This window comes from Agromyces sp. NPDC056389 (assembly GCF_042262385.1).
In the GTDB taxonomy this organism is placed as follows: Bacteria; Actinomycetota; Actinomycetes; order Actinomycetales; family Microbacteriaceae; genus Agromyces.
In genome coordinates this window covers 55,447-169,558 of sequence record NZ_JBHJPN010000001.1, presented here as the reverse complement: position 1 = coordinate 169,558, position 114,112 = coordinate 55,447, and the positions used below count along the sequence as shown (strand labels likewise).

Genomic DNA, 114,112 nt, shown 5'->3' with positions numbered 1-114,112 from the left:
TTCGAGGATGCGGCCCTCCAGTAGGAAGATCCGGGCATCGCCGTCCTTGGCGCCGTCGATGAACTCCTGGATGATGGCGTAGCCGTCCTGCAGTACCGACTCCGTCATCTGTGCGAGGTTGGTCTCTCCAGGGCCCTCGATCATGAAGACGTTGCGGCCCTTGGCCCCGTACAGCGGTTTGACGACGCAGTGGCCGACTTCGTCGACGAACCGCTCGATCGCCGCCGGATTCCGTGTCACCAGCGATCGAGGTCGGACCTGCTCGGGGAATTCCTCCAGGTAGAGCTTGCTGGTCGCTCGATGGAGGGTGTTCGGGTCGTTGACCACCGTCACACCCCGCTCCGCAAGCATCTGTCCGAACACCACGCCCATCGGGCTGGCCCATGGGCGCTCCTGCAGATCGTCGATCGACTCGTTGCGCAGGACGAGCGCATCGAGGTCGTCCATGATGATCCGCTCGGCGTCGCGCGCCTTGATCCGCTCCATGAAGCTCGCGAGGGTGTCGTCGTTCTTCCACCTCGCGGCCCGAGCCGTGGCAGCGAACTGCCCGTCGCTGCTGCCGTGCTCGAGGTCCCCGACGCCGACATACCAGGTCTCGTGCCCGCCCCTGACTGCGGCCCTGGCGAGTCGGGTGGTCGTGTACTCGTCCACCTCGGTTTCGACGTCGTTGACGAGAAATGCGAGCCTCATGCCGCCACGTCTCCCTCGTAGAGGTCGGTGACGGTCATGCCGGCGTGCAGCCTCTCCAGACGCTCTTGTGCACCAGACACGTCCAGCCAGCGCGGCCGAACCCACGGCGCGTGGAGTACTCCTCTATCGAGCAGGTCCTGCACGAGGGGGATGTGGTCCAATGCGAGCTTGCCGACGAGCAGGACGTCGAGGCGGCTGCCCTCGGCGAGGGCGTCGAGGATGCGCGTGATCCCGCGCAGGTAGATCGCGTCTTTCACCGATCCGCCCCCGACGACGACGCGGATTGCGATGGACCACGCGGTCCGCGCAGGTATGCGATGGTCGGCCCGCAACGAGTCGAAGATGTCCAGGAAGCCCGCGCCGTCGAGCATCTTGCCGACCGCGACCACTCGCGCCGCGAGCACACGCAGCCGCCGCGGGTCCAACCCGCCGGTCAGGTACTCGGCGAGCACGGCGAGGCCCTCCTGGGTCTCGTCGTAGCCGGGCAGGCCGATGGTCAGCAGCTTCAGTGGCTGCCGGGCACCGTTCTGGTAGGTGACCACGTGGGTGCCGACCTCGTGGTGCAGCAGCGGCTCGACCCGGTCGGCCCGGAAGGCGGCGGACTCCGGGATGAGCAGGCGGCCGAACGACACCATCAGCTCCGAGACGTCATCCCGAACCTCGACGTGAACGGGGAAGTCCGGATACACGCCACGGTAGCGCTCGAACTCCGCACGGGCGGCGTCGGCGAACGCCGCGGCCGTGACGGTCTGGGTGCTGGGTGCCTGCGGGGGAATGGTTTCGAGCAGCTCCTCTGCCGCCGCGGCGAGCGGAGGGGCCACCGTTCCGTAGAGCTGAAGCGACCCGTACAGGAATCGTGACGTGTCGCGGTCCTCCAGTGCGGTGATCTGCCGGGCGATCTCGTCCCTCTTCGCCCGGAAGAGTGTGTGCAGCGCGGGGTCGTCCACGTTCTCGACCTCGAGGTCGTACAGGTCGCGCTGCACCAGGTCGGGGTCGAAGTCGAGCGGTCGTAGCCGAAGCGTGGGCGCGGTGCCGAAGTCACTGCGTTCGAAGTCCGCCCATGCCTCCGCCGCGTTGAGTGGGGTGACGTTGACGAGCAGGTTCACACGGCGCTCGATCTCGGTGAGCCGGGCGTCGATCGCAAGTGCGGGCGCCAGCTGCGCGGTCGGTGATGCCATCTCACCAGCGTGCTCGTCTTCGGGCGGGCCGGGATCGCCCGGGCGAGTGGTCGCATCCTCTGCGATGTCGATTCGGGTGACACCAGCCTGCTCAGTCGACTGGATCTGCGCCTGCAGATCCTCCGGGTTCACGATCGCACCGCTCTGGTCCGGCCGATCTGGGCGGTCACTCATCGTCAGCTCCCCTCGGGCCCTGGGTCGCACCCGACGCAGCATCGGTCGCGAGGGTCTCGGCTACGATCGGCGTCTCCGCGGCAATGGTGACGTCGTCGCTCGACGTGTGATCCTCATCGGTCTTCCCGCCTGCGTCGTCAGCCATCCACGATGGGGTCATCTCAGGATCGGACATGGTGGCTCCGTTCACTCGATGATCAGACCGTAAACCGCCCGCCCTCGCGGAGTCGAGGCCTTGCCTGTTGCTGCGAGCTGCACTATGTGTTTCGAGCTGCGCTCTGTGAACGAGGACCGGGGTCGTCCCGGGCGACGAGCTCGTGAACGATCCGCCACGCCCGCCGTCCCCCTATCCGACGAAGCCTCATCCAGGACCGCCCCGCGTTGGCGGTTCGGCGCCGAGCGAACTGTTCCCGAGATCGTCGTGCCAGGTACGTCGCACGCGCCGATCGACCAACGTCGGGTGTTGATTTCATCAGCTCTTTTCGCAAGTATTCGCGCATGAGTGACAAGTCAGATTCCGAACAGATCGACGACATCATCGCGCAGCAGAGCGGCTGGAAACAGGACGTGCTCGTCGCGCTTCGAGCTGCGATCATGGCCGCCGATCCGAGTGCCGTCGAGGTGGTCAAGTACAAGAAGCCGTCCAAACCGGAGGGCGTTCCGTTCTGGACGCATGACGGAGACGTCTGCTTCGTCGACGTACTCAAGAGCGCGGTGAGGCTGACGTTCGCAAGGGGTGCCCGCATGGAAGGCAGCGATCTCTTCAACACCAGGCTGGACAGCAAGGTCGTCCGAGCCATCGACTACTTCGATGGAGACCAAGTGGACGGAGCGGCGATCGAGGCGCTCGTGGCCGAGGCCGTAGAACTCAACGTCGCAGCCCGCTGACAGCGGTGGCGGAAGAGCCGAACTGTCGCCCAGGTCAGGCGATCGCGACCCTCGCATTACCTGGCCTGCCCCTCCACCGCCGGTACGGCGTCCGGCTCGTGAATCCCGTCGCGAGGGCGGTCGCAACGGTGAGCGAGACACCGTCATCAGCCTCTCGGACGCGTTCCGTGGAGACATGGGTTCGCGCTCTGCGCACCAGTAGGCGCGCTGCGGCGTTGCTGGTGTCGATGATCTCGGCGATGCGTGGCTACGGATCGTCGAAGGCTTCGCGCAAGACGTACGCCGCACGTTCCAACGGGGTGAGGCGCCCCATGAGGAGCAGGGTGGCGAATTCGATGGCTTCCGGCCGCTCGGCGCCGAGAGCGGGGGTCTCCACTGGTGTCGACCGGTTCCGGCATCCAGGTCTCGAATGTCGTTTCCCGGCGTGATCGCGCACTTTGGATGACGTTGATGGCAAGCCGCGTGGTGGTCGTACCGAGGAATGCACCTGGCACGCGGACGGCAGTCCGGTCGCACCGTTGCCAACGGACCCGGTCTCCTACACCACGTCGTCCGCCTCGCTCGCGCTGCCGAGCATCCGATATGCGATGCCGAAGAGGCGCGGTCGCTGGGCGATGAAGACACGAAGCGATTCGTCCAGCGATCCAGCGGGCGTTCGCTGGCCGGTCGGAGCGCGAGTGTCGGTGCTCATGTTCCGAAGGTCGCAGACGGGCGTTCGCGCTCGAATCCGCCAACACGCTAGTCCGGCGTGTAGCGTCAGCTACCTTCTGTTGGCTATCGCTGAACTTCGCGTTGCCGGTAGCGTGACTCAATGGCAGATCGCAGTCGGACGAGGGTGCTCGCTTCCCAGCAGGATGATTTCCCCCGCTGGTACCAGGACGTCTTGGAGAAGGCCGAACTGGCCGAGAACGGTCCGGTGCGAGGAACGATGGTGATCCGACCGTATGCCTACGGACTGTGGGAGCGGATGCAGGCCGAGGTTGACCTGCGCATCAAGGCGACCGGGGCCGAGAACGTCTATCTGCCCCTGTTCATCCCGCAGTCATACCTGGAACGAGAGGCCGAGCATGTCGAGGGTTTCAGCCCTGAACTTGCTGTCGTCACGCACGCGGGCGGCAAGGAGTTGTCTGAGCCGGTTGTCGTCCGGCCGACGAGCGAGACCGTGTTCGGCGAGTTGATGTCCAAGTGGATCCAGTCGCATCGGGATCTCCCCATGTTGTTGAACCAATGGGCAAATGTTGTGCGGTGGGAGATGCGACCGCGCCTGTTCCTGCGGACGTCGGAGTTCCTCTGGCAAGAGGGACACACGGCGCATGCCACCCGTGAGGACGCGAACGCGTACGCGCTGCGGATCCACTTGGACGTCTATCGCGATTTCCTGCAGGACGTTCTCGCGATCCCTGTGCTCGTCGGCGTCAAGTCCCGGCGCGAGCGGTTTGCAGGGGCGATCAACACATTGACCTGCGAGGCGATGATGGGCGATGGCAAGGCGCTGCAGATGGCCACGAGTCACGAGTTGGGGCAGAACTTCGCGAAGGCATTCGACATCACCTTCACCGACAGCTCAGGGCGGGTTGAAACGTGCTGGACGACGTCGTGGGGCTCCAGCACGCGCATGGTCGGTGGCTTGATCATGGCGCACGGCGATGATCAGGGAATCCGCATTCCGCCCCGTGTCGCGCCGGTGCAGATCGTGGTCCTCGCGGTGAAGGACGATGAGCGGACACTGACTACTGCGTCCTCACTTGTCCGTCAATTGACTGCGGAGGGAGTGCGTGCCCGGCTCGATGATCGGACCACGCAGGGCTTCGGCCGGCGCGCCACGGAGTGGGAGCTGAAGGGTGTCCCGGTGCGTCTGGAGGTCGGTCCCCGCGATCTCGAGTCCGGTCATGCGACGATCGTGCGACGCGATACCGGTGACAAGGTCGCGGTCGTGCTCGACGCGATCAGCACAACGGTTGTCACCCTGCTCGAGAGGATGCACACCGAGATGATCGAGGCAGCCCGCCGACGACTGACGGACCGGACCGTGGAGGCGACGTCCGTGGCTGAGGCTCTCGACGCTGCGAAGACAGGTTTTGCGCGAATCCCGTGGGAGCAACTCGGTGAGGAAGGCGAAGACGCACTCAACCGAGAGGCCGCAAGCGTCCGCTGCCTGCAAACCCGCGAAGGAACGGTGCCGGGCAGCGGAGACCTCGACTCCGAGCTCATGGCGATTGTCGGCCGGAGCTATTGACCGTACGTACCAACGTTGGACACACGTCGACGACATCCAGTCCCTGCCCTCTGTTCGAGGCAGGAAACCCTGATCATATCGATCCACGGTAGGGCGGACGGGACTTGAACCCGTGACCGATGGACTCGCCCAGGCTCTCATCGCCTGACTCCGAATCTCGGCGAACGCTCGACCGATCTCGACATGACCGGGGATTTCTCGCCGATCCTGAAACTACGAGTTTCCAGAGTACTCGGGATGCCTCGGAGGAGTTCGACTGGACTCGGATCGAATAAACGTTGGATAAACGTTGACGGTTCAAGTCCTCAGCCCGCGAGCCGAACTCGAACCCGAGTCTCCTCGACTCATGTGGAACGCGGTCGCCTTGACGCTCAGTGATCCTGCTTTCGGCGTCACGCTTTCATGGCACGCGCGATCAGGGAGACGGCGATGCCGCGTGGCAGCCGCGGGAGCAACGCGGCGGTGACCGCATTCGCTCGCCCGGGCACGACGACGCTCGCGGGGTTCGGCGTGTCGAGCGCTCGAATGACGGCGGCAACAACGTCGGTGGGTTCAGCGTGCATGGTGTCCGGACCAGGGATGCGTCCGCCATGGGCGCCGAACTCAGTGCGCGTGGTTCCCGGCATCACCGTGATCGCGCGTACGCCTGTGCCCGTCAGTTCAACGTCGAGGGCCTGCGTGAAGCTCGCGACGTACGTCTTGCTCGCCGAGTACACCGCCATGTGCGGCGTCGGAATCGACGCTGCCAGGCTGGAGATGTTGACGATGAGTCCGACGCCGTTCTCACCCATGTCAGCCACGTACCGGCGAGTCAGCCCGGTCAGCGTGAGTACGTTGAGCCGGAGAAGCTCGTCGAGGCGCTCCGGCGCGGTCTCGATGACGTCGGCGTCGGTGCCGATACCGGCGTTGTTCACGAGGACGTCGACGCGAAGGCCGTCGGTGCGGGAGTGGAGTCGCTCGGCTGCATTCGCTTCGCCCAAGTCCAGGGCGATGAGAACCACTTCGACGGAAGCGGTCGCGCGGATCCGTTCGGCGAGTTCCCCAAGGCGATCCTCGCGCCGGGCGACGAGCACGAGGTCGAGCCCGCGCTCGGCGAGTTGCACGGCGAACTCGGCGCCGATGCCGGAGCTCGCTCCGGTGACCAGCGCACGCCTGCCTCGAGCGAGCAGGAGCGCATCGGTTGCTCGATCGGCAGCCTCGGTCATGACGTGTTCCTCTCTGAAGGACGGCAATGGTTCGGCGCAGACAGCGCCCGCCGCGCGCGGCACGCGGCACGCGGCACGCGGCACGCGGCGATCAGCTTGCTGTCGTGTGGGCACGATCCGAATCGAAGACCTGCTCACGGATCGCGTCGAGCGTCCGCGCCACCGCGAGGGTCGCAGCACGGTCATGCTGGGCGACCTGCCGCTCCCCTGCCGCGAGTGCGTCCGCGGCCTCGCGGAGCATCAGCCGGAATCCCGAGCCTTCTCGTGGGCGCTCGACCCGCCCGGGCGAGTGGAATATCGCCTCGACCGAGCCCGCGTGGACCCGTGCGGTGGTGCCGGCCCAGAACATCGGCTCGATCGTGATCCACCCGAGCGTGCCGCTGATCGTCGCGGATTGGTCGAGGAAGCCGATCGCCGAGCACGCCACGTCGGCCCGAGCACCATTCGCGAAGGCGAGCGTCGCGCGGGCCTCGCGGTCGCTTCCGTCAGCGACGGTTCCGGATGCGTCGACCGTTATCGGTTCGCCGAGCACCCACTGCGCCAGCGTCACAGCATAAATCCCCCTGTCGAGCACTGCGCTGTCGCCGAGCTCAGCGGTCCAGACTCGGCCCGTCGGTGGCGTCGGCATACCGAAGGTCGCCGCGATTGTGCGTGGCTCTCCCAGGAGACCAGCCTGCACGCGTTGGACGAGGTCGATGTGCAACGGATTGAACTTCATCCACATCGCCTCCATGGCGAACACGCGCGCGGCTTCGGCGGCGTCGAAGATCTGCGCGATCTCGGAGGCGCTGGAGGCCATCGGCTTCTCGATGAGCACGTGCTTTCCGGCGGCGATCGCGTCGAGAGCAATTGGCGTGTGAGTCGCGATCGGCGTCGCGATGTAGACAGCGTCGATATCGTCTCGTCGCAGGACCTCGGTCAGATCCGTCGAGGAGGTCTCGATCCCGTGCCGTTCGGCGAATGCCGAGGTGCGGGCCTCGTCGCGGCCCCAGACCACGACCACGCTGCCGTGTCCGAACACTGCCTGTAGGTCTGGGACGAACTGGTGCGAGATCATCCCGGTCCCGAGTACCGCCCATCGCGTCATGCGTTCCTCCTGAGATAGTCGAGCGTGCGGTCGGCAGCGTCGCTGACCGCGAGCTCGAGGGCCACGACGAAGCCGTGCTCGTCGTCGTCGAGCGGTTCGAGCGTCGCCAGCTGCGAGGCGAGCATGGATGCGGGCATGAAGTGGCCGGTTCGCTGTTCGATGCGGTCCGCGAGCTCGGCCTCGGAACCGTGCACGTGAACGAACGCGAGTGAGGTCTCGCTGACCCTGGTGAGGAACTCGCGGTACGACCGTTTGAGTGCCGAGCAGGAGACGACCACCGGGCGGCCGTCGGCGTGCTCGTCGCGTGCGCGAGCCGCGACACGAGCGAGCCAAGGCCATCGGTCTTCGTCGGTCAACGGTATGCCGGAGGCCATCTGCGCCTTCGCCTCCACAGAGTGCAGGTCGTCGGCCTCCACGAGCACAGCGTCGAGACGGTCCGCGAGGGCGGCGGCCAGGGTCGACTTCCCGGCCCCCGCCACCCCCATCACCACGATCGCAGTCGGCGAGTCGGTGTCGACCGCGGCATCCATGAATCTCACCAGTCGTGGACGGTGCCGTCGGCGAGCCGGTTGTACGGCAGGTATGCCTGCTCGTACGGGTACTTGCCTGCCTCGTCGAGGTTCAGCTCGACGCCGAGGCCCGGCTTGTCGCCCGGGTGCAGCAGCCCGTTCTCCCACGTGAACGACTGTTCGAAGACCTGGTCGGTCTTCGCGCCGTGGCGCATGTACTCCTGGATGCCGAAGTTGTGGATCGACAGGCCGAGGTGCATCGCAGCGGCCATTCCGACGGGGCTGATGTCTGTCGGGCCGTGCATGCCCGACTTCACCTGGTACATCGCGGCGTACTCGAGGGTCTTCTTCAGCGGCGAGATGCCGCCCATGTGCGTGACGGCGCCTCGCACGTAGTCGATCTGCTGGTCGCGGATCAGGTCCTTGAAGTCCCAGATCGTGTTGAAGATCTCCCCGATCGCGAGTGGCGTCGTGGTGTGCTGGCGCACGAGCCGCAGTGCTTCCTGGTTCTCTGCCGGTGTGCAGTCCTCGAGCCAGAACAGGTCGTACGGCTCGAGCGACTTGCCGAGCTTCGCCGCCTGCAGCGGCGTCATCCGGTGGTGGCCGTCGTGCAGCAGCGGGATCTCGGGGCCGAACTCGTTGCGCACCGCCTCGAACACGCCGGGCAGGTGCCGCAGGTACGCGCGCGTGTCCCAGTCCTCCTGCACGGGCTTCGCACCGCGGCGGGCGGGCTCGTGGTCGTACCGCGCCTCGCCTCCGCCGGTCTCGGCCGACTGCGATGCGATGCCGTAGATCGCCTTCAGCCCGGGCACGCCGGTCTGGATGCGGATGGCCCGGTATCCCTGCTCGAGGTGCGAGCGCACCGAGTCGAACAACTCGGGCAGCTCCTTGCCCGATGCGTGGCCGTAGGCGAGGAGTCCGGTGCGGGACGCACCGCCCAGGAGCTGGTAGACGGGCATGCCGGCGGCCTTGCCCTTGATGTCCCAGAGGGCCATGTCGACGGCGGCGATCGCGGCCATCGTGACCGGGCCGCGCCTCCAGTACGCCGACCGGTACAGGAACTGCCAGGTGTCCTCGATGCGGCTCGCGTCGCTGCCGATCAGCAGCGGAACGATGTGCTCCTGCAGGTAGGCGACGACCGCGAGTTCGCGGCCGTTCAGGGTCGCGTCACCGAGGCCGGTCAGCCCATCGGCGGTCGTCAGCTTCAGCGTGACGAAGTTGCGGTCGGGGCTGGTGACGATGACCTCAGCCTGGTCGATGATCATGCTCATAGGGTTGCTCCGTGAATCGTGGGTGAGCGGGGTGTGGGGTCAGGATGTCGAGTGCGGTGACCGCTTCGGCAACACGTTGGGCGAAGCCTGCGTCATCCGCGAGTCGTGGATCCAACGCGGCGAGGAGCGCGTGCTGGTCGGATGCGTCGAGTTCGGCCGCCACGGTCGGGTCGATGTCCTCGGGTGTGGGGGTCGTGCCGGCGCGCACGCCGTGCATCCATGCGGCGATCGCGGCGGCGCATCCCGTCGCGTCGCGTCCGGCGGCGCGTTCGCTGAGCGCGACGGGCACGATGCGCAGGCGTACCTTGGTGGTCGAGTCCTGCGCGATCTGTGCGAGGCGGTGCTCGATACGCGGGTTGCGGAAGCGTTCGAGGAGAGCGACCCGGTAGTCGGCGAGGTCGAACCCCGGCAGCTGTCGGGCGTCGTCGTCCCAGAGCTCTTCGACGAGAACCCGGCACACCGGGTCATCGATCGCCTCGCTCACGACGGCGTGGCCGCGAGTCTGGCCGAAGGTCGCGAGCACGGTGTGGGCGCCGTTCAACATCCAGAGCTTTCGGTTCTCCCACGGGGCGATCTCTTCGACGAACCGGGCGCCCGCGGATTCCCAGTCCGGACGCCCGGCCGGGAACTCGCCCGATAGCACCCAGTCCGAGAAGGGCTCGGTCACGACCGGCGCGGCGTCGAGCCATCCGGTGGCCTCGTGAACGGCGCGCGCCTCGACTTCGGCGTCGATCGCCGGCGTGATGCGGTCGATCGAGGTCGAGACGACCGAGACCGACGACCCCAACCAGGCGGCGAGGTCGGGCGATGTTCGGCGGGCGAGGTCGGCCAGCGCGCGTCCCAGGAGCCCGCCGTTGTCGGGCAGGTTGTCGCAGGACACGAGCGCGATCGGGCCACCGCCGGCGCGACGCCTGGCGTCGAGCGCGAGCAGGATCCGGCCCAACGCAGTCCCAGGCCGGGCCTGCTCCCGCTCACCGGCATCGGTGAAGGCGGCGCGAAGTAGCGCGACATCGGATGCCACGGCGACATCCTTGAGGCTCGGCGAACCGTCGGCGGCGAGCCGGTACCCCGCTTCGGTGATCGTGAGCGTGAGGATCGCGACCTGCGGGTCGGCGACGGCTGCGACGAACGCGGGCACGTCGTCGCCGGCTTCGACGCGCACGATCGATGGAATCAGCTCAAACCGGTCGCCGTCCGCTGCACGCTCCACGAGCGTGTACAAGCCATCCTGCGGGCCGAGCCGATCGACGAGCTCACGGCTGCGACCGGTGAACGCGACGATACCCCACTCGTCGGCGTCGGTCGCATGCGCCGTGTACCAAGCCTGGTGCGCGCGGTGGAACGCGCCGAGACCGAGATGCACGATCCGCTCCGGCGGCGTAGGGACCTCTGCCGTGGCACGCGCGAGGCGCACGTCGGTTGCAGGGGTCACAGCTTGAAGACCTCTCGGGGAATGGCGTCGACCAGGTCGTCGATGATGCGCTCCGCGGCATCCATGCGCAGTCGACCCTCGACGACGAGGCGTGCGAGGAACCCGGCGTCGACTCGTCGGGCGGTGTCATGGCGGGCGGGGATCGACAGGAACGCGCGGGTGTCGTCGATGAACCCGCTCGAGCGGTAGAAGCCCGCGGTCTCAGTGACCGCGGCGCGGTGTCGGGCGATCGCGTCGGGCGCGTCGAGGAACCACCACGGTGCACCGAGGTACACGCTCGGGTAGAACCCCGCGAGCGGCGCGAGTTCACGTGAGTAGGTGGTCTCGTCGACCGCGAACAGCACGAGATGGAAGTCACGCGCGAGACCGAAGCGCTCCAGCAGCGGGCGGATGCCGCGGGTGAACTCCGTCGCGACCGGGATGTCATGACCCGTATCGGGTCCGAACCCGGCATGCGTGGCCGTCGAGTGGTTGCGGAGCACGCCCGGGTGGATCGTCATGACGAGGCCATCGTCGACGCTCATGCGCGCCATTTGCACGAGCATGTGCCCACGGAACGCACGCCGCTCCCCCGCGCTCGCATTCCCGGCGACCGTCGCTTGGAAAAGCCGCTCACCCTCCCCTGGGTCGAGGTCGACCGTGAACAGCTCCTCGACGCCGTGATCCGTGGATATGGCCCCATGCCGGATGAAGTGCGCGCGCCGGTCCTCGAGCGCGCCGAGGTACCCGGCGAAGTCACCGGGTTGTCCGGTCGCGGCGAGCAGTCGCTCGACGTTGCCCGCGAACCCGACCGCATCGGGATCGAGATATCGGTCCGGTCGGAAAGTCGGAACCACCCGCCCGGGAAGGTCGGATACCGCAAGCAGCGCGTGCGCGGCGAGGTCGTCGAGCGGGTCGTCGGTAGTCGCGAGGAACTCAACGCGGAACCGCTCGAACAGCGCTCGCGGCCGAAACTCGGAACGGACCAGGGCGGCGGCGATCTCGTCGTAGATCGCATCCGCGGTGTCGGGCGCGAGCGGGGTGGTGATGCCGAAGACCCCGTCGAGCTCCTCCTCGATCCAGTAGCCCGACGCCGTACCGGCGAAGCGATGCCAGTGTGCGGCGAGTGTGCGCCACACCGTGCGCGCATTTCGCCCGGCAGGCTCGTCCACGACCAGGTCGGCGAGGTCGACCCCGGCGGCGTGCAGGAGGCGGGTCACGTAGTGGTCACCCGTGACCAACAGCCCGACCGGGTCCGCGTATGGCTCGTCACGCAACAGCAGCGACGGCGGCACATGCCCATGCGGCGAGATGATCGGGCTGTCCGCCACCCGTGCGTACAGGCCGAGCGCGACCGCCCTGGTCGAGGGGTCGGCCGGCAGGAGCCGTGCAGGATCTCGGGGCGGCATGGTCACTTCGCGATGAGGTTGAGCTGGGCGTTCAGCGCGGCGACATGCTCGATGGACACGCCGCCGGCCTGCTTGATGAGCTTCTCCACGCTCATACGGTCGACGATGGCCTGCATGGCCGGCGGGATCTCGACGCCGTGGCCGACCTCGCCACGGCTGGTCGCAACGGCTTCCATCACCGAGGCGATGACGCGGGCGCCGTCCTCGGACTGCTTGATGTCGCCGAGCGAGTCGCGAACGGAGAAGAATCCGGCGGGAGTCGGCAACTCGGCCTCGTCGAACCAGTTGGCGATGGTCGTGGTGGGCATCACCGTTGCGGCGGACACCTCGTCGACCTTGCGCAGCGCGATCGTGTCGGTCGCCGCGCCCGATCGCGCGGTGATCTCGTGCTCGCCGGTCAGTGGGACCAGGAAGCGGAATGCCCGACTCCCGTCGACCGCGCCGACCTCGACGCCGTCGACCGACAGCACGACCCGATCTTGATTCGAATACACGATCACCTCGGTGACATCCTCCGCCCGTTCCTTGCGTCGACGACCTGCGACATGCACGAACGGCTCGCGCGACCACGCCGCCTTGTACACGTAGAACGCGTCCTTCTTCAGCAAGCGGTCGAACGAGACGAGGCCCTTCTGGTTGCGGCCCGCGACGCCGCCCTCGTCACGTCCGGCGGATCCGAAGTCCGCGAGGTTCCACACGTGAGTGGCCCACAGCCACGGCCGCGCCTCGATCATGCCGACCATGTGCTCGTGATAGAGCGCCTGATAGCTCTCGGTGTAGTCGCCCTTCTCGGGAGCAGCGGACTGGAACTGGGCGTTCGCATCCGCGCCATACTCGGCGAGCCCGATCGCGACCTCGGGGTTCGCCGTGTGGAAGTCGTCGAGCCACGTGTCGTTGTCGGCAACCTCGCCGACGTACCAACCGAAGTAGAGGTTGTACGACATCACGTCGGGCAGTCCGACCAGCGGGTGATCGGTCTCGAGGAGGAAGAGGTTCGCCATGGCGGTCAGACGGGACGGATCGAGCTCGTGGGCGAGGTCGTTCAGCTCACGGTGGGCCGCGACCACGTCCTCGCCCGAGCCGGCGAGAGTGATCTCGTTCGACAGGCCCCACGAGATGATGCTCGCGTGGTGGCGGTTCTGCAGGATCAGCTCGACGAGCTGGTCGCGGGCGTTGTCGGTCGCGCCCGGGAGGAACACGGTGATCTGAGGGATCTCGGCCCATACCACGAGTCCCGCTTCGTCGCAGAGGTCGTAGAAGCGCTGGTCGTGCTGGTAGTGCGCGAGCCGCACAGTCGTGGCACCGAGCTCTCGGATCAGGGCGAGATCCTGCTGCTTGATCTCTTCGGTGATCGCGTTGCCGACGCCCTCGAAATCCTGATGACGAGACACCCCGCGGAGCGGGTACTCCTCCCCGTTCAGCAGGAAGCCGCGTTGCGGGTCGACTGCGAACTCGCGGCAGCCGAACCGCAGTTCGATGACATCGAGCACGACGTCGCCGGCAAGGAGTTCGGCTCGGGCCGTGTACAGATGCGGGTCGCGCAGACCGTGCCAACGACGGACGTGCTCGATCGTCAGCGTGGCGCTCGCTGCCCCGTCGACGAGCGCCACGGCGACGGCGGCTTCTCCGTCGACGGCGAAGCGCACGCCGGTCGCCGACGCGCTGGCATTCGTGACCGCGGCCGCGTTGAGCGCGACCTCGGCGCGGTCGCCGTCGAGCGTCGGGGTGACGATCAGACCCGGGCCGCCATGGCCTGCGAGGTCGAAGTGTTCGCGCCCGACGGTGATCTGTCGCACCTCGCGGTAGATGCCGCCGTAGAAGGTGAAGTCGGCCTGCTGCGGGTACACCCGCTCGTTCTTGGCGTTGTCCACGATCACGACGAGCGTTCCCGATCCGTCCGACAACCCATCCGTCAGATTGACGCGGAAGGTCGAGTAGCCGCCATCGTGAGTCGTGAGGAGGCGGCCGTCCAGGTACACCTCGGTCGACGAGTTCACACCCGCGAACTCGACCCAGGTCTCGACATCGGGCCCCTCGGCCTCGATCACCCGTGCGTACGTCGAGCGACCGCGGCGGTAGTCGCCGCCCGCCTGCCCGTCTGTCGCATTCCACGTGTGCGGTAGTACGACCTGCTCACCCGCCGCGGCAACCGTGTCCCAGTTCGCGTCTGCAGGCAGTTCGACGGGCGAGAACGCCCACCCCTCGTGGATCAACGTGGCCCGGCGGGCGTGAGGGGCAGCGGGCTGCGTCATGGGAGTCTCCTTCGACGAGAGTGCGCCGGCGCGCGCCGGCGGGGCTCCACCACGATACGAACCACAGATCGACGCATGATAGAACTGATCGCGCACGATCAGAACTGAATCGTCACCTCTTCCCTGTACACGAACCGAGGCACTTCGATGACGACGCCTTCGCACGCACATCCGCGGGACGTACTCGAGCCCATCGCTGCCGCGGTGGCCGATGTCCTGAGCTGCCCGATCGAGCTCACGACCGACATCGCACCGGCACTCGACGCGTTCGAGTCGGCGCACTGCCTCGACTCTCGTATCCAGCCTGCGTTCACCGCCTCGGTGCTCCGGGGGTTCGTGCGAGACATGGACCGCCAGGTCGTGCACGAGATCCGGGAGCCGCTCGGCATGGCGATCTCGCTCGTCCGCTGGGGCGACCGTCTGCTCATCATCGGCCCGTACACGCACGAGCCCATGCATCCGGGTGTCGCCGAAGAGGCCATAAGCAGGTTGGGCATCCCCAGCGCCCACCTGCAGATCTACAAGCTCTACCGCACCCGGTATCCGATCGTCGACGCCGAGTACGTCTACCGCGGAGCTGCAACCGTGCTCCGCGCGGGCGGTGGCGAAGACGCGCTCGGCAGCCTCCGCGAGGTCGAGGCCGAGGGCGGAACGATCGCCCCCGGCATCCGGGAAGCTCCCCAGTCCGCCGCATTCACCGTCATCGAAGAGCGATACCGACTCGAACGGGAGTTCATGGACGCCGTCGCGGAAGGCTCGTCCGAACGAGCTCTCTCTGCCTTGCAACGCATGGGGCGGATGCCGCAGACCATCAGTTATCTGAACACGCCGTTCCTCGGCACCACCATCCTGCGGATCATGGCCCGAGTCGCCGCGCAGCGAGGCGGGCTGCCCCCTGTGACCGTCGATGCGATCTCGCAGGAGTACGCCCAGCGACTGCACCGTATCGGGCATTCCTCCGACCCGAAGCGTTCGGCCGTGTTCACCGCGCAGATGGTCACCGATTTCTGTCGACACGTCCGACGTCACAACCAGCGCGAGTATCCGCCCCTGGTGCGTCGGGTCGCCGACGAGATCGATCTCCACCTCAGTAGCCAGGTCTCGACGACAGAACTCGCAGATCGGCTGGGGGTGTCCGCGTCCACGCTCGCTCGGCGCTTCAAGTCGGCGACCGGCATGACCATCGTCGCGTACACGGCCCAGCGGCGAGCCGAACGCGCGGCCCGCTTGCTCACGACGACGACTCAGAGCGTGCGCGACATCGCATTGTTCGTCGGGTACGACGACGCGAACTACTTCGTGAAGGTGTTCCGAGAGGCTCACGGCATGACGCCGAGCGCCTATCGCGAGGCTCACACCGCCTGACCCATACGAGGGCCGCGGATCTGCGATCCGCGGCCCTCGATGTCGGCGTTACGTCAGGCGAGCACCGCCTCACCTTCAGCTTCCGCTGCCTGCAGGGTGGCCTTCTTCTCGGCGACGCGCTTCTGCACCTCGATCATCTCGGTTCGGTCGAGCTTGTAGCCGCGCATGGCGATCAGCGAGATCGCCCATCCGAGGATCGGCAGGCCGAAGAACAACGCGAGGCTCATCAGCAGGATCGCCGTCGACGGGCTGTCAGTGGGCTGGGGCATCACCGCCGTGAACCCGATCAGCGCGACGGCGCCGAGAGCCAGCGCCGCCCCGAGCGACGAGATGATCTGGTCGACGATGTTGTACGTCGCCGTGACCGTCGCGGGCAGGAACTTTCCTGAGCGATCGAGCTCGTAGTCGATGACGTCGGCCCGCATGGCGCCCTGCGCCACGGTGACCACCATCGACGTGCCGTTCAGCAGCAGGTAGACGAGGAAGAACCCGATCGTGAGCCCGAGGTTGCCGAGAATGGAGCCCATGTCGACCACCAGGCAGAACACGGTCAGCATCACGGCGAGGATCAGGCAGAGCCAGGTCCATGTGATGGTGGCGGCCTTGGAGCCGTGCTTGCCGGTGTAGCGCGAACCGAAGATCGCGAACACGATTCCCGGGAGGATCGCGATGAGGCCGAGCACCGATCCGAGCTGCATGTTGCCGAGCAGGATGCCCCACATGAGCGTCCCGATGACGGCCTGAGACTTCACCACCTGGGCGAGCTTGTCGGCTGCACCGCTGATCAGGAAGCGCTGGAACGGACCGTTCTTAGTCAGCAGGTTCCACATGTCGCGCATCGACACGTCGGCCTTGGTGCGGTCGACCGAGACGTGGGTGAAGTTCTCGGGCTTATCGACGCGGGAGACGCCGATGCAGGCGAGGATCTGGAACACCAGCGAGCAGGCCACGTAGGTGAGCGCGGTCTCGCTCAGCATCTCGACCGTGAATTGGTTGCCGTGGCGAGGCAGGAAGACGATGGTCGAGAGGATCGAGAAGATCGCAGGCACGAAATACGCGTAGACGGTGGCCCATACCTGGACTGATGGCCGTTGCCGTGGGTCGTTGGTGAGCACCGGTCCGCTCATCTGCCCGGCGATGTCGTTCATCGACGATCCGATGATGTAGACGACGTAGATCGCAATGAAGAACACCGCGCCGAATCCATTGTCGGGGGCCCAGACGAAGAGCAGCAGGATCGCAAGGGATCGGATCGCCCAACCGCTGAGCATGAAGAAGCGCAGCTTGCCGAAGCGGAAGTCGACCTTTTCGATGATCAGCGCGAGCAGGGGGTCGATCAGTCCGTCGAAGACGCGAGTGAGCGTGAGAATGAGCCCCGCCGCGGCGACTGCGATTCCGTAGCCGGCGTTCTGCAGGTAGCTCATGAGGCCGACGAGGACGTAGAAGATCATCGCCGAACCGTTGTTCATCTGGGAGAGGGCGATCTCCCACGTCTTGGCGCGACGGTAGGTGACGCCGTCCGCCTCACTGGCCGTCTGCTTCGGGTTACGCGCCATTGCGTGTTCGCTCCTTCGAGAATTCCGCTCGGTCCGCCGACGGCTCGTTCCGTCGGCGTCCTGATGAGCCGAAGGCAAGAGTAGGAAGACGAGCCCGCCGCCTGATAGAAGTCCCAGGGCGAACATAGAAGAGAACCGGCGAGACCTGCAGACGCGGAGACAGCACCACATGACAAACGCGGGCCAGAGCCACATTCGACTGCGCTCTGGCCCGCGTCACCGGGGACTTCGGCCGTCACGCCTCGAGGAGTTCGCCCATCTGCTTGGCGATCAGGGTGGTCGCGAGCCGCGGATTGAGGCGGGCCAGCCGGTCCATCGCCGCAGCGTCGGACCCGATCGTGGCGCGGAATCGAGCCTTCTCGATCGCAGTGACGATGACCTTGCCGGCTTGGACCGGGCTGGTCGTCTTGTACGCGGCGGTCTCGGTTGAAGCGTCGCCCGCGAGGCTGACGCCGGAATTCGCCGCGATGTCGGTGCCGATCGCACCCGGGAACACGACGCTCACCTGCACGTTCGTATCGAGGAGCTCGGCGTAGAGGGCCTCGGTCAGGAGCTTGACCGCGGCCTTGGAGGCGCCGTAGACGGCCTGGCCGGGCACGGGTGCGTACGAGCCCATGCTCGCGACGTTGAGGATCGCCGCCTCGGGGCGCGCGAGCAGGACTGGCAGGAACACCTTGCACATGTTCATGACGCCGCCGAAGTTCACGTTCATGACCTTGTCGATCTCGGAGAACGGCAGGTCGACCACCTTGACGAACTTCTGGATCACGCCGGCGATGTTCACGATGCCGTCGACCTGGCCGTGCACCGCTTCGACGGCCGCCGGAAGCCCGGCGACCGCCTCGCGGTCGGTGATGTTCGCCACGTGCTGAGAGAACCGGTCGCCTGCTCCGGCGAGCCGGGCGGTCTCAGCGAGCCCGTCGGCATTGAGATCGACCCCGGCGACCGATGCTCCACCAGTGAGGAGGCGGAGCGTCGTCTCGCGTCCGATGCCGTTGCCGGCGCCGGTGACGACGAAGACCTTGTTCGCGATGTGCATGTTCGATTCCTGTCTTTGGGAGAAATTGGTGGGGTCAGTCGAGGAGGGTGACGCCACCGGCTATCACGCCGGCGCTGCGAGGCGGGCCGTCGGGAGTCGAGGTCGATCAGGCCGGAAGCAACCGCCGAAGCACCTGCGCGCTCACTTCGGCGCTGCGCAGCGGGGATCCATCGATCCAGTTCTTGTGGGTCTCGAGGATCACCGCTTCCACGTGCAGGGATGCCGCTCGCTCGACGATCGCGTCGATGGCCAGGTTCCCGGTGCCGAGTTCGACGCTGTCCACCTTGACGATCGGCGTCATCGTCGGGCCGGTGACGCGCGAGCCGCGGTCGGTGATGTGCAGGAGGCGCACCCGCTCGCCGAGTGCATCGAGGAGCCGGAGCGGGTCCGCACCGGCGGTTGCGGCCCAGAAGCAGTCGAGTTCGAAGCCGACCGCGTCCGCGTCGGTTCGGTCCACGAGCGCCTCGAATGCGGTGCCGCCCGAGCCCGTTCGCCGGAATTCGGCGGTGTGGTTGTGGTAGAGAAGCTGGATTCCCTCGCTCGCGAGGGCCCGCCCGACGGCGGTCAGTCGGTGCGCGAGTTCCATCACCGCGGCCTCGTTGCCGTAGTCGAACCGGTGCATGCCGGTGACGACGACGTTGCGGGTGCCGAACGCCGCGGCGCGTGCGGCGACCGCCCCGGTGCCAGACTCGATGGTCCCCAAGTCCTCATGCAGGGCCGCGATCGAGAGGCCTGACTCCTCGACCAGCCGCGGCCAGTCGAGGCGGCCTCCGCGGCCCACCGGCATCCCAGCCGCCCACGTCAGTGCCCGGACGAAGCGCGGTGTCGGCCGCGTCATGAAGCCGTTGAGCTCGATCGCTTCGAACCCGACCGAGACCAGGCGCGCCAGTGTTTCGCGCGCCTGGTCTTCGGTCGACGTGATCCGGCCGATCTGGATCTGCTGGATCCCTCGCAGCGGCCGCTGCGCCGTGGGCGGCATGAGTCAGATCGTCTCGCCCGCATCGGCGAGCAGCGTGCTGCCCGTCATGATCATCGAGAGGTCGCTCGCGGCGAACAGCACCACACGGGCGATGTCGTCGGGGGTGCCCATTCGGCCGATCCTGCTCGTGCTCATCACGTCGAGTGGTGGCATCTCGATGCCGGCCGCGGCGGCGGCTTCGGCGCCGGCTTTCGCGGCGGCGATGTTGCCTTCGGTCGGCACGAAGCTCGGCGCGACGCCGAGCACGCGGATGCCGAGCGGGGCGAGGTCGACCGCGAGCGACTTCGTCATGCCGAGCGCCGCGTGCTTCGATCCCACGTAGGCGGCCATGCCGGGGAAGGCCACCTGCACGCCGGCCGTCGAGATGATGTTGACGATGACGCCGCCGGATCCGTCGGCCGACATGCGGCGTGCCGCTTCGCGGGAGCCGAGGAAGACGCCGCGGGCATTGACCGCGAACGTCGCGTCCCACATCTCGTCGGGCATCATCGTGACGGGTGCGTTTGGGAAGATCCCGGCGTTGTTGACCCAGATGTCGATGCCGCCGAGTTCGGCGACCGCGAGGTCCGCGGCATCCGCGACCGAGGCTGCGTCTGCGACGTCGGCGTGCGTGCTCGCGACCCGAACGCCATACCGGTCGGCGATCTCCGAAGCGGCATCGCGCGCGGCATCCCCGTTCAGGTCGATCAACAGGAGGTCGGCACCAGCTTCGGCGAGGCGCGCCGCGATGGCCTTGCCCAGCCCCTGTGCGGCACCGGTGACGACGGCGCGACGGCCGGCGAGCGAGAGCAGGTCGGCCAGCGAGCGGGTCGAGACGTCTGCGAACGGGAAACTCACGCTGCGACCTCCGCCGACTCGAGTCCGTTGCGCTGGGCGACCGCGCCGAGCCAGGCGAGGCTCGGCTTCGGGGTGCGCGCGAATGTGTCGCGGTCGACCGCGATCAGGCCGAACGTCGGCTCCCAGTGGCCCCATTCGAAGTTGTCGAGCAGCGACCAGTGCAGGTAGCCGCGCACGTCGATGCCGTCGACGATCGTGCCCGCGAGGCCCTGCAGGGCTTCATCGGTGTAGCGGATGCGCTGGGTGTCGTCGGCCGTGGCGATGCCGTTCTCCGTGATCACGATCGGGGTGTGCTCACTGATCTCCCAGGCGTGGCGCACCGCCATCGCAAGCGAGTCGGGACGGAACGAGGTCCCGACGAGCGTGTTGTCGGGAGCGGGCGGGTGCGGCACGAGTCCGTTCGCGTCGACCTGCTGGCTCGAGTACGCCTGAACTCCGACGAAGTCGTCGCCGCGCGAACCCTCCCAGTAGACGTCCTCCTTGCCGTAGCGGATCTGGAGCAGCTTCTCCTCACCGCCGGGTGCCGCGATCAGCGCGCCGGCTGCGATCGTCCAACCGACCTTCGCGCCGGTGCGCTCGCGAACGATCGCGCGGGCCGCGTGGTGGATGCGGGTGAACAGGCGCCCGATCTCGGGATCTGCGTACGTGAGGAACTCGCTGTGGGTCTGCTTCTTCTCGTCGTCGCCGTCGGCCTCGACCGTGGGACTGGTCCATTCACCGCCGGATGCCGCGAGGTGGCGCATCGCGGTCATGATCGCGGCCTGCATATTGGGCTCGTTCATGGTCGCGACCCACTCGACGCCGTCGAGGATGGTGCAGGCCTGCTCGACGTAGGCACAGAACAGCTCCTGCGCCTCGGGGCCGTCCCAGCCGCCGAGGGCGGCGAACCACTGCGGCGTGGTGAAGTGCTGCAGCGTCACGACCGGGGTCACCCCGTGCTCGAAGCAGCAGTCGATCACCCGTCGGTAGTGGGCGAGCTCGGCCTTCGAGAAGTACCCGCGCACCGGCTCGATGCGCGACCACTCCAGGCTGAACCGGTACGACGTCAGTCCGGCTTCGGCCAGCAGGCGGATGTCCTCGGCGTAGCGGTGGTAGCTGTCGACGGCGTCGCCGGAGAGCTCCATGCCGGGCATCATCTGCTCGCGCGCCCACCAGTCGCTGTTCACGTTGTTGCCCTCGATCTGGTGGCCCGCGGTTGCGGCGCCCCACAGGAATCCATCGGGGAAGGCGGTCATGGGTTCGTTCCTCTCGTTCGTTGAGCGGGGGTGATTTCGGTTCTGGATGCCGCGTGCCGGTGCCGCGGCGGGCGGGTCACGCCGTGGCGGGCGCGGCATCGTGCACGGGCAGCAGTGCCGAGGTCGTGAAGCGGCCAGCGCCGATCCGGTGCTCGGAGCCCTCGGGCATGACGACACGAGCGGTCGTGCCGGACGGGATGTCGGCGGACAGCGACATCCGATCGCCCTCGATCCGCCAATCGACCCTGATGATGCCTTGCGGGCCGTCGTGCGAGCCGCGGGCCCAGGTGACGCCGCCGCCGGGGACGGGCTCGATGACGACCCGCTCCCATCCGATCGAGTTGGCCTCCTGCCGGAGCCCGAGCGTGTGGGTGTGCAGGAAGCGCATCGCGGCGCCCTTGCTGTAGTGGTTCAGGGACTCGTGGGTGTCGCCCTGTTCGTCGATGCCTTCCCAGTCCTCCCAGACCGTGGTCGCGCCACGGTCGAGCATGTAACGCCACGACGGCGCGCTCCGCTGCTGCAGCAGCTCGTACGCGACATCCGCCCGCCCGTGGTCTGCGAGCACCGGGAGCAGGTCCCCGGTCGCGAGGAAGCCGGTTCCGACGTGCGTGCCCGCTGCCCGGATCAGTTCGACGAGTCGGTCGGCTGCGGCCTCGCGCAATTCGTCGGGCACGAGGCCGAACGCGAGAGCGCGCACGTAGGCGGCCTGGGTGTCGGTCGTGGTCGTGCCGTCGGGGCGGAGGTACGCCTGCTGCCAAGCGTCCGCGATTCGCTCGGCGATCGCCGCGTAGCGGGCGGCATCCTCGTCCCGCCCCAGGACGCCCGCGATGCGGGCAAGCGTCGCGGTAGATCTGTGCAGGTACGCGGTGCCGACCTCGCCCTTGTCGGCCATGAACCAGGCCATCGGGTTGTGCTTGATGGGATCGATGCGGTTGCCGTCGGCGTCGCGCTGCTGGGGTTCGGTCCACTCGCCCCAGTGGAACGTGCCGTCCCAGAGGTACTGCTCGAACGGCTGGGGCTCGGGCGATGCCTGCACCCGCGCGAAATGCCGGGTTGTGCGCGCCTGATCGAGCGCCCACTCGACCCAGCGGACCATCGCTCCGAAGTTCTCGGCGAGAACCAGTTCGTCGCCATACGAAAGGTACATCTCCCACGGCACGGCGACGATCGCGTCGCCCCAGCCGGACGAGCCGGTCATCATGGCGAACTGGTCGTCGAGGTGGTGCTTGATGCGCCGGCCGTCCGGTGAGAAGTTCGCGATGCGGCCGTCGTCGAGCTGGTCGTCGCGTACCGACCGCAACCATTTGCGGCTGAACCCGTGCACGTCGTAGAGGCGGGTCGCCATCGGCGCGAACACTTGGTAGTCACCGGTCCAGGCGAGCCGCTCGCGGGTCGGGCAGTCGGTGGGCACGTCGACGGCGTTGCCGCGGAAGCTCCAGTCGGCGATCTCGTGCAGGCGGTTCAGTTCGTCGTCGCTGCACGCGAACGCGCCGGTACGGCGGAGGTCGGTCTGCACGATGCGCATCTCGAGGGATGCCGGTGCGAGCGCGCCTCCGTCGGACCTCGTGATCCGCGCGTAACGGAAGCCGTGCACGGTGTGGCGGGGCTCGAAGACTCTGCCCTGCTCCCCCGCGACGACCTCGTCGCGCTGCACGAACGCCTTGCGGCCCTCGGGCCGTTCGGAGTCGAGGTGCGAAGTGTCGAGATCGCCGCCGCGACTGAGCGCCTCGCCGTAGTCGATGACGGTGCGGGTGCCCGGTACGCCGAGGTCGGTGAGGCGGATCCAGCCGGACGCGTTCTGCCCGAAGTCAACGAGCCACGCGTCGGCGGCGAGGCGGCGGAGCTCGACCGGCGCGCGGGTCTCCACGACGCGGACCGGCGGCGCGGGCGACCAGTCGATCAATGGTGCGTCGACGACATCGACGAGTACGGATGCCTTGGCCGAGCGCGGCGCCGAGAGGTCGAGCGTCTGCCCGTCCATGAGGTCGGCGCGCGCGATCGCCGAGGTGCGACTCGTCCACGTCTCGTCACTGACCACCACTCGCCGGGTACCGTCGGCGAGCTCGAGGTGCAGTTCGACGCGGGCACCCAGCGTCGTGCCCCATTCGGCAGGGAGCCGGAACGCGCCGACCTGGCCGCGGAACCAACCGTCGGAGAGCTCGAACTCGATGGCGTTGTCGCCGTCACGGACCAGGGCCGTGACGTCGGCAGCCTGCGCGTAGAGCGTGCGGTCGTACGACGTGGAACCCGGCGCGAGCTCGACCGTGCCGACACGCTCGCCGTTCACGGTCGCCGTGTAGACCCCGAGCGCGGTCGTGTAGAGCCGTGCGGTCACGACTGCGCCGGCGACCGTGAAGCTGCCCGCGAGCACGTGAGCCGAGCGGTGCCCGTATCCGGGGTCGCCGTCGGAGCCGACGGGTGCCTCGACCGGAGAGATCCAGCGCGCGGTCCAGTCCTCGTCGAGAAGGCCCGCCTCGAATAACGCGACCGCGGACCACGCGGCATCCGTCGCTTCCTCAGATGCGGCGCGAACACGCCACCGCACCTGCTGACCGCTTCGCAGAGACTGGAACGGCCAGGTGATCAGGCGGCGGCCGGTCACCTCGGCGACGAGCGGCTCGGCATCGTCGATCACGGCTTCGACCGCATAGGCGGTGCGGATGTCGCGGTCGACGGGGTCCTTCCACGAGAGCCGCGGCGTGGCACCGGTGACGGTGAAGCCGTCGCCGCCGGCGTCGACGGCCAGGTCGGAGGGTGCGGTGAGCATGGTAGATCGCTTCCTTCGCTGCTGCAGGGAGATCGGGACGGGCGGGGGCCCGGATCATCGGATCGACTTGACCTTGAGCAGGATGATGAGGCCGCCGACGAACGCGAACCCGCCACCGAGCAGGTACAGCAGGGTGTAGTTCTTCTCACCGCCTGTCGCGCCGAGCATGATCACCAGACCGGCCAGCAGAGGCGCGACGGCGCTCGGGATCTTCTGGGCGAACTGGATGACCGCCATGTACCGGCCCGCCTGATCGCGCTCGGGGATGATCGCGTAGACGATCGCCTGGTCGACGGTCGCGAAGACCGCGATCGTGAGCTGCATGAGCACGGCGCCGGCGACGATCTGCGGAAGCGACCATGCGGTGGCTTCGACGACCGCGCCGACGACGAACAGCACGGCGGCGATCATGACGAAGAGGCGACGACGCTGGAGCTTGTCGGACAGGAATCCGCCGGCGATCGCACCGATGGCGGCTGCGAGCACGCCGATCATGCCCACGGTGGCGACCACGCCGGCGACCTCGCGCACGGGCATGTCGAGGCGCTGAGCGTAGAAGAACGTACCGAAGGTCGTGTTGAAGTACAGTCCGATGAAGAAGACGAATCGACCGAGCCAGTTCCACGCGAAGTCGGGGTACTTGCGGATGTTGAAGCCGTAACTCGAGACGACGGACCGAACCGTGACCTGCGTCGACGGTGCGAGGTCCTTCGAGCTGCCCTCGGGCTTGATGAGCGGGAAGAGCGCGAGGAGCACGGCGCCGATCGCACCCGGCACGACGAAGACCAGGAACGTGTTGGACGACACCGCGTAGGCGACGCCGATGCCGAGCACCGGTGCGATCTGCGTCATGAGTCCGGTGAGGGCTGACACCTTGCCGCGTTGCGATTCGGGCAGCTTGTCGGCTTGGATCGTCTGAAGGGCCGCACCGGCGATCGACCAGCCGACCATGCCGAGCACCCAACCGGCACCGACGATGAGCAAGTTCGGCGCAAGGCCGATGACGACGAGTCCCGCGAGGCCGATCGCCGTCCCGAGATAGATGAACGGGCTCCGACGACCGAACCGCGAGCGCGTGCGATCGCTCCAGATGCCGACGAGCGGGCTGATGACGAGGTAGACGGCCTGTGCGATGCCGGTGATGAAGCCCAGGAACTCCTCGTGTCCCGGCGCGAGCTCGGTGATCCGAACTGCAATGCCGTACGAGAGCGGGACCATCATCGCCATCGATGCCCCGAAGCTCGCGAGCATGAGCCAGACGATGTAGCCCTTGCTCATCGGCTGCTGCGGCTCAGCCACCGCGCTGTCGACCACCGGCGCGACATTCGCGTCGGACACGGCGAGGCCGGCGGCTTGCTCCGCGCCCGGCTCGTTCTTCGTCACCATTGACTCCTTCATCGGTGAAGCCGACCACGCGATCGTACGCGGGCCATGCTGAGGGATTCCTCAAAAGTAACCACAGTGGTTACGTTGTGGCCAAGAGTAACCACAGCGGTTACGATTGGCAAGTCGGCTACAGATGCTGGTCTGCCAGACTCGATGAATGCGCCGACAGGGAGAAGACATGCACGGTTCGAACTCCTCGGTCATCGTCGGGGCGCCGGATGCCGCGGCGCCAACAGCCCCCGCTCGAGGCCGGCGCGGACCGTACGCGAGCACGCCGGCACGCCGCGCCGAGATCGTCCGCGCCGCACTCGCGAGCTTCGCGGAACATGGATACGAGCGTGCGTCGCTCCGCGACATTGCCGCCCGAGCCGACCTGACGCATGCAGCGCTCCTCCGCCACTTCGCCAGCAAAGACGAACTCCTGCTCGCCGCCCTCGCCCAGCGCGACGACGACGATGAAGAGGTGGCGCGCCGCATCATGCAGTCCGAGGTTGCCGCAGAACGCGTGCTCTCGACCGTGCTCGCCGACGAGTTCTCCCACCCGGAACACCAGCGGAATTGGCTCGCCATCACCGTCGCCGCAACCAACCCCGAGCACCCGGCGCACGACTTCTTCATCGCTCGCCGCGCGCGAATGCGCGTTCACTTCTCGAGCGGCCAACTCACCACCGCGCACGACAGCGAAGAACTCACCGCCGACGACAAGGTCACGATGCTCATGGCGATGATCGACGGGTTGCGAATTCAGGCGCTGCTCGACCCGTCGCGCGAGACCCTGCCCTTGCTCGAGACTTTCATGCGCCTCATCACGACCGACGACGATCGGCGCGGCACCCTCGACGCAAGGTCACCGTCAGCCTGACCAGGCTCACGTTCTCGTGCTCGAGCACAACGAAACCCCAGACTGCAGGATCGACGATATGCCTGACCCGATCATGTGCATCAGGGAGCAGGGCGGACGGGACTCGAACCCGCGATCGCTTGGAGTCTGCGGCGATTTCACGCTTCCGTCGACTGTTGGCTTAGCCTCGACTGATCTGGCCCTCATCAGGATCTTCTCACCGCATTATTGAGTCGCGGCCTCAGGACGTCACGGGGAGGGCTTGCCGCCGTTGACATGGAGCGTCGAGCCGACGACGTAGCTGGACTCCGCTGAAGCCAGGAAGACGTAGGCGGGGGCGAGTTCGGCGGGCTGGCCCACCGCCGCCGTATGGCCTCTCGGGATTTGTGCGTCGGCCCCGGTCACTCCCCGTCACGCGGTAGCCTGCCCTATGGGCAACGACGAGCGACGGTCACCCGCGGAGGAAGCCGCGCGCCGGGTGCGCAAGCGTCTGCCGCGGCGAGGCTTGGCCGAGCTGGCCCTCCCCGTCGATCGGGATCCCCTCGGCATCCTCGAGGAACAGAACGCGTCGAGACTGAAGGATCTCGTGCCGGTCCGGGTGGGACGGATGCTGCAATCGCCGTTCTCGTTCTACCGGGGCACGGCGGCGGTCATGGCGGCCGACCTGCGCGGTGCACCCACCACAGACCTCGAGGTCGTCTCCTGCGGCGATGCCCACATCTCGAACTTCGGCTTCTTCGCCTCGCCCGAACGCGCGCTCGTCTTCGACCTCAACGACTTCGACGAGGGCGGTGTCGCGCCGTGGGAGTGGGACGTGCGCCGGCTCACGGCGAGCGTGTACATCAGCGGGCGCGACATTGGCTTGAGCGAGGACGCATGCCGCGACGCGGCCTTTGCCGCGGCTGACGCGTACCGCGAGATGTTGCGGGGCTATTGCCGCCTCTCCACGCGGGAGCGCTACTACACCCGGGTCGACACGTCCTCGGTCGCACGTCACCTCGGGGAGAAAGGCGAGCGGACGGTCCGCAAAGCGGCGAAGAAGGCCCGCACACGCACGTCCGAGCGGCTCCTGCAGCGCCTGACGACAATATCGGTCGACGGCGGCATCCGCATCGTCGATCAACCTCCCATCCTGCGCCACGTCGACCACGCGACCTTGGGCGAGGTCACCGACCTCTTCACCCAATACCGCGCGACCCTGCGCGAGGACATCGCGTTCCTGCTGGAGCAGTACCACGTTGTCGACTTCGCCCTGCGGGTCGTCGGTGTCGGCAGCGTCGGCACCCGCTGCTACCTGATCGCAGTTGAGGGCCCCACCGGCGACATGCTGTTCCTCCAGGCCAAGGAGGCTCCGCCGTCCGTCTTGACGACGTACGGGGGCCGGCGGTCGATCATCCCCGGTCGCCCCGGCGCGACTGACTTCATCGAGGGCCACCGCGTCGTCGCCGCCCAGCGGATCCTGCAGGCGAACTCCGACCTTTTCGTCGGATGGATCCGCGGCTGGGCCGGTGACTCCGCGGACCGTTACCGGGTGGACTATTACTGGCGGCAGTTCCGCGACATGAAGGGGTCGATCGAACCGGACACGCTCGACACCGGCCAGTTCCGCTCGTACGGTGCGCTGTGCGCCGCACTCCTGGCTCGGGCGCACGGGCAGTCCCCCGCCTCAGCTGCGATCATGGGCTACCTCGGCCGATCCGAAGAATTCGCCGAGGCGACGGCGGCATGGTCGGCCGCCTACGCCGATGTCGCCGAGGCTGACTTCGAACTGCTGCGCCGAGCCGTCGCGTCCGGACGCCTCCCGGCCGAGACCGGAGTCTGACCGCGGTTCGCGGCCTACGCCTCCGGATCCCAACGCGAGGCTCACGTGTGGATTCGGGGCTCGTACTGTCGGCGTCCCCTATACCGAACACTCTGGCAGACCCAGCCTCATCTGACGTCCGCCGCCTCTTCTCGGACCGCCTGACGACGATTCGACGACAGCGGATGCGTATTGCTGCGCGCGAAGGAGCGCGTGTACACCCACCTGCAATAGGTACGATCTGGGCGGTACACGTCGCCTCGTCGATGCCGCGCACGCCCACATTCGTGCGCACCTGCGAATAAACGTTGACGACATCAAGTCCTTGCCCTCTATTCGAGGCAAGAAACCCTGATCATGTCGATTTACGGTAGGGCGGACGGGACTTGAACCCGTGACCGATGGATTATGAGTCCACTGCTCTGACCAGCTGAGCTACCGCCCCGAGCACCGGGTCACTCCGAAGTGGCGGCCGGTGCGGCGTCGGTGACCGGATCGGTCACCGGCTTCCCACGATACAGACTCTCGAAGGTCGAGATCGTGCGCTGGATGTCGTGTGCGGCGATGAGTCGGATCGAGCCCTCTTTCAGCGCCCGGTACTCGGCCGGCGATGCCTCGAGCACGACGCGGAGCTTCGCGGCGAGGTCTTCGGCGTTGCTGGGCTCGAAGAGGTAGCCGTTCTCGCCGTCGTGCACGAGGTGCGGCAGCGCCATCGCGTTCGCGGCGACGACGGGCAGGGCCGATGCCATGGCCTCCATCGTGACGATGCTCTGCAGCTCGGCGATCGAGGGCATCGCGAGCACCGACGCGCGGTGGTAGGCCTCGCGGAGCTCGTCGTCGGTCACGTAGCCGGTGAACTTCACGCGGTCGGCGATGCCGAGTTCGACCGCCATGTGCTCGAGGTGCTTCTTCTGGTCGCCACCACCGACGATCTCGACCTTCGCGTCGAGCTCCTTCGGCAGCAGCGTGAGCGCGCGCAGCAGCACGTCGATCTGCTTCTCGCCCGTGACCCGGCCGACGAAGAGGATGCGGTTCTCGGTGCGCGGCTCCCAGCTCGGCGAGTACTTGTGCGCGTCGATACCGCACGAGATCGCGTGCACGCCGACGAGGCCGGTGTGCTTCTCGAGGAATTGCGCGGCCTTGCGGGTCGGCGTCGTCACGGACTCGGCGCGTCCGAAGGTGCGGCGTGCCGCCTTCCAGGCGAGACCCACGGCCCACTCCTGCCACGCCGCGGGCAGCAGCGTGAACTCGAGCATGTTCTCGGGCATGAAGTGGTTGGTGCCGACGATGCGGATGCCGCGCTTCTGGGCTTCGACGGAGAGGCCGCGGCCGGTGATGATGTGCGACTGGAAGTGCACGACATCGGGCTTGACCTGGTCGATGACTCTGGCACTGTTCTGCTTGATGCGCCACGGCAGCGCGAAGCGCAGCCAGTCGTGCGGATACCAGCGCCAGCTGAGCAGGCGGTGCGCCGTGATCTCCTGACCCTCGTGCACCTCCTTCCAGGTGCCGTGCTTGCGGTTCCCGGCGGGGGCCATGACGTGCACGTCGTGGCCGCGCTCGGCGAGGCCTGCTGCGAGTCGCTCGGCGAAGCGCGCTGCGCCGTTGACGTCGGGGGCGAAGGTGTCGGCGCCGATCAGAACCGTGAGCGGTCGCTCGGTCTCGGCTCCGGCGGTGCCGGGAGTACTCGCACCGGGGGTGTCTGACACGTGGGGTTGTTCCTCACCATTTCAAGGGATCGAGGGCGATCGGCCCTCGTCGGGGCATCGGGGCGCTGCGGCAGGCGGCTCGACGCGCGGAATGAATCCGACGATAGTCTACGCAGCGTAGAGGATGCTCCCCAGCGCGCGCATGTCGTCGGAGCCGGCTTCGTTCAGCTCACAGGCGCGTCTGGGGGTGGTTTCGGGCGAGCTGGAAGACGCCCCAGACGGCGATGACCCCCGCCACGATGAAGACGCCGATCGCCCAGAGGGGCGCCTGCGACGCCTCACCGAGCACGGCGATGCCGATCGCGACGGCGACCATCGGGTCGACGACCGTGAGCCCGGCGATGACCAGGTCGGGCGGGCCGGAGGCGTACGCGTTCTGCACGAAGTACGCGCCGAGGGCGGCGGCGCCGAGCAGGCCGATCACGCAGAGCGCGGTGAGCCACTCGAACTCCCCCTGCTCGACCCGACCGATCACGACCTTGGCGAGGGTGGCGACGAAGCCGTAGAGCACGCCGGCCATGATGACGTAGTAGATCGCGCGGATGTGCTGGCGGAACAGCGCGAACGTGACGCCGGCGAGCACGAGCACGACGGCGAGGATGATGAGGATCGTGATCAGTTGCCGGTCGGTGACCGGCTTGTCGACCGCTGTGAACGCCGCGACGCCGACGAAGAGGAAGACACCGCCGACGCACATCACGATCGCCGTGATCGACTTGCTGTTCAGCTTCACGTGGTTGATGCGCGAGTTGAGGATCGAGGTGATGACGAGCGCGATCGCCCCGAGCGGCTGCACCACGATGAGGGGTGCGAAGTAGAGGCTCGACAGCTGGAACACGATCGCGAGGCCGAGCATGACCGTGCCGATGACCCATGACGGCCGCGCGAGGAGCAGCGCGAGCTGCTTGAAGTTCAGCCCCTTGCCGAAGCTGTCGACGGTGCGCGACTCGACCTTGACGACGCCCCGGTGCTGGAACTGCGCTCCGAGGGACAGGAACACGGCGCCGACGAGGGCGAGCGGGATTCCGATGAACTGGGTGGGGTCGAGTGCGATCTGCTCGGTGAGGTCGCTCAGGTCCGGTTCCACGCATCGACCCTACCCGTTCCGTGCCGGATATCCTTGCCGAATGGCCGTGCTCCCCATTCGAATCACCGGTGACCCGGTGCTGCATTCCCCCGCCCTCCCCGTCGCGGAGATCGACGACGAGATCCGCACCCTCGTGGCCGACATGTTCGACACGATGGATGCCGCGCCGGGCGTCGGCCTCGCCGGCCCGCAGGTCGGCGCCGGGCTGCGTCTCTTCACGTACGGATGGGTCGATGAAGACGGCACGCGCTGGCGGGGCGTCGCGATCAATCCCGAGCTCTGGATCACCCCGCCGCCTGCCGGCGAACCCGACATCGACGAGGAGGAGGGCTGCCTCTCGTTCCCCGGCGAACGATTCGGGCTGCGCCGCGCCGAGCGCGCGATCCTCCGTGCAACCGACCTCGATGGAAAGCGATTCGAGATCGAGGCCGAGGGATGGCTCGCGCGCATCTTCCAGCACGAGTTCGACCACCTCGACGGCACGCTCTACGTCGACCGCCTCGGTGAGCGCGATCAGCGCATCGTCGCGAAGATCACCCGCAAGCTCGGCTGGGGACGGCCCGGCCAGCAGTGGATGCCGGGCGTCGACGACCTCGACGCCTGACCGCTCCCAACCCAGCGGATGCCGCGTGGCCCCGGATCACGCCAGTGCGCGGATGCCCGCGGCGACGAGCGCGGCAACCGCGACGACCACGATGAACGGCACTCTGAGCGCATAGAGCGCCGCGGCGACGATCAGCGCGGGAACCCGCGCGTCGAGCACGATCTCCTGGCCGACGCCGAGGGTCTGCACCGCGATGAGCGCAGCGAGCAGCGCGACGGTCAGGAGGTCGGCGATGCGCGCCGGACGTTCGCGCTCGAGGAACCCGGCCGGCACGAGGTGCCCGACGAGCTTGAGCGCGAGCGTCGCCGCACTCGCGATGAGGATGGTGTGCCAGGTCGTCACGACGCGCGCCGCCGATCGAAGAGGTTGAACCAGCCGACGACGATCGCGACCACGGCAGCGACCAGCACGGGGAGGCCCGGCATGAGCACGGGCGTCGTGAGGGTCGCGACGACGGCCGCGGCGACCGCGACGGCGCCGGCCTGGAATCGCTTGAGGCGCGGCCACAGGAGCCCGAGGAAGGCAGCGGCCGCCGCGGCATCCAGTCCCCAGGCGCGCGTGTCGCCGATCGCGTCGCCGATGAGGGCGCCGGCGAGCGTCGTCAGGTTCCACCCGACGAAGATCGTGATGCCGGTCACCCAGAAGCCGACGCGCGCGGCGCGATCGTTCGGCTGCGCGAGGGCGACGGCCGTCGACTCGTCGATCGTGACCCAGGCCGCCGCGATGCGACGCCAGATGCTGCCGCGCCCGGTGGCAGGGTCGACGTCGTCGACGATCGGCTTCATGCGCATGCCGTAGACGACGTTGCGGATTCCGAGCATCGCCGCGGTGGCGATCGCCGACCCTCCTGCCGCGACGCCCCCGCTCGCGAGCACGCCCACGAGCGCGAACTGCGAGCCCCCGGTGAACATCACGAGACTGAGGAAGCAGGTCTGCCAGATGTCGAGGCCGGCGGCCACCGAGAGCGCGCCGAACGAGACACCGTAGATCGCCGTCGCGAGCCCCACGGCGAGGCTGTCGCGCACCGCGGTCGAGCGCTCGACAGCAGCGCCGTCGCCGTCGCCGGCGGCAGACGCGTCGGCAGCGGTGCGCTCGTCCACAGACCCTCCTGTTCCGTCCTTCAGAATATCCGGCCACGGTCACCCCGAAGCCGGCTCGAGGGCTCTCGACTAGCGTTGGCGGGTGCTCATCTTCGTTCGCGCCGACCCGACGACCGAATCCTCCCGCCGGATCCTCCGTCGCTACTACGACGACATCATCGGCCGATACTACGGCCGCCTCGCGACGGCCGCCGAGATCGAGGAGACGCTCGCCGACGAACCGAGCGACGACCTGCAGGGCGAGACCGGAGCGTTCGTCGTCGCACGCGACGGCGAAGAGGTGCTCGGATGCGCCGGGGTGCGGTACGTCGACGACGAGCTCGGCGAACTCACGCGTGTCTTCATCACGGCGGAGGCGCGCGGCCGCGGCCTCGGAGCGGACCTGATCGGCGAGGTCGAGCGTCTGGCGGCGCAGCACGGGGTGCGGCGGATGCGCCTCGACGTGCGCGGCGACCTCGTCGAGGCGCAGCGCCTGTACCGCCGCGCGGGCTACCGCGAGGTGCCGGCGTTCAGCGATGCGCGCTACGCCGACCTCTGGATGGCGAAGGATCTCGACGCGCCGAGGTGAGCGGCCCCGAACATGGCGGCCGACGCCGGGAGACGAGAACGGCCCGGCCTCCGAAGAGACCGGGCCGCGATTGCTCCCCCACTTGGACTCGAACCAAGAACCTACCGGTTAACAGCCGATTGCTCTGCCAATTGAGCTATGGAGGATCGCTTGTTCAGCGATGGATACTCTAGCAAAAGGTTGGCCCGACTCCCAATCCGAGGCCGCCTCGACAATGCCGTGGGCGAGGTCGGCAGGGTCAGTAGCCCGCCACGGGATCGATCCGGCCCACGAAGTCGCCGTCGCCGAGGAACGCGAGCACGTTCTGCGAGATGCGCTCGGCGAAGAGCGGCACCGTCATCTCCTCGGTGTCGGCGACGTGCGGCGTCACGATGCAGTTGGGTGCCTGCCAGAGCGGATGCCCCGTGGGCAGCGGTTCGGGGTCGGTGACGTCGAGCCCTGCACCGCCGAGGTGACCCGACTCCAGGGCGTCGACGAGCGCCTCGGTGTCGACGAGTCCGCCGCGTGCGACGTTGACGAGCACGGCACCACGCGGCATCCGCCGCAGTTCTGCTTCGCCGATCAGCCCTCGCGAGTCGTCCGTGAGCGCCGCCGCGAGCACGACCACGTCGGCGTCGTCGAGCGCCTCGCCCAGCCGCGCCGTCGGCAGGGTTCGCTCGGCCCCGGCCACCGGCTCCGTGCTGCGCCGCACGACCGTCACGTGCGCCCCGAACGGAGCGAGCAGGCGGAGCAGCTCGACGGCGATGCCACCGGCGCCGACGATCACGACGTTCGCGCCGTAGAGCGTGCGGCCGAGCTCGTCGACGTGCCACGACGTCGCGTTCACGCGTCGCGGCAACTCCCTGAGCACCGCGAGCACGAGCATGAGCGCGTGCTCGGCGACGGGCTGCGCGTACGCGCCCTTCGCGCTCGTCCAGACGCGACCGTCACCGGCGGCGTGCCCGATGAGCCCGGCGAACGCGTCGACGCCCGCCCACGGCAGTTGCAGCCACGCGATCGAGGGATGCTCGTCGAGCACGCTTGCGAGTTCGTCGCCTCCGGATGACGCGGTCCACACGAGCCCGCGGGTCGCCGCCGTCAGCGGCGCGACGACGCCGCCCGAACGCTCGATCGCATCGACGAACGCCGCCTCGGCCGTGGGCAGGATCGCGATCGGCCCCGCCTCGACCGGCGTCGGTGAGCCGCGACGCTCCTCGGCCGCGCCCGGCACGACGCGATGGCGCACGCGCGACGCCGGCGCCGGCGTCGGCGCCGCGGCATCCGTCATACCGAAGGACCCAGATCGAGGTCGTCGATCACGGCGTGGCCGGCGTCGAGCGCACCGGCGAGAGCCTTCACGTAGGGATGCCGAGGATCGTCGAGCACCTCGTCGATCGTGCCGATCGCCACGAGGCGACCCCGGTCGAGCACCGCGACGCGCTTCGCGGTGCTGCGCAGCACGGGCAGGTCGTGGCTGATGATGACCGCCGAGAAGGTGTGCTCGCGCTGGAGCTCGCCGATCAGCTGGGCGACGACATCTCGCACCGTGAGGTCGATGCCGGCCGTGGGCTCGTCGGCGATGAGCACCGAGGGCCCCAGCACGAGTGCGCGCGCCAGCGCGACCCGCTGCCGCTGCCCGCCCGAGAGCTCGTAGGGGTACAGGTCGAGCTTGCCGAGCGGGAGCCGCACGCCGTCGAGCATCGTCGCGACCCTCGTCGCGAGGGCCCGCGCGTTGTAGCGGTGGTCGCGCTCGAGGATCGGCTCCCCGATGATCTCGGCGACGGTGCGGTCGGCGGGCAGCGTCGACGCGGCGTCCTGCGGCAGGTAGCCGACATGGAACTGGTACTCGGGCAGTTTCCGCTTCGGGATGCCGCGGAGCGACTGCCCGAGCACGGTGGCGTCGCCGCCCGTGATGAGCGGCCGTCCCTCTGCCGAGCGCGTGTCGAACGCGACGCCCGAGAGCAGCCGCGCGAGCGTGCTCTTGCCGCTGCCCGCGCTGCCCAGCAGGCCGAGCACCTCGCCCGGCGCCACCGAGAAGCTCAGCCCGTGCAGGGCGACGTGCGCGGGACTCGGGCCCTTCGCCGGATACTCGACCGACAGGTCGTCGAGCACGATCGGGTAGCCGTGGGCGGCGCCACGCATCAGACGGCCTCCCGGAGGCGGCGCAGCTGTTCGCGGCGCTCGGCCTGAGCGATCGGATCGGGAACCGGGAGCGAGGCGAGCAGCCGCTGCGTGTAGGGGTCGCGCGGTGCGCCGAGCACCTCGGCACCCGTGCCCTCCTCGACGAGGGAACCGCGGTAGAGCACCGCGATGCGGTCGGCGAGGATGTCGACGACGGCGAGGTCGTGGCTGATGAAGAGCGAGGCGAAGCCGAACTCGCGCTGCAGCTCGGCGAAGAGCTCGAGCACGCGGGCCTGCACCGAGACGTCGAGCGCCGACGTCGGCTCATCGGCGATCAGCAGCTCGGGCTCGAGCGCGAGAGCGCGCGCGAGGCTCGCGCGCTGGCGCTGCCCGCCCGAGAGCTCGTGCGGGTAGCGATCGCCGAAGGCCTTCGGCAGCTGCACCGCCTCGAGCAGCTCATCGACCCGCTTGCGTGCAGCAGCGGGGTTCGACGCCCGGCCGTGGATGACGAGCGGCTCGGCGACGCACTCGGCGATCGTCAGCAGCGGGTTGAAGCTCGATGCCGGGTCTTGGAAGACGAACCCGATGCGGCTGCGCAGCGGCCGGAACTCGCGCTCGCGCACGCCGTTCATCTCGTGGCCGAGCACGCGCAGCGAGCCGCCCGTGACCTTCGTCAGGCCCGCGATCGCACGGCCGATCGTGGTCTTGCCCGAGCCGGACTCCCCCACCAGGCCGAGCACCTCGCCCGGACGGATCACGAAGTCGACGCCGCCGACGGCCTGGAAACCCGATCGCCCGAAGCGGCCCGGGTAGACGATCTCGAGACCGGATGCCTCGACCACCGGCGCCTGCTCGACCCAATCGGCGGGTCGTCGCGCCGCACGTTCGATCGCGCTCGCCGTGCCGGTGCCGACGTACGGCACTGCGGCGAGCAGAGCCTTCGTGTACTCGGCCTTCGGCGATGCGAAGAGCGTCTTGGCGTCGGCCTCCTCGACGACCTTGCCCTGGTACATCACGGCAACGCGGTCGGCGAGGTCGGCGACGACGCCCATGTTGTGGGTGATGAGCACGATGCCCATGCCGAACTCGTCGCGGCAACGGCGAAGCAGGTCGAGGATCTCGGCCTGCACGGTCACGTCGAGCGCCGTGGTCGGCTCGTCGGCGACGATCAGTCCGGGATCGAGCACGAGCGCCATCGCGATGACGATGCGCTGCTTCTGACCGCCCGAGAACTGGTGCGGGTAGTGGTCGATACGGTGCTCGGGGTCGGGGATGCCCACGCGACCGAGGATCTCGATCGCCTTCGCACGGGCGTCCTTCGCCGAGATCGAGGAGTGGGCGCGGAGGCCCTCGATGATCTGCCAGCCGACGGTGTACACGGGGTTCAGGGCGCTCGAGGGCTCCTGGAACACCATCGCGACATCCGTGCCCCTGACGGCCCGCAGCTGCTTCTTCGACAGCGACACGACATCCCTCTCGGAGGTGCCGGCCTTGTTCGAGAGGATGACGGCACCGCTCGCGGTGGCTGTCTCGGGCAGGAGACCGAGGATCGTCTTCGCGGTGACGGTCTTGCCGGAGCCCGACTCGCCGACGATCGCGAGCACCTCGCCGCGCTCGACCTTCAGCGAGACGTCGTCGACGGCCTTGACCGCGCCGGCGTCGGTGGCGAACGAGACGCCGAGTCGCTCGATGTTGACGACCGTGCTCATGAGCGGACCCCGATTCCGTGTTCGTCGAATGATTCGCCGTCTTCGAGACCCGCGAGACCTCCCGGGCCGGCGACGAGCGTGCCGCCGGGAACGACGGAGGTCTCCGCTACGACGCCGGACGCCTGTGCGACACGACGACGGCCGCGTAGGCGCGGGTCGGCGAGGTCGTTCAGGCTCTCGCCGACGAGCGTGATGCCGAGCACCACGAGCACGATCGCGAGGCCCGGGTAGAGGGCCGTCCACCAGATGCCGCTCGAGACGTCGGAGAGCGCCTTCTGCAGGTCGTAGCCCCATTCGGCGGCGGCCGTCGGCTCGATGCCGAAGCCGATGAAGCCGAGGCCCGCGAGCGTCAGAATGGCCTCGGACGAGTTCAGCGTGAAGATGAGCGGAAGCGTACGGGTCGAGTTGCGCAGCACGTGGCGGAACATGACTCGGCTGTTGGAAGCACCGAGCACCTTCGCCGACTCGACGTACGCCTCGGCCTTGATGCGCACCGTCTCGGCACGGATCACGCGGAAGTACTGCGGGATGAACACGACCGTGATCGAGATGGCGGCCGCGAACACTCCGCCCCAGAGGTTCGATTGACCTCCGGAGATCACGATCGCCATGACGATCGCGAGGAGGAGGGACGGGAAGGCGTAGATGGCGTCGCAGACGACGACGAGTACCTTGTCGAGCCAGCCGCCGAAGTACCCCGAGACGAGGCCGAGCAGCACGCCGGCGAAGAGCGAGAGGGTCACCGCGATGATGATGACGAGGATGGCGGTCTGCGCCCCCCACAGCACGCGCGAGAGCACGTCGTAGCCGCCGACGGTCGTACCGAAGAGGTGCTCGGCCGATGGCGGCTGCTGGCTGCCGAACGGCCCCGCCGCGTCACGCAGCTGCGCGAACCCGTACGGGGCGATGAGCGGAGCGAAGATCGCGACGAACACGAAGAGGCCGGTGAGCACGAGGCCCGCGATGAGCATTCCGCGCTGGAGGCCCACGCTTTGGCGCAACTGGTGCACGACCGGAATGCGGTCGCGGAGGCGCCGCTTCGGCGCGCGGATGACGGTGTCGGTCGACATGTCAGTACCTCACCCTCGGGTCGATGAGCGCCGCGATGATGTCGACGATGAAGTTGGTGAGCGCGACGATCACGGCGAGCAGCGCGACGATGCCCTGCACGGCGACGAAGTCGCGAGCCTTGATGTACTCGACGAGCTGGAACCCGAGCCCGTTCCATTCGAACGTCGTCTCGGTCAGCACTGCGCCGCCGAGGAGGAGCGCGATCTGGAGTCCGATCACCGTGATGATCGGAATGAGTGCCGGGCGGTAGGCGTGCTTGCGCACGAGCCGGTACTCGCTCACGCCGCGGGAACGCGCGGCGTCGACGTAGTCGGTCGAGAGCGTGCCGATGACGTTGGTGCGCACGAGCCGGAGGAACACGCCCGCCGTGAGCAGGCCGAGCGCGATTGCTGGCAGCACCGCGTGTGCGAGCACGTCGCCGAGCACCGCCGGGTTTCCCGTCATGATCGCATCGATCGTGTAGAGACCCGTCTTGTTCGGCAGCAGCTCCATCTGGAGCTGCGCGCCGACCGAGGCCCGCCCTGCCACCGGCAGCCAACCGAGCCACACCGAGAAGACGAGCTTCAGCAGCAGACCGGCGAAGAAGACCGGGGTGGCGTAGCAGAGGATGGCGAACACGCGCAGCGCGGCATCCTGCCCCTTGTCGCGGAAGTACGCGGCGATGAGCCCGAACGGGATTCCGACGACGAAGGCGACGAGAAGGGCGTAGAACGCGAGCTCGAGGGTCGCGGCGCCGTAGGTGACGAGGATCTCGGTGATCGGGCGGTTGTCGGTCAGCGAGGTGCCGAAGTTGCCCGTGGCGATCTGCCCGAGGTACTCGAGGTACTGCACGATCAGGGGCCGGTCGTAGCCCGCGGCGTGGATGCGCTCTGCGAGCTGGTCGGCCGGGAGCTGCCCACCGAGCTTCGCGGTGATCGGGTCGCCGGTCGAGCGCATGAGCACGAATACCAGGGTGACCAGGATGAACACCGTCGGGATGATGAGGAGGGCCCGCACGATGATGTAGCGGCCGAGGCCGCCACCGGAGGATCTGGGTGGTCTCCGTTTTGCGGGGGACGCGCTACTGGCGGGCGCCGTCGTCGTTGAGGTCAATGTTCGCCAATCGGGTGAGGCTCGAATGCGGATGGCCCGCTCGGGAGAGCGGGCCATCCGTTCCTTGCGTAGAAGTGACTCTAGCCGTTCAGCCGGCTCAGCCCTTCGACAGTGCCGCGTAGCGGAACTTGAACGACGCGTCGAGCGTCTGGTCGGCGCCCTCCACGTCGGTGCCCGTCACGGCGACCTGAGCGCCCTGCAGGTACGGCACGGTCGACAGGTCGGCCGCCACCTTCTGCTGGATCGCCTCGATGTCGGCGGTGCGCGTTGCGGGGTCGGGCTCGGAGGCCTGCTTGATGATCAGGTCGTTGACTTCCTGGTTCACGTAGTGGTTCCCGAGGAAGTTCTCGATCAGGAAGAACGGCGTGACGTAGTTGTCGGCGTCCGAGTAGTCGGGGAACCAGCCCAGCTGGTAGGCCGGGTACACGTCGGAGGTGCGGTCCTCGGAGTACTGCACCCACTCGGTGGTCTGCAGGTTCACCGTGAACAGGCCGGTCGACTCGAGCTGGTCCTTGATGAGCGCGTACTCGTCGGCCGACGAGGGGCCGTAGTGGTCGTTCGAGTACTGCAGGTTCAGCTCGACCGGGGTGGTCACACCGGCAGCCGTGAGGCGCTCGGCGGCCTTGTCGGCGTCGGGCGCACCCTGGCCGTCGCCGTACATCTCGACGAGCGGCTCGACCGCACCTGCGATGCCGGCGGGCACGTAGGAGTACAGCGGCGTGTAGGTGCCCTTGTAGACCTGGTCGGCGAGCTCATCGCGGTCGATGAGGTCGGCGACGGCCTGACGCACGGCGAGCGCCTTGGCCGGGTCGGCCTCGGGCGTCTTCGCGCCGTACGGCTGCGTGTCGAAGTTGAAGACGATGTAGCGGATCTCGCCACCGGGGCCCTCGACCACGTTGACCTTGTCGTTGCCCTTGAGGTCGTCGATGTCGGTCGCGGAGAGGCTGCGGTAGGCGACGTCGATGCCGCCCTCCTGCACGTCGAGCTTCAGGTTCGACGACTCGGCGTAGTACTTCAGGTTGACCGTGTCGGTCTTCGCCTCGGCGAGAAGGCCCTTGTACTCGGGGTTCTTCTTGAACGAGATGAGCGTGTTGAAGTCGTAGCTCGCGATCGTGTACGGGCCTGCGAATGCGTTCGCCGCGACGATGTCGTCGTCGGACGTCAGCTCGTCGGCCGCGAAGACCTCGTCGTCGACGATGGCACCCGGGAAGCTCGTGAGGATGAGCGGGAAGACCTGGTCGTTCTCGGCCTTGAGGTGGAAGACGACGGTCGTGTCGTCGACGACCTCGGTGCTGTCGAGGTTGTAGAGCAGGCTCGACGCGCCGTTGGGGTCGGCGATCGCGATCTGGCGGTCGAACGAGAACTTGACGTCGTCGGCCGTGAGGTCGTTGCCGTTGGCCCACTTGAGGCCTGCGGGAAGCTTGACCGTGTACTCGGTCGGCGAGGTGAACTCGGCCGACTCTGCGAGGTCGGGCACGACGTCGGTGCTCTGGTAGTCGGTGTTCAGCAGGTACGGGAAGACCTGCGTCTGCACGGCGAGCGAGCCGTTGTCGTACGAGCCGGCCGGGTCGAGCGTGGTCACCTTGTCGGTCGTGCCGACGGTGATCGAGCTGCCCGAAGCCTCGTCTGCCCCGCCGCCGGCGGAGCAGCCGGCGAAAGCGAGGGCTGCGGCCGAGAGACCGGCCACTGCGACGAGGCTGCGCCGCCCGTTCTTGGATGCGGATGTCATATCCGTCTACCTCTTCCTGTCAGGACTGAATCGCGCTGCGCAGGGCGCAGACGCGTTTTCGTATCCCCAAGACGTAGCACACGGCCTCGAAATGGTGCTCGGAGCGGCGGCTCTCCGGCGGAATATTTACCGTTCTGCAACCTTCGACGCAACCGATGCGCGTGCTCGGCCGTCTTCGACGCGGATGACCTCAGTCGGCCCTGAGGGCTCGCCGCTCGCTCTCGATCTCGACGAGGGCGCGCTGCAGTGCCGCATACGCGGCGGCATCGGTGCGGTCGGTGCGCTGCAGTCGCCCGAGCAGCTCGGACTTCTGCCGCAGCAGCTCACGATCGACGAGCGCACTCACCACGCCTTGCACGTAGACCGTGAGCTCGGCCTCGCTGCGATGCGGCATCGGCGCGACCGCGAGCTGCTGCACGAGGCTCTCGAACGGCGCGGGCACCTCGGCGACGACCCGGTCGACGCGAACCTGCGGGTCGGACGAGGCGAGCACCGAGGCGATGCCGTCGCGGATCACCGCGAGCGACGGATTGCCGAAGCGGCAGTCGATCGCATGGCGGAGCAGGTCGGCGCCGACGGTGCCGGGGTGCTGCACCATCGCCTGGAGGGCGTCGCGTTCGAGGCGGGTCGCGGGGTCGTTCGGCAGCTGGGTGATGGAGAACGGGCGCTCGGGGACCTCCGCCGCCTCGCCGGAGCCTGCGGTGACGGATGCCGCGTGCTGGCCGCCGCCCGACTCCCCCGACTTCGGCCGGCTCGCGGCCGAGCGCACCGCGCGCGTGACCTCGCCGAGCTCGACGCCGAGCATGCGGGCGAGCTCGCGGGTGTACCCGGGCCGCAGGGCGGGGTCGCGGATGTCAGCGACGACGGGAGCCGCCGCCCTGAGCGCGGCCACCCGGCCCTCGACCGTCTCGAGGTCGTAGCGGGCGAGCGTGTGCTTGATCACGAACTCGAACATCGGGGTTCGCGACTCGATGAGGGTTCGCACCGCGGCGTCGCCGCGCGCCAGACGCAGGTCGCACGGGTCGAGCCCGTCGGGGGCGACGGCGACGAACGTCTGGGCCGCGAAGCGCTGCTCTTCGCCGAAGGCGCGGATCGCCGCCTGCTGGCCGGCGGCGTCGCCGTCGAACGTGAAGACGACCTCGCCGACGCCCGAGGCATCGCCGAGCACGCGGCGCAGCACCTTGATGTGGTCGACGCCGAACGAGGTGCCGCACGTCGCGATCGCGGTCGTGACACCGGCGAGGTGGCACGCCATGACGTCGGTGTACCCCTCGACGACGACGACCCGGTGGGTCTTGGAGATGTCGCGCTTGGCGAGGTCGAGCCCGTAGAGCACCTGCGACTTGTGGTAGATCGCGGTCTCGGGGGTGTTCAGGTACTTGGGGCCCTTGTCGTCGTCGAGCAGGCGCCGTGCGCCGAAGCCGACGGTCTGGCCGGTGACGTCGCGGATCGGCCACACGAGCCGGCCGCGGAATCGGTCGTACACGCCTCGATCGCCCTGTGAGACGAGGCCGGAGGCCGAGAGCTCTTCGGTCGTGAAGCCGCGACCCTTGAGGTGATCGGTCAGGGCGTCCCAGCTCTTGGGCGCGAAGCCCACGCCGAAGCGCCGGGCGGCCTCGGCGTCGAAGCCGCGCTCGCCGAGGAACCGGCGACCGACCTCGGCGTCGGGAGCGCCGAGCCGTTCGACGAAGAACTCGGCTGCCGCCTGGTTCGCGGCGAGGAGCCGCGCCCGGTTGCCGTGGTCGGAGGCCTGACCGCCGTCTTCGTAGTGCAGCTCGAAACCGATGCGGCCCGCGAGTCGTTCGACCGCCTCGGTGAACGAGACGTGGTCCATCCGCTGCAGGAACGAGTAGACGTCGCCCGACTCGCCGCACCCGAAGCAGTGGTAGTAGCCGAGCCCGGGGCGCACGTGGAAGCTCGGGCTGCGCTCGTCGTGGAAGGGGCAGAGGCCCTTCATCGAACCGACGCCGGCGGACTTCAGGCTGACGTGCTCGCCCACGATGTCGGCGATGTTCGTGCGGGCCTTCACCTCATCGACATCGCTCTGTCGAATTCGGCCCGCCATGGCTCTCATCCTAGTTCGCTGCCGAGCGTCGAACGCCGAACACCCGATGCGTCACTGCTGCACGAGGCGCTCGTACCAGGCGAGGGCCGACTGGTCGGTGAGGCTCGCGACCTGATCGACGACGACGCGCTTGCGTGCGGTGTCGTCGCCCGCGGCCCGCCAGTCTTCTGCGAAGCCCGCATCGAGGTGCTGCTCCCCCGTTGCGAGCAGCACATCGGCCAGCGCAGTGAGCACCTCGCGCTGCTGGTGGTAGATCGGCTGGCGCGTGTTCTTCGACATGACGTATGCCGCGACGATGCCCTTCAGCACGGCGATCTCGGCCTGGATCTCACGGGGCACGATGACGTCGGCGTCGAAGCGGATGAGGCTCGCGAGCGGGAACGCCGATCGGGTCGCCGAAGTCGCGGCGTGCGCGAAGCGGCCGATGAGCTGGCTCGTCAGGTTCTTCAGGCGGCCCTGGTCGACGCGGCTGCCGTTCCACGTGTCGAGCCAGCCCTCGAGCGAGTCGAGGCGATCGAACGCGGCGATGAGCTCGTCGTGGGTGATCGAGCCGCCGACCCATTCGTGCATCGACGTGACGAGGCTCTCGTGATCGACGCGCGCGCCGAGCGCGGCGACGTCGATGTAGCCGTTGACGATGGCGTCTTCGAAGTCGTGCACCGAATAGGCGATGTCGTCGCTGAGGTCCATGACCTGCGCCTCGATGCAGAGACGGCGCTCGGGGGCGCCGGCGCGGAGCCAGCGGAACACCTCGGTGTCGCTCTGGTAGAAGCCGAACTTGGCGCGGCCCGAAGGGTCGGCGACGCTCGTCGCCTCGGGCCAGGGGTACTTGCAACTCGCGTCGAGGCTCGCACGGGTGAGGTTCAGCCCGTAGCTGCGCCCGTCGGGCCCGAAGACCTTGGGTTCGAGTCGCGTGAGCAGCCGCAGGGTCTGCGCATTGCCCTCGAAGCCGCCGATGTCGGCCGCCCAGGTGTTGAGCGCCTTCTCGCCGTTGTGACCGAAGGGCGGGTGCCCGAGGTCGTGGGCGAGGCACGCGGTGTCGACGACGTCGGGATCGAGGCCGAGACTCGCGGCGAGCTCGCGGCCGACCTGTGCGACCTCGAGCGAGTGCGTGAGGCGGTTGCGCGCGAAGTCGAGGCCGGCCGTGGGGCTCAGCACCTGGGTCTTCGCCGCGAGACGGCGGAGCGCGCTCGAGTGCAGCAGGCGGGCACGGTCGCGCGCGAAGTCGCTGCGGCGCGAGGAGTGCTCTTCGGGGAGCCAGCGCTCGGTGTCGGCGGCCTCGTAGCCGCCGAAGAGTGGTTCGCGCATGCTCAGCCGCCGCTCGTGTCGAGTTCGGCGTCGACGAGCGTCACGCGGTCGTGACCCGCGAGCTCCTGCGAGTCGAGCCAGCCTTCGGGCAGCGACGGCTTCTTGGGCGTGCCAGCGCGGCCGCGGGGCCCCTCGGCACCTTCGCCCGGGTAGGGCATCGACCAGTCGAGCGTGCCGAGCAGCTCGTCGAGCTGCACGAGCGACTCGACGGTCGCGAGACGGGCACGCAGGTCGCCCCCGACGGGATAGCCCTTGAAGTACCAGGCGACGTGCTTGCGGATGTCGCGGCACCCGCGCTCTTCGCTGTCGAAGAACTCGGTGAGGAGTTCGGCGTGACGTCGGAAGGTCTGCGCGACCTGCCCGAGCGACGGGTGGAAGCTCTGCGACTCGCCTCGGAACGCCGCGGCGAGGTCGCCGAAGAGCCACGGCCGGCCGAGGCATCCGCGCCCGACGACGACGCCGTCGCAGCCGGTCTCGGCGACCATGCGGAGCGCGTCGTCGGCCGACCAGATGTCGCCGTTGCCGAGCACGGGCACGCTCGTGACCGTCTCTTTGAGCCTCGCGATGGCCGACCAGTCGGCCTGGCCCGAGTAGAACTCGGAGGCGGTGCGTGCATGCAGCGCGACGGCGGCGACGCCCGCGCCCTCGGCGATGCGGCCGGCCTCGAGATAGGTGAGGTGGTCGGCGTCGATGCCCTTGCGCATCTTGATGGTGAGCGGGATGTCACCGGCCGCCCGCACCGCGCCCTCGACGATGTCGCGGAAGAGTCCGCTCTTCCACGGCAGCGCGGCGCCGCCGCCCTTGCGGGTGACCTTCGGCACGGGGCAGCCGAAGTTCAGGTCGATGTGATCGGCCCGGTCTTCGGCGACGAGCATGGTGACCGCCTCGGAGACGGTCTTCGGGTCGACGCCGTAGAGCTGGATGGAGCGCGGCGTCTCGGACTCGTGGTGCGTGATGAGGCGCATGGACTCGGGCGTTCGCTCGACGAGGGCGCGCGAGGTGATCATCTCGCTGACGTAGAGGCCGGCGCCGAACTCGCGGCAGAGGCGACGGAAGGCCGTGTTCGTGATGCCGGCCATGGGGGCGAGCACGACGGGCACATCGAGGTCGAGCCCGCCGATCGTGAGCGGGCCCGCTGGAAGCGTGGTGGTTGAGGACATCACCGTCGATTCTCCCAGAGATCGGGGCGCACTCGCCCGCTTCGGCCGTGCGCGCCTAGGATTCTCGGCAGGACGAGGCTGGGGAGGACCACATGGCGGAGCTCACGGGCGCGGATCGGGTGCGAGCGGATGCCGCGGCGCGCGGGCTCGACGTCGAGATCATCGAGCGCCCGGCGGCGAGCAGCCTCGAGGAGGCGGCCGAGCTCATGGGCATCACGCCCGGCGACATCGTGAAGTCGCTCGTCGTCAAGCGCAGCGACGACACCTACGTCTTCGCCCTCGTGCCGGGCGGCCGCAAGATCTCGTGGCCGAAGCTGCGCGCGGTCGTCGGCGTGAACAAGCTCCAGCTGCCGGATGCCTCGCTTGCGCTCGCCGCGACGGGCTACGAGCGGGGAACGATCACGCCGCTCGGTTCGACCACGGCGTGGCCCGTCGTCGTCGACGCCTCGATCTCGGGGCGGAGGGTCTCGATGGGGGCCGGCGAGCATGGTCGCAGCCTCTTCGTCGACGCCGATCGGCTCATCGACGCATTCGGCGCGACCGTGGCCGACATCTCCGACCCCGAGTAGCGCGCCGAGTACGCACGTGCGGCGCGGGCTCGCCCAGTGTGAGCCCGCGCCGCGCGTCACTCCCCCGACTCGGCGCCCGGGATGTAGCAGACGTCGCCCTCGCAGACCATGGCCGACGGGTCGCCCGTGATCATCGCGAAGGGCGCGGGCGCTGCGGCATCCGTCGTCACGGTGTCGACGCCGCTCACGCGACGGCGCCGTCGCGCTCGCCTGCGACCTGGCTGAGCGCCTGGGCGAAGACCTCCGCGGGCTGCGCGCCCGAGATGCCGTACTTGCCCTCGATGACGAAGAACGGCACGCCGTTGATGCCGTAGGCCTGCGCCTGGGCGATGTCGGCCTGCACGGCCGCGGCGTAGCGGCCCGACTCGAGCGCCTCGCGCGCCGCGTCGGCGTCGAGGCCGATCTCGGCGCCGAGCTCGACGAGCTCGTCGATGCGACCGACATGGCGGCCCTCGGTGAAGTACGCGCGCAGGAGTCGCTCGGTGAGCTCGAGCTGCAGGCCCTGCTCCTTGGCGAAGTGCAGCAGCTCGTGCGCCTTCAGCGTCTTGGTGTGCTGCAGGGCGTCGAAGTCGTAGTCGAGTCCGGCGGTCGCGGCGATGCCCGTGACGTGCTCGAGCATCTGCTGCACGCGCTCGGCGGGCATGCCCTTGTGCTTGGCGAGGAAGTCGATCTCGGACCCCTCGAAGTCGACCGGCGTGTCGGGTGCGAGCTCGAAGGAGTGGTAGGTGATGTCGACCTCGGGCGCGTCGTCACCGAGCGAGGCGATGCCGCTCTCGAGGTGGCGCTTGCCGATGTAGCACCACGGGCACGCGATGTCGGACCAGATGTCGATCTTGATGGGTTCACTCACAACGTATGCGAACGGATGCTTCGGCCCCCGTATTCCCGCTCGGGCGGTCGCCGACGGCGCCATCGCCCGCAGACTCGGTTTAGGGTGAACGGATGCCCAACGCCGCCGATGCCCCGCGCGACCGCTCCCCGCAGCGCATCCTCGTCGCCGGTGCGAGCGGGGCCGGCAAGTCGACGCTCGCGCGGCGGATCGCCGCGGCGTCCGGATTGCCGTTCCAGGAGATCGACGCACTCTTCCACGGACCCGACTGGACGCCGCGTCCGAGCTTCGTCGCCGACGTCGACTCGTTCACCTCCCAGCCCGGCTGGGTCACCGAGTGGCAGTACGAGTCGGTGCGCGACCTCCTCGTCGACCGGGCGACCACGATGCTCTTCCTCGACTACTCGCGGGCGCGCGTGATGCGACAGGTCGTCGTCCGCACGGTGCGACGCCGCGTGCGCCGCGAGGAGCTCTGGAACGGCAACCTCGAGCCTGCGCTGACCACGATCTTCAGCGACCCCGAGCACATCATCCGCTGGGCGTGGAACACGCACGCCAGCCGGAGCGCGCTCGTCGACGACGCCGCCGGCCGGCGCCCGCACCTCGAGGTCGTGCGGCTGCGGCATCCGCGCGAGGCCGAGGCGTGGCTGGCCGCGACGTATCCCTTCCATCCGGCCCGCTAGCGATATATCGTTGAATATCGCTCACTCGTGAACCGGGAGGAATCATGAACGGACAACGTCCGACAGGCGGATACGGTGCAGCAGGTTTCGGCGGCGAACGCGGCTTCGGTGCCGGCAGCCCCGGCGCGGCGATCTGGGAGGCGATGGAGCAGCTGCGTTCCACGTTCGACCCGAGACCGGGCGTGAAGCGGATGGCGCGCGGCGACGTGCGTGCGGCGGTGCTGGCCCTGCTCGCCGAGCAGCCGATGCACGGCTACCAGATCATCCAGGAGATCGAGGAGCGCAGCGGCGGCACGTGGAAGCCGAGCGCCGGCTCGGTCTACCCGACGCTGCAGCTGCTCGCCGACGAGGAACTGATCGTCGCCGAAGAGCTCCGCGGCCGGAAGACCTACTCGCTCACCGACCTCGGCCGAGCAGAGGCGGAGGCCGCGGCCGACCGCGCAGCCCCCTGGGAGTCGTCGTCGCCCAACGGCAGCGAACAGCACCGCGCACTCTCGAAGGCGGCCGTCGAACTCGCCGCCGCGGCAGCGCAGCTCGGCCGCAGCGGAACGCCCGACCAGGTGAAGCAGGCCGTGACCGTGCTCGACGACGCCCGTCGCGCGCTGTACTCGATCCTCGCCCAGAGCTGACCCGTGCCGCCCCTGCTTCCCCATCGAGGAGCCGGCGAGCGGATGGCGCGATGAGCGACGGCGCCCGCCGGGCGCGCTCACGCCGCATCCTGACGTTCGCGGCGCGGCGACTGGTCCAGCTCTGGTGGTTCGAGCTCGCGCTGCCGAAGCTGGGTCTCGCCGGCGTCGCCGAGCGCACGCGCGAGCGGCGGATCCGGCGACTCGCCGAGGACTTCCGCACGCTCGCCGTCGAGCTCGGCGGGCTCATGATCAAGGTCGGGCAGTTCCTCTCGTCGCGCCTCGACGTGCTGCCGCCCGAGATCACCTCGGAGCTCGAGGGATTGCAGGACGAGGTGCCGCCGGTGCCCTTCCCCGCGATCCGCGTCCTCGCGGAAGCCGAGCTCGGTGCACGCCTCGACCAGGTCTTCGAGCGGTTCGACGAGTCGCCCGTGGCAGCGGCCTCGCTCGGGCAGGTGCACCGCGCCCGGTTGTCCGACGGTGATGCCGAGGAGACCGGGCTGCGCGATGTCGTCGTCAAGGTGCAGCGCCCCGGCATCGACGAGATCGTCGCCGTCGATCTCGCCGCGCTCCGCCGCGTCGCCGGATGGCTGCGGCGGGTGCGCATCGTGTCCGACCGAGTGGATGCCCCGGCGCTCGTCGAGGAGTTCGCGCAGACGAGCCTCGAGGAGATCGACTACCTGCACGAGGCCGCGAATGCCGAGCGCTTCGCGGAGTCGTTCCCCGCAGACGACCGCGTGTACGCCCCGGCCGTGGTGTGGGAGCGGGTCACCCGTCGGGTGCTGACCCTCGAAGACGTCACGGCGATCAAGATCAACGACACCGTTGCGCTGCAGGCGGCCGGCATCCCGCCGGCCGACGTCGCAAGGGTCTTCGCCGAGATCATGTTCGACCAGGTCTTCACGCACGGCTTCGTGCATGCCGATCCCCACCCCGGCAACATCTTCGTCACGCCCCTGCCCCGCGCGAGCGATCGAGGCGACGGGCCGAGCGGCGCAACGCCGTCGTGGCGGCTCACCTTCGTCGACTTCGGCATGATGGCCGAGGTGCCGACCGAGTTGCGCTCCGGACTCCGCGCACTCGTCATCGCCGTGGCCTCCCGTGATGGACAGGCCATGATCGAGGCCGCCCGCGAGATCGGGGTGCTCATGCCCTCGGCCGAGACCGGCGAACTCGAGCGCGCGCTCGCCCAGCTCTTCGCCCGCTTCGGCGGCATGGGCTTCGCCCAGCTGAAGCACGTCGATCCGCGGGAGTTCCGCGAGTTCGGCGAGGAGTTCGGCGACGTCATGCGTTCGCTCCCGTTCCAATTGCCCGAGCACCTGCTCCTGCTGATCCGGTCGATGGCGCTCACCTCGGGCATGTGCAGCGGTCTCGACCCCGAGTTCAACGTGTGGGACGCCGTCGAACCCTATGCGGCGCGACTCCTCGACGAGGAGCGCGGCGACGTCGTGCGCGATCTCACCGCCGAGGCGATGAAGAGCGCAGCACTCCTCTGGAGCATGCCGCAGCGTGCCGACGCGCTCATCACGAAAGCCGATCAGGGGCGGCTCTCGTTCGACACCTCGCGTCTCGAACGCCGTCTCGACCGGCTCGAGGGGGTCGCCCGCCGCGTCGTGTCCGCCGTGCTGTTCGCCGCTCTGCTGATCGGCGGCGCGGTGCTCGTCGCGCCGAATCCCACGCTCGGCACCTCACTGATGATCGCCTCGGCCCTGCCGCTGCTGCATGCGTTGTTCGCCGGAGTGATCGGCCGCCGCGGGCGTCGCTAGGCACTCGGCAGGAGCCGCATCGAACGAGCGCAGGCCCGCGTGGCGGATGACTGGGCGCTCCTCCGCTAGCCTCATCCGCATGGGTGCTCGCGAGTTCACGACGGCGTCTTCGGTGACCCGGGATCGGCTCTCGCTCGCGCTCGCCCCGGCGCTCACGCCCGATGGTCCCGTCGCCAGTCCGAGCTTCTTCCACGGCTTCGCGACCGAGCCGCAGGTGCTCGCGCGCGGACTGCTGTCGCTCGCCGACATCACCGCCACCCGGTACTTCAAGTACACCCCGACCACGCAGCGCGATCCGGTGCTCACCGCCCACGGGGATCGACTCCGCGCGGAGGTGTTCTCGGCCTGCAACAGCGTGTACGCACGACTCGACCTGCTCGGCTCCGGCCTCGACGGCGGTGAGGTGTCGCACGGAACCACGAACGTCGACATCGGGATGGCCACGCGACGTGCACTCGCCTCGGTCGGCAGAGGCGAGTTGTTCCACCTCGATGTCGGCCGCCATGGGGTGCACGTGGCCACGCCCTCCGCTGCGGCGACCGAGCGGCCGGTCGAGATGCCGGGTCGGTGGGTCCACGCGCTCGGCAACGTCGCGGAGATGCACCGTCGTCTCGTCCGGGCCTTCACCCTCGACCGGGCGGCGGCGCGCACCCTCCTCACCTCCGTCCCTGCGGCGACGGCTGCGGCGTCGGCCGGGTGGCTCACGCCGACCGCGGCAGGGATCCGCATCGTTCCGCGGCGCACCACTGGCGCGGTCCACGTGCACGGGCTGCATCGTCTGAGCGCCCTGAAGCGCCTGCTCCCCCACGTGACGGGCATCAGCGTCTACGGTCCCGCCGACGGGGAGCCGGGTACCACGGCGTTCGAGATCGACCTTCCGCACGCCCGCCTGCTGCTCGGCATCACGAAGGAGGCGTGGCGCGGGTTCTCGGGCGAGGGCTCGCTGCTGACCGCGCTGGCGCATCCCGAGGTCTCGGAGCACGCAGCGCTCGTCTCGGCGCTGCTGGCGTTCGAGCCGGTGATCGACGTCGAGCGGTTGCGTCTCGAGTCCGGACTCACGACGGCCGAAGTGGAATCCGGCCTCGCCGTGCTCGCCGCCTCGGGACGTGTCGGCTGGGATGTGCATGCGAACGCCCATTTCCACCGCGAGCTGCCCGACGATCCCGAGCGGGTCACGCGCGACAACCCGCGCGTGGGGGCCGCGCGGCGGCTCGTCGCGCACAACCTGGTGGAGCACGGCAGCGAACCCGGCGAGTGGCGCGTTCACGCGGGCACTCGAGCCGAGCCCGTCACCTACACCGTGCGCCGCGCCGATGGCGACTCCAGCTGCAACTGCACGTGGCGGCTCACCGGCGCCCGGGATCGAGGCCCGTGCAAGCACGAACTCGCCGTGCAGATCCTGATGGAGGAGAACCAGTGACCGATGCCCTCACCCGATCCCTCGAGCTGTTCCGCGACCTCGGCTGGGCCGACGCCGAACAATCCACCGCGCTCGAGCTCCCGGTCGGAACCGAGGCGCAACGGCGCGAGGCCCGCGCCGGACTGCAGCGGGGCAACTGGAACGAGTGGGTGTCGGAGGGCAACTCGCTCGTCCGCGAATCCGTGGTGGGCGAGATCGACCACGGGATGCTCGCACTCTTCGCGATCCGCGTGGGTGCCGACGCGCGACGTGCGGAGGCCGTTCTCGGCGGGCCGCATTCCGTGCCCGATCAACTCGCCGCCGAGGTCCTCGCGACCCGGGGCCCCGACTTCGCCCTCGCCTTCACGGCGCGCGCCTGCCGCTCGAACCGGCGCCCTTGGGAGCACGCGACGTCCGTTCACGCCGGTCGCGCGGTGCGTCTGATGCACCACCACGAGTTGCCCGTGCCCGAGAGCGTGGAGTACCTGAAGGACTGGGCCGTGTACGCGGCCGTCGCGCTCGGTCAGCAGCCGGAGCTGCACCCGGCCGGTCGCGGCGCGATCGACGCTGCGGTGATCCGCTCTCGATTCGTCGACCATCTCCAGACCGGGGTCGCCGTCGGCGCTCCGGCGACCGGGCCGTTCGGCGACGTGGTCGCCGCAGGCGTCGAACAGGGGTGGATCGAGCGCGACGAGGCGATGTCGCTTGTCCTCAGCGCGCTCGACGCCGCACAGCGCCCCGGCGATCGCAAGGTGTGGGCGGGCGTCCTCACCGGTTCGCTCGCACTCACCGACGCGGAGCTCGTCGCGCACGCGGACGCACTCCTCGGAGTCCTCAGCCATGCCGAGGCCCCCGTGATCTCGACCCTCGCACCCGCCATCATCGAGCACGGCGACGAGCACCACGCCGCCGATGTGTTGTCGCTCTCGCTCACCGCGAAGTCGAAGGCCGCCCGCAGGGCCGTGCTCGACGCTGCCCTGCGCCGCTCGCAGCGCCTCACCGGCGAAGCGGCCGAAACCGCCTCGCACGCCCTGACGCCGATCGCGTCGGGCCGGGACGCCTCCCAGGCGAAGGCGGCGCGGGCGCTCCTCGAGCGTTGGGGTGTCGAGACGCACGCCGTCCAGCAGCCCGAGACCGCGACGACCGCGTGGCAGCCCACGCCCGCTGTGTGGACGGTTCCGCGGTTCCAGCTCCCGACTGTCTCGAGCGCCGCGCTCGCCGAGGCCGCGGGCGTCCTGTTCTCGCGCCCCGACGGCGCCGAAGACGTCGAGGTCGACCGATTCCTCGAACTCGCCAACGCCGTCGCGCGGAGCGATGCCAACGCGGCTCGCGCGGCACTGCGCGGCGTGAAGCAGAACTGGCGCGCGGGCGTGAGCGCGGTCGGCGACCTGATCGCCGGCAGTCGCATCCGTATGCTCGACCGGTTGGTGCATCCCGGCGACGACGACTGGCGACGCGATGTGGTGTTCTCCCCGGCCTCGGCGCGCGAAGCCGTCGTCGTCCAGCGGCTCGGCGAGGTGCCCGCGCTGCTGTCCACCCCGACGTGGGACGACCTTCGGATCGCGCCCGACGATCTCGTCGAACGCCTGCGCGACTATCGCTCGGCCTCCGCCACGGCCGGCGAAGCCGATCTGTTCCTCGCGCTGCTCCGCCTCGACCTGACGCTCGTCGAGCAGCGGCACCTCGACGCGCTCGCCCTGTTGGACGTGCCCGTCGTGCTGCAGTCGGGTGATCCGATGGCGATCACCGCCGGCCCGGCGACGATCGCGTACGCGCTCGATCCGTTGGTCGAGCCCGCGCAGGTGCAGGACGAAGACGGTGATTGGCGCCGTGCTGAAGCCTCCATCCCGGCATCGCTGACCCCGTTTCCCCGACGGATCGACACGACGAGGTTCGGCTGGGGCACGCCGGGCGAGTTGCCGATGTGGGGCGACGGCGCCTTCTCGGGCGACGGTCTCGAAGCCGGAAGCGGGTTCGAGTGGCGACAGCTCGCGCGTCGTCAGGCGCCTCTCACGCCGCGCCTCGCTGCACGGATGCTCAGCGGACTCGGCTCGCCGCATCCGCGCGCCGCCACCGACATGTTCGACGGGGTGCTGCTGGCGTGGGATCGCGGGCTGCTGCAGCCGGGAGTGGCCGATCTCGACCTGCTCGGCCGGGGCGCCCCCGGCGGTGCGCAGCTCGCGCGCGTCGCGCTCGAGCTGAGCGAAGCCGGTCTCGGCTCGCTCGTCTGGCCGCTCCTCGACGATTTCGTGGGCGCATCGCTCGGATCGGTTCGGATGACGGCGGGCACTGCGGAGATCGTCGAGGCGATCGGCATCCTCCTTCCCGGCGCGAAGGACGCCGTCACGGCGGGCATCGCCGCCGCGACAGTCCTGGATCTTCCGCACACGCGGGCCCTCGCCGCACGCCCCGGTTCCTCGCGCGCCGTCACCTCCGCGAAGGCGGTCGTCGGCGAACTCCCCGCGCCGAGTGCCGCCGACTCGGATACCGCATCGCCGAAGCCCGCCCCTGCACCCGCTCCCGATCTCGATCTCGACGCGATCTGGCCCGTCGGAGACGGCGATGGCGCTGCCGTCGACGACGGCATTCCGCTCTCGTCGTCAGCGCACCTGCGCGGGTCGAAACGCTTCGTGCCGATCGAGTTCGCCCTGGGTGAGGCACCTGAGGTGCGCTACCGGTCGCTCATGGCCTGGTCGTACGCCCTCGACCACGAGGGCCAGCTCGACGCCGACACGGTCGTCGGTGACGAACGCCGTTGGCTGCAGTGGGATGAAGCAGCCGGCCGGATCGTCCCCTCCGAGTTCCGCGACCGCAGCGCGGGCAAGCACGGCCCGTCGAGCAGGGACGCGCTTCCACCGTTGACCGTGCTCATGGTCGCGGTCGTACTGGCCTCGCTGTGCTCCGACGTCGAGTCGCGCTACAGCGTCGACTCGATGGTCGCGAACCGCAGGTTCTCGGCCGAGTCGGTGCGCTTGGCCGCAGCACGACTGCTGCCGCTGCCCGACATCACTCCCGCGCGCATGATGGGCTCGATCGAACGCGAGCTGCGCGCCCTGCCGGTGATGTGGCCGCTGCTCACCGAATCCGTCCGCTACGCCTCAGCGCAGCCGAAGCCGCCGTCGTGGCTGAACCGCGTACTCGATGTCGCGCTGCTCCGGGCCCCGGTGCTGCGTGCCGCCGCGATGGCCGGCCGGATCCCCGCCGCGCACGCCGCGTGGCCGGGTCTGGCGGAGCTCGCGGCGCGGCCGGGCTCGGGCGCCGCGTTCACCAAGGCGCGCAAGCTCGTCATCGAGCTCGGCCTTCGCTGACGCCGACCGACGACGGACGACGGAGCCGGCTCAGCCGCCGTTCGTTCCGTCGCTCTTCGACCGTGGCCAGGTGCGGGAGACCCAGACGACGAAGACCGCCACGACGGCGAACGTGAGCGAGATGACGAGCACCCAGAACGAGACACCGAGATATCCGTCGTCCTGCCGTTCGGGGTTCAGGAACGGATAGGGGTACCACGTCTGCACGAGCTTCACCTGGTCGTAGACCAGCGGTCCGCGGAGCAGCGTGTAGGCGACCCACGCGATGGGGAACGCGAGGATGATCCAGACCCGCTTCCACTCGAGCCGCTGTCGCCCGGGTGCGAAGAGCCAGTCGGCGAGGAGGAACACGGGGGCGATCACGTGCATGACCTCATTGGTCCACGGATGCGGGTCTTCCGCGGCTCCCGTCACCGCGATGCCGCGCAGCAACAAGTTGTAGACGAGGCCCGTGATGACCATGTACGTCGTCGCACACGCGCGCACGACCGCGAACCAGGTCGGATCGGGCAGCCGCCCGGCGACGGCGAGGCCCGCACCGAGGAGCAGCACGATCGCCGCGAGCACGTTCGACTCGATCGTGAAGTAGCTGATGAAGTTGACGTTGAGGGTGACGAGGTCGACATAGCCCTCGTCGATCCACGACCCGTACGCCCCCTGGTACGTGACGATCGTCGCCGCGATGACGGCCACGGCCATCACGCATCGGAGCACCGCCCAGACGAGGGCAAAGGCGCGCTGCCGGGAGACTGCCGTGGGCGCGGGTGCAGTGGAGACGGTCACGCCGCCAGCGTAGCGCCGGCGCGGGCGGAGTTGCCCCGTCACGCGCGGGCCTCGGCCGCCTCGGACGCCTCGGCCGCTTCAGCTCGCGGTCGGTGCGTCGATCGCACCGCCGAAGCGACGGTTGCGCCCGGCGTAGAGCTCGATGGCCTGCCAGAGGTCGACCCGCGAGAAATCGGGCCACAGCGTGTCGAGGAACACCATCTCGGCGTACGCCGACTGCCAGAGCATGAAGTTCGAGGTGCGCTGCTCCCCCGAGCTGCGCACGAAGAGGTCGACGTCGGGCAGGTCGGGCACGTAGAGCCGCTTCGCGATGAGCTTCTCCGACACGGCCGACGGTCGAAGGCGACCGGATGCCACGTCGTCGGCGATCGACCGCACGGCGTCGGCGATCTCGGTGCGCCCGCCGTAGTTCACGCACATCGTGAGGGTCAGGGTGTCGTTGCCCGCCGTCAGCTGCTCGGCGACCTGCAGCTCCTTGATGACCGAGGCCCACAGGCGCGGACGCCGGCCCGCCCAGCGGATCCGCACGCCCCACTCGTTGAGCTGATCGCGCCGGCGGTGCAGCACGTCGCGGTTGTAGCCCATGAGGAAGCGCACCTCTTCGGGCGAGCGCTTCCAGTTCTCGGTCGAGAACGCGTAGACCGAGAGGTGCTTCACGCCCGCCTGGATGGCACCGGCGACGACGTCGAGCAGCGCCATCTCGCCGGCCTTGTGCCCCTCGATGCGGGTGAGTCCGCGGCGGTTCGCCCACCGCCCGTTGCCGTCCATCACGATCGCGACGTGCGCGGGCACGGCACCCTTCGGCAGGGCGGGCGGGTAGAGCCCGGTCCAGTCGAGCGGCCGGTAGGGCACGGCGTCGCGATGTGTGTAGGGCTTCGGGCTCACTGGGCGGTCGTCTCTCTGGATACGTGCGGCAGCGAGCGGAGGCCTCGCTCGAGGTGCCACTGGGTGTAGGCGGCGATGATGCCGCTGGCCTGGCCGCGGTCGCGGTCGCTCGACGCCTTCGCGAACGCCCAGTCGCCGGCGAGCAGTGCGCCGAGGAGCGCCACCGTGGAGCCGGCGATGCGGGGTGTTCCGGGCGGGGCGCACTCGTCGCAGACGACGCCGCCGAGTTGCACGACGACGGCCGTGTGCTCGCCAACCTTGCCGCAGCGCGCGCAGTCCTGGAAGCTCGGCGCCCATCCCGCGAGGGCGAGGGCGCGCAGCAGGTAGGAGTCGAGGGTGAGGCTCGCACCGTGCTCGTGCCGTGAGAGCGAGCGCAGGGCGCCGACGAGCAGCAGGTACTGCTGCAGGGAGCCCTCGGCCTCGGTGAGCTTGTCGGCGGCCTCGACCATGGCGTTCGCGGCCGTGTAGGCCGAGTAGTCCTGCGTGATGAGGGCGCCATAGGAGCCGAGCGACTCGGCCTGCGTCACGACGTCGAGGCTCCGGCCCTCGTAGAGCTGCAGGTCGGCGACCATGAACGGCTCGAGCCGCGAACCGAACTTCGAGCCCGTGCGACGCACGCCCTTGGCGACGGCGCGGATCTTGCCGTGCTGCCGGGTCAGCAGGGTGACGATGCGGTCGGCCTCGCCCAGTTTGTGGGTGCGGAGCACGACGGCTTCATCTCGGTACACGGGCACCCTTCATTCTCCCACCCCGCACGGCCGAACCGGCCGAAGCGGATGCCGCGGCGACCCGAATCCGCGTGCTTGACTGGGCCCATGGGAGAGATCCTCGTCACGGGAGCGACCGGAACGGTCGGGCGCCGCCTCGTCGAGCGACTCCGCGACCGTGGAGACACGGTGCGGGCGCTCAGTCGCCGCAGCGGACCGGGCCTCGTGACCGGCGACCTCGCCACGGGTGACGGCATCGAACAGGCCGTCGACGGGGTCGACACCATCGTGCACCTGGCGACCACGAATCGAGACGACTCCGGCATCGCCCGGACCCTCGTGACCGCGATCGGCCCGGAACTCCGACCTCACCTCGTGCTGCTCTCGATCGTGGGCATCGACCGCAATCCGCTCGCGTACTACCGCGGCAAGCTCGCGACCGAGTCGGTGGTGGCCGCGTCGGGCGTACCGCACACGATCCTCCGGGCGACGCAGTTCCACACCTTCGTGACGTCCCTCCTCGACGCGCAGCGGTACTCCCCGGTCATCGCGGCGCCGTCGATCAGTCTGCAGCCGATCGACGTGGGCGATCTCGTCGGCCGACTGGTCGAGCTCGTCGACTCCGCTCCGACCGGGCGCGTGCACGACATCGGCGGCCCCGAGGTGCGCACGTTCCGTTCGCTCGCCGAGGCGTATCGCACGGCTCGAGGCTCCCGTCGCCCGATCATGCCGCTGCGCCTCCCCGGTGCGACGTTCCGCGCCTATCGCGACGGCGCCGCCCTCGTTCCCGACGGGCAGACCACGACCGTCACCTTCGAGCAGTTCCTCGCGGCGCGTGATTCACTGGTGCCGTGAGCTCCGCACTCTTCGTCATCCCGCTCTGGCTCGACCTCACCGCCGTGGCGATCGGAGCCATCCAGGGCGCGATGTTCGCGGCCCGGCTCACCGAGCGCCGCATCGACCTGCTCGGCGTCGCGCTGATCGGCGTGCTCGTCGGACTCGGCGGCGGTCTGCTCCGCGATGTCCTGCTGAATCAGCCGCCGGCGGCGATCTTCGACAACTGGTACATCCCCGTTGCGACGGCGGCGGCCTTGCTCGGCATGCTGCTGCTCCGGGTGTTCACGCGGCTCAACGGACTCATCATCGCCCTCGACGCGGTCACGATCGGCCTCTTCGGCGCGATCGGCACGACGAAGGCGCTCGCCTACGGCGCACCTGTCGTACCGGCGGTCTTCGTCGGCGTGCTCTCGGCCGTCGGCGGCTCGATCCTGCGTGATGTCGCCCTGAACCTGCCGATCGCGCTCATGCACGTCGGCTCGCTCTACGCGATCGCCGCGACGGTCGGTGCGGCGCTCCTCGTCGTGCTCGTCGCGCTCGGGGTCAACGTGCTCGTGGCGGGCAGCGCGTGCGTGGTCGTGACCACCCTGATCAGGCTCGGCTCCGTGCGCTTCGGCTGGAGCCTTCCCGAGCAGCGGGCACTCGGCTCCTGGAAGGTCTGGCGCCGGGCCTGACGCCAGCGCCCTGAACGAGCGGATGCCGCGTGCACACCTCGTGCACGCGGCATCCGACCTCGATCAGACTTCGATCAGACCCCGACGGCCTCGCGCTCGGCCTCGGCGGGCACGGCGCTGCGCAGCGCGCGGTTGACCGCGGAGACGACCGCCTTCAACGAGGCCGTGGAGATGTCCGCATCGATGCCGACACCCCAGAGCACGCGGCCCTCGACCTCGAGCTCGACGTAGGCCGCGGCCTGGGAGTTGCCGCTCGCCGCGAGCGTGTGCTCGACGTAGTCGCGCAGCTGCACCGAGACGCCCTCGGCGCCCAGCACCGCGAGGAACGCGGAGATCGGGCCGTTGCCGCTCGCGTCGGCCTCGACGCGCTCGTCGCCGTCGCGCAGGCCCACTCGCACGTTGACGACGCCGTCGAGCGCGCTCTCGGTTCGCAGCGACAGCAGTTCGAACCGACCCCACTTCTCGTCGGGGCGCTCCTGCGGCGCCGGCAGGTACTCATCGTTGAAGACGCGCCAGATCTCGTCGCTCGAGACCTCGCCGCCCTCGGCGTCGGTCTTGGCCTGCACGACGCCCGAGAACTCGATCTGGAGGCGCCGCGGCAGGTCGAGCGCGTGGTCGGTCTTCAGCAGGTAGGCGACGCCGCCCTTGCCCGACTGCGAGTTCACGCGGATGACGGCTTCGTAGCTGCGACCGAGGTCGCGCGGGTCGACGGGCAGGTACGGCACGGCCCACTCGAGTTCGCCGAGGGCGACGCCTCGGCGCTCCGCCTCGGCGTCCATGGCTTCGAAGCCCTTCTTGATCGCGTCCTGGTGCGAGCCGGAGAAGGCCGTGTAGACGAGGTCGCCGGCCCACGGATGACGCTCGGGCACGGGCAGCTGGTTGCAGTACTCGACGGTGCGCTTGACCTCGTCGACGTCGGAGAAGTCGATCTGCGGGTCGATGCCCTGCGTGAACAGGTTGATGCCGAGCGCGACGAGGTCGACGTTGCCGGTGCGCTCGCCGTTGCCGAAGAGGCAGCCCTCGATGCGGTCGGCGCCGGCGAGGTAGCCGAGCTCTGCGGCGGCGACGGCGGTGCCGCGGTCGTTGTGGGGGTGCAGCGAGAGGATGACGTTCTCGCGGTGGGCGAGGTGCCGCGACATCCATTCGATGGAGTCGGCGTAGACGTTGGGCGTGGCCATCTCGACGGTCGCCGGCAGGTTGATGATGACCTTGCGCTCGGGCGTCGGCTCGAAGATCTCGATGACCTGGTTGCAGACGTCGACCGCGAACTCGAGCTCGGTGCCCGTGTAGCTCTCGGGCGAGTACTCGTAGAAGACCGTGGTGCTGGGGATGGTCGACTCCATCTCACGGCACTTTCGCGCGCCGTGCAGGGCGATGTCGATGATGCCCTGCCGGTCGGTGCGGAAGACGACCTCGCGCTGCAGGATGCTCGTCGAGTTGTAGAGGTGCACGATGGCCTGCTTCGCGCCGGCGATCGACTCGTAGGTGCGCTCGATCAGGTGGTCGCGCGCCTGTGTCAGCACCTGGATGGTGACGTCGTCGGGAATCGCGTTGCCTTCGATGAGGCTGCGCACGAAGTCGAAGTCGGTCTGGCTCGCCGAGGGGAACCCGACCTCGATCTCCTTGTAGCCCATCTTGACCAGGAGGTCGAACATGATGCGCTTGCGCTCGGGGCTCATCGGGTCGATGAGGGCCTGGTTGCCGTCGCGCAGGTCGACGGCGCACCAGCGCGGTGCCTGCTCGATGCGCTTCGACGGCCACGTGCGATCGGGCAGGTCGACGCGGATCTGCTCGTGGAACGGTCGGTAGCGATGCACGGGCATCGACGACGGCTGCTGGGTGTTCTGCATGGGGTGCTCTTCTCGCTTACGGATGGGTTTCAGCCGACGACGAACTCCGCAGCGAGGGAGGCCTGAGAACTAGGACTCGCTGCGGCAGCTAAGGAGAAGCAGGCCGTGAAGCACACGCCAAGGCTAACACCACCGCTCTTCGGTCGCGCAACATGACGGAACGAGCGGATGCCTCCCCCGACGCATCCGCTCGTTCCGTTCCCCTCCGCACCTCGCGTTCAGCTCCCTAGTCGACCGCGAGGGCGACCACCGGCGAGACGCGCATCGCGCGCCGCGCCGGGGCGATGGAGGCGACGAGCGTCAGTGCGCCCGCCGCCACGAGCAGTCCGCCGAACAGCGCCCACGGAATGCCGGGAAGCACGAACGTCGGCTCGCCCTGGGCGCCGCCGAGCAGGGCCTGGGCACCCGCCCAGCCGTAGCCGAAGCCGAGCACGATGCCCGTGACGGTGGCCGCGAGCGTGAGCGCCGCGCTCTCGACGACGATCATGCGACGCAGCTGCCGGCGGTCGAAGCCGAGCGCGCGAAGCAGGCCGAGCTCCCGAGTGCGCTGCATGACGCTGAGCGAGAGGGTGTTCACCATGCCGATCGCGGCGATGAGCGCGCTGAAGCCGATGAGCACGGTGAAGATCGCCACGGTGACGTTCAGCATCTCCTCGATGCCCGCGTAGACCTCGGGCTGCGCCTCCGCCGCGGCGACCAGCATCGCCCGATACGACTCCATCGTGACCGAGAAGGTCGTCACGAGCGTGACGCCGATCACGAGGCCGATCGTCATGCGCGAGCTCCGCTCGGGGTGGCGCACCGCGTTCTCGGCAGCGAGCCGCGCAGCGGGCGACGCACCGAACAGGCGGCCGACGAGGCGCAGCACCGGCGGCATCACGACGTGGGCGCCGAGCACGATGCCCGTGAACGAGACGAGGCCGCCCACCATGCCGACGAGCACGCCGTACGGCTCGGTGAGGCCCCAGATCACGCCGGCGACCAGCAGGGCGATGCCCACGATGAAGAGCACGAGGGCGGTGACGTTGCGGCCGCGGCGACGGCCGAGCTCCTCGCGGTCCTGCTCGTTGGCGTTGCCGATCGCCTGGATCGGGCGCACCCGCAGCACCCGGCGCGATCCGACCCACGAGGCCAGCCATGTGGTGATGACGACCGCGATCGCCGGCAGGACGACGGAGACGTTCAGGTAGTCGTAGTCGGTCGCGGGCATCAGCTCGTTCGCGACGGAGACCTCCTCGAGCCCGAAGGCGATCGCGGTGCCTGCGACGACGCCGATCGCTGCGCCGACGACGCCGATCAGCAGCCCCTCACGGGCGATCTGCGCACGCTGCGCGCGAGCGCTCGAGCCGATGAGCCGCAGCAGGGCGATGAGCCGGGTGCGACCCGCCACGACGGTCGAGACGGTGTTGGCCGTGACGATCGCGCTCACGTAGACCGCGATCACGATGAAGACCACCGCGACGATGCCGAGCATCAGCGCGACCGTCGAGCTCTGGCCGGTGACGTCGTCGGCGGCGATCGCGGCGGCGAGCAGCCCCGTGATGTGCAGCAGGGCGACGCCGAACGTCCCCGCGAGCGCTGCGACGAGGAGTGTCGGCCACTGGTCCTTCAGCCGCGTGTGCATCAGGCAGCGACCTCCATCGAGAGCATGAACGAGGAGATCTCCTCTGCGCTCGAGCGGCCCGAGTCGCGCACGATGCGGCCGTCGGCGAGGTAGAGGATGCGGTCGGCGTGGCTCGCGGCGACCGGGTCGTGCGTGACCATCGCGATCGACTGGCCGTAGCGCGCGCTCGCAGCAGCGAGCAGGCCGAGCACCTCGCGTCCGGTGCGCGAGTCGAGGTTGCCCGTCGGCTCGTCGGCGAAGACGAGGTCGGGTCGGGTGGCGAGGGCGCGGGCGATCGCCACGCGCTGCTGCTGCCCACCCGAGAGCTCGTGCGGGCGATGCCCGATGCGGGGCCGGAGGCCGAGCGTGTCGAAGAGCTCGTCGATCCACGCCTGTTCGTCGCGCGTCGGGCGACGCCCGTCGAGATCGAACGGCAGCATCACGTTGCCGCGCACGTCGAGGGTCGGCACGAGGTTGAACGACTGGAAGATGAAGCCGATGCGCCGACGGCGGAGCACGGTCAGCGCGGAGTCGGAGAGCTCGGTGATGTCGGTGTCGCCGAGCCATACCTGGCCGTTCGTCGGCGAGTCGAGGCCCGCCATGATGTGCATGAGCGTGGACTTGCCCGAGCCCGATGGGCCCATGATGGCCGTGAACTCCCCACGGCGGAGGCCGAGCGAGACATCGTCGAGGGCGGTCACGGTGCTCGCACCGGTTCCGTAGCGCTTGCCGAGTTCGGCGACGCGGGCGATCAGGCCGAGGTCGGAGGGTTGGATCTGCATGCCTTCGACGCTACGGACGGCATGGGCACCGGGGCATCCGGCTCATGGATGGTTCGCCGTCATCCTGCAGGATGACCCGCCGTCACCCGCGAGTGCCGAGCGGTCAGGGAGCTGCCGGGAGATCGTGCTCGTAGGCGAACACCACGAGCTGCACGCGATCGCGGAGCCCGAGCTTGGCGAGGATGCGGCTCACGTGCGTCTTCACCGTCGCTTCCGAGAGGAACTCGGATGCCGCGATCTCGCCGTTGCTGAGGCCGCGCGCCGCGAGTGCGAAGATCTCGCGTTCGCGGGGCGTCAGCTCCGCCCAGGCAGCGGGAGCCGGGCGCCTGCCGCTCCCCCGACCCACGTGCGCGAAGAGCGCGCGGGTCGCCGCCGCCGCGATCACCTGATTGCCCTGGTGCACCGTGCGGATCGCCGCGAGCAGGAATTCGGGGTCGGCGTCCTTCAACACGAAACCGCTCGCACCGGCGCGGATCGCGCGCGCCGCGTTCTCGTCGAGGTCGAAGGTCGTCAAGACCAGGATGCGCGGCGGGGCGACCCCGTCGCGATCGGCGGCAGCGAGGATCTGCTCGGTGGCCGCGATGCCGTCCTGCACGGGCATCCGCACGTCCATGAGTACGACGTCGGGACGTTCGCGGCGCGCGAGGTCGACGGCGGCGCCGCCATCGCTCGCCTCACCGACGACCTCGAGGTCGGGCTGGGACTCGACGAGCATGCGCACTCCGGCGCGGAACAGGGCCTGGTCGTCGACGAGGGCCACACGGATGCCGCTCATGCCGGCCTTCCCGCCTGCGCCGGAATGCGCGCGGTCACGCGGAACATGTCGTCGGCGCCGGCCTCGACGAACAGCGTCCCGCCGGCGAGCTGCGCCCGTTCGCGCATGCCCGGAATGCCATGGCGGAATGCGTGCGACTCGGGGGCGGAGGCATCCGCTCGTCTGGCGTTCACGAGCGAGACCGTGACGCCGTCGGCATCCCAGCTGAGTCCGAGGTGCACGGGTGCGGAGACGTCGCCGTGGCGGAGTGCATTCGTGAGGCCTTCCTGTGCGATGCGGTAGACCGCGATCTGGTGGCCGGTGCCGAGCGGCAGCCGCTGCCCGGTCTCGGTGAAGCGGAGGTCGAGCCCGGCCGCGCGCACCTGGGCGAGCAGGCCGTCGAGGTCGTCGAGCACGGGCTGGGGCGCCCCTGCCTCGTCGTGGCGGAGTTCGGCGAGGAGCAGGCGCACGTCGCCGAGCGCCCCGCGCGCGACGGCCGCGATGGTGCCGAGGGCGTCGATGGCGGCCTCGGGCCGAGTGGGAGCGGCGAATCGGGCACCGTCGGCCTGTGCGATCACGACGGCGAGCGAATGCGCCACGACGTCGTGCATGTCGCGTGCGATGCGGTTGCGCTCCTGCTCGACGACGTAGCGGTACTCGACGAGCTGGCGCTCGCGGTTCGCGACCTCTTCGCGCCGCCGCACCTCTCGCGTATCGCGAACGGAGCGGACGAGCAGTCCCGCCGTCCACGAGAGCACCAGCACCGCGATGGAGGCGACGAACAGCACGAGCGTCAGGACGACCATGCTGACGGTGTCCTGCGGACCGACGAACCCGGCGTTGTCGATGAGCGGCTTGACGACCGCGAGATAGCCGGTCGCGAGGAGCGCACCGACGCCCGCGGAGACGAGGCCCAGCCACTTGACGAGTCGTCCGCCGTGGGCAGCCGTCGAGTACAGCACTCCGAGCACGGCGGTGTCGTACAGCTGCAGGTCGCGCAGCCACAGCATCTGCACGAGCGCCCCGCCCCAGGCGAGGCCGAGCGACCACGCGGGCGACACGCGGCGCATCGCGAGGGCGGCCGAGAACGCGAGAAGTGCGACGATATCGGCCCACTCGCCGAGCACGGCGAACGGCATGCACATGAACGCGAACACGACGGCGAGCACGATGTCGGTCGTGAGCTTCGCGCGGCTGATCCTCATGGGCACCGATCCACCGTACGCGCTCGGGCGGCTGCGGGCCTCAGCGGGCGCGCGGAATCATCCTCGAGTCGTACACGGCGAGGGCCGTGACGACCGACTCCGCTCGACGGCGTCGAACGCCTCAGAAGCCGAGGCGGCCGAGCTGCTTCGGATCGCGCTGCCACTCCTTGGCGACCTTCACGTGCAGCGCGAGGTGCACCTTGCGACCGAGCAGGCCCTCGATCTGCGCGCGGGCGGTCGTGCCGACCTCGCGCAGCCGTGAACCGCCCTTGCCGATGATGATGCCCTTCTGGCTGTCGCGCTCGACGTAGAGGTTCGCGTAGATCTCGAGCAGGTCCTTGTCTTCGCGCTCGACCATGTCGTCGACCGTCACCGCGATCGAGTGCGGCAGCTCATCGGAGACGCCCTCGAGCGCGGCCTCGCGGATGAACTCGGCGATGCGCTCGCTCGTGTCCTCATCGGTCAGCGTCTCGGCCGGGTAGAGCGGCTGGTCGGATTCGGGCAGCAGCGCGAGCAGTTCGTCGACGAGCACGTCGAGCTGATCGCCCTGCGGTGCGGACACCGGGATGATCGCCGCCCACTCGCGCAGTTCCGAGACGGCGAGCAGGTGCTCGGCGATCTTCGACTTCGACGCAGCATCCGTCTTCGTGACGATCGCGACCTTCTTGGCCCGAGGGTACTGCTCGAGCTGCTCGTTGATGTAGCGGTCGCCCGGCCCGATCGGCTCGTTCGCCGGCACGCAGAACGCGATCACGTCGACGTCGCCGAGGGTCGACTGCACGAGCGAGTTGAGCCGCTCGCCGAGCAGCGTGCGCGGCCGATGCAGGCCCGGCGTGTCGACGAGGATGATCTGGCCGTGCTCGCGGTGCACGATGCCGCGGATGGCGCGGCGCGTCGTCTGGGGCTTCGAACTCGTGATCGCGACCTTCTCGCCGACGAGGGCGTTCGTGAGCGTCGACTTGCCGACGTTCGGCCGCCCCACGAACGAGACGAATCCGGCATGATACTCAGCCACGGGTGTTCCTTCCATCGGTGTCGCTCGACTCGAACGCGCTCTGCACGTCGATGAGCGCCTGGTCGCGCTCGACGAGGATCGTCGAGATGCGCTTGCGTCGGCCTTCGGTGCGCTCGGCCTCGAGCAGGAGGCCCGAGACCGTGACCCGCTCGCCGGGCTGGGCGAGACGGCCGAGCTCCTTCGCGAGCAGGCCGCCCGCCGAGTCGACGTCGTCGTCTTCGATGTCGAGTCCGAAGAGCTCGCCGAGCTCGTCGATCGGCAGCCGCGCGTTCACGCGGAATCGCCCGCCGCCGAGGTCTTCGACCTGGGCCGCTTCACGGTCGTACTCATCGGAGATGTCACCGACGAGCTCTTCGATGACGTCTTCGAGGGTGACGAGACCCGCGATGCCGCCGTACTCGTCGACGACCATCGCGAGGTGGTTCGACTCGAGCTGCATCTGGCGGAGCAGTGCGTCGGCCTTCATCGACTCGGGCACGAAAAGGGCCGGGCGCACGAGCTCGCCGACCGTGAGCCCCTCGGCATCGAGCGGCCGTTCGAACCCGAGCCGCGCGAGGTCGCGGAGGTAGAGCACGCCCGTCACGTCGTCGGCGTCACGCTCGACGACGGGGATGCGCGAGTAGCCCTCTTTCAGGAACACCGCCATCGCGTGCGGCAGGTGCGCCGCGGCCTCGATCGTGACCATGTCGGTGCGCGGCACCATGACCTCGCGCACGACGGTGTCATTGAACTCGAAGATCGAGTGGATGAGTTCGCGGTCGCCCTCTTCGAGCACGTCGAGCTCGGTGGCCTCGTCGACCATGCTGAGCAACTGCTCTTCGCTCGAGACCCCGGCGAACCTGATGCGGCCCGGCGTCACGCGGTTGCCGAGCGAGACGAGCGCGCCGGCGAGCGGTCCGAGCAGCACGCGCAGGAAGTGCACGAGCGGTGCCGTCAGACGCAGCACCGTCTCGGCGTTCACGCGGCCGACGCTTCGGGGGCTCGCTCCGACGAGCACGAACGAGACGGCGGTCATGATGAGCGCCGAGTAGAGCAGCACCAGCCACACGTTGTCAAGGAAGGAGGCGAAGGCGAGCGTCACGAGCACCGCCGCCGTCGTCTCGGCGATGATGCGCACGAAGTTGACGGCGTTCACGTGCGCGCCGGTGTCTTCGGCGATCGCGAGCAGCGATCGCCGTGCGCGCGACTCGAACGCGAGGTCCGTCACGTCGGCGCGGGAGCTGGACGCGATCGCCGAGTCGACGGCGGCCATGAGACCGCCGAACGCGACGAGCACGAAGGCCACGCCGAGGAAGAGCCAGGGCTGCATGTCAGCGGCGCCGCTCCTGCATCGAGAATCCGACGAGGATGTCGCGCTGCACGCCGAACATCTCCTTTTCCTCCGCGGGCTCCGCGTGGTCGAAGCCGAGCAGGTGGAGGATGCCGTGGGTCGTCAGCAGCAGCAGTTCGTCGATGAGCTGGTGCCCGGCCGTGCGCGCCTGCGCCTCGGCGACCTGCGGGCACAGCACGATGTCGCCGAGCAGCCCGGCCGGAGTCGGCGCGTCATCGGTGCCCGGACGCAGTTCGTCCATCGGGAAGCTCAGCACGTCTGTCGGGCCGGGCTCGTCCATCCACTGCACGTGCAGCTGCTCCATGGCTCCCTCGTCGACGAGCACGATGGCGATCTCGGCGTCGGGGTGCACGTGCATCGCGTCGAGCGCGTAGACCGCCAGCCGCTGGATGGCGGCCTCGTCGACCTCGATCGCGGACTCGTTGTTGATCTCGATGCTCATGCCTTGCCCTTCCTCGGCAGGTGGTCGCGGGGGCCGGCGCCGCGCCGTTCGGCGCGATTGGCGAACTCGCGCGCCTGGTCGCGCTCGAATCGCTGCGCCTGCTGGCGTTGGTCGAACTCGGTGTAGGCGTCGACGATGCGGCCGACGAGGGTGTGCCGCACGACGTCATCGCTCGTGAGACGCACGAACTCGATGTCTTCCACGTGGTCGAGGATTCGCGTGACGAGCCGCAGGCCGCTGGCGCCGCCGGGCAGGTCGATCTGCGTGATGTCGCCGGTGACGACCATGCGCGAACCGAACCCGAGACGGGTGAGGAACATCTTCATCTGCTCGGGCGTCGTGTTCTGCGCCTCGTCGAGCACGACGAAGGAGTCGTTGAGCGTGCGGCCGCGCATATAGGCGAGCGGGGCGACCTCGACGGTGCCCGAGGCCAGCAGCTTCGGCACGAGCTCTGGGTCCATCATCTCGTTGAGCGCATCGTAGAGCGGCCGCAGGTAGGGGTCGATCTTGTCGGTGAGGGTGCCGGGCAGGAAGCCCAGACGCTCACCCGCCTCGACTGCCGGACGCGTCAGGATGATGCGGCTGACCTCTTTGCGCTGCAGCGCCTGCACGGCCTTGGCCATCGCGAGATAGGTCTTGCCGGTGCCGGCGGGGCCGATGCCGAACACGATGGTGTGCTCGTCGATCGCGTCGACGTAGGCGCGCTGCCCCTCGGTCTTCGGCCGGATGGTCTTGCCGCGGCTCGAGACGATGACCTGTCCGAGCAGTTCTGACGGTTTGGCGTTGGAATCGGCGTCGAGCATTCGGGCCGAGCTCCTCACTTCGGTGGGGGTGGGATCCTGCCCGGCGCGAACGAGCTCGAGCAGTTCTTCGATGAGTCGGCGCACGTGCATGCGCCCGTCGGCGTCGCCCCGGATCGCGATCTCGTTGCCGCGGACGTGCACCTGCACGCCGGGGTACTCGCGCTGCACCTGGGCCAGCAGTCGATCCTGGGGGCCGAGGAGTCGCACCATGGCGATTCCGTCGATGGTGAGCCGCTCCTCGTCGGCCGTGGCGGCCTCCGCCGGCGAGCGGTCGGCTGCGGCGCTCTCGCCGATCGGATCAGTATCCGGCAAGCGTGGCCTCCTCGAGGCCGCCGGCCAGCACGTGCGCGTGCACGTGGAAGATGGTCTGGCCCGCGGCGGCACCCGTGTTGAAGACGAGGCGGAACTGGCCGCCGGCGAGCTCGTCGGCGACGCCCCGCGAGACCTCCACGAGTTCGGCGAGCAGCCCCGGGTCGCCGGCGGCGAGCTCGACGACGTCGCGGTACTCCCCCGTCTTCGGCGTCACGACGACGTGCACGGGGGCCTTCGGCGCGATGTCGTGGAACGCGATGACGCGGTCGGTCTCCGCGACCACGCGCGCGGGGATCTCACGGGCGGCGATGCGCTCGAAGAGGGTCGGTTCTGCGCGGGACTCGGTCATGACTCCATCGTAGCGACGGATGCCTCACCACCGCCCGAGCGCGACGTTCAGCACCGCGATCGCGGCCGGCCCCGCCGTCGAGGTGCGCAGCACGGATGCCCCGAGCCGCACGGGCTCGGCTCCGGCGGCGACGAGGCGCTCGATCTCGGCCGGCGAGATGCCGCCCTCCGGGCCGACGACCAGGGCGAGGTCGCGGCCGTCGGGGCGGATGTCGGTGAGCGTCGCCGCCGCGGTCGGCTCGAGCAGCAGCATCCGCTGGCCGTCGAGGCGCTCGACGAGCTGGCCCGTCGTCGAGACGGGCGCGACGGCGGGAAGCCAGGCCCTGAGCGACTGCTTGACGGCCTCGCGCACGATCGTCGCCCAGCGCTGCCGGCCCTTCTCGGCCTTCGGCCCCTCCCAGCGCGACACCGAACGGCTCGCCGCCCAGGGCACGATCGCGTCGACGCCGAGTTCGGTCGCCGCCTGCACGGCGAGTTCGTCGCGATCGCCCTTGGCGAGTGCCTGCACGAGGGTGATGCGCGGCGAAGCGGCCACTTCGACGAGCACCTCGTCGACCGTCAGCTCGAGCTCGCGCGCTCCGGTCGACGCGACCACGCCGTGCACGAGCGTGCCGCGTCCGTCGCCGATCGCGATGCGCTCACCCGCTCGAACCCTCGAGACGGTGACCGCGTGACGTGCCTCGTCACCCGTGAGCGCCACCGTCGCGCCGGGTGCGACGGCGGAGAGATCGAGCGATTCGTCGAGGTAGAGGTGACTCACGGGCGCTCCGCCTAACCGAGGAACCGGTCGCGCAGGCGGGCGAAGATGCCCTGCTGGAAGTGGCTGAGCTCGGGCGCGGGCGCCTTCTTCGACGCGGCGAACTGCTGCATGAGGTCGCGCTCCTTCGAGGAGAGCTTCGTCGGCGTGACCACCTGGATGCAGACCTTGAGGTCGCCACGGCCCGAACCTCGCAGGCGCGAGACGCCGCGGTCCTTCACGGTGAGGATCTCGCCGCTCTGGAGGCCCGGCTTGAGCTCGACCTCGACGTCGCCGTCGAGTGCGGGAACGTTCGCGTGCGTGCCGAGGATCGCATCGGTCATCGAGACCTCGAGCGTGCACAGGAGGTCGTCGCCGTTGCGGCTGAAGACGTCGTGGTTCTTGACCTTGATCTCGAGGTAGAGGTCGCCGTTCGGGCCGCCGGCGGGGCCGGCCTCGCCCGAACCGGGCATCTGCAGGCGAACGCCCGTGTCGACACCGGCGGGGATGTCGACCGGAACGGTGCGACGTGCGCGCACGCGGCCCTGACCCTGGCAGGTCACGCAGGGCGTCGCGATGACGGTGCCGTAGCCGCGGCAGGTGCCGCAGGGGCTCGAGGTCATGACGTTGCCGAGGAGCGAGCGCACCGAGCGCTGGATCGACCCGGTGCCGTGGCAGATGTCGCACGTGACGGGCGAGGTGCCCGGCTGGCAGCACGAGCCGTGGCACGTCTCGCACGTCACCGCGGTGTCGACCTCGATGTCGCGGTGCGTGCCGAAGATGACCTCGTCGAGGCCGACCTCCACGCGCAGCAGCGCGTCCTGACCGCGTTCACGACGCGACCTGGGTCCGCGGCTCTGCTGGCCGGCCCCGAAGAACGTCTCGAAGATGTCGCCGAAGCCGCCGAAATTCTGGCCGCCGCCGAAGCCGCCCTGGTCGCCGAGGTCGTACTGCTGACGCTGCTTCGGGTCGGAGAGCACGTCGTAGGCGTGCGTGACCGACTTGAACCGCTCGGATGCCTCGGCGCCCGGGTTGACGTCGGGGTGGAGTTCGCGCGCGAGGCGACGGTACGCCTTCTTGATCTCATCGGGTGTTGCGTCGTGGGAGACGCCGAGGACCTCGTAGTGGTCGGCCACGGAGGGCTTGTCCTTTCGATTGCCGGATGCCGGTCGCGTGCGACGGGCGGCGGGTTCAGTTCTCGCCGAGCGTTCGGGAGAGGTAACGGGCGACGGCGCGAACGGCCGCCATGCTGTGGGAGTAGTCCATGCGTGTGGGTCCGACGATGCCGAGGCGCGAGATGTCGCGGCCCGGGATCGCGAATGCGCTCGAGACGACCGAGGTCTCGCCGAGGCCGAACGAGGCGTTCTCACGGCCGATGCGCACCGTGACGGCGTGCTCGTCGGCCGCCATCTCGCCGAAGAGCTTCAGCAGCACCACCTGCTCCTCGATGGCCTCGATCACGCCGAGGATGGAACCGGCGAAGTCCTGCTCGGTGCGCACGAGGTTCGCAGCGCCCGCGACCACGAGGCGGTCCTGGCGCTGGGCGCGCGCCTGCTCGGCGAGCGTCACGGCGAGCGTGTGCAGGACCGCGGCGTGATGGGGGTCGACGTTGTCGATCTCGCCTGACAGCGCGTCGGCGGCATCGGCCATGGCGCGCCCGCCCGCGATCTCGTTCAGTCGCACCCGAAGGGAGTCGAGCGTCTTCTCGTCGACCGGCTGCTCGAGCTCGGCGAGTCGCTGCTCGACCTGCCCGGAGTCGGTGATGAGGATGCAGAGGACGCGTTCGGGTGCGAGCGAGATGAGCTCGACATGGCGCAAGCGGGCGCTGCCGAAGCTCGGGTACTGCACGACCGCGAGCTGATTGGTGAGCTGCGCGATGAGTCGCACCGTGCGGGCGAGCAGCTCGTCGAGGTCGCTCGATTCGCCGAGGAACGTCTCGATCGCCTGTCTCTGCGCTCCGCTCAGCGGTCGCACATCGGTGAGCTGGTCGACGAAGACGCGGTAGCCCTTGTCGGTCGGGATACGGCCCGACGACGTGTGCGGGGCCGCGATCAGCTCTTCTTCTTCGAGCAATGCCATGTCGTTGCGGATCGTCGCCGCTGAGACGCCGAAGGCGTGCCGTTCGACGATCGACTTCGAGCCGACGGGTTCGCGTGACGCGACGTAGTCCTGCACGATCGCGCGCAGAACCGCGAGGCTGCGTTCGGAGACCATGTCCTCGCTTCCCTCCAGCGTTTAGCACTCGTTCTGACTGAGTGCTAATCATATCGCGACATCCCGTGTCGAGGCCGTTGCCAGCCGCGAGGCGCGGCGCTAGCTTATGGGTACCCCCCGCGAGTCACCCCCTTGGCTGCGATACCCGTCGCGCGAGATGCGGTTCATCTGAGAGCCCCCCGAAAGGCACGCACCATGACCGACCCCAACGCCCCTGCCCCCGATTCCGACGGCCGCCCGACGCCGCCACCGCCCGCCGCACCGCAGCCGGCCGCCGCTGCACCCCTCTCGCAGGAGCAGGACGTGCAGTGGGGTTCCTTCGCCCACCTCGGCGGCGTGCTCGGGTTCCTTCCCGCGCTCGTCATCTGGCTCGTCTTCAAGGACCGCGGCTCGTTCACGAACACCGAGGCGAAGGAAGCGCTGAACTTCCAGATCACGATCCTCATCGCCTACGTCATCGGCTGGGTCCTCTCGATCATCGTCATCGGCTTCATCATCGTGTGGGCCGCCTGGATCGTCAGCGTCGTCTTCTCGATCATCGCCTTCCTCAAGGCGAAGGACGGTCAGCACTACCGCTACCCGTTCGCCATCCGACTCATCAAGTAGACACTCGGTACGGAGCGCGCCGAGAGAATTCCTCACCGGTCGCGCTCCGCTGTGCCAGCATGGAGTGTTTCGAACCTCGCCCGTCGGGCGACGAGACCGAATCTCGCCCTCGGGCGAGCCGACCAAGGAGACATCATGTCCGACGCCACCCCGCCTCCCCCGCCGCCCTCGAACCCCTACGAGCAGCCGGGCCAGCAGCTCAGCCCCTCCGACGAGAAGCTCTGGGCGACGCTCATCCACATCGGCGGCATCTTCTTCAGCTTCGTGCCGGCCCTCATCGGCTACCTGATCCTGAAGGACAAGGGGCCGTTCGTGCGCGCGCACACCGCGACCGCGCTGAACTTCCAGATCACGATGGCCATCGCCTACGTGGTCAGCTACGTCCTCTGGCTGGTGGTGATCGGTTGGTTCATCACCATCGCGATCGGCGTCATCGTGATCGTCTTCAGCATCATCGCCGCGGTGAAGGCCAACCAGGGCCAGCCCTACACCTACCCGCTCTCGATCAAGTTCGTGAGCTGAGCTCCGACGACTCGTCGAGCAGGCGCCTGACCACGGCGTCAGCGAGCAGCCGCCCTCTCCTGGTGAGTGTCACCACTCCCGAGAGGGCGGCTTTCGCGTCCACCAGTTCATCGGCGATGAGTCCGGCGACCGCATGGCGGCCACCCGCATGCAGCGAGGCGACGGAGATGCCCTCGCGAATGCGAGTCAGCAGCAGCACGCGCTCGACCTCGCGGGTCGGGGCGTCGAGCGTCTCGCGCCCGACCGCCGGCGAGACGCCCGCGGTCACCCGATCGGCATAGGCCGAGGGGTGCTTCGCATTCCACCACCGCACGCCACCGACGTGGCTGTGTGCACCGGGGCCGACGCCCCACCAATCGTCGCCGCGCCAGTAGCCGAGGTTGTGCCGTGACCGGTGCGAGGCATCCGTCGCCCAGTTGCTGACCTCGTACCATTCGTAGCCGGCCGCGGCGAGCAGGTCGTCGGCCAGTTCGTACATGTCGGCCTCGAGGTCGTCATCGGGCTGCGCGAGTTCGCCCCGGCGGATCTGCCGGGCGAGCTTCGTCCCCTCCTCGACGATGAGCGCGTAGGCGCTCACGTGGTCGGGGCGCTCGGCGACGACGGCCTCGACGCTGCGGCGCCAGTCGTCGATCGATTCGCCCGGCGTGCCGTAGATCAGGTCGAGGCTGACGTCGAGGCCCGCCTCCCGGGCCCAGCGCACGACGAGCGGCACCCGCGCCGGATCGTGCGTGCGGTCGAGCGCGGCGAGCACGTGCGGCACCGCCGACTGCATGCCGAACGAGACGCGGGTGAAGCCGCCCTCGGCGAGACGCACGAGGTCGTCGGGCCCGACCGAGTCGGGGTTCGCCTCGGTCGTGACCTCGGCGCCGGGCTCGAACCCGAACTCGTCGCGCACCGCACCCAGCATGCGCACGAGGTCGTCGGCCGGCAGCAGGGTCGGCGTTCCGCCGCCGAAGAAGACGGTCGACGCGGGGCGAGCAGGCACAGCGGATGCCTCGAGCATCTGCCGCGACATCCGGATCTCGGCGATCGCGTGGTCGGCGTAGTCGACCTGGCGCGCGCCCCGCAGTTCGTCGGACGTGTAGGTGTTGAAGTCGCAGTACCCGCAGCGCACCCGGCAGAAGGGCACGTGCAGGTAGACGCCGAAGGAGCGGTCACCGGCTCCGACGGCAGCCGAGGCCGGCAGCAGACCGTCGGCCGGCGCCGGGTCGCCGAGCGGCAGGGCGGAAGCCACGACTAGACGCCGCCGGCGGGGTGCAGCGCCCGCAGTTCGAGGCGCGTGAGCTCACGGCGACGCTTGCGCTGCATCGGCGCGGTGACTCCGCTCGTGGCGAAGATCGATCGGATCGTGAGCCACACGGTGTCGTCGTCGCGATGCTCGACGATGAAGGACTCCTCGCCGCTCTCGGGGCCGTCGGCGGTCGTGCCGTAGGCGAAGCCGATGCGCTCGGGCTCGTCGATCACGTAGACGATGAGCACCGGCACCTGCTCGGCACCGAATCGCTTCTTGCGCTCGAGCGTCGCCGTCATCCCGGCGGCGATGTAGGGGGTGCCGTCGGCGCCGAAGCGCTCCTCGATGCGCGGCGCCGGCTGCTCGGTCAGTGGCGCGCCCTCGGCGTCGTAGACGATGCCCGGGTACTGGGCGCCGGTGCCGGTCGAGATGTCGGAGACCTCGAAGCCCGACCCGCGCTGGATGCCCCACGTCATGAGCGACTCCGCGGCGCGCTCGAAGCGCTCGAGCCCCGAGCCGAGACGCACCGCGTCTTCGGCCGGGCGGTATCCGGCCGGCGGGTAGCGGAGCAGATCGGGTGCGAGGGTCGCCCCGATGGCGCCGTACGTGACCGACTGGTCGGTGAAGGTGCTTCGGCGGGTCATCCGTGGGCCTTTCCTGTGGTGCGGCGCCTGCCGGGCGCGCGCGTCTGATGCGATGCAGGCTCGACAGGCATCAGTCGATTCTACGGAGGTCGCCTGTGTCTGGTCTGGTGATGACGCGCGACGCTGGGTGATCAGCGTTCGACGACCGCCGATTCGAGCAGCGAGAGCGTCGCGGCATCCGCGTCGAGTTGGGCGCGAACGCCGAGCGGCAACGGCAGATTCGGCGGATTGTGCCCGATCTCGAGATTCGCGAGCACCGGGATGTCGCGGTCGCCGAGCACGTCGAGCACGATCTCGCGCAGACCGGGGCCGCCCTCGGTGACCTCGATGTCGGCGACGGGGCCGACGAGCATGCCTGCGATGCGGTCGAGGATGCCTGCGTGGCGGAGCACGTGCAAGTCGTTCCAGACCATGGAGGTCGAGGTGTTGACGTCCTCCCAGAAGAGGAGCGCGCCGTCGAAGCGTTCGATCGGCAGCGCGAACGGCGTCGCCTGCAGGCGCACGAGGCGGTTCAGGAGGCCGCCGAGCAGCGGGCCGACCGCATGCCCGCCGTTCCAGCGTTCCCATTCGGTGTCCGACGGCAGCAGTCCGACCGGCGAGGTGCTCATGAGCAGTCGGCTCGAGACGTCGGCGAGTTCCTGCCGCCGTTCGGCGCCGACCTGCTGCCACTCGCCGTACCCGAAGGTCACGAGATCGCCGTGCACGCCCGTGAGACCCGTGCGGGCGTGCAGCGCGAGCAGCACGCCGTCGATGTCGCTGAACCCGATCACGGGCTTGGGGTCGGCCTCGACGGCCTCGTAGTCGATCAGGTCGAGGTAGCTCAGGGTCATGCGGCCGCCGGTGAGGGCGAAGATCGCACGCACCTCGGGGTCGCGGAGCAGTCGGTTGAACTCCCCCGCGAGCTCGGCCGGAGTCGCCGCGCCCCACCACCGACGGCGCCCCGTTTCGACGAGCGGCGAGAACTGCACGACGAAACCGAGCCCCTCGAGTTCGGCGACGCCGCGCCGGAAGAGCGCCTCCTCCTCGGTGTCGAGTCCTCCCGAGAGCGCCGCCACGGCGACGATGTCACCGGGTCGCAACGCCTGCGGACGCAGCATCCGGACCATGCTCTGCCCCCTTCGGGGTGGAGGCGACCGCCCGACGCAGCCAGCGCTTCACCCGCCGGCGACCACGCTAGCGCGGGCGGGCGTCGGCGTCGATGGCGGGACGAGGGAGGAGTCGGTGGTCGCCGCGCAGCTGAGAGCCGTCGGTCATGCGGGAAGCGTCGCAAGTACCTCACCATGCGGCCACGTGTTCGACAGGATGTCTCGGAGAGACGGGTCGTCGCTCGAGTCGCAGTATGGCGTCTCGTCGGGTGAGCGCACGGTCAGGTGCACCGGTGCACCGAGTACCTGCCATGGTCCGATCGTGTTCGCGAGAAAGCCGTCCAACTCGAGTCCCGCGTACTCGGCGGACTCCCAGACCGAGAATGCTCGCTCGAGATCAGTCGGGTGGATGCCGACCCAGACGCCGTAGGTCACGGTGTGACCGCCGATGAGGTTCACGGGAAGGAGCGCCCGGACGAATGCACCGAACCCCGGTCCCTGCATCATGACCGCGGCGTTCGGGTCGGGATGGCTCATCCAGACGTCGTGATCGGGGCCGAAGACGTCCACGAGCGGGTCTGGAAGCCTGAATCGGACGTTTCGATCGTGCAGATCGACCTCATGTCCGCACAGAGTGCACGTCGTATCCAGGATCAACTCGCCCATGGCACGAGACTATCGATGAGTCTTCGAGAATGGAGAAATGGCAGACACCACCGCTCGCATCGGCAGCTCAGGCCTCAGTCACGTCACCTTCGTCGTCACCGACCTCGATCGGATGGAGACGATCCTCACGCGCGTGCTCGGGGCGGTGCGCGTGTACGACAGCGGCGCCGAGACCTTCTCGCTCTCGGAGGAGCGCTTCTTCCTCGTCGGCGATGAGCCGAACGCGACGTGGGTCGCGATCATGCAGGGCGACGGCGGGCTGCCGCGCTCGTACAACCATGTCGCGTTCCAGGTCGACGCCGGTGCACTCGACGAACTGCGTCGAGTGATCGATTCGCTCGGCCTCGAACAGCGCCCGTCGCGCCCACGTGTCGAGGGCGAGGGCGAGTCGATCTACTTCTACGACGACGACGCGCATCTCTTCGAGCTGCACACCGGTTCGCTCCGCGAGCGCCTCAGCGCATACGCGCCGGTGGCACCTCGACCGTAGATCGCATGAGCCGAAGGCTACTTCTTGTCCTTCTTCTCGACGTCGCCCGAGAGCGCGGCGATGAACGCCTCTTGGGGGACCTCGACGCGACCGACCATCTTCATGCGCTTCTTGCCCTCCTTCTGCTTCTCGAGGAGCTTGCGCTTGCGGCTGATGTCACCGCCGTAGCACTTGGCCAGAACGTCTTTCCGCATCGCGCGGATCGACTCGCGCGCGATGATGCGAGCACCGATCGCCGCCTGGATGGGAACCTCGAACTGCTGGCGCGGGATGAGTTCGCGGAGTCGCCCGGTCATGAGCACGCCGTAGGCGTAGGCCTTGTCGCGGTGCACGATCGCGCTGAACGCGTCGACCTGCTCGCCCTGCAGCAGGATGTCGACCTTCACGAGGTCGGCGGCCTGGTCGCCCGTGGGCTCGTAGTCGAGCGAGGCATAGCCGGCGGTCTTCGACTTCAGCTGGTCGAAGAAGTCGAAGACGATCTCGCCGAGCGGGATGTTGTAGCGGATCTCGACGCGGTCCTCGCCGAGGTACTCCATGCCGATGAGCGAGCCGCGACGCGACTGGCAGAGCTCCATGATCGTGCCGACGTAGTCCTTCGGCGCGAGGATCGCGGCGCGCACCATGGGCTCGCGCACCTCGACGATCTTCGCCCCGGTCGGGAACTCGCTCGGATTCGTGACCGTGACGGTCTTCTTGTCTTCGGTCGTGACCTCGTAGATCACCGACGGCGCGGTGGCGATGAGGTCGAGCCCGAACTCGCGCTCGAGGCGCTCGGTCACGATCTCGAGGTGCAGCAGGCCGAGGAAGCCGCAGCGGAACCCGAAGCCGAGCGCGACGGAGGTCTCGGGCTCGTAGACGAGCGCGGCGTCGGAGAGCTTCAGCTTGTCGAGCGCCTCGCGGAGCTCGGGGTAGTCGCTGCCGTCGATCGGGTAGAGACCGGAGAAGACCATGGGCAGCGGCTCGGTGTAGCCGGGCAGCGCCTCGGTCGCCGGCTTCGCCGCCGTCGTGACGGTGTCGCCGACCTTCGACTGGCGCACGTCTTTCACACCGGTGATCAGGTAGCCGACCTCGCCGATGCCGAGGCCCTTCGACGGGGTCGGCTCGGGCGCGCTCACGCCGATCTCGAGGATCTCGTGGGTCGCCCTCGTCGACATCATCTGAATGCGCTCGCGTGGCTTCAGGTGGCCGTCGATCATGCGCACATAGGTGACGACGCCGCGGTAGCTGTCGTAGACGGAGTCGAAGATCATCGCTCGCGCCGGGGCATCCGCATCGCCGACCGGGGCCGGAATGCGCTCGACGACGCGGTCGAGCAGCTCCTCGACGCCGACGCCGGTCTTGCCCGAGACCTTGAGCACGTCGTCGGGCGAACCGCCGATGAGGTCGGCGAGTTCCTTCGCGTACTTCTCGGGCTCTGCGGCCGGAAGGTCGATCTTGTTCAGCACGGGGATGATCTCGAGGTCGTTCTCGAGCGCCAGGTAGAGGTTCGCGAGCGTCTGGGCCTCGATGCCCTGGGCGGCGTCGACGAGGAGGATTGCACCTTCGCACGCCGCGAGCGAGCGGGAGACCTCGTAGCTGAAGTCGACGTGACCCGGGGTGTCGATCATGTTCAGCGCGTACGAGGCGCCCTCGACCTGCCACGGCATGCGTACGGCCTGGCTCTTGATCGTGATGCCGCGCTCACGCTCGATGTCCATGCGATCGAGGTACTGCGCGCGCATGTCTCGATCGCTCACGACGCCCGTGATACCGAGCATGCGGTCGGCGAGCGTCGACTTGCCGTGGTCGATGTGCGCGATGATGCAGAAGTTGCGGATCAGCGCGGGGTCGGTGGCAGCAGGCACCGGCGGGTTCGTGGCTCTCGGGGACATCCTGACGATTCTCCCATGACTTCGCTTCAGACTTTCGACGGATGCCTCGCGGCGCGCCCCCGGACTACGCTCGGAGCATCATGGCGGTCATCGAGATCCCGAGCGAACGCGTCGCTCCGTCGGCCCTTCGGCCGGTCTTCACGGCGCTCCGGCTCGGACTGCACGTGCTCGTCGTCGGCCTCACGCTCTTCGTGGTCGTACGGGCGCTGCTGGCCGACGCGCCACATGAGACCGGCCTGACGGTGCTCGCCATCGCCTTCCTCGCCTGCTACGGCGCGGGGGTCGCGGCCGCGCATCGCAACCTGCCGACGTGGGCACGGGTGATCTGGCTCGTCAGCCTCCTCGTGCTGTGGGTCGGCATGTCGGCCATGACGCCCGACGCGGCGTTCCTCGCGTTCCCCCTCTTCTTCCTCGAGCTGCACGTGCTCGCGGCACCGATCGCGGTGCCGCTCGTCGTCGTGACCTTCGGCCTGTCGGTCTGGGGCACGGCGACGCACCTCGGGTTCGAGGTCGGCTCCATCCTCGGCCCGCTCATCAGCGCGGGCGTCGCGATCGTGATCGGACTCGGCTACCGCGCGATGGCGCAGGAGACGCAGGAGCGCCAGGCGCTGATCCTCGACCTCATGGCGACGCGCGAGGAACTCGCGGCGGCGAGCCGTGAGGCGGGCACCCTCGCCGAGCGCGAGCGCCTCGCGAAGGAGATCCACGACACCGTCGCGCAGGGGCTCTCGAGCATCCAGATGCTGCTGCACGCCGCCGAGCGCGATGTCGCCGACGAGCCCACGCAGCAGAAGCTGCGGCTGGCCAGGGAGACTGCGGCGCAGAACCTCGGCGAGACGCGCCGATTCATCCGCGAACTCGCACCGCCGTCGCTCGACGCGCAGACCCTGCCGGCGGCGCTCCGGCGCCTCACCGAGTCGACGACCGAGCAGTCGCAGCAGTCCGGCACGCCGCTCAGGGTCGAGTTCTCCACGAGCGGCGAGCCCGTGATGCTGTCGATGGCGGCCGACGCGGCGCTCCTCCGCATCGCGCAGGGGTCACTCGCGAACGTGCTGCAGCACGCCGGGGCCTCGCAGGCCTCCGTCACGCTCAGCTACCTCGGCGACGAGATCGCGCTCGACGTCGTCGACGACGGCGTCGGGTTCCGCACTGCTGAGGCATCCGGGGCCGACGAGGAACAGCCTGGCGGATTCGGTCTCCGAGCCATCCGTCAGCGCGCGGCGGCCCTCGGCGGCACCGTCGACATCGAATCGGCCCCGGGCGACGGCACGGCGATCTCGGTACGCATCCCGGTGGTGACGCCGTGATCCGGATCCTGCTCAGCGATGACCACCCCGTCGTTCGCGCCGGCATCCGCGCGATGCTCGAGAGCGAGCCCGACCTCGAGGTCGTCGGCGAGGCGACGACGGCCGAAGACGCGGTGCGGCTGGCCGAGGCTTCCGACGTCGATCTCGTGCTCATGGATCTGCAGTACCCGGGCGCGATGCAGGGCGCCGAGGCCACCCGCCGCATCCGCTCGCAGCCGGGCGCGCCGCGCGTGCTCGTGCTCACGAACTACGACACCGACGCCGACATCCTCGGCGCGATCGAGGCCGGGGCGAGCGGCTACCTGCTGAAGGATGCCCCGCCGGCCGAGCTCATCGCCGCCGTGCACGCCGCAGCTGTCGGCGACGCCGCACTCGCGCCCGGGGTGTCGTCGCGACTCGACGCGTCGCTCGCGAGCACCGAGCGGCTGACCGTCCGCGAGGCCGAGGTGCTCTCGCTCGTCGCCGAGGGCCGCACCAATCGCGAGATCGGCCGCACCCTCTTCCTCAGCGAGGCGACCGTCAAGTCGCACCTCGTGCACATCTTCACGAAGCTCGGGGTCGGCTCGCGCACTGCCGCGGTCGCCAGGGCGCGCGAGCTGGGTGCGATCAGGGCGGGCTGACGGATGCCTCGCGCCCGCGTCGTGCTCGTGCACGGTCTCCGCACCTCATCGTCGATGTGGCGCCGGCAGCTCGAGCTCCTCCGCGGGCACGACCTCGACGTCGTCGCGATCGACCTGCCCGGGCACGGCAGCCGGATCGGCGAGCCATTCTCGATCGATGCGGCACTGCAGGAGATCGACGCGGCGCTGAACCCGCTTCCCGAGGCGGCCGGGGCGACCGGGCATCCCATTCCGCGGCTGCTCGTCGGGCTGAGCCTCGGCGGATACCTCGCGATCGAGTTCGCCGCGCGGCATCCCGGCCGCCTCGACGGACTCGTGGCGGCATCGTGCAGCACGAGACCGAGGGGCGCGCCGCTCGGTGGATACCGGCGACTCGCAGCGCTCATCGGCCGCATGCCCGACCGCGGGCGGGGGCTCAACGACGCGATGGCCCGGCTCTTCCTCTCCCCCGAGGCTGCCGACGATGTGCTCGCCGGCGGCGTCGCCCTCGACGTCATGGCGCCCGTGCTCGAGGCCGTCGGCGATCTCGATCCCGTCAGGGCGCTCTCGGCGATCGACCTGCCCGTCTGGCTCGTGAACGGCCGCTTCGACCACTTCCGACTCGAGGAGCGCCGGATGCTGCGCGCCACGCGCGACGGGCGCCTCGTCATCATCCCTCGCGCGACGCACCTCGTGAGCCTCATCCGCCCCGACGACTTCGCGGCGATCGTGCTCGGCGCCGTCGCGGAACTGGATCGGCGTGCCGCCGCCGGGCGGCGGGTTCGCGCGGCGGTCGAGGCGCCTGCGAGTTTCCCCGGGCAACTCGCAGGCGCGCACGTTGGTGACCCACCCGCATAGCTGGTATCGTTGCCTGTTGGCTTGCGTGTGGGTCCCACCCCGCACGATTCGCCGGTGAGGCCCCTCTACCTTTCCCGGCACATCCGGTACCCGCACAAGAACGAAAGACGAACTCCACGTGGCAAACATCAAGTCGCAGATCAAGCGCAACCGTACGAACCTCAAGGCGCAGGAGCGCAACAAGGCCGTCAAGAGCGAGCTGAAGACCGTCATCCGCACTGCGAAGGACGCGATCTCCACGGGCGACAAGGAGAAGGCGACGACCGCCCTCCGTGCCGCGACGCGCAAGCTCGACAAGGCTTCGAGCAAGGGCGTCATCCACAAGAACCAGGCCGCGAACCGCAAGTCGGCTCTCGCGAAGCAGGTTGCCGCGCTCTGACGCGAACACGCACTCGATGAAGGCCCCGGCACGATGTGCCGGGGCCTTCATCATGCTCGGGGGCAGGCGCGACTCGAGCGTCGCCGGATCGCCGGTTCGCCGCCGACTCGATCGGGTGATCGCCGCCGCTCGACGATGGGTATCCGGGGCTGGCGGCCAGCCACTCGACGAGGCTAGGCGCGGCCGCGCGAGGCGATGACGCCGACGAGTCGTTCGAGGGCGAACACGGGGTCGCGTTCGGCGCCCTTGACCGCAGCATCCGTCGCCGCGAGCGCCTCGATCGCCCGACCGAGACCCTCATCGGTCCACCCCGCGAGGTCGCGCCGAGCACGGTCGACCTGCCAGGGCGCGAGGCCCAGGGAGCCCGCGAGCTGGGCACCGCCGCCACGAGTGCCCGACACCTTGGCCATCGTGCGCACCTTCATGGCGAACGCCGCGACCATCGGCACCGGATCGGCGCCGCTGTCGAGCGCGTGCCGGAGTGCGATGAGCGCCTCGCCGTGCCTGCCGGCGATGGCCGCATCGGCCACTGCGAACGCGTTGGTCTCGACACGGCCGCCGTAGTAGCGCGCGACGACGGCTTCGGTGATGTCGGATGGCGCGTCGGCCAAGAGCTGGCGGCACGCCGCGGAGAGCTCGCGCAGGTCGTCGCTGAACGCACCCACGAGGGCGCGCAGCGCCCCCGGACTGATCTTGCGGCCCGCTGCGCGGAACTCGGCTGCCGCGAAGTCCTGCTTCTCGGCGTCTTTCTTGAGTTCGGCGCACACGATCTCGATGCCGGCGCCGCCGCCTGCGCGAATCGCGTCGAGGAGCTTCTTGCCGCGCACGCCGTTGCGGTGGCGGAGCACGAGGGTCGTCGATTCGGCGGTCTGCTCGAGGTAGTCGAGTGCGTCGAGCAGGAAGTCGTCGCTCGCACGCTCGACGCCGCTGACCCGGATGAGACGCGGCTCGCCGAACAGCGACGGACTCGCGAGCGTCAGGAGCTCGCCTCGCCGGTAGCCGTCGGCTTCGAGGTCGCTCACCTCGAGGGCGGGATCTTCGGAGCGCAGGAAGTCGCGCAGCATCGTGATCGACCGCTCGGCGAGCACGTCTTCTGCCCCCGTCACGAGCACCAGCGGTGCCGGCCGGATCGCGTGCCACGCGAGCTGCGGGATCGCCACTTTCGACTTGGGCGATGCCCCTGAGCGCGATGCGCCTGTGCGCGATGCCACCGCACCTCCTGTTCGTCGTATCGAGTCTACGGGCCGCCGGCGACACCGGCCGAGTCGGCGTCCGCTCTTCCTAGTCGGTGTCGGCCGACACGACCTCACCCGCGAGATCAGCGCGCACCGACCCGGTCTCGCCGAACTCGGTTCGAACGTTGAGTGAGACCTCGGGGACGTCCGAGACAACGGAATCAGGGCCGTACGCGAGCGTGATCATGATCGCGGTGACCTCGCCGTCGGGAAGGCCGACCCTCTCCGGCGCGCCGGGAAGCAGCGCCATCGTCTTCTCTGCATCGAGCTCGCGGAGGTCGATGAGCCCCTTGGACTCCTCGGCGGTCCTCGTGTCCTTCCGGGACTCGGAGAAACGACCGTCGTACCGGTACGTGATGGTGCGCTGGGCTTCCCCCTCGACCGGCAGCTCGACGGTTGCGTACCCCTCGAAGACGTACGCCGACACGACTTCGGTGGTGCCGAACTCCTCCTCGACGTCGTCGACGAACGCTTCGAGCCCGCTGACCGTCCACATCTTCGGCTGCCCGAGAGTGAACACGTTCGTTCCCGACAGCAAGAGCCATCCCGCGATGACGAAGGCGGCGACGACGCCGACCACTGTCAGCGCGACCGCCTTCGACCCGGAGGTGCGCTGCTGCTCTGCGGTTGATTCACGAACGCTCATGTCCGAAGCGTGCCACATGCAGTGCTCACGCCCAACCGAAGATCGCCGTCAAGACCATCCCAATCCAGTAGAGCGCCGCCGAGAGCGCCAGCGCTGCTGCGACGCCGATCCCCACTTTCTGCCACGGTGTGGTGCGAGTGCGGAGACGCCGGCCGGATGCCCCGACCAGATGCTGCACCTCGGTCCCCTTGCTCATGGTGACCTGCGCGCGTCGGAACGGATCGTTCACCGCTTCGTCGGAGCTGCGCTCGTCGCGGTAGCGGCGCGTCTGCCGCTCGAACGTCTCGTGCAGGTACCGCACGAGTCCGGGCAGCTCGGCGAGCTGACCGGGCTTCGAGAAGGCGTGCGCCGGGGCGTAGATCAGCACTCGGTCGTCGACGATCTCCAGGTCGCATCCGGCCGCGGCATCCATGAGCCGGCGCAGGAGGTTCGGCGTGAACACGTACAGCGCGTCGCGCTCGTACCCAGCCGGGCAGTAGAGCCTGAAGAGGCTCTGGAAGTCGCCCTCCACCGAGAGTCGCTGCGACTCCTTCAGCGCGACGCCGAGGTTCTTCAGGACGTTGCCGCTCGTGCTGAGCAGCACCATGTTGGGCACCGGGCGCGGCAGCGGGATCATGATGAGCTTCAGGCCCCGCAGCCGCCGGCCGCGCGCTGAGACTCCGGCGTACACGAAGGGCGCTTCGGCGTCGAGCGCATCGACGACGCCGTCCATGACCACGTTCTTCGAGCTCCGGAACAGGAGCCCCGAGACCGGGAGGTTGAGCACCCGGTCTCGAAAGGCATAGCCCCGCTCATCGCAGAACGATTCCGCAAGCTCCTGCTGCGCCGAACGTGAGCGGGATCCGCCCACTAGGCCTTTCCGCCGAGGCCGCGGATGACGGCGATCAGCTTCTCGTTGTCCTCGTGCTGGATCTCCTTGGCCTGCTCATCGCCGAGCCCGTGCTCGAGGGAGTGCTCGTACGAGACCATCACCTTGTACTTGTTCCCGTTCACGACCAGCGTGGGGATGGAGCTCATCGAGTAGGTGAAGCCCTTCTTGAGCTGCACAGCTGCGACTGGCGCGCTGTCGATCAGGTCGCCGTTCTCGCGAAGCAGGCCGAGGTGGCCTTCGGAGATGACCAGGCGGCCGCGCTTGGTGTGCACCTTCATGCCCGATGCGATCGTCGCCCAGGGGCCCGAGTCGAAGTCCGGTTCGGTGGCGTTCGAGGAGTCCGACATGCGTGTTCATCTCTTCTCTGAGTTGCTCGACCGAGCGAGGTGGAACGATTCCACTCGTCTCCGCGCGAAATTCCGAGACTAGCGGCAGGGATGCCTGCGGCCCGCTGTTCCCGCGCCGGAGGAGTGGAATATTACCCAGAGCGACACACTCTGCTCATCTGAGCAGTCGAATCGGCCCTCAATCGCCCCCTCACGGCTCGGAGTCGCGCTCGCTCCAGAGGCTGAAGCCGCCGTCGTCGGCCGCCAGCAGCGCCAGACCCGAACGGTCGGTGCGCACGACTGCTGTGCCGGTCGCGCGCAGCAGATCGAGCAGGCGCTCCGTCGGATGGCCGTAACCGTTGTCGGCTCCGACCCCGATGACCCCGACGACGGCTCCCAGCTCGTCGTAGAGGCGTTCGCTCTGGTCGGCCGAGCCATGATGGGCGACCTTCACGAGATCGACCTGCCCGAGGGAGGAGGCGGACCGCAGCATGCGCGACTGCGCCTCTTCGCCGAGGTCACCGAGGAAGATGCCTCGGTAGTCGGGTGCCGAGAGGTCGAGCACGACGCTCGCATCGTTGCCCGGCTGCGCGTCGGGCCGGGGCCAGAGCACGCGCCAGCGCGCCTCGCCGAGCGTGCCGCCGAAGCCTGCGACCACTTCGACTGCTTCAGCGCCTGCCGCGACGAGCGGGTCGAGCACCCGCGTCGACCGATCGCCGTCGAGCGGCCCGTGGAGCACGGTGCCGACGAGACCCGTCACCGCCGATACTCCCCCGACGTGATCGGCGTCCCAATGCGTGAGCACCAGCAGGTCGATGCGGGAGATGCCGAGCAGCGAGAGACAACGAGTGAGCGCCGCGGGATCTGGACCGGCGTCGATGAGGGCCGTCGCCCGATCGGAGCGCAGGAGCATCGCGTCGCCCTGGCCGACGTCGCACGCGGCGACATCCCATTCGGTCGGCCGCGTGGCAGCACCGACGAGCGGCCTGCCCGCGAAGAGCCCGACCGGCACCGCGATCGCGATGATCAGCGCACCGGCGGCGATGCCGCGAAGTCGGCGTCGCCGCGGCGAGCCCAGGAGGAGCCAGAGCGCGATCGCCGTGCACGATGCGAGCAGCAGCGAGCCCGGGGCATCCGGCAGCCATTCGAGGCGTGCGGCCGGCAACGCCGACGAGGCCCGCGCAAGCAACGCGATCCACGAGGCGGGCAACCACGCGAGCTGGAGGCACGCGAACCCGACCGAGGGCAGCGCCGGCAGGAGCAGGCAGCCGATGAGTCCGACCACGGTGCCGATCGGTGCCGCCGGCGCTGCGAGCAGATTCGCCGGCACGCCGTAGAGCGCGAGCGCGGGATCGAGCAGCACGAGCACCGGCTGGCAGGCGAGTTGCGCGGCGAGCGGCACGCCGATGACGGCTGCGATGGGCAGCGGCATCCAGCGTGCGAGCGCGACGGTGAGCGGCCTCGCGAGCAGCAGGAGTCCCGCCGTCGCGAACACCGACAGCGCGAACCCGAAATCGCGGGAGTACCACGGGTCGACGGCCAGCAGCACGACGACCGCGAGCGAGAGCGCCGCGACGCCGCCACCGGGTCGGCCGGCGGCGATGGCCACGAGCACCACGACGGCCATGGTCGCCGCGCGAACGACGCTCGCCTCCGGCGTCACGAGCACGACGAACCCCGCGAGCGCCAAGAGGGCGACCCCCACACGCAGCAGTCGAGGCAGCCCGAGCAAGGCGGCGAGAGCGAAGGCCGCAGCGGTCACGATGGCGCAGTTCGCCCCCGAGACGGCCGTCAAGTGGCTGAGCGACGACGCTTTCATCGCTGCGTCGAGCGATTCATTCACAGCGCTGGTGTCGCCGATCGCGAGACCGGGCACGAGCGCTCCGCCGTCGCCGCCGAGCGCGCCGGCCGCCTCGGCGAAGCCGGTGCGCAGGCCGACAGTCCAGGCGAGCCACGGCGGTGGCAGGGCGACTGAACGGATGTCGCCCACCGCCGCCAATCGGAACGCGGACCCCTCCTCGGCGGGCAGTGCCGTCACGCGAGCCGAGAAGGTGACGTGTGCGCCGAGTTGCAGCTCGCTCGCGGGCAGCGACAGCGCGGTCGTCACCGGCACCGCGTGCGCCGCAGCACCATCGATCGCGACCACCCTGCCCTCGACCCTGAGCGGCGGCGCCTCGCCCTCGGCGAACCAGCTCGACCGCATCGCCCGTGGAGCGCCGGTGAGCTCGATCGTGACCACGGCCGAGCGATGCTCCTGGGCCGCCGCGGCCAGCGGCGAAGCCTCCCGTGCACCGAGCTCGAGGGCTGCAGCGCTCATCACGAGCGCGCCGGCCGACATCACGACGAGGGCCGTCGCCGCCACGCGGAGGAGCGGCGCGGCGACGCCGCTCTCGCCGACCGCAGTCCGCCGACGGCGCCTTTGCCAGACGCCCGCGACCGCGAGAGCAGCGGCCACAGATGTCGCCGCCCAGAGCCCCCACATCACGAATGCGGCACTTGCAGCGCCCCCGGGAGTGCCGATGCCGCACCAAGCGACCACCCATGCGAATGTCGCGGGCAGGAGCAGGCGGAGGTCTCGCACGTCAGAGCGCCACGAGCGGTTCGAGTCCTGCGAACACGGTGTCGCCGATGCCGGCGACGTCGAGCAGCTGGTCGACCGAGGTGAACGGCCCATTGGCGTCGCGCCAGTCGATGATGCGCTGCGCGAGCGCGGGGCCGATGCGCGGGAGCGTGTCGAGCTCGGCGACGCCGGCGCTGTTCAGGTGCACGAGACCGTCGACGACGCCCGGCATCGCGGCTCCCCCGCCGGGCGCCGCGGCCGGCGGCACCTGACCCAGCACGGGCACGGCGAGCTGCTCGCCGTCGACGAGCGGACGGGCGAGATTCACACCGGCCGGGTCGGCGTCCGCCGCGAACCCTCCGGCTGCGGCGACCGCGTCGACGACCCGTGAACCCGCCGCAAGCTCCACGAGCCCGGGCCGAGCCACAGCGCCGAGCACGTGCACGAGCACGGACGGGGCGCCCACCGTCGATGAGGGGTCGGTCGAGGCATCCGTTCGCAGCGAACCGGATGCCTCGATGCGAGCCTGCTCGCCGCCGCCACTGGAGCCGAACGACATGAGGGCCGCAACCGCCACGGCGAGCACGAACAGCACGACCGCAGCTCCGACGGCCACCTGCACCCGCGGACCGGCTCGTCGCGCCGACGGATCGAGCACGGCGAGGGGGTCGACGGCATCGCGTGCGGGCATGCCGGCACGCTACGGCGTGCCCCGCCGGTCGAAACCCGTGATCGGTGCTCTCAGTGCACCCGACGAAACATACATGCACTGTCGAGGAGGAGTCATGCCGACGTCTCGACTCCGATCACGACAACTCGAGAGCGGATTCGATCGACCAGGATTCAGCCCGCGACGATCGGCTGCTCGCCGGTCAGCACCGTGCGATCCCGCTTGGTCGGGCGCGCGTAGGTCGCCCGGTGCGCGGGCGGCACGTATCGCCGATCGCGGCGCGAAATGCGCTTCGGGGCGACTCGTCTCGGCCGGAGCACGAGCCCCATGCAGATGAGACTCACGCCCGCGATCGAAACCGCCGCGCCGATGGCTGCGACCAGGAGCGCGACGCCGCGCTGGTGGTCGGTCGTGATGGACGCCGAGCCGAACGCCGAGGCGTACGCGAGCATCGCAGCTCCCACCACCATGCCGACCAGGCCGAGCATCGTCACCGCGCCCCCGGCGCGCATGAGCTTCGTGCCTACCTGCATCGTCGCCACCCCCACTTCGATACTCCCCTCTACAGGGATGTCCGGGTATGCGACCTTGGTTGCATCTTGGTTCGGGCCCGAGCGAATCGGGGTCGCGCTCGGGGCCGTCCGCCTCGTGCTTAAACGATTCGTTTAGTAGCCTGCAAGTCGTATGCCGCGTCAGGTTCGAAGAGGAGTTCGATGGTGAATGTGCGTCTCGCACTGCAGTCGCTCGTGCTGGTCGCACTCCTGGCCTCGACGTGGGTGATCGTCGGCTTCGCGCTCGTGGGTGCAGGAGCAGGGGTGGTCTCCGCTGGTCGCACGGTGTTCGCAGCTTTCGGCTTGTTCCTCCTGTTGCTCATGTCTCGGAGGCGGCCACCGAAACAGGCAGACGACCAGGGGCCGGTCGGACAACCAGCTCGGTACACCGCATGGCAGCTCGCGGCGCTCGCCGGTTCCGGGGTCGCCGGCTACACGCTGCTGTCGACGGTCGCGATCAATCTCGCCGGCCCGACCCTGCCGAGCCTGGTGCTGTCGCTCTCACCCGCTCTGGTGCTGCTCCTCGAAGCCGTGCTGGCGCGAGTGCGCCCGAGCATCCCGACCCTCATCGCGACGACCGCAGCCATCGTCGGCACTGCACTCTACATACTTCCGCGGCTCACCGAAGGTGCCGGACCGAACGTGGTCGTGGGCGTCTTCGCCGCGATCGGCGCGATGTTCTCGATGGCCGCCTACAGCCTCTACTTCGCCCACGTCAATCGACGATACGCAGGCCCCATGAGTCCACGGATCCTGCCGATCTTCGCGCTCGGGAGCGTCCCGCTCGTGCTCTCGGCGGGCGTCGAGGTCGCGGCCGGCCAGACCGTGTCCCTGTCGAGCATGGCGATGCTGGCGTTCGTCGGAATCGCGATCTACGTGCCTGCCTATCTGGTGCAGCACCGAATCCTGCTGAGTGCCGGCGCCGCATACGCCTCACTGCTGGGGCTGGCAGTGCCACCGCTCGTCGGTGTCGCTTCCGCGGCCCTCGGTCTCGCGGATGCGCCTGGCCTTCTCCAGACCGTCGGCATCGCGCTCACCCTGGTGGGCATGGTCTTCGTCATCCGCCTCAAGTTCGCCGAACGCGAGCCCGTCGCAGCGGAGCTGCATCGCCGCGACGCGATCGAGGCTGACCGGTGACCTGTCAACAGGGTCTCCGTCATCCGGTCGAGGAGAAGCGGCCGCCGTGGAGGGCGCAGGCCGAGCGATCAGCCCTTCGTCGCGATGTTCACGAGTCGCGGTGCGCGCACGATCACGTTGACGATCTCACGCTCGCCGATGGAGCGGGCGACCGCGGCCGAGGCACGCGCCATCGCCTCGAGTTCGTCGCCCGAGATCTTCGGTGACACCTCGAGCCGGTCGCGCACCTTGCCGTCGACCTGCACGATGGCCGTGACGGACTCCTCGACGAGGAGCGCCGGGTCGGCCTTGCGCCACGGCACGAGGGCGACGGTCGGCTCGTAGCCGAGTCGCTGCCACATGTCTTCTGCGGTGAACGGTGCGAACAGGTCGAGGATCATCGCGGTGACCTCCGCCGCTTCGCGCACCGCGGCGTCACCGGCGCCGGCACCGGAGTCGATCGCCTTGCGGGTGGCGTTCACGAGCTCCATGAGGCGAGCGACGACGACGTTGAACTTGAACGCTTCGACGAGTCCCGGGGCATCGGCGAGCAGACGGTGAGTGACCCGGCGGAGGGCCGCGTCGCCCGTCTTCCATTCGACATCGGGGCTGGAGGTGACCTCGCCCGAGATGCGCCAGGCGCGCGCCAGGAACTTCGACGCGCCGACCGGCGAGACGTCGGCCCAGTCGATGTCGTCTTCGGGCGGGCCGGCGAACGCCAGCGTGACGCGCAGCGCGTCGGCGCCGTGCGCCGCCAGCTCGCTCGCGAACTCCACCAGGTTGCCCTTGGACTTCGACATCTTGGTGCCGTCCATGATGACCATGCCCTGGTTGAGCAGCGAGGTGAACGGCTCGGTGAAGCTCAGGTAGCCGAGATCGAAGAGCACCTTCGTGATGAAGCGCGAGTAGAGCAGGTGCAGGATCGCGTGCTCGACTCCGCCGACGTACTGGTCGACGGGCGCCCACTTCTCGGCCTCGGCCGGGTCGAAGGCGCGCTCATCGCTGTTGGGGTTCAAGTAGCGCAGGTAGTACCACGACGAGTCGACGAAGGTGTCCATCGTGTCGGAGTCGCGGCGGGCCGCACCCCTGCAGTTCGGGCATGCGACGTTGACCCAGTCTTCAGCTGCGCCGAGCGGGCTCGCGCCCTTCGGCTTCAGGTCGAGGCCCGCGGCATCCGGCAGTCGCACCGGGAGCTCGGCCTCGGGAACCGGAACCTCGCCGCAATCGGGGCAGTGGATGATCGGGATGGGCGTGCCCCAGTAGCGCTGGCGCGAGATGAGCCAGTCGCGCAGGCGGTAGTTCTTCGACGAGCGGCCGAGTCCGCGCTCGGCGAGGAGCTCGATGACGCGGCGGATGGCATTCGACTTCGAGAGCCCGTCGAGCGGGCCCGAGTTGATGAGCCGACCCTCGCCCGCGAGCGCGACCCCGGTCGACGCCGGGTCTTCGAGCGGGAGGTCGTCGGGCAGGTACGGGTCGCCGTTCTCGTCGAGCGGGATGACGGGGATCACGCCCGTGACCGGAGCGTTCGTGTCGACGACGACCCGCACGGGCAGGTCGAAGGCGCGCGCGAAGTCGAGGTCGCGCTGGTCGTGCGCCGGCACGGCCATGATCGCGCCGTGGCCGTAGTCGGCGAGCACGTAGTCGGCGGCCCAGATCGGCAGGCGCTCGCCGTTGACCGGGTTGATCGCGTAGCGCTCGAGGAACACGCCGGTCTTCGGACGGTCGGTCGCGAGCCGGTCGATGTCGCTCTCTGCGCGCACCGAGTCGACGTAGTCCTGGAAGCGCATGCGCACCTCGGCGGAGGCGCCGCTCGCGAGCTCGGCCGCGAGGTCGGAGTCGGGGGCGACGACCATGAAGGTGGCGCCGAAGAGCGTGTCGGGGCGCGTCGTGAAGACCGGGATGCGCTCATCGCGCCCCTCGATCTCGAACTCGACGTCGGCGCCCGAGGAGCGGCCGATCCAGTTGCGCTGCATCGACAGCACCTTCGTCGGCCAGGCGCCCTCGAGCTGGTTCAGGTCGTCGAGCAGGCGGTCGGCGTAGTCGGTGACGCGGAAGTACCACTGCGTCAGGGCCTTCTTCGTGACCACCGCACCGCAGCGCTCGCAGTGCCCGTCGATGACCTGCTCGTTGGCGAGCACCGTCTGGTCGTTGGGGCACCAGTTGACCTGGCCGGCCTTGCGGTAGGCGATGCCCTGCTCGTAGAGCTTCAGGAACAGCCACTGGTTCCACTTGTAGTACTCGGGGTCGCTCGTGTGGAGCTCGCGCGACCAGTCGAACGACGGCGCGTACTGGCGGAACGATCGCTTCTGCTGCTCGATGTTCGCGTAGGTCCACCCGCGGGGGTCGATGCCGCGCTTGATGGCGGCGTTCTCGGCCGGCAGGCCGAAGGAGTCCCAGCCGACCGGGTGCAGCACGTCGAAGCCCTGGTGGCGCCAGTAGCGCGCGACCGTGTCGCCGTACCCGAATGCCTCGGCGTGACCCATGTGCAGGTCGCCCGACGGGTAGGGGAACATGTCGAGGATGTACTTGCGCGGCCTCGTGTCGCCCGGGAGCCCGGCGCGGAACGGCTCGGACTCGTCCCACACGGGAAGCCACTTCGCCTGAATGGCGGCGAAGTCGTACGCGCCGGCGTCGGCGTGCGCTGGGTCCTGGTCGTGTGCCACGTGACTCTCAATCGTGTATCGCTCGGGGAGGGCTTCCGGGCGCGCCGGATCGCGGCGCACTCGGATATCCAGCCTACTCACTCCGGGGCGGACAGTCGGCGCCGAGCACTGCGAGCAGCGCCCGCGCCTTGATCCGGGTCTCCTCGACCTCCTCTACGGCGACCGAGAGCGCCGTGATGCCGCCGCCGGTGCCGATGCTCGCGCCCTTCGGCGTGAGCACGATCGAGCGGATGACCATCGCGAGGTCGGCGCCGCCGTCGATGCCGAGATAGCCGAACGCGCCCGAGTAGACGCCTCTCGGGCCCTGCTCGAGTTCGTGCAGGATCGTCATGGCGCTCCGCTTCGGCGCCCCCGTCATCGAACCGGCGGGGAACGCCGACTGCACGGCGTCGAGCGCGGTGAGCGGATGCCGCAGCCGCGCGATGACCGTCGAGACCAGCTGGTGCACGTGGGCGTACTCCTCGACCTCGAGGAGCGCCGGCACCTCGACCGTGCCGAGCTCGGCGATGCGGCCGAGGTCGTTGCGCATGAGGTCGACGATCATGAGGTTCTCGGCGCGTTCCTTCTCGCTCTCGATCAGTTCCCGCCGAAGCGCGGCGTCGACCTCGGGGTCGGCGCTTCGCGGCCGGGTGCCCTTCATCGGCTTCGTCGTGACGAGCCCGGCGGGGTCGACGAACAGGAACTGCTCGGGCGACGCGCTGAGCAGCGCCGTGTCGCCGAAGCGCACGTAGCCGCCGTGGTGGCTCGGGCTCGAGGCGCGCAGGGCGAGGTAGGCGGCGGCCGGATCGGGATGCACGTCGACGTCGACCCGGTTGGTGAGGCACAACTGGTAGGCATCGCCGCGAACGATCGCGGCCTGGCACTCGGCGATGAGCTGCGAGTAGCGCGCAGCGTCGTGCCGCCATCGGGTCGGCGCGTCGCCGGCGCCCGCGCCGGTCGGCTGCGTCACCGGCGCGGTCACGGGCACGGATGCCGCGGCGATCCGTTCGATGCCGGCCGCGAGTTCGACCGCCCACGACTCGCGTGACGCCCTCGCAGCCGAGTCGTCGTCGATCCAGACGAGCCGCACCGAACGTGCACCATGATCGAAGACGATCACCCGGTCGACGAAGAGGAACGCGGCATCCGGTGTCTCTGCTTCGGCGATCGGGACATCCTGCAGGTGGGCGCCGAGCTCGTAGCCGAACCAGCCGAACCAGCCGAGCGGCGCGGCCGATGCTGCTGGGCCGTCGGCCTCCGCGGTCGGACGATTCGCCGCGAGCACCTCGCCGAGCACGTCGAAGACCGACGCCGAGGAGGTGACGGGGCGTCCGTCCAGCCCACGTGCCAATGGCCGTTGGCGCGTGACCGCACCGCGACTCACGTCTGCCGTCACGAACTCGGAGCCCTCGTGGGCGACCGCGAGCACGCTCGACCCCGATACGGCATCCGCTCCCCCGTCGAGCCAGGCGACGTACGTCGAATCGGCGAACAACGCGCGGAAGACGACTTCGGGGTCGCGCCACACCGGCAGGGCGAACTGGCGGATGCGACGCGGCATCCTCTCAGCCTAGATCGCCGGGAGGCGGCCGTCCTCGATCGTCACGACGCGATCGACGAGCGACGGATCGACCGGGGCGTGCGAGATCAGCACGACGCTGCTGCCCGAGCGGCCCGCGGCATCGGTCAGATCGCGCAGGAGCGCGTCGGCCCGGGCGGGGTCGACACTCGCCGTCGGCTCATCGAGCACGAGCACCGGGAAGCGCGCGAGCATCGCACGAGCGAGGGCGAGGCGCTGCGCCTGCCCGCCCGAGACGAGTGCGCCGCGCTCGCCGACCTTCGCGTCGAGCCCGCCGCGCTCCTCGACCCACTCGCGGAGGCCCACGCGATCGAGCACGTCGAGCAGCTCGTCGTCGGTCGCGGTGTCGCGGGCGAAGATCAGGTTCTGCCGCACGTCCTCATCGAAGAGCCACGGCCGCTGCTCGACGAGCCCGACGACGCCGCGGACGTCGGCGGGGTCGAGCGTCGAGGCTTCGACGCCGCCGAGGCGGTACGAACCCGCGTAGTCGAGGAAGCGCACGAGCACGTGGGCGAGCGTGGTCTTGCCCGCTCCCGAGCCGCCGCGCACGAGGAGCCGCTCGCCCGGCACGATCGAGAGGTCGACCCGTGCGAGGGCCGCTCCCCTGCCGTCATCGGTACCGGCCGAGCCCGCGTCGGCGTCGCCCTCGGAACCTGCGAGCACCGGCCAGCTCGCCTGCACGCCGCGCAGTTCGATGAGCGGCGGCGCATCGCTCTCGCGCAACGCAGCCGGCGCAGCCGGCATGACGGGGATGCCCGCCGGCACGGTGTCGGGCACTGCGCCGGCGACCCGGGCGGCGCTCGCACGTGCGAGCCGGAGTGCCGACGCCGCGAGCGGCACGGCGGTCGCGACCTCGGCGATCGCGAGCGGCACCAGGCAGAGCACGGCGAAGGTCGGGCCGTCGATGCGGCCGTCCTGCAGCAGCGGCACCGCTGCGGCGAGGCTCGCGGCCACGGCGAATCCACCGATCGCGCTCATCGCCGCCGCCGCGACACCGGTCGCCGCGGCACGCGCCCGGGTCGCGTTCGCATACCTGGCGCCGAGATCGTCGATGCGCCGTCGCCCGGCGCCGGCGGCGTCGAACGCCACGAGCACGTCGAGCGCCTGCACGTGTTCGACGACCGCCGCTTGGAGTTCACCGCGGAGCGGTGCCGTCGTGCGCTCGGCACGGGCCACCGCCCGCTGCTGCACGAGCAGCGCGGCACCGATTCCCACGACGAGGCAGGTCAACACGGCGACGGCCGACTGCGGTGCGATGAACCAGATGCCCACGACGGCGGCGATGAGCACGATCGCCGCGCTCACGAGGGGCTGCACGGCGCGCAACGGCACGTTCTGCAGCTCGTCGACATCGCTCACGAAGCGATCGAGCAGATCGCCGCGCCGGGTCGCCGCGATGCCGTCGGGCGCGATCGGGAGCATGCGCTCGAACACGTTCACGCGGATCGTGGCGAGTTGCCGGAACGAGGCGTCGTGGCCGGTGAGCCGCTCGAGGTAGCGGAACACGGCGCGGCCGAGCGCGAACGCCCGCACGCCGACGATTGCCACCGAGAGGTAGAGCACGGGCGGCTGCTCGGCCGCACGCGCGATCAGCCACGCCGAGCACGCCAGCAGCACGATGCTCGACCCGGCGGAGCCGATGCCGAAGAGCACGGCGGGCAGCAGCCGGCGCGGGCTCGGGATGGAGCGGCGCAGCATGGCGCGCGCGGGTTCAGACATGCGCGGGCTCCAGTTCGATGACGCGATCGGCTCGGGCGGCGAGTGCCGTGCGGTGGGTCGAGACGACGACGATGCGGCCTTCGGCGGCGAGTGCGACGAGCGCGTCGCCGAGCGCGGCCTCGCGGTCGGCGTCCTGCGCCGAGCTCGGCTCGTCGAGGAGCAGCAGCGGGGCGTCCCGTGCGAGCAGGCGGTGGATCGCGCGTGCGGTGGCCACGCGCTGGGCCTGACCGCCGGAGAGGCCGGAGCCGCCGGGCCCGAGCGGCAGCTCGGGATCGAGCTCCACGCCCGCGAGCAGGAGGGCGCGCCGGCCGAGCGCGGGGTCGGCGCCCTCGTCGCCGAGCCGCACGTTCGAGGCGATCGTTCCGGCGAGGAGGGCCGGCGTCTGCCCCGACCAGGCGAGCTTCGACCGGCGGTCGACATCGCCGTCAGCGCCGAGCGCCGCTCCGTCGAGTCGCGCCACGCCCTCGAGCGGCACGAAGCCGAGAAGCGCCGCGAACAGGCTCGACTTGCCCGAGCCGCTCTCACCCGTCACCGCGACGACCTCTCCGCGAGCCGCGTCGAGGTCGAGACCGTCGAGCACGACCCGGTCGCCCCGCATGACCCGGATGCCTCGGAGGTGCAGTCCGCCCGCGGCATCCGTGCCCTCGGTCGTGGCGTCCGCGACGGAGGCCGTGGTGCGCACCGACGGCCGCTCGGCTCGCTCGGCGGCATCGAGCAGGTCGAAGGCGTCGACCGACGCGGCGACGCCCTCGGATGAGGCGTGGAAGGCGGCACCGACGTTCCGCAGCGGGAGGAAGACCTCGGGAGCGAGCACCAGCACGAAGAGCCCGGCGATCAGCAGCATGTCGCCCGCGACGAGCCGGAGCCCGATCGAGACAGCGACGAGCGCCACCGAGAGGCTCGCGGCGAACTCGAGGGTGAAGCCCGAGAGGAAGGTGATGCGCAGCACCTTCATGGTGTGCGAGCGGTACTCGTCGGTGACCGCCGCGATGCGCGTGGTCTGGCGCTCGGCCCTGCGGTAGAGCAGCAGCGTCGACAACCCGCCGACGACCTCGAGGAATCCGCGCGACAGCGACGCGAGGCTCTCCCATTGACGTCGTTGCACGGCCTCGGTGGCCATGCCGATGAGCGCCATGAAGACGGGGATGAGCGGCAGCACGATCACGAGCACGAGGCCCGACAACGGGTCGGCGATCCACGCCATCGCGATGAGGATCGGCGTGACGACGATCGTCGACACGAGCTGCGGCAGGTACTGCCCGAAGTAGGCGTCGAGCGCGTCGAGCCCGGGGCCGAGCAGCGTCGCGATGCGAGCCGTCGGGAACTCGGGAAGCCCCTCGGGCTCGGCCTCGAGGGCCGTGAGCAGTTCGCTCCGGAGCTCGGCCTTCACCCGGGTGGCGCCGGCGGAGCCCACCACGTCCCAGACCCACGCGGCGATGGCGCGAACGGATGCCGCGGCGACGAGCAGCACGAGGAACGGCACGGCATCCGGCATCGGCATGCCGTCGATGAACCCGGTCACGAGCGATGCGAGCGCCCACGCGAACGCCACGATCGCGGCGCTCTGCACGAGGGCGAGGGCGCCGCCCGCGGCGAGGAAGCCGCGGGCGGCGCGGGAACGGCGGAGGAGCCGCGGATCGAGCGGTTTCACCTAGTGCGCTGCCGCCTCGATCGAAGCGCGGGAGACGCGCTTGCGGAACACCCAGTACGTCCAGCCCTGGTACAGCAGCACCAGCGGGAGGCAGAACAGGGCCACCCAGCTCATGACGGTGAGGGTGTACGTCGTGCTCGAGGCGTTCTCGATCGTGAGGCTGTTCGCCGGGTCGTTCGAGGCGGGCATCACGTCGGGGAACAGCGCCGCGAAGAGCGCGAAGACCGCAGCGGCGACCGTGACGGCGAGCAGGGTGAACGCGATGCCCTCCGCCCCCCGCAGGTTCGCGATCCATCCGCCGATGAGTGCGACCGCCGCGATGGCCGCGAGGATCCAGAACCAGAGCGTGCCGAACGCGAGCCCGGTCCAGAGGAGGAACGAGGCGGCGACGACGATCGTGATGATGCCCGACCTGGTCGCGAGTCGCCGCGCCCGTTCGCGCAGGTCGCCCTCGGTCTTCAGCGAGGCGAACACCACGCCGTGCGTGAAGAAGAGCAGGAGCGTCGTGACGCCGCCGAGCAGCGCATACGGGTTCAGCAGGTCGAAGAGCGTGCCCGTGTAGTTGTGATCCGCGTCGAGCGGCACACCCTGCACGATGTTGGCGAACGCGACGCCCCAGAGCAGGGCCGGCACGGCCGAGCCCACGATGATCATGCCGTCGAACCACTTCTTCCAGCGCGACTCGGGTCGCTGGTGGCGGTACTCGAACGAGACGCCGCGAGCGATGAGCGCGAGCAGGATGAGCAGCAGCGCGAGGTAGAACCCCGAGAAGAGGGTCGCGTACCACTCGGGGAACGCCGCGAAGAGCGAGGCGCCCGCGACGATCACCCACGTCTCGTTCAGGTCCCAGACCGGGCCGATCGTATTGATGAGCACGCGACGATCGGTCTCGTCCTTCCCGAGGAACGGGAGGGACATGCCGATGCCGAAGTCGAATCCGTCGAGCACGAAGTAGCCGACGAACATGAAGGCGACGATCCAGAACCAGAGCACTGTGAGATCCATGGGGTGTCCTCCTTAGTAGACCGTCGTGGCGGGTTCGACGCGGCCGGTTTCGGGGTCGGGCTCGCCGAGCTCCGGCGGGCCCTTCTTGATGGCCCGGATGATCAGGCGCACCTCGACGACGGCGAGTGCGCCGTAGATGAGGGTGAACGCCACGAGGGAGATGAGCACGTCGAGCCCGGTCACGTTCGGCGAGACCGCCGACTCGGTGGGCAGCAGGCTGAACACGATCCAGGGCTGCCTGCCCATCTCGGTGAAGATCCACCCGACGATCATGGCGGCGAGCGAGAGGGGGAAGCTCCAGATCGCGACCTTCCAGACCCAGGCCTGCTTGGGCATGCGGCCCTTGCGGGTGACCCAGAGGCCGACCACGGCGATGAGCACGTGGAGGAGGCCGAGGCCGATCATCCAGCGGAACGACCAGTACGTGACCCAGATGATGGGGGTGTAGTCGCCGGGCCCGTAGAGCTCCTGGTACTGCGCCTGCAGGTCGTTGATGCCCTCGACGCACCCGTCGAACGTATGCGTCGAGAGGAAGGAGAGCAGGTAGGGCACGCGGATCGAGAAGAGCTCGCTCGAGCCGTCGGGCGTGCCGAGGGTGAAGAGCGAGAACGAGGCATCCGCCCCGCACGCGGTGTCGTACATCGCCTCGGCGGCGGCCATCTTCATCGGCTGCGTCGCCACCATGGCGAGGCTGAGCTGGTCGCCGAAGAGCGTCGTGAGGATGCCGGAGCCCACCATCACCCAGAGGCCGAACTTCAGCGCAGGGCGCATGGAGTCGAGGTGCTGGTTGCGGGCCAGGTGCCACGCGGCAGCGCTGATGATGAGGCCGGCCGCCACCATGAAGCTCGCTGCGATCGTATGCGGGAACGCAGCGAGCGCCACGGGGTTCGAGAGGAGCGCACCGATGTCGACCAGTTCGGCCCGACCGCGCTCGGCGTTCATCTCGTAGCCGACGGGGTTCTGCATGAACGCGTTCGCGGCGATGATGAAGTAGGCCGACACGATCGAGCCGATGGCGGTGCACCAGATCGTCGCGAGGTGGATGCCGCGGGGCAGCTTGTCCCAACCGAAGATCCAGAGGCCGATGAAGGTCGCCTCGAAGAAGAAGGCGAGCAGGCCCTCGAGCGCGAGCGGGGCTCCGAACACGTCGCCGACGAACCGCGAGTACTCCGACCAGTTCATGCCGAACTGGAACTCCTGCACGATGCCCGTCACGACGCCCATCGCGAAGTTGATGAGGAAGATCGTGCCGAAGAACTTCGTGACCTTCAGGTATTCGAGCTTGCCGGTGCGGTACCAGGCGGTCTGGAAGACGGCCGTGGAGGTCGCGAGGCCGATCGTGATCGGGACGAACAGGAAGTGGTAGACGGTGGTGAGCCCGAATTGCCATCGGGCGAGCAGCAGTGGATCCAGCAGCTCGTTCACGGATGCCCCTTTCACACGCGATCGCGTCGTGATGAAGTCTCGTTCTACACGTCGTAGAACGTTCTTCTACGAAGCGTAGAACATATCGCCCGACGACGGTAGTCTGGAGGCATGGCGAGTCTCGGCGAACTGGAGCGCTCCGTGATGGAGGTGCTGTGGTCGCGCGACGCCGCGCTCACGGCGAACGAGCTGCGCGACGCCCTCGCCCTGAGCGAAGGCGAGCCCGGCCGCGCCGTGGCGACGACCACGGTCCTCACCGTGCTGTCCCGTCTCGAGCGCAAGGGATTCGTGACGCGCGCACGCGACACCCGCCCGCACCGCTATCGGGCGCTCCTCACGCGCGAAGAGCACACCGCCGAGCTCATGCACGAGGTGCTCGACCGTGCGAGCGACCGCGACGCCGCGCTCGCACGCTTCGTCGGCACCGTCAGTGCCGGCGAGGCCGCAACGCTGCGGCGACTCCTCGACGACCTCTCCCGATCCTGACGATGCTCGCCGTCGCCGCGCTGCTCGGCGGGTTCGCGCTCCTGCTCGCCTGGCCGATCCCCGTCGTGCTCTCGCGAGCCGCCTGGCCGACTCGCTCCCCCGCCATCGCGCTCGCGCTCTGGCAGGCGATTGCACTCGGCGGCGGCCTCTCGATGATCGGCTGCCTGCTCGTCTTCGGCGCATCCCCCGCCGGCTCGCTGCTGGGCGCGGCCGAGTCGCTGCTCCCCCGCCTCTTCGCCGGACCGATCCCGCCGGAGTTCGGTGTCGTCCACCTCGCGGCCCTCACGCTCGCCGCCGGGCTCGCGCTCCATCTCGCACTCAACCTCGCGCTGACCGCGGTGCGCGCCGAACGTGAACGCCGCCGTCAGCACCAGCTCATCGACCTGCTCAGCGACCCGATGCCGGGCCAGCCGCGCACGCGAGTGCTCGCCCACCCGGTTCCCCTCGCGTACTGCGTCCCCGGCATCCGCACGGCGACGGTGCTCACCGACGGTCTCATCGACGCCCTCGACGACGCCGAGCTGCGCGCCGTCATCGCGCACGAGCGGGCCCATCTCGACCAGTTGCACCATCTCGTGCTGCTCGCGTTCCGCGCCTGGCACAGCGCACTTCCCTGGTTCCCGATCGCCAATCGCGCCGAGCGATCCGTCGCGCTCCTCGCCGAGATGCTGGCCGACGATCGCGCCCGACGCGAGGCCGATGACGACGCGCTCCGACGCGCGATGGTGCAGGTCGGCAGCGGCGGCGAGCCCGGCGCATATGCCGATTCCGGCGGCGTCGTTCCCGACGTCACGATGCTCGAGGCGCGGCTCGCGCGCCTCGATGAGCCGCAGCAGCCCTCGGGCCCGCTGACCGGTTCGGCCGTCGTCTGGACGGCCGCGATCATCGTCGCCGTGCCGATCGCAGCCCTCCTCGCCACCCTCGGCGCGGTCGCCTGACCCCGACCACGGTACGAGTGCCCCGCGGGCGAATCAGACTGCGGACTGATGCGGTCGTTCAGGGCGCCTCGCTACGCTCGAACGATGAACGAGATCCTCGACTGGATCCTCGACACCGTTCAGGCTGTCGACCCGATCGCCCGCACCCTGCTCGCCGGGCTCGGCATGCTGCTCGAGACCTCCGTGCTCATCGGCCTCGTCGTGCCGGGCGACACGATCGTGATCGTCGCCTCGACAGCCGTCGACAGCATCGGCGAGTACTTCGCGCTCACGTTCACGGTCATCATCGGTGCACTCATCGGCGAGAGCATCGGCTTCGCGCTCGGCCGGTGGTTCGGCCCGCACATCCATCGCTCGTGGGTCGGGCGCAAGATCGGCGACGAGAACTGGGCGCGGGCCGAGCGCTATCTCGACCGCCGCGGCGGCCCTGCGGTCTTCATCTCCCGGTTCCTGCCGGTGCTGCACTCGCTCATCCCCCTCACCGTCGGCATGAGCTCGATGCGGTACCGCAAGTTCATGGCGTGGACCGTGCCCGCGTGCGTCATCTGGGCCTTCGCCTACGTGACCGTCGGCTGGCTCGCCGCAGGCAGCTACCGCGAGCTGAGCCGCGAGCTGCACTGGGCGGGCTACCTGTTCGTCGCGGTGATCGCGCTCTTCCTCGCCGCCGCGTGGGGCGTGAAGAAGCTCCTCGTGCGCTCCGAGGCCAAGCACATGGTGGCGACGGATGCCCCGGCGGACGCGTCGTCCGACGCGGTGACGGTCGCACTCGACGACGAAGGGCCGGATGCCGCGGCATCCGACCCCTCGAATCTCGACGCGAACCGCTAGAACAGCGCCTTCTCGGCGAGCCAGTCCTTCGCGATCTGGTCGGCGGACTGCTGCTCGTCGACACTCAACGCGTTGAGCGCGACGAGGTCTTCGGCGGTGAGCGCTTCGCTCACCGTGTTGATGACATCGGCCATCTCGTCGGTGACCTTCTCGCTCACGACCGGCACGACGTGCGACGCGAGGAAGAGCCCTTCGGGGTCTTCGAGCGTCACGAGGTCGTTCGCCTTGATGTTCGGGTCGGCACTGTAGATGTTGACGAGCTGAACCTGGTCGTCGACGAGCGCCTTGAGCGTCAGCGGGCCGCCGCTGTCTTCGATCGGCGTGAACGCGACGTCGACCCCGTAGACCTCTTTCAGGCCGGTCGGTCCGTAGGGACGCGTCTCGAGCTCGGAGTTGCCGCCGAGGGTCAGCGGGGTCGTGACCTTCGCGAGGTCGGCGAGACTCGTCACGCCGTTCGCCTCCGAGAACTCCTTGGTCACGTTGTAGGAGTCCTGATCGGTCGCGGGCGACTGGTCGAGCACGCGGAGCCCCTCGGGGAGCGACGTCTCGAGCTCGGCGTAGACGTCCTCGCTCGTCGTGGCCGTCGTGTCGGGCACGTAGTACTGCAGCAGATTGCCCGTGTACTCGGGGAAGACGTCGATCTCGCCCGCCTCGATCTCGGGGATGTAGACCTCGCGCTGGCCGATGCGCGGCTGCAGTTCGACCGTGAAGCCGTTGGCCTCGAGCGCCTGCGCGTAGATCTCGGCGATGATCTCATTGGAGTAGTAGTCCTGCGAGCCGACGACGATGGTCTCCGACGAAGCGCCGTCGGTGCTCGATCCGCTGTCCAGCGGATCGCCCGACGCGCACCCTGCCAGGGCCACTGTCGCCCCGACCGCGACTGCTGCGAGTGCAAGCAGCCGGCCTTTTCCTGCGGTGTTCATTCTCGATTCCCTTCGGTGATGGGTTGCCCCACGACCGCTCGGGGCCGGGTCGGCCGCGAGCGGAGCTCTCTGGTCCTGGTCGCCCGCACGCCGACGGGCACGACGAGGCGCTGCGTGATCGCGAAGAGGCCGTCGATCGCGAGGGCGAGCAGGATCACGAGGATCGAGCCGCCGAGCATCTCGGCGTAGTCGCGTGTCTTCAGACCGGCGAAGATGTACCGGCCGAGTCCCTCGTCGGCGATGTAGGCGGCGAGCGTCGCGGTCGCCACGATCTGCAGCGTCGCCGAGCGGATGCCGCCGACGATGATCGGCATGCCGAGCGGCACCTCGACCTTGCCGACGATCTGCCGCTCTCGCATGCCCATCGCGCGTGCCGCATCGACGGTGCGTCGGTCGACGGACTCGAGACCCGCGTATGCGCCGGCGAGCAGCGGTGGCAGTGCCAGCACGACGAGGGCGATGATCGGCGCCTGGAGTCCGATGCCCAGCCACAGCGCGAGGAGGGTGAGCAGGCCGAGCGTCGGGAGGGCGCGCAATCCGCCCGACACGGTCACCGCGAGCTCCTTGCCCCGGCCCGTGTGCCCGACGAACATTCCGATCGGCAGCGCGATGACGGCGGCGATGAGGAGCACTGTCGCCGAGATCGCGAGGTGCTGCCCGATGCGCTCTGGGATGCTGCCGACGCCGGTCCAGTTGGCTGGATCGAGGATCCAGGCGATGCCCTCGAAGAGAAGGTTCACAGGGCATCCGCCGCCTTCACGAGCGTCGTCGATGCGGCCTTGCTCGTCTTCGCATCCGGGCGCGACCACGGCATGAGCAGCCGACCGACGGCGACGCTCGCCCAGTCGAGGCCGATCGCCAGCACCATCGTGGCGACGATGCCCGTGATGATCTCGATCTGGATACCGCGCTGGAGGCCGTCGGTGAAGAGGCTGCCGAGGCTCTGCACGCCGATCACGGCCCCGATCGTCGCGAGACTCACGGTGCTCACGATCACGACGCGCAAGCCCGACAGCAGCACGGGGCCCGCGAGCGGCAGCTCGACGCCCCAGAACCGGCCTGCCGGCGAGTAGCCGATCGCGGTCGCCGACTGCCGCACGTCGGGCTCGACGGCGTCGAAGGCGTCGGCGGCGGTCCGCACGATCACGGCGATGCCGTACAGCGTGAGCGCGATCACGAGGTTGAGCGGCGACGTGGTCCGCAGCCCGGTGACGACCGGCAGCGCGATGAGCAGGGCGAGCGACGGGATCGCGTAGAGGAGGCCGCAGATCGAGAGCAGCACTCCTCGCGACCACCGGTAGCGGTGCGCGAGCCATCCGATCGGAACCGAGATCACGAAGCTCAGTATGATCGCGGGCACCGACAATGCCAGATGGGTCAGCATCAGCTCACCGACCAGGTCGAGATTCGACCAGAGCCAGTTCACGAGGCGAGCACTCCCGCCGGGCGGCCGTCGGCGTCGACGACGAGCCGTCGACCGTCGACCTCGGTCACGTGCAGGGCTCGCTTGCCGCGGTTCGCGCCGACGAAGTCGGCGACGAAGTCGTCGGCGGGGTTCGCGAGGATCTCGGCCGGCGATGCCGCCTGCGAGATCTGCCCGCCGTGCTGCATGATGACGACCTGATCGCCGAGCAGGAACGCCTCGTCGATGTCATGCGTCACGAAGACGACGGTCTTGCCCAGTTCGCCCTGCAGGCGCAGCAGCTCCTGCTGCAGCTCCGCGCGCACGATCGGGTCGACGGCGCCGAACGGTTCGTCCATGAGCAGGATGTTGGGGTCGACCGCGAGACCCCGCGCGACGCCCACCCGCTGCTGCTGGCCGCCCGAGAGCTGGCTCGGGTACTTGTCGGCGAGCGAGCGGTCGAGGCCCACCGTGTCGAGCAGTTCGAGCGCCCGCGCGTGCGCCTCGCGCTTCTTCTCGCCACGGAGCATGGGCACGGTCGCGACGTTGTCGATGACCTTGCGGTGCGGCAGCAGTCCCGAGTTCTGCATCACGTAGCCGATGCTGCGCCGCAGTGCCACGGGCTCGAGCGTCGCGACATCCGTGCCGTCGATCAGTACCTGTCCCGCCGTCGGATCGACCATGCGGTTGATCATGCGCAGGAGGGTCGTCTTGCCGGAACCCGAGGAGCCGACGAAGACGGTCGTCTTGCGCGGCGGGATGACGATGTCGACGCCTGCGACTGCGACGGTGCCGTCGGGGAACTGCTTGCTGACGCCCCGGAACTCGATCATGCTGCCTCATTCCAGGCCCGGCGTTCGCCGAACCGGCTTCCAGCCAAACACCAATCGCGTGCCGAGGCAACGAACGAGACGCGGCGCGTCTGCTGCTGGCGGTGCGTCAGGCGGCGTTGCTGGCGCTGCGCGCCTCACCGAGGTGCTCGGCGAGGTAGTCGTGCACGAGTCGCTTCGCCTCGGCGAGGTAGCGCTCGTCACCGGTCACTTCACGTTCGAAGGCGCGGCTGATGAGCGCATCGCCGAGCTCGATCGAGACGCCGAGACGGAACCGCAGCTCGGCGAGGTCGAGGTCGCCGCCGAACTCCGCCTCGATGAGACGCGCCAGCCGGTGGGCGAGCTCGGGTTCGATGTCACCCTCGGGGGTCTCACGGCGCGCGGCGTGCACGACGCTGAAGCCGGGCTCGTCGCGGTACATCGCGGCGCAGGCGTCGATCGCCACGTCCATGACGTGCCACCAGTTGACGAGGTCGACCTCGACGAGGTCGTCGGCGATGCGTTCGCGGAAGCGCCGGACCGAGCGCTCGCGGAGTGCGTACAGCACGGCGACGCGGTCGGGGAAGTAGCGGTAGACCGTGCCGATCGAGGCGCCGGCGCGCTCGGCGACCATCTGCGTGGTCAGCCGCTCGAACCCGGACTCGTCGACGATCTCCGCCGCCGCGTCGAGCAGCGCGTCGAGCCGCTGCGTACTGCGTCGCTGGGTCGGCTCGGTGCGGATCGAGCGTCTCCGGCTCGGATCGGCCCCCAGGATCAGGTCGACATTCGGCACGGAACCTCCTCAGTTGCCCGTCCACTCTACCCGGAGCGGCACGGGTCATCCGACCATTCCCGGTTCGTTTCGCGACCCGGCGTCGACGCATGACAGACTGAGTGGATGCCGGCGAGCTCCCCCCTTCCGGCCGGACAACGAGAGCGCCAGGTCCGGCATCGTGCCGCGCGCGCCGAAGACTGGGTGCACGACCTGCGCGAGCGCTGGGCGCGACGCCGCGGCCACAGGCCGACCATCGTGCCCTACACCGGCTACGGATCGACCGAATGGGTGCGCGTGCTCTGCCGAGTCCTGCTCAGCAAGCCGGTCGACCCCAACGAGACGTCGAAGCGCCGCCGCCGCAGAGGCGAGCAGGGCATTCGCGGATGGCGCAGCTTCACGAGCGTGCCCGTCGGCGGCGTACCCGTGGTGATCGAGGTCGGCGGCACCCGCATCGAGGTGCTCGCCGATCGCGGCGGTGTCGTCGACACGAAGGTGCCGGTCTCCCTCGAGCCCGGCTGGCATCGCGCGACGCTGCACACCGAGGGATCCGAACCGGTCGAGGCGCCGATCTGGATCGTCGGGCCCGACGTGCGATTCGGCATCATCTCCGACGTCGACGACACCGTGATGGTCACGGCGCTCCCCAGGCCGCTCGTCGCCTTCTGGAACACCTTCGTGCTCGACGAGCACGCGCGCATCCCGACTCCCGGCATGGCCGTGCTGTTCGAGCGCCTCGTGCGCTCCCACCCGGGCTCCCCCGTCATCTACCTCTCGACGGGGGCGTGGAACGTCGCGCCGACGCTCACGAGATTCCTCTCGCGCAACCTCTATCCGGCCGGGCCGCTGCTGCTCACCGACTGGGGCCCGACGCATGATCGCTGGTTCCGGAGCGGCCGCGAGCACAAGCAGGAGAACCTCCGGCGTCTCGCCGAGGAGTTCCCCGACGTGCGCTGGCTGCTCATCGGCGACGACGGCCAGCACGACGAGGAGCACTACGAGCGATTCGCGCTCGAGCACCCCGACAAGGTCGCCGCCGTCGCGATCCGCCGCCTCTCCAAGGGAGAGGCGGTACTCGCCGGAGGCCGCACCAAGGGCGAGCAGCACGGCGCAGGCGTGCCGTGGGTGTCGGCGAACGACGGCTCGACGATCGCGGACCGGCTCGCCGACCTCGGCGTGCTCTGAAGCCCGCCCTGCTCGAACCTCGGCGCCCCAGACCTTCGGGGGCGCGCTGGCTCGCTATGCGGCGACGGCCGAGCGGCGGCTGCGAGCGACCTTCGCGAGCCCCCGGTTCACGTGCCTGGCCCAGAACGGTCCGCGATAGATGAACGCCGAGTAGCCCTGCACGAGCGTGGCTCCGGCATCGAGCCGGTTCTGCACGTCGGCTGCGGTCTCGACGCCGCCGACGGAGACGACGCAGAGCTCTGCGGGCACCTGGGCGCGGATGAGTCGCAGCACCTCGAGCGATCGCGCGGCGAGCGGCGCGCCCGAGAGGCCGCCTGCCCCGATGGCTTCGACGACGGATGCATCGGCCGTGAGCCCCTCGCGGGAGATCGTCGTGTTGGTCGCGATGATGCCGTCGAGGCCGAGGCGGTCGACGAGCTCGCAGATGCGCACGATCTCGGCATCGTCGAGGTCGGGTGCGATCTTCACGAGGAGCGGCGTGTCTCCGGCGGCCGCACGAACAGACTCGAGCAGCGGGGCGAGCGAATCGATCTCCTGCAGGCCGCGAAGACCGGGAGTGTTCGGCGAGCTGACGTTGACCACGAGGTAGTCGGCGAACGGCGCGAGCACGCGGGCGCTGCGTTCGTAGTCGGCGACGGCGTCTTCGACGGCGGTGACCCGGCTCTTGCCGATGTTGACGCCGAGCACCGGGCGGTCGCGGCGACGCGACAGTCGTGAGAGACGGCCGGCCGCGGCATCCGCACCGCCGTTGTTGAAGCCCATGCGGTTCACGAGCGCGCGGTCGCCGACGAGGCGGAAGAGCCGCGGGCGCGGGTTGCCGGGCTGGGCGACCGCCGTGATCGTACCGACCTCGACGTGCCCGAACCCGAGGTTTCCGAGGCCGCGAACGGCGAAGCCGTCTTTGTCGAATCCGGCGGCGACGCCGAACGGCGACGGGAAGCGCAGACCGAGCGCGTCGACCGCGAGGGACGGGTCGGGCGCGGTGAAGCGCTCGACGAGCTTGCCGAAGCCCAGCGTGGGCAGCCCGCGGATGACGCGGAACGCGAGGTGGTGCGCGTCCTCCGGGTCCATGTGGGAGAGGAAGGCGCTGAAGAGAAGTCGATACATCGCGCCTCAGGCTACCGGAGTGGGAGCGGCGGCCTCGACGTCACTCGACCGGTCGCGCAGGCAGACGGCCGTGCTCTTCACGCAGCTGATCGATCGCGGACTCGAAATCGTCGAGCGAATCGAACGCCTGGTACACGCTCGCGAAGCGCAGGTACGCGACCTCGTCGAGCTCGCGGAGCGGCGGCAGGATCGCGAGTCCGATGTCGTTCGCCTCGATCTGCGACGCGCCCGTCGAACGGATGGTCTCCTCGACCTTCTGCGCGAGCACCGCGAGGTCGGAGTCGGTCACCGGTCGACCCTGGCACGCCTTCCGGACACCGAGCACGACCTTCTCGCGACTGAACGGCTCGACCACGCCGGAGCGCTTGATGACGACGAGACTCGCCGTCTCGGTCGTCGAGAAGCGACGCCCGCACTCGGGGCACTGGCGGCGACGCCGGATCGAGAGCCCGTCATCGCTCGTGCGGGAGTCGATGACGCGGGAATCGGGGTGGCGGCAGAAGGGACAGTACATGGTGCTCCCAGCCTAGCGGCGGCGGCCGAGGCGGCGCCGACCACTGGCCGTCAGCGCGCAGCCGAGGCCGCTCGACGGGCCGGATCGGTCTCAGCCCGGGAACCGGGCGGTGACGGCCTCGCCGTGGGCGGGAAGGTCTTCCTCCGTCGAGAGCGCGGCGATCACCGGGGCGACCTCGCGGAGGGCCTGCTCGTCGTAGCGCACGACTTGTTGCGGGCGCAGGAACGTTGCCGCGGAGAGGCCGGCCGCGTGGCGCGCCTGACCGCCCGTCGGCAGCACGTGGTTCGAGCCCGCGGCGTAGTCGCCGAGGCTGACCGGCGAGAAGGAACCGACGAAGATCGCGCCGGCGTTCTCGATGCGGGCGAGCGTGGCATCGACGTCGCGCACCTGGATCTCGAGGTGCTCTGGCCCGAAGGCGTTCGCGAAGTCGGCAGCCTGCTCGAGGTCGTCGACGAGCACGAGCGCCGACTGCACGCCGTCGATCGCCGCGCGCACCCGTGTGCTGTGCTTCGCGGCCGTGACTCGCGCCTCGAGGCGTTCGGCCACCCGAGCGGCGAGATCGGGCGAGTCGGTGACGAGCACCGCAGCGGCGAGTTCGTCGTGCTCGGCCTGGCTCACGAGGTCGGCCGCGACGAAATCGGCGTCGGCGCTGTCATCGGCGATCACGAGGATGTCGGTCGGCCCGGCCTCGGCGTCGATGCCGGTGACGCTCTGCACGACCCGCTTCGCCGCCGCGACGAAGACGTTGCCCGGGCCGGTGACGCGCTGCACCGGCTCGAGACCGATGCCATCGACGCCGTACGCGAAGGCGCCGATCGCTCCGGCACCACCCATGGCGTAGACCTCGGTGATGCCGAGAAGTGCCGCGATGGCGGCGATGGTCGGGTGGATGCGGCCGCCGAACTCCGATTGCGCCGGCGATGCGAGCGCGATCGAGCGCACTCCCGCGACCTGGGCGGGCACGACGTTCATGATGACGCTCGACGGGTAGACCGCCTTGCCGCCCGGCACGTAGAGGCCGACGCGGCCGACCGGCTGCCACCGCTGCTCGACCACGGCGCCCGGTGCGAGCCGGGTGACCTGCGGCGCGGGAACCTGGGCCTCGCTCGCGGCCCGCACACGATCGATCGTCTGGATCGCTGCCGCGCGGATCTCGGGGGCGAGTCCCTCGAGCGCCGCCGCCAGCTCTTCGGCCGGCACGCGAATCGCCGCCGGGCGAACGCCGTCGAAGCGCTCGGCCTGGTCGAGCAGGGCCGTCTCGCCGTGCTCGCGGACCTCGTCGATGATCGAGCGGGCGGCGTCGAGGGCCGCCGAGACGTCGGTCGCCGACCGGGGCACGAGGGCGAGGAGCCCGGTCGTCGTCGGTCGGGTTCCGCGGAGGTCGATGGTGCGCAGCATGATGTCTCCAGCCTATCGACGCGTCATCGCACGCGACTCGTCGTCGTCACACGAGGCAGTTCGGGCCGAGCAGGCTCTTCAGCTCCCCGTAGAGGTCGGCGGTCACCTTGACCGGGTACTGCCCGATCTCGAAGACGCGACCGACGCGGCCCTTCGTCAGCGTGATCCGAACCTCCGTGTCGCCGCGATGACGCACGAGCACGTCTCGGAGCGCCTCGGTCGTCTCCTGCGTCGCGCGCTGGTCGGGCAGCATGATCCTCACGATGCCCGACTCCTCGTCTTGACCGATCTCGGGCGTGAACACGCTGTAGGCGTGCAGGTTCATGCCGTCGTCGCGCATGCTGACCCGCCCGCGCACGACCACGATCGAATCGGCCTGCAGGCCGGGCGCGAACTCCTGATAGGCCTTGCCCATGAACATCACCGTGATCTCGCCCGAGAAGTCCTCGACCGTGATCATTCCGTACTGGTTGCCCGAGGCCTTCGCGATGCGGTGCTGAACACTCGTGACGAGACCCGCGACCGTGACGGTGTCGGCGTCCTGCGTCGAATCCGAGGTCATCAACTCGGTGATCGTCGTCGACGCGTGCTTCGCGAGCGGCGCCTCGAGCCCGGCGAGCGGGTGATCCGACACGTAGAGCCCCAGCATGTCGCGCTCGAATGCCAGCTTCTGCTTCTTCGGCCATTCCGGACGCGCGGGCACGAGCGACGGCGCGGCATCCCGCTCGTCGTCGTCGAAGAGGCTGTCGAAGTCGAAGCCGAAGTCGCCGACCTCCTCGGCCCGCTTCTCCTTCACGACCGATTCGACCGCGCCCTCGTGGATCTCGACGAGTGAGCGACGCGTGTGTCCGAGCGAGTCGAACGCGCCCGCCTTCACGAGCGACTCGACCGTGCGCTTGTTCGCCACCGGGAGCGGCGACTTCTTCAGGAAGTCGTGGAACGACTCGAACCGCCCCTTCGTCTCGCGTGCCGTGCGGATCGCGTCGACCACGTTGAACCCGACGTTGCGGACCGCGCCGAGCCCGAAGCGGATGTCCTCGCCGACGGCGGCGAAGTAACCGATCGATTCGTTCACGTCGGGCGGCAGCACCTTGATGCCCATGCGACGGCATTCGTTGAGGTAGAGCGCGAGCTTGTCTCGCGCATCGCCGACGCTCGTGAGCAGCGCCGCCATGTACTCGGCCGGGTAGTGGGCCTTGAGGTATGCGGTCCAGTAGCTCAGCACGCCGTAGGCGGCCGAGTGCGCCTTGTTGAACGCGTAGTCCGAGAACGGGAGCAGGATCTCCCAGAGCTTCTGGATCGCGGCTTCGGAATAGCCGTTGGCCTTCATGCCACCGGAGAAACCCTCGTACTGCTTGTCGAGCTCGGACTTCTTCTTCTTGCCCATCGCGCGGCGCAGGATGTCGGCCTGGCCGAGTGAGAAGCCGGCGACCTTCTGCGCGATCGCCATGACCTGCTCCTGATAGATGATCAGGCCGTAGCTCGTGTCGAGGATCTCCCGGAGCGACTCCTCGAACTCGGGGTGGATCGGAGTGATCTCCTGCAGGCTGTTCTTGCGCAGCGCGTAGTTGATGTGGGAGTTGGCACCCATCGGACCCGGTCGGTACAGCGCGATGACGGCCGAGATGTCTTCGAAGTTGTCGGGCTTCATCTGGCGCAGGAGCGACCGCATGGGACCGCCGTCGAGCTGGAAGACGCCGAGCGTGTCACCCCTCGCGAGCAGGTCGTAGGCGCCCTGGTCGTCGAGCGCGAGGTCTTCGAGCACCGGGCGATGGCCGCGGTTCGCCTCGATGTTGTCGAGGGCGTCGTCGATGATGGTGAGGTTGCGGAGCCCCAGGAAGTCCATCTTGATGAGGCCGAGCGATTCGCACGCCGGGTAGTCGAACTGCGTGACGATCTGGCCGTCCTGCTCGCGCTTCATGATCGGGATGATGTCGACGAGCGGATCGCTCGACATGATCACGCCGGCCGCGTGCACGCCCCATTGGCGCTTCAGGTTCTCGAGGCCGAGCGCCGTCTCGAAGACGGTCTTCGCCTCGGGATCGGTCTCGACGATGGCGCGGATGTCGGAGGCCTCTTTGTACCGCGGGTGCTTCGTGTCGAAGATGCCGGTGAGCGGGATGTCCTTGCCCATGACCGCGGGCGGCATCGCCTTCGTGAGCTTCTCGCCCATCGAGAAGGGGAAGCCGAGCACACGGCCGGAGTCCTTGAGCGCCTGCTTGGCCTTGATCGTGCCGTAGGTGACGATCTGCGCGACGCGCTCGTCGCCGTACTTCTCGGTCACGTACCTGATGACCTCGCCGCGACGACGCTCGTCGAAGTCGACGTCGAAGTCGGGCATCGAGACGCGGTCGGGGTTCAGGAACCGCTCGAAGATGAGGCCGTGCTGCAGCGGGTCGAGGTCGGTGATGCGCATGGCGTACGCCGCCATCGAGCCGGCACCGGAGCCTCGCCCCGGACCCACTCGGATGCCGTTGTTCTTCGACCAGTTGATGAAGTCGGCGACGACGAGGAAGTAGCCGGGGAAGCCCATCTGCAGGATGACGCCGACCTCGTAGTCGGCCTGCTTGCGCACGTCGGCCGGGATGCCGTTCGGGTAGCGCACCTCGAGGCCGCGGTCGACCTCCTTCACGAACCAGGTGTCTTCGCTCTCGCCCTCCGGCACGGGGAACCGCGGCATGTAGTTGGCGTTCGTGTTGAACCGCACGTCGGCGCGCTCGGCGATCAGCAGGGTGTTGTCGCACGCCTCCGGGTAGTCGCGGAACACGTGCCGCATCTCGGCCGCGGTCTTCAGGTAGAACTCGTCGGCGTCGAACTTGAAGCGGTTGGGGTCGTCGAGCGTCGAGCCCGACTGCACGCAGAGCAGCGCCGCGTGGCTCTTGGCGTCGGCTGCGTGCGTATAGTGGAGGTCGTTCGTGGCGACGAGCGGCAGGTTCAGCTCTTTCGCGAGCCGGTGCAGGTCCTCCATGATGCGGCGCTCGATGCCGAGTCCGTGGTCCATGATCTCGGCGAAGTAGTTCTCCTTGCCGAAGATGTCGCGGAAGTCGGATGCCGCCTTGACGGCCTCGTCGTACTGGCCGAGCCGAAGGCGCGTCTGCACCTCTCCCGACGGGCAGCCCGTCGTCGCGATGAGGCCCTTCGAGTACATCGACAGGAGTTCGCGGTCCATGCGCGGCTTGAAGTAGTAGCCCTCGATCGAGGCGCGACTCGAGAGACGGAAGAGGTTGTGCATGCCCTCGGTCGTCTCGGAGAGGAGCGTCATGTGCGTGTAGGCGCCCGAACCCGAGACGTCGTCGCCGCCGCCGTTGCCCCACCTGATGCGGGTCTTGTCTCCGCGTGCCGTGCCCGGCGTGATGTAGGCCTCGGTGCCGATGATCGGCTTGATGCCGGCGTCGGTCGCCTGCTTCCAGAAGTCGTACGCGCCGAACACGTTGCCGTGGTCGGTGATCGCGACCGCGGGCATGCCCTCGCCCTTCGCGGCTTGGATGAGCTCCCCCACCCTCGCTGCGCCGTCGAGCATCGAGTACTCGCTGTGCACGTGCAGGTGGACGAAGGAATCGGTGGCCACTGGGCTCCTCATCGGGGTGTTGCGAGTCTGTTCCGGGGGTCTTCGAAGTC

102 protein-coding genes, 2 tRNA genes and 1 pseudogene (1 of these 105 cut by a window edge) are annotated in these 114,112 nt (G+C 69.2%); 27 read left to right on the top strand and 78 right to left on the bottom strand.

Annotated features, from left to right (window positions below; translation table 11 throughout):
• Positions 1-651, bottom strand: partial view of a glutathione synthase gene (locus tag ACFCVM_RS00810; protein WP_375832740.1) — the 5' portion only. It extends 309 nt beyond the left edge of the window; 651 of the gene's 960 nt are visible here — the first part of the coding sequence; the start codon lies at positions 649-651; the stop codon falls past the left edge of the window.
• Positions 652-686: 35 nt separating this feature from the next.
• Positions 687-2,084 carry a flavohemoglobin expression-modulating QEGLA motif protein gene (locus ACFCVM_RS00805; protein WP_375832738.1) on the bottom strand — a complete coding sequence of 466 codons (1,398 nt, stop codon included), beginning with the start codon at positions 2,082-2,084 and terminating at the stop codon, positions 687-689.
• A 456-nt stretch (positions 2,085-2,540) separates the two neighbouring features.
• Here ACFCVM_RS00805 and ACFCVM_RS00800 point away from each other — a divergent pair, with 456 nt between their 5' ends.
• Positions 2,541-2,930, top strand: coding sequence for a DUF1801 domain-containing protein (locus ACFCVM_RS00800; RefSeq protein ID WP_375832736.1), 390 nt, complete (start codon positions 2,541-2,543; stop codon positions 2,928-2,930).
• A gap of 538 nt (positions 2,931-3,468) precedes the next feature.
• Here ACFCVM_RS00800 and ACFCVM_RS00795 read toward each other — a convergent pair.
• On the bottom strand, positions 3,469-3,621 hold the full coding sequence (locus tag ACFCVM_RS00795; RefSeq protein ID WP_375832734.1) for a hypothetical protein: 153 nt from the start codon (positions 3,619-3,621) through the stop codon (positions 3,469-3,471).
• 120 nt (positions 3,622-3,741) lie between these two features.
• Between ACFCVM_RS00795 and proS the strand changes: the two genes are divergently transcribed.
• Positions 3,742-5,166 (top strand): proline--tRNA ligase, encoded by a 1,425-nt coding sequence (proS, locus tag ACFCVM_RS00790; protein WP_375832732.1) that lies wholly within the window; start codon positions 3,742-3,744, stop codon positions 5,164-5,166.
• A 392-nt stretch (positions 5,167-5,558) separates the two neighbouring features.
• On the opposite strand, the gene ACFCVM_RS00785 is transcribed toward proS, so the two are convergent.
• Genes ACFCVM_RS00785 through ACFCVM_RS00755 form a run of 7 tightly spaced genes read right to left on the bottom strand, consistent with a single transcriptional unit; the run spans position 5,559 to position 14,310 of the window.
• Entirely contained in the window at positions 5,559-6,455 is an 897-nt protein-coding gene (locus tag ACFCVM_RS00785) for an SDR family NAD(P)-dependent oxidoreductase (protein ID WP_375832730.1), read from the bottom strand.
• 7 nt (positions 6,456-6,462) lie between these two features.
• Positions 6,463-7,458, bottom strand: coding sequence for a Gfo/Idh/MocA family protein (locus ACFCVM_RS00780; protein WP_375832728.1), 996 nt, complete (start codon positions 7,456-7,458; stop codon positions 6,463-6,465).
• Entirely contained in the window at positions 7,455-7,988 is a 534-nt protein-coding gene (locus ACFCVM_RS00775) for a gluconokinase (protein ID WP_375836613.1), read from the bottom strand. The genes ACFCVM_RS00780 and ACFCVM_RS00775 overlap by 4 nt, the downstream gene beginning before the upstream one ends.
• Before the next feature lie 5 nt (positions 7,989-7,993).
• Complete coding sequence (gene manD, locus ACFCVM_RS00770) at positions 7,994-9,232, bottom strand: D-mannonate dehydratase ManD (RefSeq protein ID WP_375836611.1); 1,239 nt, start codon at positions 9,230-9,232, stop codon at positions 7,994-7,996.
• A complete protein-coding gene (locus ACFCVM_RS00765; protein WP_375832726.1) occupies positions 9,213-10,670 on the bottom strand; it encodes a mannitol dehydrogenase family protein in 1,458 nt (485 codons plus the stop codon). Before ACFCVM_RS00765 ends, manD begins: the two co-directional genes overlap by 20 nt.
• Positions 10,667-12,058 (bottom strand): glucuronate isomerase, encoded by a 1,392-nt coding sequence (uxaC, locus tag ACFCVM_RS00760; protein ID WP_375832724.1) that lies wholly within the window; start codon positions 12,056-12,058, stop codon positions 10,667-10,669. The genes ACFCVM_RS00765 and uxaC overlap by 4 nt, the downstream gene beginning before the upstream one ends.
• A 2-nt stretch (positions 12,059-12,060) precedes the next feature.
• Complete coding sequence (locus ACFCVM_RS00755) at positions 12,061-14,310, bottom strand: glycoside hydrolase family 2 protein (protein WP_375832722.1); 2,250 nt, start codon at positions 14,308-14,310, stop codon at positions 12,061-12,063.
• 204 nt (positions 14,311-14,514) lie between these two features.
• On the opposite strand from ACFCVM_RS00755, the gene ACFCVM_RS00750 reads away from it, so the two are divergent.
• On the top strand, positions 14,515-15,675 hold the full coding sequence (locus tag ACFCVM_RS00750) for a helix-turn-helix transcriptional regulator (RefSeq protein WP_375832720.1): 1,161 nt from the start codon (positions 14,515-14,517) through the stop codon (positions 15,673-15,675).
• A 53-nt stretch (positions 15,676-15,728) separates the two neighbouring features.
• On the opposite strand, the gene ACFCVM_RS00745 is transcribed toward ACFCVM_RS00750, so the two are convergent.
• The 7 genes from ACFCVM_RS00745 to ACFCVM_RS00715 all read right to left on the bottom strand — a co-directional run bounded on the left by ACFCVM_RS00745 (position 15,729) and on the right by ACFCVM_RS00715 (position 25,474).
• Positions 15,729-17,231: an MFS transporter gene (locus ACFCVM_RS00745; RefSeq protein ID WP_375832718.1), complete on the bottom strand. Its 1,503-nt coding sequence runs from the start codon at positions 17,229-17,231 to the stop codon at positions 15,729-15,731.
• A 235-nt stretch (positions 17,232-17,466) separates the two neighbouring features.
• Positions 17,467-18,270 (bottom strand): SDR family NAD(P)-dependent oxidoreductase, encoded by an 804-nt coding sequence (locus tag ACFCVM_RS00740; protein WP_375832716.1) that lies wholly within the window; start codon positions 18,268-18,270, stop codon positions 17,467-17,469.
• A 106-nt stretch (positions 18,271-18,376) separates the two neighbouring features.
• Entirely contained in the window at positions 18,377-19,249 is an 873-nt protein-coding gene (locus ACFCVM_RS00735; RefSeq protein ID WP_375832714.1) for a sugar phosphate isomerase/epimerase family protein, read from the bottom strand.
• A 3-nt stretch (positions 19,250-19,252) separates the two neighbouring features.
• Positions 19,253-20,086: an SDR family NAD(P)-dependent oxidoreductase gene (locus tag ACFCVM_RS00730; RefSeq protein WP_375832712.1), complete on the bottom strand. Its 834-nt coding sequence runs from the start codon at positions 20,084-20,086 to the stop codon at positions 19,253-19,255.
• On the bottom strand, positions 20,083-21,321 hold the full coding sequence (locus tag ACFCVM_RS00725; protein ID WP_375832710.1) for a glycoside hydrolase family 1 protein: 1,239 nt from the start codon (positions 21,319-21,321) through the stop codon (positions 20,083-20,085). The genes ACFCVM_RS00730 and ACFCVM_RS00725 overlap by 4 nt, the downstream gene beginning before the upstream one ends.
• Positions 21,322-21,397: 76 nt before the next feature.
• A complete protein-coding gene (locus ACFCVM_RS00720; RefSeq protein ID WP_375832708.1) occupies positions 21,398-24,088 on the bottom strand; it encodes a family 78 glycoside hydrolase catalytic domain in 2,691 nt (896 codons plus the stop codon).
• A 54-nt stretch (positions 24,089-24,142) separates the two neighbouring features.
• Positions 24,143-25,474 (bottom strand): MFS transporter, encoded by a 1,332-nt coding sequence (locus tag ACFCVM_RS00715; RefSeq protein WP_375836609.1) that lies wholly within the window; start codon positions 25,472-25,474, stop codon positions 24,143-24,145.
• A gap of 157 nt (positions 25,475-25,631) precedes the next feature.
• Between ACFCVM_RS00715 and ACFCVM_RS00710 the strand changes: the two genes are divergently transcribed.
• The gene (locus tag ACFCVM_RS00710) at positions 25,632-26,336 is read left to right on the top strand and encodes a TetR/AcrR family transcriptional regulator (protein WP_375832706.1); all 705 of its coding nucleotides are present in this window, start codon (positions 25,632-25,634) and stop codon (positions 26,334-26,336) included.
• Positions 26,337-26,564: 228 nt separating this feature from the next.
• Here ACFCVM_RS00710 and ACFCVM_RS00705 read toward each other — a convergent pair.
• Positions 26,565-26,672 (bottom strand): annotated as a pseudogene (locus ACFCVM_RS00705) (SDR family oxidoreductase); the annotation flags it as partial.
• Positions 26,673-26,745: 73 nt separating this feature from the next.
• On the opposite strand from ACFCVM_RS00705, the gene ACFCVM_RS00700 reads away from it, so the two are divergent.
• Positions 26,746-28,137: a DUF2252 domain-containing protein gene (locus tag ACFCVM_RS00700; RefSeq protein WP_375832704.1), complete on the top strand. Its 1,392-nt coding sequence runs from the start codon at positions 26,746-26,748 to the stop codon at positions 28,135-28,137.
• A 350-nt stretch (positions 28,138-28,487) separates the two neighbouring features.
• On the opposite strand, the gene ACFCVM_RS00695 is transcribed toward ACFCVM_RS00700, so the two are convergent.
• The 3 genes from ACFCVM_RS00695 to ACFCVM_RS00685 all read right to left on the bottom strand — a co-directional run bounded on the left by ACFCVM_RS00695 (position 28,488) and on the right by ACFCVM_RS00685 (position 30,912).
• A tRNA-Ile gene (locus tag ACFCVM_RS00695) sits at positions 28,488-28,561 on the bottom strand.
• A 10-nt stretch (positions 28,562-28,571) separates the two neighbouring features.
• On the bottom strand, positions 28,572-29,825 hold the full coding sequence (locus ACFCVM_RS00690; protein ID WP_375832702.1) for a glycosyltransferase: 1,254 nt from the start codon (positions 29,823-29,825) through the stop codon (positions 28,572-28,574).
• Positions 29,826-29,994: 169 nt separating this feature from the next.
• Positions 29,995-30,912 carry a DMT family transporter gene (locus ACFCVM_RS00685; RefSeq protein ID WP_375832700.1) on the bottom strand — a complete coding sequence of 306 codons (918 nt, stop codon included), beginning with the start codon at positions 30,910-30,912 and terminating at the stop codon, positions 29,995-29,997.
• A gap of 40 nt (positions 30,913-30,952) precedes the next feature.
• Between ACFCVM_RS00685 and def the strand changes: the two genes are divergently transcribed.
• Positions 30,953-31,516 carry a peptide deformylase gene (gene def, locus ACFCVM_RS00680; protein WP_375832698.1) on the top strand — a complete coding sequence of 188 codons (564 nt, stop codon included), beginning with the start codon at positions 30,953-30,955 and terminating at the stop codon, positions 31,514-31,516.
• Positions 31,517-31,552: 36 nt separating this feature from the next.
• On the opposite strand, the gene ACFCVM_RS00675 is transcribed toward def, so the two are convergent.
• Both ACFCVM_RS00675 and ACFCVM_RS00670 read right to left on the bottom strand, forming a co-directional pair.
• On the bottom strand, positions 31,553-31,858 hold the full coding sequence (locus ACFCVM_RS00675) for an AzlD domain-containing protein (protein ID WP_375832696.1): 306 nt from the start codon (positions 31,856-31,858) through the stop codon (positions 31,553-31,555).
• Positions 31,855-32,541, bottom strand: coding sequence for an AzlC family ABC transporter permease (locus ACFCVM_RS00670; protein WP_375836607.1), 687 nt, complete (start codon positions 32,539-32,541; stop codon positions 31,855-31,857). The genes ACFCVM_RS00675 and ACFCVM_RS00670 overlap by 4 nt, the downstream gene beginning before the upstream one ends.
• A 157-nt stretch (positions 32,542-32,698) precedes the next feature.
• On the opposite strand from ACFCVM_RS00670, the gene ACFCVM_RS00665 reads away from it, so the two are divergent.
• The gene (locus tag ACFCVM_RS00665; RefSeq protein WP_375832694.1) at positions 32,699-33,184 is read left to right on the top strand and encodes a GNAT family N-acetyltransferase; all 486 of its coding nucleotides are present in this window, start codon (positions 32,699-32,701) and stop codon (positions 33,182-33,184) included.
• 73 nt (positions 33,185-33,257) lie between these two features.
• On the opposite strand, the gene ACFCVM_RS00660 is transcribed toward ACFCVM_RS00665, so the two are convergent.
• From ACFCVM_RS00660 to dusB, 10 genes are all read right to left on the bottom strand, one after another.
• Positions 33,258-33,330: transfer RNA gene (locus tag ACFCVM_RS00660), tRNA-Asn, on the bottom strand.
• A gap of 92 nt (positions 33,331-33,422) precedes the next feature.
• Complete coding sequence (locus ACFCVM_RS00655; protein ID WP_375832692.1) at positions 33,423-34,451, bottom strand: D-isomer specific 2-hydroxyacid dehydrogenase family protein; 1,029 nt, start codon at positions 34,449-34,451, stop codon at positions 33,423-33,425.
• Entirely contained in the window at positions 34,448-35,305 is an 858-nt protein-coding gene (locus ACFCVM_RS00650) for an ATP-binding cassette domain-containing protein (protein ID WP_375832690.1), read from the bottom strand. Before ACFCVM_RS00650 ends, ACFCVM_RS00655 begins: the two co-directional genes overlap by 4 nt.
• Positions 35,305-36,993: an ABC transporter ATP-binding protein gene (locus tag ACFCVM_RS00645; protein ID WP_375832688.1), complete on the bottom strand. Its 1,689-nt coding sequence runs from the start codon at positions 36,991-36,993 to the stop codon at positions 35,305-35,307. The genes ACFCVM_RS00650 and ACFCVM_RS00645 overlap by 1 nt, the downstream gene beginning before the upstream one ends.
• Entirely contained in the window at positions 36,990-38,063 is a 1,074-nt protein-coding gene (locus ACFCVM_RS00640) for an ABC transporter permease (protein ID WP_375832686.1), read from the bottom strand. Before ACFCVM_RS00640 ends, ACFCVM_RS00645 begins: the two co-directional genes overlap by 4 nt.
• A gap of 1 nt (position 38,064) precedes the next feature.
• On the bottom strand, positions 38,065-39,156 hold the full coding sequence (locus ACFCVM_RS00635; protein WP_375832684.1) for an ABC transporter permease: 1,092 nt from the start codon (positions 39,154-39,156) through the stop codon (positions 38,065-38,067).
• 97 nt (positions 39,157-39,253) lie between these two features.
• Positions 39,254-40,885, bottom strand: coding sequence for an ABC transporter substrate-binding protein (locus ACFCVM_RS00630; RefSeq protein ID WP_375832682.1), 1,632 nt, complete (start codon positions 40,883-40,885; stop codon positions 39,254-39,256).
• Between the two features lie 190 nt (positions 40,886-41,075).
• The gene (gene dnaG, locus ACFCVM_RS00625) at positions 41,076-42,950 is read right to left on the bottom strand and encodes a DNA primase (RefSeq protein WP_375832680.1); all 1,875 of its coding nucleotides are present in this window, start codon (positions 42,948-42,950) and stop codon (positions 41,076-41,078) included.
• Between the two features lie 51 nt (positions 42,951-43,001).
• On the bottom strand, positions 43,002-44,258 hold the full coding sequence (locus ACFCVM_RS00620; RefSeq protein ID WP_375832678.1) for a deoxyguanosinetriphosphate triphosphohydrolase: 1,257 nt from the start codon (positions 44,256-44,258) through the stop codon (positions 43,002-43,004).
• A gap of 2 nt (positions 44,259-44,260) precedes the next feature.
• Positions 44,261-45,418: a tRNA dihydrouridine synthase DusB gene (gene dusB / locus ACFCVM_RS00615; RefSeq protein ID WP_375832676.1), complete on the bottom strand. Its 1,158-nt coding sequence runs from the start codon at positions 45,416-45,418 to the stop codon at positions 44,261-44,263.
• Between the two features lie 92 nt (positions 45,419-45,510).
• Between dusB and ACFCVM_RS00610 the strand changes: the two genes are divergently transcribed.
• Positions 45,511-45,987: an aminoacyl-tRNA deacylase gene (locus ACFCVM_RS00610; RefSeq protein ID WP_375832674.1), complete on the top strand. Its 477-nt coding sequence runs from the start codon at positions 45,511-45,513 to the stop codon at positions 45,985-45,987.
• A gap of 56 nt (positions 45,988-46,043) precedes the next feature.
• Here the strand turns inward: ACFCVM_RS00610 and ACFCVM_RS00605 are convergent, their stop codons facing one another.
• Both ACFCVM_RS00605 and ACFCVM_RS00600 read right to left on the bottom strand, forming a co-directional pair.
• On the bottom strand, positions 46,044-46,175 hold the full coding sequence (locus ACFCVM_RS00605) for a hypothetical protein (protein ID WP_375832672.1): 132 nt from the start codon (positions 46,173-46,175) through the stop codon (positions 46,044-46,046).
• Positions 46,172-46,837, bottom strand: a complete 666-nt coding sequence (locus tag ACFCVM_RS00600) for a DsbA family protein (RefSeq protein WP_375832670.1) — start codon at positions 46,835-46,837, stop codon at positions 46,172-46,174. The genes ACFCVM_RS00605 and ACFCVM_RS00600 overlap by 4 nt, the downstream gene beginning before the upstream one ends.
• A gap of 92 nt (positions 46,838-46,929) precedes the next feature.
• On the opposite strand from ACFCVM_RS00600, the gene ACFCVM_RS00595 reads away from it, so the two are divergent.
• The 5 genes from ACFCVM_RS00595 (at position 46,930) to ACFCVM_RS00575 (ending at position 54,598) form a co-directional block, all read left to right on the top strand.
• Positions 46,930-47,499, top strand: a complete 570-nt coding sequence (locus tag ACFCVM_RS00595; protein ID WP_375832668.1) for an AAA family ATPase — start codon at positions 46,930-46,932, stop codon at positions 47,497-47,499.
• A 44-nt stretch (positions 47,500-47,543) separates the two neighbouring features.
• Positions 47,544-48,128 carry a PadR family transcriptional regulator gene (locus tag ACFCVM_RS00590; RefSeq protein ID WP_375832666.1) on the top strand — a complete coding sequence of 195 codons (585 nt, stop codon included), beginning with the start codon at positions 47,544-47,546 and terminating at the stop codon, positions 48,126-48,128.
• Between the two features lie 50 nt (positions 48,129-48,178).
• The gene (locus tag ACFCVM_RS00585; RefSeq protein ID WP_375832664.1) at positions 48,179-49,891 is read left to right on the top strand and encodes an ABC1 kinase family protein; all 1,713 of its coding nucleotides are present in this window, start codon (positions 48,179-48,181) and stop codon (positions 49,889-49,891) included.
• A 79-nt stretch (positions 49,892-49,970) separates the two neighbouring features.
• Positions 49,971-51,311: an SWIM zinc finger family protein gene (locus ACFCVM_RS00580; RefSeq protein ID WP_375832662.1), complete on the top strand. Its 1,341-nt coding sequence runs from the start codon at positions 49,971-49,973 to the stop codon at positions 51,309-51,311.
• Complete coding sequence (locus ACFCVM_RS00575; RefSeq protein WP_375832660.1) at positions 51,308-54,598, top strand: DUF6493 family protein; 3,291 nt, start codon at positions 51,308-51,310, stop codon at positions 54,596-54,598. The genes ACFCVM_RS00580 and ACFCVM_RS00575 overlap by 4 nt, the downstream gene beginning before the upstream one ends.
• Before the next feature lie 30 nt (positions 54,599-54,628).
• Here the strand turns inward: ACFCVM_RS00575 and ACFCVM_RS00570 are convergent, their stop codons facing one another.
• From ACFCVM_RS00570 to recO, 3 genes are all read right to left on the bottom strand, one after another.
• Complete coding sequence (locus tag ACFCVM_RS00570; protein ID WP_375832658.1) at positions 54,629-55,381, bottom strand: Pr6Pr family membrane protein; 753 nt, start codon at positions 55,379-55,381, stop codon at positions 54,629-54,631.
• Positions 55,382-55,459: 78 nt separating this feature from the next.
• Complete coding sequence (locus ACFCVM_RS00565) at positions 55,460-56,266, bottom strand: isoprenyl transferase (protein WP_375832656.1); 807 nt, start codon at positions 56,264-56,266, stop codon at positions 55,460-55,462.
• Positions 56,263-57,000 (bottom strand): DNA repair protein RecO, encoded by a 738-nt coding sequence (gene recO / locus ACFCVM_RS00560; protein WP_074259199.1) that lies wholly within the window; start codon positions 56,998-57,000, stop codon positions 56,263-56,265. Before recO ends, ACFCVM_RS00565 begins: the two co-directional genes overlap by 4 nt.
• An 81-nt stretch (positions 57,001-57,081) precedes the next feature.
• On the opposite strand from recO, the gene ACFCVM_RS00555 reads away from it, so the two are divergent.
• Together ACFCVM_RS00555 and ACFCVM_RS00550 are read left to right on the top strand one after the other, a co-directional pair.
• Complete coding sequence (locus ACFCVM_RS00555) at positions 57,082-57,828, top strand: SDR family oxidoreductase (RefSeq protein ID WP_375832654.1); 747 nt, start codon at positions 57,082-57,084, stop codon at positions 57,826-57,828.
• Positions 57,825-58,484: a trimeric intracellular cation channel family protein gene (locus tag ACFCVM_RS00550; RefSeq protein WP_375832652.1), complete on the top strand. Its 660-nt coding sequence runs from the start codon at positions 57,825-57,827 to the stop codon at positions 58,482-58,484. The genes ACFCVM_RS00555 and ACFCVM_RS00550 overlap by 4 nt, the downstream gene beginning before the upstream one ends.
• A 74-nt stretch (positions 58,485-58,558) precedes the next feature.
• Here the strand turns inward: ACFCVM_RS00550 and leuA are convergent, their stop codons facing one another.
• The 13 genes from leuA to hrcA form a co-directional block, all read right to left on the bottom strand.
• Positions 58,559-60,334 carry a 2-isopropylmalate synthase gene (gene leuA / locus ACFCVM_RS00545; RefSeq protein ID WP_375832650.1) on the bottom strand — a complete coding sequence of 592 codons (1,776 nt, stop codon included), beginning with the start codon at positions 60,332-60,334 and terminating at the stop codon, positions 58,559-58,561.
• Positions 60,335-60,560: 226 nt separating this feature from the next.
• Positions 60,561-61,958 (bottom strand): ABC transporter permease, encoded by a 1,398-nt coding sequence (locus tag ACFCVM_RS00540; RefSeq protein ID WP_375832648.1) that lies wholly within the window; start codon positions 61,956-61,958, stop codon positions 60,561-60,563.
• Positions 61,958-62,719 (bottom strand): ABC transporter ATP-binding protein, encoded by a 762-nt coding sequence (locus ACFCVM_RS00535; protein ID WP_375832646.1) that lies wholly within the window; start codon positions 62,717-62,719, stop codon positions 61,958-61,960. The genes ACFCVM_RS00540 and ACFCVM_RS00535 overlap by 1 nt, the downstream gene beginning before the upstream one ends.
• Before the next feature lie 103 nt (positions 62,720-62,822).
• Complete coding sequence (locus ACFCVM_RS00530; RefSeq protein WP_375832644.1) at positions 62,823-63,494, bottom strand: response regulator; 672 nt, start codon at positions 63,492-63,494, stop codon at positions 62,823-62,825.
• Positions 63,491-64,678 (bottom strand): sensor histidine kinase, encoded by a 1,188-nt coding sequence (locus tag ACFCVM_RS00525; protein WP_375832642.1) that lies wholly within the window; start codon positions 64,676-64,678, stop codon positions 63,491-63,493. Before ACFCVM_RS00525 ends, ACFCVM_RS00530 begins: the two co-directional genes overlap by 4 nt.
• A gap of 121 nt (positions 64,679-64,799) precedes the next feature.
• On the bottom strand, positions 64,800-65,693 hold the full coding sequence (era, locus tag ACFCVM_RS00520) for a GTPase Era (RefSeq protein ID WP_375832640.1): 894 nt from the start codon (positions 65,691-65,693) through the stop codon (positions 64,800-64,802).
• On the bottom strand, positions 65,686-67,002 hold the full coding sequence (locus tag ACFCVM_RS00515; protein ID WP_375832638.1) for a hemolysin family protein: 1,317 nt from the start codon (positions 67,000-67,002) through the stop codon (positions 65,686-65,688). The genes era and ACFCVM_RS00515 overlap by 8 nt, the downstream gene beginning before the upstream one ends.
• Position 67,003: 1 nt before the next feature.
• Positions 67,004-67,465, bottom strand: a complete 462-nt coding sequence (ybeY, locus tag ACFCVM_RS00510) for an rRNA maturation RNase YbeY (RefSeq protein ID WP_056008422.1) — start codon at positions 67,463-67,465, stop codon at positions 67,004-67,006.
• Positions 67,462-68,478, bottom strand: a complete 1,017-nt coding sequence (locus ACFCVM_RS00505; RefSeq protein ID WP_375836606.1) for a PhoH family protein — start codon at positions 68,476-68,478, stop codon at positions 67,462-67,464. Before ACFCVM_RS00505 ends, ybeY begins: the two co-directional genes overlap by 4 nt.
• An 88-nt stretch (positions 68,479-68,566) precedes the next feature.
• Positions 68,567-68,929 (bottom strand): HIT domain-containing protein, encoded by a 363-nt coding sequence (locus ACFCVM_RS00500; protein WP_375832635.1) that lies wholly within the window; start codon positions 68,927-68,929, stop codon positions 68,567-68,569.
• A 24-nt stretch (positions 68,930-68,953) separates the two neighbouring features.
• Positions 68,954-69,688: a 16S rRNA (uracil(1498)-N(3))-methyltransferase gene (locus tag ACFCVM_RS00495; protein WP_375832633.1), complete on the bottom strand. Its 735-nt coding sequence runs from the start codon at positions 69,686-69,688 to the stop codon at positions 68,954-68,956.
• Positions 69,689-69,699: 11 nt separating this feature from the next.
• Complete coding sequence (dnaJ, locus tag ACFCVM_RS00490; protein ID WP_375832631.1) at positions 69,700-70,800, bottom strand: molecular chaperone DnaJ; 1,101 nt, start codon at positions 70,798-70,800, stop codon at positions 69,700-69,702.
• A 55-nt stretch (positions 70,801-70,855) separates the two neighbouring features.
• On the bottom strand, positions 70,856-71,878 hold the full coding sequence (gene hrcA / locus ACFCVM_RS00485; protein ID WP_375832629.1) for a heat-inducible transcriptional repressor HrcA: 1,023 nt from the start codon (positions 71,876-71,878) through the stop codon (positions 70,856-70,858).
• Between the two features lie 195 nt (positions 71,879-72,073).
• On the opposite strand from hrcA, the gene ACFCVM_RS00480 reads away from it, so the two are divergent.
• Both ACFCVM_RS00480 and ACFCVM_RS00475 read left to right on the top strand, forming a co-directional pair.
• Positions 72,074-72,484, top strand: a complete 411-nt coding sequence (locus ACFCVM_RS00480) for a DUF4870 domain-containing protein (protein ID WP_375832627.1) — start codon at positions 72,074-72,076, stop codon at positions 72,482-72,484.
• 135 nt (positions 72,485-72,619) lie between these two features.
• A complete protein-coding gene (locus ACFCVM_RS00475; protein ID WP_375832625.1) occupies positions 72,620-73,006 on the top strand; it encodes a DUF4870 domain-containing protein in 387 nt (128 codons plus the stop codon).
• On the opposite strand, the gene hemW is transcribed toward ACFCVM_RS00475, so the two are convergent.
• The 4 genes from hemW to ACFCVM_RS00455 form a co-directional block, all read right to left on the bottom strand.
• Positions 72,990-74,240 (bottom strand): radical SAM family heme chaperone HemW, encoded by a 1,251-nt coding sequence (gene hemW / locus ACFCVM_RS00470; RefSeq protein ID WP_375832623.1) that lies wholly within the window; start codon positions 74,238-74,240, stop codon positions 72,990-72,992. The two genes, ACFCVM_RS00475 and hemW, sit on opposite strands and share 17 nt — an antisense overlap.
• A gap of 2 nt (positions 74,241-74,242) precedes the next feature.
• Positions 74,243-74,881, bottom strand: coding sequence for a DUF1990 family protein (locus ACFCVM_RS00465; RefSeq protein ID WP_375832621.1), 639 nt, complete (start codon positions 74,879-74,881; stop codon positions 74,243-74,245).
• Positions 74,882-75,012: 131 nt separating this feature from the next.
• Entirely contained in the window at positions 75,013-75,978 is a 966-nt protein-coding gene (locus ACFCVM_RS00460) for an LD-carboxypeptidase (protein ID WP_375832619.1), read from the bottom strand.
• A gap of 153 nt (positions 75,979-76,131) precedes the next feature.
• Positions 76,132-76,632, bottom strand: a complete 501-nt coding sequence (locus tag ACFCVM_RS00455) for a DUF2199 domain-containing protein (RefSeq protein WP_375832617.1) — start codon at positions 76,630-76,632, stop codon at positions 76,132-76,134.
• Between the two features lie 37 nt (positions 76,633-76,669).
• On the opposite strand from ACFCVM_RS00455, the gene fosX reads away from it, so the two are divergent.
• Positions 76,670-77,122, top strand: a complete 453-nt coding sequence (gene fosX / locus ACFCVM_RS00450) for a FosX/FosE/FosI family fosfomycin resistance hydrolase (RefSeq protein ID WP_375832615.1) — start codon at positions 76,670-76,672, stop codon at positions 77,120-77,122.
• 17 nt (positions 77,123-77,139) lie between these two features.
• On the opposite strand, the gene lepA is transcribed toward fosX, so the two are convergent.
• Positions 77,140-78,993 carry a translation elongation factor 4 gene (lepA, locus tag ACFCVM_RS00445; RefSeq protein ID WP_375832614.1) on the bottom strand — a complete coding sequence of 618 codons (1,854 nt, stop codon included), beginning with the start codon at positions 78,991-78,993 and terminating at the stop codon, positions 77,140-77,142.
• Between the two features lie 80 nt (positions 78,994-79,073).
• Between lepA and ACFCVM_RS00440 the strand changes: the two genes are divergently transcribed.
• The 4 genes from ACFCVM_RS00440 (at position 79,074) to rpsT (ending at position 82,136) form a co-directional block, all read left to right on the top strand.
• Positions 79,074-80,300, top strand: a complete 1,227-nt coding sequence (locus ACFCVM_RS00440) for a histidine kinase (RefSeq protein ID WP_375832612.1) — start codon at positions 79,074-79,076, stop codon at positions 80,298-80,300.
• On the top strand, positions 80,297-80,920 hold the full coding sequence (locus ACFCVM_RS00435) for a response regulator (RefSeq protein WP_375832610.1): 624 nt from the start codon (positions 80,297-80,299) through the stop codon (positions 80,918-80,920). The genes ACFCVM_RS00440 and ACFCVM_RS00435 overlap by 4 nt, the downstream gene beginning before the upstream one ends.
• 3 nt (positions 80,921-80,923) lie before the next feature.
• The gene (locus ACFCVM_RS00430; protein WP_375832608.1) at positions 80,924-81,757 is read left to right on the top strand and encodes an alpha/beta fold hydrolase; all 834 of its coding nucleotides are present in this window, start codon (positions 80,924-80,926) and stop codon (positions 81,755-81,757) included.
• Positions 81,758-81,875: 118 nt separating this feature from the next.
• Positions 81,876-82,136, top strand: coding sequence for a 30S ribosomal protein S20 (rpsT, locus tag ACFCVM_RS00425; RefSeq protein ID WP_074259221.1), 261 nt, complete (start codon positions 81,876-81,878; stop codon positions 82,134-82,136).
• Positions 82,137-82,309: 173 nt separating this feature from the next.
• Here the strand turns inward: rpsT and holA are convergent, their stop codons facing one another.
• The 7 genes from holA to ACFCVM_RS00390 all read right to left on the bottom strand — a co-directional run bounded on the left by holA (position 82,310) and on the right by ACFCVM_RS00390 (position 88,977).
• Positions 82,310-83,347, bottom strand: a complete 1,038-nt coding sequence (gene holA, locus ACFCVM_RS00420; protein WP_375832606.1) for a DNA polymerase III subunit delta — start codon at positions 83,345-83,347, stop codon at positions 82,310-82,312.
• A gap of 70 nt (positions 83,348-83,417) precedes the next feature.
• Positions 83,418-84,017, bottom strand: coding sequence for a hypothetical protein (locus tag ACFCVM_RS00415; protein WP_375832604.1), 600 nt, complete (start codon positions 84,015-84,017; stop codon positions 83,418-83,420).
• A gap of 25 nt (positions 84,018-84,042) precedes the next feature.
• The gene (locus ACFCVM_RS00410) at positions 84,043-84,783 is read right to left on the bottom strand and encodes a hypothetical protein (protein WP_375832602.1); all 741 of its coding nucleotides are present in this window, start codon (positions 84,781-84,783) and stop codon (positions 84,043-84,045) included.
• Positions 84,784-84,866: 83 nt separating this feature from the next.
• The gene (locus ACFCVM_RS00405) at positions 84,867-85,235 is read right to left on the bottom strand and encodes a hypothetical protein (RefSeq protein WP_375832600.1); all 369 of its coding nucleotides are present in this window, start codon (positions 85,233-85,235) and stop codon (positions 84,867-84,869) included.
• A gap of 190 nt (positions 85,236-85,425) precedes the next feature.
• Positions 85,426-87,795 (bottom strand): ComEC/Rec2 family competence protein, encoded by a 2,370-nt coding sequence (locus ACFCVM_RS00400; protein WP_375832598.1) that lies wholly within the window; start codon positions 87,793-87,795, stop codon positions 85,426-85,428.
• Position 87,796: 1 nt separating this feature from the next.
• Positions 87,797-88,465: a ComEA family DNA-binding protein gene (locus ACFCVM_RS00395; protein ID WP_375832596.1), complete on the bottom strand. Its 669-nt coding sequence runs from the start codon at positions 88,463-88,465 to the stop codon at positions 87,797-87,799.
• A gap of 152 nt (positions 88,466-88,617) precedes the next feature.
• On the bottom strand, positions 88,618-88,977 hold the full coding sequence (locus tag ACFCVM_RS00390; protein ID WP_375832594.1) for a hypothetical protein: 360 nt from the start codon (positions 88,975-88,977) through the stop codon (positions 88,618-88,620).
• A 180-nt stretch (positions 88,978-89,157) separates the two neighbouring features.
• Here ACFCVM_RS00390 and ACFCVM_RS00385 point away from each other — a divergent pair, with 180 nt between their 5' ends.
• Positions 89,158-90,132 carry a DMT family transporter gene (locus ACFCVM_RS00385; RefSeq protein ID WP_375832592.1) on the top strand — a complete coding sequence of 325 codons (975 nt, stop codon included), beginning with the start codon at positions 89,158-89,160 and terminating at the stop codon, positions 90,130-90,132.
• A gap of 68 nt (positions 90,133-90,200) precedes the next feature.
• Here the strand turns inward: ACFCVM_RS00385 and leuS are convergent, their stop codons facing one another.
• The 6 genes from leuS to ACFCVM_RS00355 form a co-directional block, all read right to left on the bottom strand.
• Positions 90,201-92,774, bottom strand: coding sequence for a leucine--tRNA ligase (gene leuS / locus ACFCVM_RS00380; protein WP_375832590.1), 2,574 nt, complete (start codon positions 92,772-92,774; stop codon positions 90,201-90,203).
• A gap of 73 nt (positions 92,775-92,847) precedes the next feature.
• Complete coding sequence (gene pabB / locus ACFCVM_RS00375) at positions 92,848-94,314, bottom strand: aminodeoxychorismate synthase component I (protein ID WP_375832588.1); 1,467 nt, start codon at positions 94,312-94,314, stop codon at positions 92,848-92,850.
• 9 nt (positions 94,315-94,323) lie between these two features.
• The gene (gene cydC / locus ACFCVM_RS00370; RefSeq protein WP_375832586.1) at positions 94,324-96,051 is read right to left on the bottom strand and encodes a thiol reductant ABC exporter subunit CydC; all 1,728 of its coding nucleotides are present in this window, start codon (positions 96,049-96,051) and stop codon (positions 94,324-94,326) included.
• Complete coding sequence (gene cydD, locus ACFCVM_RS00365) at positions 96,044-97,702, bottom strand: thiol reductant ABC exporter subunit CydD (protein WP_375832584.1); 1,659 nt, start codon at positions 97,700-97,702, stop codon at positions 96,044-96,046. Before cydD ends, cydC begins: the two co-directional genes overlap by 8 nt.
• A complete protein-coding gene (gene cydB / locus ACFCVM_RS00360) occupies positions 97,703-98,707 on the bottom strand; it encodes a cytochrome d ubiquinol oxidase subunit II (protein ID WP_375832582.1) in 1,005 nt (334 codons plus the stop codon).
• A 12-nt stretch (positions 98,708-98,719) separates the two neighbouring features.
• Positions 98,720-100,132 (bottom strand): cytochrome ubiquinol oxidase subunit I, encoded by a 1,413-nt coding sequence (locus tag ACFCVM_RS00355; protein WP_375832580.1) that lies wholly within the window; start codon positions 100,130-100,132, stop codon positions 98,720-98,722.
• Between the two features lie 111 nt (positions 100,133-100,243).
• On the opposite strand from ACFCVM_RS00355, the gene ACFCVM_RS00350 reads away from it, so the two are divergent.
• The 3 genes from ACFCVM_RS00350 (at position 100,244) to ACFCVM_RS00340 (ending at position 102,384) form a co-directional block, all read left to right on the top strand.
• Positions 100,244-100,618 (top strand): BlaI/MecI/CopY family transcriptional regulator, encoded by a 375-nt coding sequence (locus ACFCVM_RS00350; RefSeq protein ID WP_375832578.1) that lies wholly within the window; start codon positions 100,244-100,246, stop codon positions 100,616-100,618.
• A gap of 2 nt (positions 100,619-100,620) precedes the next feature.
• Positions 100,621-101,556, top strand: coding sequence for a M56 family metallopeptidase (locus tag ACFCVM_RS00345; protein WP_375832576.1), 936 nt, complete (start codon positions 100,621-100,623; stop codon positions 101,554-101,556).
• Between the two features lie 84 nt (positions 101,557-101,640).
• Positions 101,641-102,384 (top strand): DedA family protein, encoded by a 744-nt coding sequence (locus ACFCVM_RS00340; RefSeq protein ID WP_375832574.1) that lies wholly within the window; start codon positions 101,641-101,643, stop codon positions 102,382-102,384.
• Here the strand turns inward: ACFCVM_RS00340 and ACFCVM_RS00335 are convergent.
• From ACFCVM_RS00335 to ACFCVM_RS00315, 5 genes are all read right to left on the bottom strand, one after another.
• Positions 102,381-103,307: an ABC transporter substrate-binding protein gene (locus ACFCVM_RS00335; RefSeq protein ID WP_375832572.1), complete on the bottom strand. Its 927-nt coding sequence runs from the start codon at positions 103,305-103,307 to the stop codon at positions 102,381-102,383. The two genes, ACFCVM_RS00340 and ACFCVM_RS00335, sit on opposite strands and share 4 nt — an antisense overlap.
• The gene (locus tag ACFCVM_RS00330) at positions 103,304-104,047 is read right to left on the bottom strand and encodes an ABC transporter permease (RefSeq protein WP_375832570.1); all 744 of its coding nucleotides are present in this window, start codon (positions 104,045-104,047) and stop codon (positions 103,304-103,306) included. Before ACFCVM_RS00330 ends, ACFCVM_RS00335 begins: the two co-directional genes overlap by 4 nt.
• Positions 104,044-104,733: an ABC transporter permease gene (locus ACFCVM_RS00325; RefSeq protein ID WP_375832568.1), complete on the bottom strand. Its 690-nt coding sequence runs from the start codon at positions 104,731-104,733 to the stop codon at positions 104,044-104,046. The genes ACFCVM_RS00330 and ACFCVM_RS00325 overlap by 4 nt, the downstream gene beginning before the upstream one ends.
• Positions 104,730-105,542, bottom strand: coding sequence for an ABC transporter ATP-binding protein (locus ACFCVM_RS00320; RefSeq protein WP_375832566.1), 813 nt, complete (start codon positions 105,540-105,542; stop codon positions 104,730-104,732). The genes ACFCVM_RS00325 and ACFCVM_RS00320 overlap by 4 nt, the downstream gene beginning before the upstream one ends.
• A gap of 106 nt (positions 105,543-105,648) precedes the next feature.
• Complete coding sequence (locus ACFCVM_RS00315) at positions 105,649-106,311, bottom strand: TetR family transcriptional regulator (RefSeq protein WP_375832564.1); 663 nt, start codon at positions 106,309-106,311, stop codon at positions 105,649-105,651.
• A gap of 105 nt (positions 106,312-106,416) precedes the next feature.
• On the opposite strand from ACFCVM_RS00315, the gene ACFCVM_RS00310 reads away from it, so the two are divergent.
• Positions 106,417-107,475, top strand: coding sequence for an App1 family protein (locus tag ACFCVM_RS00310; protein ID WP_375832562.1), 1,059 nt, complete (start codon positions 106,417-106,419; stop codon positions 107,473-107,475).
• Positions 107,476-107,529: 54 nt separating this feature from the next.
• On the opposite strand, the gene ACFCVM_RS00305 is transcribed toward ACFCVM_RS00310, so the two are convergent.
• The 4 genes from ACFCVM_RS00305 to dnaE all read right to left on the bottom strand — a co-directional run bounded on the left by ACFCVM_RS00305 (position 107,530) and on the right by dnaE (position 114,074).
• Positions 107,530-108,582 (bottom strand): quinone-dependent dihydroorotate dehydrogenase, encoded by a 1,053-nt coding sequence (locus ACFCVM_RS00305; RefSeq protein ID WP_375832560.1) that lies wholly within the window; start codon positions 108,580-108,582, stop codon positions 107,530-107,532.
• A gap of 40 nt (positions 108,583-108,622) precedes the next feature.
• Positions 108,623-109,096: a transcriptional regulator NrdR gene (gene nrdR / locus ACFCVM_RS00300; protein WP_056008298.1), complete on the bottom strand. Its 474-nt coding sequence runs from the start codon at positions 109,094-109,096 to the stop codon at positions 108,623-108,625.
• A gap of 90 nt (positions 109,097-109,186) precedes the next feature.
• The gene (gene hisD, locus ACFCVM_RS00295) at positions 109,187-110,494 is read right to left on the bottom strand and encodes a histidinol dehydrogenase (RefSeq protein WP_375832557.1); all 1,308 of its coding nucleotides are present in this window, start codon (positions 110,492-110,494) and stop codon (positions 109,187-109,189) included.
• A gap of 46 nt (positions 110,495-110,540) precedes the next feature.
• Positions 110,541-114,074 carry a DNA polymerase III subunit alpha gene (dnaE, locus tag ACFCVM_RS00290; protein ID WP_375832555.1) on the bottom strand — a complete coding sequence of 1,178 codons (3,534 nt, stop codon included), beginning with the start codon at positions 114,072-114,074 and terminating at the stop codon, positions 110,541-110,543.
• Between the last annotated feature and the right edge of the window lie 38 nt (positions 114,075-114,112).

What these genes read in the sequence shown, in the direction of transcription:
- ACFCVM_RS00525 (WP_375832642.1), bottom strand. Translation starts at nt 64,678, where the DNA reads ATGAGGATCAGCCGCGCGAAGCTCACGACCGACATCGTGCTCGCCGTC.
- ACFCVM_RS00650 (WP_375832690.1), bottom strand. Translation starts at nt 35,305, where the DNA reads ATGCGTGGCGCCGCCCACGGCTACCCGATCGTGCTCGACGACCTGTCG.
- cydC (WP_375832586.1), bottom strand. Translation starts at nt 96,051, where the DNA reads ATGTCTGAACCCGCGCGCGCCATGCTGCGCCGCTCCATCCCGAGCCCG.
- ACFCVM_RS00595 (WP_375832668.1), top strand. Translation starts at nt 46,930, where the DNA reads ATGCCCAACGCCGCCGATGCCCCGCGCGACCGCTCCCCGCAGCGCATC.
- ACFCVM_RS00610 (WP_375832674.1), top strand. Translation starts at nt 45,511, where the DNA reads ATGGCGGAGCTCACGGGCGCGGATCGGGTGCGAGCGGATGCCGCGGCG.
- hisD (WP_375832557.1), bottom strand. Translation starts at nt 110,494, where the DNA reads ATGCTGCGCACCATCGACCTCCGCGGAACCCGACCGACGACGACCGGG.
- proS (WP_375832732.1), top strand. Translation starts at nt 3,742, where the DNA reads ATGGCAGATCGCAGTCGGACGAGGGTGCTCGCTTCCCAGCAGGATGAT.
- ACFCVM_RS00630 (WP_375832682.1), bottom strand. Translation starts at nt 40,885, where the DNA reads ATGACATCCGCATCCAAGAACGGGCGGCGCAGCCTCGTCGCAGTGGCC.
- ACFCVM_RS00530 (WP_375832644.1), bottom strand. Translation starts at nt 63,494, where the DNA reads ATGAGCGGCATCCGTGTGGCCCTCGTCGACGACCAGGCCCTGTTCCGC.
- ACFCVM_RS00395 (WP_375832596.1), bottom strand. Translation starts at nt 88,465, where the DNA reads ATGCCCGCACGCGATGCCGTCGACCCCCTCGCCGTGCTCGATCCGTCG.
- ACFCVM_RS00620 (WP_375832678.1), bottom strand. Translation starts at nt 44,258, where the DNA reads ATGCGCGAACCACTCTTCGGCGGCTACGAGGCCGCCGACACCGAGCGC.
- ACFCVM_RS00440 (WP_375832612.1), top strand. Translation starts at nt 79,074, where the DNA reads ATGGCGGTCATCGAGATCCCGAGCGAACGCGTCGCTCCGTCGGCCCTT.
- ACFCVM_RS00535 (WP_375832646.1), bottom strand. Translation starts at nt 62,719, where the DNA reads ATGCAGATCCAACCCTCCGACCTCGGCCTGATCGCCCGCGTCGCCGAA.
- ACFCVM_RS00640 (WP_375832686.1), bottom strand. Translation starts at nt 38,063, where the DNA reads ATGTCGACCGACACCGTCATCCGCGCGCCGAAGCGGCGCCTCCGCGAC.
- def (WP_375832698.1), top strand. Translation starts at nt 30,953, where the DNA reads ATGGCCGTGCTCCCCATTCGAATCACCGGTGACCCGGTGCTGCATTCC.
- ACFCVM_RS00475 (WP_375832625.1), top strand. Translation starts at nt 72,620, where the DNA reads ATGTCCGACGCCACCCCGCCTCCCCCGCCGCCCTCGAACCCCTACGAG.
- uxaC (WP_375832724.1), bottom strand. Translation starts at nt 12,058, where the DNA reads ATGCCGCCCCGAGATCCTGCACGGCTCCTGCCGGCCGACCCCTCGACC.
- ACFCVM_RS00385 (WP_375832592.1), top strand. Translation starts at nt 89,158, where the DNA reads ATGGTGAATGTGCGTCTCGCACTGCAGTCGCTCGTGCTGGTCGCACTC.
- ACFCVM_RS00580 (WP_375832662.1), top strand. Translation starts at nt 49,971, where the DNA reads ATGGGTGCTCGCGAGTTCACGACGGCGTCTTCGGTGACCCGGGATCGG.
- ACFCVM_RS00505 (WP_375836606.1), bottom strand. Translation starts at nt 68,478, where the DNA reads ATGGTGCGACTCCTCGGCCCCCAGGATCGACTGCTGGCCCAGGTGCAG.
- ACFCVM_RS00340 (WP_375832574.1), top strand. Translation starts at nt 101,641, where the DNA reads ATGAACGAGATCCTCGACTGGATCCTCGACACCGTTCAGGCTGTCGAC.
- ACFCVM_RS00755 (WP_375832722.1), bottom strand. Translation starts at nt 14,310, where the DNA reads ATGACGCAGCCCGCTGCCCCTCACGCCCGCCGGGCCACGTTGATCCAC.
- ACFCVM_RS00465 (WP_375832621.1), bottom strand. Translation starts at nt 74,881, where the DNA reads ATGACCCGCCGAAGCACCTTCACCGACCAGTCGGTCACGTACGGCGCC.
- nrdR (WP_056008298.1), bottom strand. Translation starts at nt 109,096, where the DNA reads ATGTACTGTCCCTTCTGCCGCCACCCCGATTCCCGCGTCATCGACTCC.
- hrcA (WP_375832629.1), bottom strand. Translation starts at nt 71,878, where the DNA reads ATGGTCTCCGAACGCAGCCTCGCGGTTCTGCGCGCGATCGTGCAGGAC.
- ACFCVM_RS00735 (WP_375832714.1), bottom strand. Translation starts at nt 19,249, where the DNA reads ATGCCGCCCACGGCGCAGCGGCCGCTGCGAGGGATCCAGCAGATCCAG.
- ACFCVM_RS00720 (WP_375832708.1), bottom strand. Translation starts at nt 24,088, where the DNA reads ATGCTCACCGCACCCTCCGACCTGGCCGTCGACGCCGGCGGCGACGGC.
- ACFCVM_RS00555 (WP_375832654.1), top strand. Translation starts at nt 57,082, where the DNA reads ATGGGAGAGATCCTCGTCACGGGAGCGACCGGAACGGTCGGGCGCCGC.
- ACFCVM_RS00800 (WP_375832736.1), top strand. Translation starts at nt 2,541, where the DNA reads ATGAGTGACAAGTCAGATTCCGAACAGATCGACGACATCATCGCGCAG.
- ACFCVM_RS00710 (WP_375832706.1), top strand. Translation starts at nt 25,632, where the DNA reads ATGCGCCGACAGGGAGAAGACATGCACGGTTCGAACTCCTCGGTCATC.
- ACFCVM_RS00775 (WP_375836613.1), bottom strand. Translation starts at nt 7,988, where the DNA reads ATGGATGCCGCGGTCGACACCGACTCGCCGACTGCGATCGTGGTGATG.
- ACFCVM_RS00320 (WP_375832566.1), bottom strand. Translation starts at nt 105,542, where the DNA reads ATGATCGAGTTCCGGGGCGTCAGCAAGCAGTTCCCCGACGGCACCGTC.
- ACFCVM_RS00460 (WP_375832619.1), bottom strand. Translation starts at nt 75,978, where the DNA reads ATGCTGCGTCCGCAGGCGTTGCGACCCGGTGACATCGTCGCCGTGGCG.
- ACFCVM_RS00780 (WP_375832728.1), bottom strand. Translation starts at nt 7,458, where the DNA reads ATGACGCGATGGGCGGTACTCGGGACCGGGATGATCTCGCACCAGTTC.
- leuA (WP_375832650.1), bottom strand. Translation starts at nt 60,334, where the DNA reads ATGCAGAACACCCAGCAGCCGTCGTCGATGCCCGTGCATCGCTACCGA.
- ACFCVM_RS00515 (WP_375832638.1), bottom strand. Translation starts at nt 67,002, where the DNA reads ATGCAGCCCTGGCTCTTCCTCGGCGTGGCCTTCGTGCTCGTCGCGTTC.
- ACFCVM_RS00700 (WP_375832704.1), top strand. Translation starts at nt 26,746, where the DNA reads ATGGGCAACGACGAGCGACGGTCACCCGCGGAGGAAGCCGCGCGCCGG.
- dnaG (WP_375832680.1), bottom strand. Translation starts at nt 42,950, where the DNA reads ATGGCGGGCCGAATTCGACAGAGCGATGTCGATGAGGTGAAGGCCCGC.
- ACFCVM_RS00405 (WP_375832600.1), bottom strand. Translation starts at nt 85,235, where the DNA reads ATGTCGGACTCCTCGAACGCCACCGAACCGGACTTCGACTCGGGCCCC.
- ACFCVM_RS00345 (WP_375832576.1), top strand. Translation starts at nt 100,621, where the DNA reads ATGCTCGCCGTCGCCGCGCTGCTCGGCGGGTTCGCGCTCCTGCTCGCC.
- manD (WP_375836611.1), bottom strand. Translation starts at nt 9,232, where the DNA reads ATGATCATCGACCAGGCTGAGGTCATCGTCACCAGCCCCGACCGCAAC.
- ybeY (WP_056008422.1), bottom strand. Translation starts at nt 67,465, where the DNA reads ATGAGCATCGAGATCAACAACGAGTCCGCGATCGAGGTCGACGAGGCC.
- ACFCVM_RS00350 (WP_375832578.1), top strand. Translation starts at nt 100,244, where the DNA reads ATGGCGAGTCTCGGCGAACTGGAGCGCTCCGTGATGGAGGTGCTGTGG.
- ACFCVM_RS00805 (WP_375832738.1), bottom strand. Translation starts at nt 2,084, where the DNA reads ATGCTGCGTCGGGTGCGACCCAGGGCCCGAGGGGAGCTGACGATGAGT.
- ACFCVM_RS00745 (WP_375832718.1), bottom strand. Translation starts at nt 17,231, where the DNA reads ATGGCGCGTAACCCGAAGCAGACGGCCAGTGAGGCGGACGGCGTCACC.
- ACFCVM_RS00725 (WP_375832710.1), bottom strand. Translation starts at nt 21,321, where the DNA reads ATGACCGCCTTCCCCGATGGATTCCTGTGGGGCGCCGCAACCGCGGGC.
- ACFCVM_RS00540 (WP_375832648.1), bottom strand. Translation starts at nt 61,958, where the DNA reads ATGCACACGCGGCTGAAGGACCAGTGGCCGACACTCCTCGTCGCAGCG.
- ACFCVM_RS00430 (WP_375832608.1), top strand. Translation starts at nt 80,924, where the DNA reads ATGCCTCGCGCCCGCGTCGTGCTCGTGCACGGTCTCCGCACCTCATCG.
- ACFCVM_RS00655 (WP_375832692.1), bottom strand. Translation starts at nt 34,451, where the DNA reads ATGACGGATGCCGCGGCGCCGACGCCGGCGCCGGCGTCGCGCGTGCGC.
- ACFCVM_RS00715 (WP_375836609.1), bottom strand. Translation starts at nt 25,474, where the DNA reads ATGGTGACGAAGAACGAGCCGGGCGCGGAGCAAGCCGCCGGCCTCGCC.
- ACFCVM_RS00645 (WP_375832688.1), bottom strand. Translation starts at nt 36,993, where the DNA reads ATGAGCACGGTCGTCAACATCGAGCGACTCGGCGTCTCGTTCGCCACC.
- fosX (WP_375832615.1), top strand. Translation starts at nt 76,670, where the DNA reads ATGGCAGACACCACCGCTCGCATCGGCAGCTCAGGCCTCAGTCACGTC.
- dusB (WP_375832676.1), bottom strand. Translation starts at nt 45,418, where the DNA reads ATGTCCTCAACCACCACGCTTCCAGCGGGCCCGCTCACGATCGGCGGG.
- ACFCVM_RS00335 (WP_375832572.1), bottom strand. Translation starts at nt 103,307, where the DNA reads ATGAACACCGCAGGAAAAGGCCGGCTGCTTGCACTCGCAGCAGTCGCG.
- lepA (WP_375832614.1), bottom strand. Translation starts at nt 78,993, where the DNA reads ATGTCCCCGAGAGCCACGAACCCGCCGGTGCCTGCTGCCACCGACCCC.
- ACFCVM_RS00500 (WP_375832635.1), bottom strand. Translation starts at nt 68,929, where the DNA reads ATGACCGAGTCCCGCGCAGAACCGACCCTCTTCGAGCGCATCGCCGCC.
- ACFCVM_RS00740 (WP_375832716.1), bottom strand. Translation starts at nt 18,270, where the DNA reads ATGCACATCGCGAACAAGGTCTTCGTCGTCACCGGCGCCGGCAACGGC.
- ACFCVM_RS00415 (WP_375832604.1), bottom strand. Translation starts at nt 84,017, where the DNA reads ATGAGCGTTCGTGAATCAACCGCAGAGCAGCAGCGCACCTCCGGGTCG.
- dnaE (WP_375832555.1), bottom strand. Translation starts at nt 114,074, where the DNA reads ATGAGGAGCCCAGTGGCCACCGATTCCTTCGTCCACCTGCACGTGCAC.
- cydB (WP_375832582.1), bottom strand. Translation starts at nt 98,707, where the DNA reads ATGGATCTCACAGTGCTCTGGTTCTGGATCGTCGCCTTCATGTTCGTC.
- ACFCVM_RS00310 (WP_375832562.1), top strand. Translation starts at nt 106,417, where the DNA reads ATGCCGGCGAGCTCCCCCCTTCCGGCCGGACAACGAGAGCGCCAGGTC.
- ACFCVM_RS00795 (WP_375832734.1), bottom strand. Translation starts at nt 3,621, where the DNA reads ATGAGCACCGACACTCGCGCTCCGACCGGCCAGCGAACGCCCGCTGGA.
- ACFCVM_RS00305 (WP_375832560.1), bottom strand. Translation starts at nt 108,582, where the DNA reads ATGTATCGACTTCTCTTCAGCGCCTTCCTCTCCCACATGGACCCGGAG.
- ACFCVM_RS00585 (WP_375832664.1), top strand. Translation starts at nt 48,179, where the DNA reads ATGAGCGACGGCGCCCGCCGGGCGCGCTCACGCCGCATCCTGACGTTC.
- ACFCVM_RS00590 (WP_375832666.1), top strand. Translation starts at nt 47,544, where the DNA reads ATGAACGGACAACGTCCGACAGGCGGATACGGTGCAGCAGGTTTCGGC.
- ACFCVM_RS00455 (WP_375832617.1), bottom strand. Translation starts at nt 76,632, where the DNA reads ATGGGCGAGTTGATCCTGGATACGACGTGCACTCTGTGCGGACATGAG.
- ACFCVM_RS00480 (WP_375832627.1), top strand. Translation starts at nt 72,074, where the DNA reads ATGACCGACCCCAACGCCCCTGCCCCCGATTCCGACGGCCGCCCGACG.
- pabB (WP_375832588.1), bottom strand. Translation starts at nt 94,314, where the DNA reads ATGCCGCGTCGCATCCGCCAGTTCGCCCTGCCGGTGTGGCGCGACCCC.
- ACFCVM_RS00390 (WP_375832594.1), bottom strand. Translation starts at nt 88,977, where the DNA reads ATGCAGGTAGGCACGAAGCTCATGCGCGCCGGGGGCGCGGTGACGATG.